Below are 115,343 nucleotides of genomic sequence, written 5' to 3'. Positions count from 1 at the left end.
CTCGGCCCCCACTCCCGCCCACGAGGACAGATCCGCGCTCTGCAGGATGCGGTTGTCCACGAAGCTGGCGCGCTGGTGCTCGATCACGCCCCCGCCCATGGCGTTGGCCTCCGCGCCCAGAGCCCCGAGGAGCATACCCAGGACGCCGTCCTCTCCGTGCTCGGCCAGGAATTCCCGCGGGACCTCCACGTCGAGTCCGTAGGTGCGCTTGGCGAAGTCCGAGTAACGCTTCCAGCGCGCCTCGGCCTCGTCGAGGGTGTCCGGGATGGGTTCCGACGGCTGCACGGTGTCCAGCAGGGCGACCAGAGCCACCTCGTCGCCGGCGAGCCGCAACTGCCGCGCGACCTCCACCGCCAGGGCGCCACCGAATGACCAGCCACCCAGGGCAACGGGACGACCGGCGGCGAGCTCGCGGATCCGGTCGAGGTAACCGGCGGCCCGCTCTACCAGCGGGCCCTCGGTGCGCTCGACCCCGTACACGGGGTTCCCGCCACCCAGACGGTCGACGAGCGGCTCGTAGACGAACGATGAGCCACCGGCCGCGTGGAACAGGAACAGCGGGGTCGCCTGGGCTGTGCCCTCGGCGAGCACGCGGATGTTGCCTTCCACCGCGACCTCGGTGAACGGCCGCAGTAGGTCCGCGATATCGGCGATGGTCCCCGCAGCGGCCAGCTGGTCGACCGTGATGTCGCCGCCGGTGCGATCCGACAGCCGCGCAGCCAGTGCGGACCGGGTGGCGTCGTCGATCGCGGGCAGGGTGCCGGTCACGCCGGGCGCGGCCGCGCCGGTCACCACGGCCCACGCACCGAACGCCATGCGCTCGGTGTCGTCACGCGGGGCGATGGACACGGCGTCGCCGCCCGCGCCCGCACTACTCGGAGAGCCGGCGTCCGCGCCGTCAAACGAACCGGAAGTGGCGTCGTGGTCCCGCAGCGCGGCAACGTCGACCGCGCCGTTGCCCTCGCCACGAGCCTGCTGCGCGGCCAGCTCGCCCACCTGCTCGGGGTTCTCCACGGCGAAGCGGACCATCTCGGCGACATCGTTCAACGACGCGTCACGCATGGCCTGTAGCTCGAGCGGCGGAATGGCGAACTCGTGCTCGACACGGTTCTTGATCCGGACCGCCATGAGCGAATCCAGGCCGAGATCGAGGAGCGGGAGCTCCCGGGGCAGGTCGTCGGGGCTGTACCCCATCGAGGAGCCGATGATCCGGGCCAGACGGTCGCCGATCTCCTCGCCCGAGTCGGGGGTCCAGCGGTTGTCGGCCTCGTCGTCGTCACTCTCCACCACCGGCGCGTCGGACTCGGCCGACACGTAGTGGGTCTCCGGAGCACTGTCCGGGTCCACGGGAGTACCACCCGTCACCGCGCACTCCGCGACCAGCGAGAACGCCGGGGCGGCGGCGGTGCCGGTGTGCGCGTGCACCCGCAACGACGCACCTCCCGGGTGGGGCGTCATGGTGGTGGTGACCGTGCCCGCCGCCGGCAGCACGCCGGGGCGGTTGACTGCGGTGAGGGTGGCGCCCTCGACCACCGACGCGGCGGCCGAGGTCATCAGCGCGTCCACACTCGGAACCACCTCGGCACGGACCTGCCACGCGTGGCGACCGTCCGGGAGAGCGACGTACGAGCCGGGCATGCGGCCCTCGCCCGAACCGCCCCCCGCAGTGACCGTGGGCCAGAGGGTGCGACGCTTCCAGGCGGTCCCCGGAACCTGTGCGTATCGCCCCGGACCGGTGACGTGCCCGTGCAGCATCTCCACCACCGAGGGCATGTCCACCTCATGGCCGTGGACGTAGAGCTGGGCGATCGCGCTCAGCAGGGTGTCCGCCTCGGATTCCTTGCGCTTGAGCGTGTACACCAGGTTGGGCTCCATCAGCCCGGCGTCGAAGCACGTGGCCGCCACGGACATCGCGGCCACCGGATTGGGCGCCAGCTCGAGGAACGTCACGTAACCGGCGTCGACGGCCTTGCGGACCGCCTGCGTGAACCACACCTGGTGGCGCATGCCCTTGACCCAGTACTCCTCCGCGTGGATCGGCTCGTGGCCGGCGCGGTAGAAGGTCTCGCGGTCGACGGAGGAGAACAGGCCGGAGGTGAGGGTGCGCGGTTCGAGGCCGGCAATCTCCGCAGCCAGCTCACCGAGCAACATGTCGACGTCCGAGGTGTGACCGGCGCCCCGGACCTGGAGCTGCCGGGCGAACTTACCCTGCTCCTCGACCCAGGCCACGAACTCGGCGACGGGCTTGGCGCGGCCGCCGACCGTGGTGTGGGTGGGCGCGGCGTAGACGGCCGGCTCGATGGAGGCGAACTGCGGGTTGTCGGCGATGATCTGCGCGACCTCGTCAGCCGAGTATTCGACCAGCGCCATGGCGCCGGCTTCGGCGTCGGAAACCTGCCCCTCGGCGTCGCCCATGAGTCGCGAGCGCACGCAGATCACGCGCACCGCGTCCTCGAGGCTGAGACCACCGGTGGCGTACGCAGCGGCCACCTCACCCATCGAGTGGCCGATCACGGCCTCCGGCTTGGCGCCGAGCGCGCGCAGCGTGTCGATCAGTGCCACCTGGATGGCGAAGATCCCGACCTGCGCGTTCTCGACCTCATAGGTGACCGAGTCGTCGAGGAACAGCTCGACCATCCGGTAGCCGGCCTCGAAGTCGATGAGCTCGTCCACCGCGTCCAGGCAGTGGGCGAACAGCGGGTTGGACAGGTAGAGCTCCTTGGCCATCTTGCGGTGCTGGGCGCCGAAGCCCGAGAACACCCAGACGTCGCCGGTGCCGGCGGGAGCGTCGGCGCTGAACACGCCGGGGCCGGGGTCACCGACGGACAGGGCACGCAGTCCGGCGACGAGTTCGGCGCGGGTGTGGCCCACCACGGCACCACGGGAGCGCCCGTGGTTGCGGGCGGCCAGGGTTCGCGCGACGGCCCCGAGATCCACCGAGTCGTCCTGCGCCTCGAGCCAGTCTGCGATCTGCCCGGCCGTCGCCTTGCGGCGCGACGGCAGCGACCCCGAGACCACGAGCACGGTGGCCGCGGCCCCCGCGACGGAGGTGCCGGTGGTCGCGAGCTCGTCGGCGTTGCGGATCACGGCGTCGGAGACGCTGCGGGCGACGTCGTCGACCGCGGTGTCGACGGCCCCCACCGGTGCAGGGGCCCGGGACGGTTGGTACTCGGCCACCACGACGTGCGCATTGGTGCCGCCGAAACCGAATCCGGAGACGCCGGCCACGGCCCGACCGCTGTAGCGGGGCCACGGAGTGGTCTCGGTGACGACGCTGAGCCGGGCGGCATCGAAGTCGATGTACGGGTTGGGGCCCGCGAAGTTGAGTGTGGGTGGGAGCGCGTTCTTGCCGATGCCGAGGATGACCTTGGCCAGGCCGGCGGCGCCGGCAGCCGACTCCATGTGGCCGAAGTTGGTCTTGGCCGAGCCAAGCAGCGTGGGGCGGTCCGCGTCGCGGCCGCGGCCGAGTACCTGTCCCAGCGCCGTGGCCTCGATCGGGTCCCCGAGGATCGTGCCGGTGCCGTGTGCCTCGATGTAGTCGACCGTCTTGGGGTCGACGCCGGCGTCGGCGTACGCCTGGCGCAGTACCGCGACCTGGGCGTCGGGGTTGGGTGCGGTCATGCCGTTCGACCGGCCGTCCGAGTTCACCGCGGACCCCTTGATGACGGCGAGGATCTCGTCCCCGTCCCGTTCGGCCTCAGACAGACGCTTCAGGATGAACACACCGCCGCCCTCGGCGCGGCAGATGCCGTTGGCGTCCGAGGAGAAGGCCTTGATCCGCCCGTCGGGGCTGAGCGCGGCGCCCGTCTTGGCGAAGCCCATCGTCGCGGCGGGCGCGAGCATCATGTTGACGCCACCGGCCACAGCCAGGTCCGACTCGTGCAACCGCAGGGAGTTGACGGCCTCGTGGACCGTGACGAGCGAAGTGGAGCAGGCCGTGTCGAGCGTCATGGAGGGCCCGCGGAAGTCGAACGTGTACGACACCCGGTTGGAGATGATCGAGTTGGAGGCGCCGGTGACGGCGTACGGCGAGGCCGCGGCGGAGTCGGAGGTCAGGAATACCTGGTAGTCGCTTGAGGACGATCCGATGAACACGCCGACCTCGCGACCCTTGAGGTCGCTGGCGGGCAGGTGCGCGTTTTCCAGAGCCTCCCAGGTGAGCTCGAGGGCGAGCCGCTGCTGCGGATCCACCATTTCGGCCTCACGGGGACTCATACCGAAGAACTCGGCGTCGAAGTCGCGAACCTCGGAATCGTCCAGCCAGCCGCCGCGGTCGGGGGCCTCGGCCAAGACCTGCTGGACGTACGCGTCACCAGCCCACTCGGACCAGCGGGTCGCCGGGCGAGGTGAGGTGGCGTCGCGGCCGGAGGCGAGCAACTCCCACGTGGACTCCGGGGTGTCGGCCCCTCCCGGGAAGCGGGTGGCGAAGCCGATCACGGCCACGTCGAACTCCATGCCGGCGCCGCGCTCGCGGAAGGTGTGCAGATCGGTGGGTTCGTCGAGCTCGGCCGGTCCGTTGACCACGTATTCGGCGAGGGAGGCGATGGTCGGGTGCTGGTAGGCGACGGTGGCGTCGAGGGGCCGACCCACGAGGTCCTCGAGGTCGGCGGAGAGGGTCACGGCGTCCCTGGACGAGAGTCCGTACTCCTCCAACGAGCGGTCATCGGTCACCTTGGAGAGGTCGAGGCCGGTGGCCCGGCAGACCCAGCCCCGCAACCATTCGCGGAGCTCTACTACCGTCATCTCACTCTGTGCCATCTGAGCGGCTCGCCTTTCCTCGGGTGTCATCCGGTGTGTCCCGCGCGGCGGGGCACCCGTGGTGCCTTCGACCGTCCCGGTCGCCGGGCGCTACTGCGTCGGCAGGTCGGGGAAGGCGGTCTGCTGGTGGCCACCACGCAGTGTGCCGTCCACATAAGCAGCCTTGCACGCGCGCCGCGCGATCTTGCCGCTCGACGTGCGCGGGATGGATCCCGCCGGCACCAGGATCACGTCCTGGGCCGTGACCCCGTGCCGTGCGGAGATGGCCGAGCGGACCGCATCCGCGATGGGCACCGGGTCCGCCTTGCCTGCACCGGGAGCGCGCTCGCCCACGACGACCAGCGTCTCCGACGAGTCATCGGTCGCGATCTCCTCACCGTTACGGGCGTCGATCGGCAGCTGGTTGGCCGGCACGGCGAACGCGGCGACAAAGCCGGGCCTGAGCGCGTCGGAGGCGTCCTGCGCCGTGTTCTCCAGATCCTGCGGGTAGTGGTTGCGGCCCGCGACGATCACAAGATCCTTGACGCGTCCGGTGATGTAGAGCTGGCCGTCGACGTAGGCGCCGTAGTCGCCCGTCCGCAGCCAGCGCCCGTCCTCGGGGACGGTGCCGAACTCGCGCACGGTCTTGGACCCCTCGGACAGCCGCTCGGTCAGGAGATTCCCGAACGTGGCGTGCGACTCCTCCGGGCGATCCCAGTACGCGCGACCGATGTTGGTGCCGTGGAGCCAGATCTCACCGACCCGCCCCTCGGGGAGTTCGCGCCCGGTCCCATCGTGCTCGCCGGCCTCGTTGACGTTCGCATCGACGATCGTCGCCCACTGGCTGGGCGCCACAAAGCCGCAGGCGACCTGCGGGATGGCCTCGTCGTTCCCGTCGACCTGTGACTCGTCGAGAACGGTCATGACGCCTTTGTTGAGATCGCCGCGGTCGACGTGGATGACGATTGCCTCGTCGTTCTTACGCGGGGAGGAGACGAAGAGTGTCGCCTCAGCCATGCCGTAGGACGGCTTGATGACCGTCGGCGCCAGGCCGTGGGGTGCGAACGCCTCGTTGAACGCGCGCATGGAGGCCGGCGTGACCGGCTCAGAGCCGTTGATGATGCTGGTGACGCCCGACAGGTCGAGGGTCTCGCCCTCGCGGGGCAGCCCGCGACGCGCCGCGTGCTCGAACGCGAAGTTGGGTGCGGCGGCGAACACACCGTCGACCCCCTCCTCGGCCGCCATCTCGGCGAGCTGGTTGACCCACCGGCCGGGCCGCTGCACAAATGCGCGGGGGCTCATGACCGTGATCGTCGCGCCACCCATCGCGGGCACGATGACCTTGAGCAGACCCATGTCGTGGAACAGCGGCAGCCAGGTGACACCGCGCGAGTCGCGGGACAATCCGAGACCGTCGAAGAGCTGGATGACGTTGGTGACCACGTTGCGGTGAGTGATCTCCACGCCCGCGGGCACCCGGGTCGAACCCGAGGTGTACTGCAGGTAGGCGATATCGTCGGCACCCAGCTCCGGACGCGTCCAACCGGTGCCGAGCTCGTCGGGAATGGCGTCGACGGCGACGGTGCGCGGCCGTTCGCGGGCGGGCAGCTCACGGAAGAGCTTCCTTACGCCGGCGGCGGATTCGGTCGAGGTGAGGATGACCGCCGGGGCACAGTCCCCCAGGACGGCGTGAAGACGGTCGTGATGACCCGGCTCGTCCGGGTCGAACAGCGGCACCGCGATGAGGCCCGCGTGGATGGCGGCGAAGAACGACACGATGTAGTCGAGCCCCTGCGGCGCGAGGATCGCCACGCGGTCGCCTGGCTTGGCCACCTGCTGCAGACGTGCGGCGATAGCGTAAAGCCGGTCCCCAAACCGCGACCACGTCAGTTCCTGGACCTCGCCGTCACGCGTGCTGGAGTAGTCCATATACCGGTAGATCAGATGATCAGCCGACTCGTCTTGTCGAGCCGCGGCCACGTTGAACTCGACGAAGTCAACCAGGGTGGTGCGATCGGGGATGATGATCGCCCCGCTGGCGTCGTGGTATTGCTCGAACTCCACGTTGCTCCGTTCCGATCCGTTTCGATTGGTCGACGTCGTCGACCGCGGAGATGCCGGGTGAACTGACGACAGGCTTGATCGATCCTACAGCGTGCCCCAGGGCACGCCCGAACTCCGAATCATCCTTCTCGCCAGGCGTGTCGTCGCGACACCCGACCCCGGGGCAGCGTGATCACTCGTGGGCGATCTCCGGGGCGTCGTCGACGAGTCCTCGTACGTGGTCGATAGTCCACTCCGGCACCGTCGTTCCCTCGATCACGTCCGGGTTCGTGGCATACATCGCGTGGATCGCGTTGTTAGCCAGGAACTCCTGGAACCGGGCTGCGCCGTCGACCACGTTGAGCGGCGCGTTGCAGATGAGGTCGCGCGAGTCGCAGATCTGGGCGGTGCGGTCGTCGAGGACACCGAACCCGCCTGGTCGCGGTCCGGTCATCGTGGCCCCGGCGATGAGCTGGGTGAGCCCGGTGGCCGGCTGCAGTGAGATCTCCATGCCCTGCCCGTTCCCGGGCGAGAGCCCGGGCGACTGTCCTTCGCCGGGGATGCGGCGGCCATCGGCGATGAGGACGCTGCCGCGCACCAACTCGGCCGGGATCGGACCGTTACCCGTGCCGATCTCGCTCGTGAGGTCGCCGGCGATCACCGCGCCCTGGGAGAAACCCAGCAGGACGAACGAGGTGTAGGGGCAGTGCTCGTGCGTGGCCACCAGCTGGGCGCGCGCCCGATCAGTGCCCTCGGCACGGCTCTGGTCGTAGGTGACCTGGTCGGGCTGCTGCGGATTCCGGAACTGAGCGATGTACGGGACGGTGAACACGCGCAGTCTCTCGCCCGGATACTGCTCGCTGAGCGGATCGGTCACTGTCCGCAGTAGTGCGTTGGGCAGGAACGTGGGAGTGAACGGGTCGTCTGTCGGACTGCTCTCCCATGTCCCCGGGACGGCGATCATCTCCACATCGGGACAGTCGGCGGGCTGGGACCGCTGCGGCACATCCGGACCCGGCCCGGGACCGTCGGGCCCCGAGGGGAGCCCGCGTTGACCGATCCACCAGCCGATCCCCAGCACCAGCAGGACCACCATGATGAGCGCTCCGACTGCGCACCCGAGACGGCGGCCACCTCCAGCACGTGATCCACGAGCCACGATACGAACTCCTTCCCGACCAGCCCGCACGGTGCGGCGGAGGGTCGACGACAGGTTCAACGCCCGGCGGGCCCCCGGGGTTCCGGAGACGCCGCCCGGGTGTCCGGGCTCACGACCCGCTACGGGCAGAGCTGACCGGCGGCCGCGTCGACGACGGTGCGCGAGAGCTCGTCGACGCCGCGGTCGGAGTACCCGCCCGCCGAGATCTGTCCCGCCACGGCGTCGGCGATGGTGGTGGTCTCCCCCGCCGCCCCGCCGGTCGTGCGTATGCGGCAGATGGTGTTCCCCGCCGCTACGAGCGCGTCCGAGAGTTCGTCGGTCTCGATCCCCTCACCCTCGAGCACCGCGAGGTAGCCGCGTTCGCGCGCTCCGATGGCGGGACTGGTGAATCCGCTGGAGTCAGTGGCAACCGGTGCGGGAGCCTCGGTGAAACGTCCGGAGTCCTCGGACGCCGGGACCCGCGACGACGGCGAGCCCGCGCCGCCTGGCGGTGGCGCCAACGTCTCGGAGTCGGGGACGCCGGAGACGGTCGAATCACCTCCGCCGCAGGCGGTGAGCATCCCTCCCGCCATGAGCAGTGCTGCCACCGATGCGGTGACCCGGGCGGCGCCGCGGGGCCTCACGAGATCTCCGCCCGGCCGCCGGACACCGTGATCGTGCCGCCTTCGAACTCCATCACCTGGCCGTCCCGGGTGTTGCGCAGTCCGCTGGTCGGGTAGCCGAGCCGGCCGCGCTCGTAGTCGACCGTGCCCCAGGCATCGAACACCGGTCCCCGCGGCACCACATGGGCGCCGGTGCTCCTGGACCAGTAGATCGCGCCGCCCTGGAATCGGCTGAATGCCCCGTTGCGGGTGCTCAGCGCGATCTCGTTGGTGGTCGGGTAGCCGAGCTCCGAGTTCTCCGCCCCGGCTTCGCGGTAGGCCTTGAGGATCGAACCCTCGACGACCTTCGGTCCGGTTTCCTCGGACCAGTAGACGGTGCCGCCGGAGAACCCTTGGACCGCGCCCGGCTTATTGGGGTTGGCGATCTCGTCGGTGGTCGGGTAGCCCAGATCACCGCGCTCGGAGCCCTGCTCCTGCCACATGGTCCGGATCGCGCCACGGACCGCGTGCGCGCCCGTGGTCGGCGACCAGTAGATGGCACCGTTCTGGAACGTGGAGAAGCGCCCCTTGCCGTCCGGGGTGGCGGTCTCGCCGGAGGTCGGCAGGCCGAGTCGACCATCGGGGCCGCCCTCGGCCTGATAGGCGGCGCCGATGGCGCCGAGGACCGAATGGGCGCCGGTCTGCGGCGACCAGAAAACCCGGCCGAAGCGGAAGTCGGTGGCCTTGCCGCCACGGACGTCGTACTCGCCCGTCAGGCACGGACCGAGGCCCGGCTGCCGCTCGGCCACCCTGGCGATCTCGCCGGCCGCCGCGCACGGGGGCTCAACGTTCTCGATGCCGACCGCCGCCGCGTACTGCGGCCAGGCCTGCGTCATCTCGAACTGCCAGTACGGCCAGGTGTGGGTGCCGGACGGCCGGAAATTCGCCGTGACCTGGGCGCCGGACCCGCGGGCCTTGTTGACGAAGGTCTGCGTGGTCATCCGGGACAGCAACTCGAGGCCGTAACCGGGGAAGTTGGTGGGGATGCCCGGCAGCCCTGAGGGCTGGTCCCACGGGCCGGTGTTGCCACTGCCCGCGGAGACGTACAGGCTTTGCCCCTTCATCTTGTCGGTATGGAGCTTGGGGTCCTGCTCCAGCCAGCGGTCCGAGCCCAGCGGCCCCCACATATTCTCGGCGGGGTAACCGCCGGCGTCCTGCATGGCGACCTTGACGGCTTCGGGCATCCCGAAACTCGTGGTGTCCAGGAAACCCGAATAGCTCGCCGCGAACTGGAAGTGATCCGGGTAGCGCTGGGAGAGCATCATGGCGGCGGTGCCGCCCATGGACAATCCGGCCACGCCGTGCTTGTCGTTGACGCGCCAGTCACGGGCCAACAGAGGCGGCAGCTCCTCCATGAGGAACGTCTCCCACTGGTAGGTCGACCCCTTGGCGTCGCCCACCCAGTCGGTGTAGAAACTCGACTCTCCGCCGACGGGCAGCACGATGATCGCGTTCTTGGCGTCGAAGAACTGGGAGATCTTGGTCTCCAGGGTCCACCCGCTCGCGTCGGCGCGAGCGCGCAGTCCGTCGAGCAGGAGCAGCGACGGGTAGGTGCGCTCCGGTTCGGCGTTCCACTGGGCCGGGAGCATGAGTTGCACCTGGACGGCCTGCTCCATGGCGGGCGACTGCACCCACAGGGCCACGCGATTGGCGCTCTTCCACTCGACCTTGTCCAGCCGGACGCCGGACGGCGGGGTGGTCGGCACCCGCAGCGTCGGCGCATCAGGGGTGTTGGCCGGGTTCGGCGCCGGGGTGGCCTGAGACGGCGATACCTGCGCGGAGGTGGCCCCGGCGGGGCCCGCATCGGCCCTCGGCGCCTCGGCTCGAGTCGACTCCGCCGGGCTGGCCGGCGTCTCCTGAGCCGCCACGACCGGGGTCAGGACGAGTCCGGAACCGACAACACCCACGACGAGTGGGGCCGCGAGGAGGGACGCCCACCTGGAACGGGGGCTCGCGTGTGCGCTGGGGGTCGCCATGGTGTTGTTCTCTTCCTTGCCGCGTCGTCTCGAAATCTGTCATGGGGGCGGGCCACATACGCCTGTCCCACCTGTGTCCGAAGCCCGGGTCCGCGGCGCGTCCGTGAGTTCCCCTCCCACGGCCGAACCCGGTGGTCACAAACGACCGGGGCCCCGCACGAGAATCTACGCGCGGGGCCCCGGTGTGACGGGTGAGGACTCGCTGTAAAGGGGCGAATCCACCATTATTCAGTCGTCAGGTCCAGCGGGCCAGCTCAGTAGCCCGCCCAGGCGCCGGCGTTCATCACCTTCAGGATCTGCTCCGAACGGGCCGCGATGAGGTCGTCGTTCCAGTAGCCCCATCCGTGGACGCCGGTGGTGCGGTACTCGAACTTCGCCTGGTTCGGTGCCGCGTTCATGGTGTTCTGGAACGCGAGGGTCGAGCCACGTGACAGGCCCTCGAGGATGATGCCGTTGAACGTGTTGAACACTGCCTGGAGGCTGGTGGGCTGGTCGTACTGGCCCGGGATCGCGGATCCCGCGGTGACGTACATCGGGATGCCGCGCAACTTGTCAGCCTTGAGCAGCGGGTCGTGCGCGCCCCACTCGGGCGAGCCCGGCAGTCCCCACATGGCGAACGGGTCGCACTTGCACTGGTCGAACATCGCCAGCGGGATCATGGTGTACATACCGGGGGCGGTCGGATTCATGTAGCCGGAGAACACCGAGACCTGCTTGAACTGGCCCGGATGGTCAGCAGCGAGGGTCGCTGCGGCGGAGCCGCCCATCGACAGTCCGGCGATCGCGTTGTTGTCGCGATTGACGCCGAAGTGCGCCGCCAGATAGTTCGGCAGCTCCTCGGTGAGGAACGTCTCGTACTTGTACTCGAGCAGGTTGCCACCCAGGTTGATGGGCCGCTGCCAGTCGGAGTAGAAGGACACCTGGCCGCCGACGGGCATGACCAGCGTGATGTTGTCCTGCAGGAAGGTGCGCTGCGCCTGGGCGTCGTGGGTCCACGCGTTCCAGTCGTCGCGGGCGCGCAGGCCGTCGAGCAGGTACAGACCGGCGTTGCCGCCGAAGCGGGCCGGCTGGACCTGGACCTTGATCGGCCGTTTCATCGCCGGGGAGTAGACCTCACACAGCTGGACCCACGAGCGGACCGGATCCCACACGCAGCCGGGGCGGAGGTTACTGCGGAAGCCAACAGGGTTCTCGTCGCCGGCTGCCGGACGGAAGGCTGCGGCGGCGGGTGCGGGCCCGGCCGAGCCGGCGGAGCCGAGGCTGGCCGACGAGCCCTGCTCGGTCGCCTGCGCGGCGACGAGGGCCGGGGCGCCGACAACGAGGCTTGCGGCCGTCGCCAGGGCGGTGAGCCCGGCGGCGAACCGGCGCCGGAGGGTTGACTGGGACATTCGTTGGTTCCTTTGTTCGTTCCTGGTGCCCCGGGGGCATCGGTGACGTCCATCGGACCGGCCCGCCTAGCGGAAGACCGGAACTGCGACATCGATACTGTCGCGCATTATGGGACTGGTGTTACAGGTCAGGGACCTAATCGTCCCCCTACTGTTATCGTTCCGAGACAACAACGTGGGCAACACTACCGAGTGCCCTGGTACTTCTCCACATTCTCAGGCATCGGTAATCCACACCTCTGCACCTCATACGCAGGGATTCTGTTGATCCGGTACTCGGCGAATGAGAATGCATTAACGAGGTTCGACCAGCGCCGTTCCAGGGTCAGAGGAGCCGAGTACGACTCGATCAGCGCCTGTGTCGCGGGACACTGCAGCGCTACCTCAGCCTGATTGACCCAGTTGACGTCGATCCACCGCGGGAAGTTGGTAGGATCCTCGACCACTCCCGTGTGCGCGAGCACCCAGTCGTACGGCAGGAACTTGTCGTGCCCGATCCGGCCGTCCTCCATGCGGTCGGTGTGGGCGGCCAGAGGTGCCGCCAGACCCACCGTGTCGTAGACGTCCACATCGAGTGGGAGGTTCATGCTTGTCATCCCGAGGTTGAGGAACACGACGGTCTTATCCGGTTCCTCGGGCAGCTCGAACGGCGCCAGGCCCGGCATCGGGCGGTCATAGGCCACCACGTCCCAGCGGTCCTGGAACCCCGGAACCGGCAGGAACACCGCACCGGTGCGGTTCTGTGCGACATCGCGCACCAACGCCCGCATCCGCGGGAAGTCGAGGTAGTCATCCGCCAGCAACGGGTGACGATGCCCGGTGCGCTGGATGTAGTACTGCCGCTCGTCGACGATCCCCGCCGCAGTGATGGCCTCGGGCGCGTCGCGGAACGGATCCTGAGTCACCTCTACGGCCACCGCCCAGCCGATGACGACGACCCACGCACCCAGCACCACGGGAACCATCACCCGGCGCACGGACGCGTCCGCAGCCCCGCGGGCGGGACCGATGGGCAGGGGCACGACGGAGACCGGGAGAAGAAAAAGGAACAGGGACGGCAGGAGCACCCGGCCGTGCATGAAGTCCCCACCTACGCGGGTGACGTACAGCAGCATGATGAGTGCGACGCAGAGGAATGCGACGGTGACGACCGGGGTTGATCGGGCACGACCCCGCAGGCGGAGGAGCAGTCCGTCCTCGTGGGACTCCACATCCGCGTTCGCGTCTGCACCAGCGCGCCCGGCCACGGCCCACAGCATCACCAGGCCGGTGATCAGTACCAGCGCGAGCGGCAGCAGCAGCGTGTACGGGGCGAGCAGATCCCACAGGTACTCGACGCCCTTGTCCCACTTGGACCCGCCGGCATCCTTCGCCACGGCCGTCAGCGGGTAGGGCAGCGCGTAATAGGACATGCGCCACGCCTGATAGAGCACCGGGACCACGCCCGCGATCGCGACCAGCCACCCCAGGTGCCACCACGTCTGCCGGGCGGCCGCCAACAGCCCCAGAAACACCACCGCGGCCAACGCCATCTCGGGTCGCACGAGCGGACCCAGGCCGGCGAGGAACGCGATCGCGGCGGTCTCGGGAGCGGGCAGATGGAAACGTCCCTCAAGATGCTCCGCGCGCGCCCAGCGCTGCAGCCCCAGCCACATCAGCGCGATCCAGCAGATCACCAGACCGGTCTCCAGTCCGGAGGACGCGAAGTCCCGCGCTGGCGGCAGCATGACGTACACGATGATTCCGAACGGCAGGAGGAGCATCGGCGAGCCCGCGGGCGCTCCCCGGGTGCCGCGATACATCACGCGGGTCCCGAGCATCGCGCACATCACGGCGACCATGCTCAGCGTGAGGGCCAGGCCCAACACGACCAGCTCGAGTCGGTATCCGACCACCTGGTGGGTCAGATAGACGAGGTAAGTCCACGCCGTGGAGGTGTTGGACTCGACCCGTTCACCCGCGTTGAACACCGGGCCGTTTCCGGCCACCAGGTTCCGGACAGTGCGCAGGACGATGAGTCCGTCGTCCGCGATCCATCTGCGCTCCCAGGCGCCGGCAAAGAACACCGCCACCACCGCGAGCAGGCCCGCCCAGAACGCAAACTGACCACCGCGCCCCTCGCGCGGGGCGTCGTCGGCGTGAGGGGCTCCCTCCGCCGGACGCTTCTCCGTCACCCCCGACATCGCCAGGCCAGTCGGGTCAAGAGAAGGACGGGACGAGGTAGACGCCGATCACCACGGTGAGCACCCACAGTGCGGCGAGGACCTGCAGGACGCGATCGCCGAGCGCGATGTCCTCGGGCTCACCGGCCTGCGCTGCATCCACGTCGACCGCGTAGCGCAGGACGGCGATGGTGAACGGCACGATGGAGATCTGCAGCCAGATCGCGGCGCCGGCCGGTTGCGTCGGGTCGGAACCTCGGTCATAGGCCCACAAGGCGTAGCAGAGTACGAGGACGGTCGCCGACAGAGTCCAGACGAACCGCAGATAGGTGGGCGTGTAGCTCTCCAGCGCCTTGCGGATCTTCGCCCCGGTCTTCAGGTGCAGGCTCAGCTCCGCGTACCGCTTACCCGCGGCCATGAACAGCGAACCGAACGCCATGACCAGCAGGAACCACTGGGAGATCTCGACCTCGGCCGCCGCACCACCCGCGACGGCACGCAGCAGGAATCCCGAGGAGACAAACGCGATGTCGAGCACCGGCTGGTGCTTGAGTCCGAAGCAGTACATGAGCTGCAGCACGATGTATACGGCCACGACGATCGCCAGTGCCGGGTGCGTGAACACGACCGAGACCACGAGGGCGGCGATGATGAGGACCACGGCCATCGCGTAGGCCAGCCCCACGGGCAGCACGCCCGCGGCGATGGGCCGGAAACGCTTGGTGGGATGCGCGCGATCCGCTTCCACATCCAACGCGTCATTGATGAGGTAGACGCTCGAGGCCGCCATACAGAACGCCACGAATGCGATGAACACCGAGAAGAGGACGTTGCCGTCGGTCAAGGTCTGGGAACCGGCCGCAGCGGGGGCGGCGATCACCAGGACATTTTTGACCCACTGACGAGGTCGGAGCGCCTTGATCATCGCGTCGAGGAGATTCTTGGGCGGCGCACCCTTGGAGTCCACCTGTGCGTCCTCGACATCGTCGATCTCGTTGGCCGTATGTGGTTCGGCACCGAAGAGCTGGTGATCTCCCCCGCCCCGGGCTGCCGGGGCTCCGGTCTGATCGGTCATCGCTTCTCCTCGGGATTCTGGGTGGTGCCTGGGCCGGCCGCCCTGTCGCGCAGTGTCTCGGGCAACACGCGCTGAACAGCCTCGGTGGGCCAGACCGCGCGGGTGAGAGCCGCACAGCCCGCTCCTACCGCGGCACCGGCGAACACATCAGAAGGGTAGTGGACTCCCAGCACGAGCCTGGACGCGAGCATCACCGGCACGAGCCCGGGGCCGACCGGGACACCGCTGACCGAACCCGCGAGCAGCGCGAACGCCGTGGTCGAGGTCGCGTGCGATGAGGGAAAACTGAGCTTGGAGGGGGTGCCCACCCCCACGGTGACCGCCGGATGGTGGGGGCGACGACGCCGCACGACCCTCTTGATCACGACGGAGGTCGCATGGGCACCGAATGTGCCCACACCGACCATCGCCCACCGTCCTCGGCGTTCGGGGTCCGCCACCATGCCGGCGGCCGCGATCCCCATCCAACCCAGCGCGTGCTCGCCGACGTGGGAGAGCGTCACCGCCGCCTCGCGGGAGCCCGGCACGGCCAGCAGCCGCCGCTGGATCGCCGCCAGCAACCGCACCTCCCCGAGGGGTACGGCGATCTCGACATGCGGGGTCTCGGTGGCGTCGTCCACTGCGGCTCCTCCGTTATCAGGCGTCGAAGACACGGCCCCAGGCCTCCTTCGTCACAAGTTCGGCATGGGCGTCACGGTAGCGACGACGCATCTCCGGGAACCGGCGATACAGTTCGCGGTGCACGGCTGCCGACTCCTTGAACAAGGATGCTGCCAGTTCACGATCGCGCTTGCGGTACACGACCCCGCGGCCGTCTGCGGTCGTGACGGTGGCGCCGTCGACCCGACTCAGTGAGTACCAACGCGCCTCGACTGGCGGGAAGTTGGCTTGTGGGACCGCGTGATGGAACTTGTCGTCCGCGCTCAGGCTGTGGACCAGCCCCTTGGCCAGCGCCACGGCCTTGCGCACCTTGCCGCGCGGCTCGGAGTGGATGCCCGCCGGGCCGCCCGTCGGCGCGGGCAGATCCACGGCGGACGGGATCACCACCGCGTCGGAGTACTCCGACCGCATGTCCCTCACCTTGGGCAGGGCTGTGGGCAGCAACTCGTACAGCGCCTCGGGCCCGCGTAGGAAGTCGCGGATCGCCTCGATCTGGATGGCGACGGTCGAGTATTCGAGGCACACCAGATGCTTGACCAGTGCCTTGAGGCTGGACTGCATGATCCCCTTGGTGTCGCCGTCGTGGTAGATCGAGGCCACCACCAGGCGATTGCGCAGGTGGAAGTACGCCTGCCAGTCGATCGCGTCGTCCTTGTCCGACCACGCCATGTGCCAGATCGCCACGCCGGGCATAGAGACGGTGGGGTGGCCGGCCCGCCGGGCGCGGAGTCCGTATTCGGCGTCATCCCACTTGATGAACAGCGGCAGTGGCTGGCCGATCTTCTCCGCCACCACCCGCGGGATGAGGCACATCCACCAACCGTTGTAGTCCACGTCGATCCGACGGTGCAGCGGCTTGGGGTTGTCCCGATCCGTCAACTGGTAGGTCGAGAAGTCGTAGTCGTAGTCCGCGTGCGGAGCGGCGGTCCACATGAAGTCGTGCGCCCCCACCACCTCGCCCATAGTGTGCAGGTGGCTGCGCTCCTGCAGGTTGAGCATCTGCCCACCCACCAGCATCGGGACGGTGGAGAACCGTCCGAAGGCGAGTGCCCGCAGGATCGAGTCGGGTTCGATCTCGATGTCGTCGTCCATATAGAGGATGTACGGGGAGTCCGTCAGCCTCCTGGCCTCGTACATGATGCGGCTGTAGCCGCCTGATCCGCCGAGGTTCGGCTGGTCGAAGATCCGCAACCTGTCGCCCAGATCGTCCGCCGCCTCCGCGAAACCCGGCTCGTCACGGACCTTCTTGTTGCCCTGGTCGGGCATCAGTACCGCGTCGATCACCTCGTCCACCTGCGGGTCCGAGGTGAGCGCCCGCAGCGCCGCCACCGCGTCGCCGGGCCGGTTGAACGTGGGGATACCGATGGTCACGCGGCGGTCGTTGGGGACCTGTACCGACGGGTCGGGGCGTCCGTCCGGACCGGCATCGGCGCGGGTGGCGGGGGCGTCCACCGCGGAGTACCAGCCGCCGGCGAGCAGCTCGACATCGGTGTCCGAGGTGAGGTCGAACCAGATCCACCCGCCGTCCTCGAAGGGCCCCAGGTCGCAGACGAACTCGACGGTGGTCACCGAGTGGGCTCCGGACTCGCCGGACTCACCCACCACGTCGCCGGTGATCGCGATACGCGAGCCGTCGATCTTGGAGCGGTACAGGTCAATCCGGCCGGCCCCCCGGACGGTCAGCCGGAGCACGACCTCGTCGAGGACCGTCCAGCGCCGCCAATACGCCGCGGCGAACGCGTTGAAGTAGGTGGCGAACGAGACCTCGGAATCCGCACCGATTTCGACCGAGGTGCGGGTCGAGGAGTGGGCGCGACGCACGTTGGTCGACGCTTCTGCCAGGTAGAGGGAACGGACGTCCAGGGGTTCGCCGGCCCGCGGAAGGATGATCCGCTGGAGGCACTCCCGGCCACGTGGGTCGGCGAGAGCGTCGACCGACCGCTCTACCTCGTCGACCAGATGGTGGTGGCCGTGATGTTCCATATGCGCGTGTCCCCGTCCCGACGGCCGGGGGCCGCCCTCGTCCATCCTGCTGCGCCTCCGGGCCGCGCATCGCGGGACGAAAGCCGGGTCGATCGTACCCGTCGGAAACGATCTACCAGCCTCACCACGCGCCGGAGCCCACCGGAGCGCAAGGAAGACGTAAGTTCGTCGCATGCGACTCACCACTTCCGTCCGAACCCGCCCGACCCTCCGCACCGCACTGGGAGTGCTCGCACTCACCGCGCCGCTCGCTCTCGCGGGCTGCGGCTCCGACGACGCCTCCACCGATGAGACGTCGGCCGCCGACTCGTCGACCACCGCCGCCTCCGCTTCGGAGTCGAACTCACGCTCCGCGGCCGCCGAGCCGGAGTGCCCGCCCGCCGAGGGTGCCGACGAGGCCACGCAGAAGTTCAGCTCCGCACCGCCGATGTGCCTGACGCCCGGCGCCGACTACTCCGCTGTCATCACCACCGATGCCGGCGAGGTCACCGTGGACCTGCTCGAGGACCAGGCCCCGGAGACGGTCAACAACTTCGTGTTCCTGGCCCGTAACAAGTTCTACGACGGCGTCTCGTTCCACCGCGTGATACCCGGGTTCATGATCCAGGGCGGCGATCCGCAGGGCACCGGGGGAGGCGGACCGGGCTACCAGTTCGCCGACGAACTCCCCGAGCCCGGCGAGTACGAGATCGGCTCCATGGCCATGGCCAACGCCGGTCCCGACACCAACGGCTCGCAGTTCTTCATCGTCACCGGGGACGCCGGCGTCTCACTGCCCCCGCAGTACAGCCTGTTCGGCACGGTCACCGAGGGCATGGAGTCCGTGACGGCCATCGAAGACGACGGCAGCGCCCAGGGCGCACCGAAAACCGAGCACATCATCGAGTCCGTGAAGATCGTCGAGAACTGACGCCCAGGCGGGTGAGTTAATAGCCGCTGGACCCGCCGCCGCCGGAGAACGAGGTGTTGGAGTAGCTGGTGTTGGTGGAGCTGGACGCAGCCTGGGCCGCCTGCACATCGTGCGAGTGCCAGCTCGACGCCACGTAGTACGGCACGAAGCCGTTGTAGCCGTAGCCCGCGCGCCAGTCGCGGTCGTACAGTCGCGGCGCGTGCCGGTCTCCGGCGTCGTCGGCCGCCTCGACATCCGACATCTCGCGGGCCCGGATCGCCTCTACGACCAGCCGGTAGTCCACCACCAGGCGCGCGTAGCGGTCCATAAAGTCGGGGGCGGCGGCATTCCGGGCCAGCTCGTCGGCACGCGAGTCCAGGGCCCGGGCCTCGGCGGCGAGCCGCTCGTCGTTGGTTCCCAGAGCCGCCGCCGCCATGTCCTTGTGGAGCTCGCCGAGCTGCCGACGACGCACCTCTGCGTCGCCCTGCTCCATCCGGAAGAGCTGGTCGATGTTCTTCTCGGCTGACTCCATCTGCTCGACCGTGGTGTGAGCGGTCTCGATGTTGGCAGCGGCCGCCCTGAACTCGGAGTCCTTCGACTCGGGGCGCAGGTCACCGATCCGGCCCATCACCGCATCGACCTCCAGGAATCTGTCCCGCACATCCGCCCACTGGGACCGCAGCTCGTCGTCGGCCAGCGGCGACCGCAACGAGTTCGCGCGAATGTTCAGCCCGTCGAGTTCCCCGGCGATCCGCCCGTATTCGCGGGAGATCCGGTCGTAGCGCTCCCTCGCCGTCGTCGCCTTTTTCTTCCTCGACGCGGCCACGCCGGCACCGAGGGCACCCGCGCCCACGACTCCGGCACCGCCGAGGGCCCACGGCAGCCAGGTCGGCATCCCCTCGGGTTCCGGCGCGAGAACGGTGGGATCGGCGGCCGCCTGCGCCCCGGCCAACAGACCCATCGCGTAGTTCTGGCGCCGCATGGGGTCCTTCATCGCCTCCAGCGCGCCGTCGAGGTGGCGGCCCTCGAACACGTCGAGCGCGGCGCACACGTCGTCGCCGCAGTAGATGCCGACGTCCCTGGCCTCCGTGTCATCGGCCACGATCAGGGTCCCGGGCGCCCACTTCTTCCGGTCCTGTGCCAGAAGCTCCGGCCGCTCCGCCTGGGCGAACCGCTCCGTGGTGTCGTTGAGGTTGTCGGCGTCGTCGGCAAAGACCAGGTACTCGACGTGCCGTACCTGCGCGGGGAAGGCGATCCGTTCGGTCTCGCCGCGGAGGAGGTCCTTGTCGCCGTCCGACAGCACGCCCGCCCGGTCGGTGATCCCCACGTCGACCCCCTCGGCCGGTGCCTGCGCGGGCGCAGGCGCCGGAGCCTGGGCACGCGCGGGACCTACGGCAAACGGAAGGACCAGAAACAGCAGAAGCACGGCGCCGGCGAGCACCGCGAGAAGTCGAAGGGCTGAAACCGACGGTGACCGGGTCATGCACGGAGTCTAATGCCCCGGGCGGATAACCTTGCCCGGTGTTCGTCCTGGAAACGCTTATCGCCATCACCGTCGCCCTGACCACCGCGTTCGGCGGCCTGGTCGCGGAGGACCTCATCAGCCGGGATGCCACCTGCACGATCTCCGCGATGCCGGACCTGTGGTCTGAGGATTGCACGTCACCGTCCCGGCTCGCCTGGTTCCTCGGCACGCTGCTCGTCCTGGTGGGGGCCATGGCCCTGCGGGCGTGGCTCATCGCCCACAACGGCACCCTCTACTACCTGCGACTCCTGCCCGCCGAGAGCGCCGACCGGATGCGCGCAGCGGTGGACGTGGCCAACGCCCGGAGTCTGGACTTCCGGTCCGCGACGGGATGGTTCGGCACCGACGACGCAGTGGTGGACCTGCGCCGCGAGACCGATCACGTCTCCGGCGAGCTCGAGCGGGCGATGAACGACGACGACGACGCGACCGGCTACGTCCTGGCCCCCAATCTGGCGTTCCCGGCTGCGCTCGCCGTCGGCTACGACACCCTCCTACGGGAACGCACCCATCTCGCCGAACTGCCCGTCCAGGCCCGGCGCCGCCGGCTGCCCGGAGGTGACACCGGGGTGCGGACCGTGTACTTCGACGACGGCGACGACATGTGGGCCGAGCGCCGCTGGCGGTCCCGCCGGAGCAGGCCAGGGTCGGAGCTGGTCATGACCACGTTCGTCGGCGGGTCCGCGGACACCGCCGCTCCAGAGCGCACCGAGGTGGCGCACGTGTGGCTCTCGCTTCAACTCGACGGGGGCGGTCTCGTGGCCGAGGTGGACGCGGGTCATCCCCTCAGGGACGCCGCTGACCTCGTCGTCGTCGTGGGCCCCACCACCGGGCCCCCGGGCGGCGAGACCCTCCGGCCCTGGATGCTCCCTTCGGGACGCTGGTATCCCGGCGCCAGCGGGCGTCAGATCGATCGACGGGTGTTCGCGCGGCTGGTGGAGGAACTCTCGGGCGCGATCGAGCAGGTGCTCGACGACTATCCCGAGGCGCACGTGATGTTGTCCGGCCGGATGCCGCGCAGTGTCGCCTTTGCGCTGGGTTACGTGATCTCGCAGCGCAAGGACGACCACATCGAGGGCAAGAGGGGGGCGATGCATCCGACGCGTTCCGACGACACCCGTGCCGAACGGGCGCAGGCGCGGGCCGAGAACGAAGGCCTCTCCTCGCTGAGCCGCTTCTGGAGCTCGGTCACCCCGGTGCTGGTGCACCTGGGCGAAGCCAAGCCGACGCTCGTGCACGCCGCTCAGCGCGAGGTCACGGTCCGCGAGGCCGCGGTCGTCGCCGACCTGCCTTCAGCTTTCACGGCTCGCGCTGGCAGAGTGCCCGCGGAATGAGGACCCGCGCTGCCGGTGTGGTCCATTTCGGCAGCGCGAGTCAGGGGCGGGGCACCGGGGTCAGTCGGCCAGCGGTGCGCCGTCGCGCAGGTGCGGCGCGAGCGTGTTGTCGAACATCGTCAGCGCTGAGGCGATGGCCATGTGCATGTCCAGGTACTGGTACGTGCCAAGTCGGCCACCGAACAGCACCTTGTTCTCTGCGGTCTCGGCCTTGGCCCGCTCGCGGTACGCGGCCAGCCGCTCGCGGTCCGTCGACTCGTTGATCGGGTAGTACGGCTCGTCGTCGCGCTCGGCGAAGCGGCTGAACTCCCGCATGATCACGGTCTTGTCCGTGGGGTAGTTCTTGCGCTCCGGATGGAAGTGCCGGAACTCGTGGATGCGGGTGAATTCGATCTCAGCGTCGTTGTAGTTCATCACCGGTGTGCCCTGGAAGTCACCGGTGGGCAGGACCTCCATCTCGAAGTCCAGGGTGCGCCAGCCGAGCTCGCCGTCGGCGTAGTCGAAGTAGCGGTCCAGCGGGCCGGTGTAGACCACGGGCGCGTCCGGGCTCGCTGCGCGCACGGCGCCCGAGACGTCGAACCAGTCCGTGTCCAGCACCACGTCGATCTTCTCATCGGCCGCCATGTTCTCGAGCCACGCGGTGTAGCCGTCGACCGGCAGCCCCTCGTAGGTGTCTGAGAAGTAGCGGTTGTCGAAGTTGTAGCGCACGGGCAGGCGGGTGATGTTGCCGGCGGGCAGGTTCTTGGGGTCGGTCTGCCACTGCTTGGCGGTGTAACCCTTGATGAACGCCTCGTACAGCGGGCGGCCGATCAGAGAGATGGCCTTCTCCTCGAAGTTCGCCGCGTCCTCCGCGGTGAACTCTGCGGCCTGCTCCGCGATCAGCTTCCGCGCCTCATCCGGTGAGTAGTAGCGGCCGAAGAACTGGTTGATCAGCCCCAGCCCCATGGGGAACTGGTAGGCGGTGCCGGAGTACATGCAGAACACGCGGTGCTGGTAGCCGGTGAAGTCGGTGAACCTGTTGACGTACTCCCACACGCGCTCGTTGGAGGTGTGGAACAGGTGCGCGCCGTACTTGTGGATCTCGATCCCGGTCTCGGGCTCTGCCTCCGAGTAGGCGTTACCGCCGATGTGATCGCGCCGGTCCAGGACCAACACGCGCTTGCCGAGTTCGGTCGCCGCGCGTTCCGCGACCGTCAGGCCGTAGAAACCCGACCCCACCACGATGAGGTCGTAGGTCCCCCACTGCCGCTCGTCCGCCATCGTCGATGTCCTCCGCTGATGCTCAGTTGGCCGCACGCCGGTTGACGCGGGTCCGGGTTCCCAGAGTATCCGGCGGGTCCGGGGCGGGCTCAGGGCGCGCCGACGGTCACGGGGGAGGCAGAAATTTCGCGAGACCCGCGGACGACCCCCCTGCGCAGGTGGGGCGTCGTCGTCGTCGTACGCCGGTTCGAAACTACACGCGTGTCATCTCTTTATTCACTCCTATACCGCTTGGTTTCACACGTTTCTTGGCTAACATTGACCTCGTTCGTCACAATCGCCCCACTGGTCGCACGCCGTGCGACTTTTTGGGGAGACGTGCCTCGCAGTCTGCAGCCGCGTGACACAGACACCTGATCTGGAGAAGCCCTTGAGAACACGACGCCGCCCCCTGCACTTCAGCGGTCGACGCCGGACCCTCGCCCTGGCGGTGGCGGTCGCGGCGTCCGTGGTCACGCCCCTCGCAGTCTCGGGAGCGGGCCACCTGGTCGAGTCCGGAGAGGACATCGCCACGACCGCCGGCAGCGCATTGCCCACCGGCGAGACCGAGGTCCCCCTCGCCGAAGCCCCATCCGCCACCGGCGTCGATTCCGATATCTCCACGGGCGACTCCCCCGTCAAGGAAGTCACTTCCGAGACACCGTTCTCGATGATCGGCGTGACCTGGAAGGGTTTTAATCCCGAGGCGCTCGCCACCGTGCGAGCCAAGAACCCCGACGGCACGTGGGGCCCCTGGTACGAGGCGGAGTCCACCGACGGCGAAGGCGAGAGCACCACCGGTACCGGCGGCACCGAAGCCGTTTACCTGGGCACCGACACCACGACGGTCCAGATCAAGCTCTCCGGCGTCGACATCGACACCACTTCCCTCGCCGACGCGCCCGAGGCGACCGCCGGTGACGACGAGCCGGCCGGCGACTCCGAGAAGCCTGAGACCACTGCGGCTGAGTCCGCCGATGACATTGCGGCCACTCGCACCGCAGAGCCCGCGCCGGCCCCGGCCGCCGCGCCCGCTCCGTCGATTCCGGTCCCGGCCGGCCCCGCCGCGAAGCCCGACTCCGACGATGCACCACCGGTCCCGACCCGCTTCGCGGACATCAAGCCCGTCGCGAACAGCACCGATCTAGACCCGTCCACGGTCAAGGCGGTCCTGCTCTCCCCCGACACCACCCCGACCCCCGATCCAGAGCAGTTCGCCGATGTCGCCGCGTCCGGTGGCACCGGCACCAACGGCGACATCGCAGCCAAGCAGCCGACGATCATCTCCCGTTCCGGTTGGGGCGCCGACGAGTCGATCCGCTGCGGCAGTGCCTCTTATGACGACTCACTGGCGGCCGGCACCGTTCACCACACTGCCGGCAGCAACGACTACAGCCGCGAGGGCTCGGCCAGCGTCATGCGTGGGATCTACACGTACCACGCGCGCACGCTGGGCTGGTGCGACGTCGGCTACAACGTGCTGGTCGACAAGTACGGCCAGGCGTTCGAGGGGCGGGCCGGCGGACTGAGCCGGAACGTCCAGGGCGCCCACGCCGGCGGCTTCAACAGCAACACCTGGGGCATCTCGATGATGGGCGACTACTCGACCGTCTCCCCGTCGGACGCGACCATCCGCAAGGTCGGCGAGATCCTCGGCTGGCGTCTGTCCCTGGCCGGCATCGACCCCAAGGGCTCCGACACCCACTACTCCGAGGGGACCTCGTACACCAAGTACTCGTACGGGACCTCGGTCCGGCTGCCCAACATCTTCGCCCATCGTGACGTGGGCCTGACCTCCTGCCCCGGCAACGCCGGCTACGCGAAGATGGGCCAGATCCGCGACATCGCGGCCGCATACGCCAAGGGCGGCGGTGGGGGGACCAAGCCCAGCACGCCCGCTCCCGGCGCCGGTGGAGGCACCGCGACCCCGCCCAGCACCCCGCCCACCGGCGCCAACGGCAGCTCCCGCCCCGAGGTCTCCACGGGAAGTGTCCAGGACGCGGTGGCCACCGCACTGCGCACCGTGCTCAGCGGCGGCAAGCTTGACGCCGAGACCCTGACCCGCATCCTGACCGGCGGCAAGACGCTTGCTGACCTGCCGCTCGGCGCAGGCTCCGTGCAGGACGCGCTCGGCGGAGACCTCGGCCAGTTCGCAGCGCTGGCGTCGAAACTGTCCGGGCCACTCGGCAAGGCACTGTCCGGGGTCCAGAAGTTCGGGGATGTGTCGCTGGTCAAGCACGAGAACGGTGCACTGTACTCGTCTCCCGAGACCGGCACCCACCCCGTGTGGGGCTTGATCGGAGACGCCTGGGCCGCCCAGGGTTACGAGCACGGCCCGCTCGGCCTGCCGGTGTCCTCCGAGGCCACCCGCGGGGACGGCACCGTGGCTCAGCGGTTCGTCGGCGGAACGCTCGTCTTCGACCCCGCCACCAAGGAGCTCACGGTCGAGCCCAACCCGTAGACCCCCGGCCGACGAGCACGTGGAGATCCCGCGCCCGTCGGCCGCTCACACTCGCGGACCGGATCCCACCAGGTGTGCCCGCCTCCCCCACCCATGGGGCGGCGGGCACACCGGGGAAGTGGTGGGGACCGGTCCGCAACCCCAAGAACACAGACGCCCCTCTCGATGAACTCGCGCGTGCGCCCCGGCGGTGGCCGGAGTTCATCGCGGGGGGCGGATTCTGAGCGAGGCGGGCCGACTCACTGCCGGACGGCCACTGACCACTCCGGAACGCGTTCCGTCGAGACCGCTCAGGTCCACCAGCGACGCAGCACGTGCGCCAGACCCGCCTCATCATTGGTCAGGGTGACCTCGTCCGCCACTGCGCGCACCGCGGGGATGGCGTTTCCCATAGCGACGCCGTGGTCCGCCCAGCGCAGCATGTCCACGTCGTTGGGCATGTCGCCGAACGCCACGGTGACGGGCACCCCGGATGGGCCGGCGGCGGCGGTGGTCGCGGAGGCGAGTTCGGTAAGTCCACTGGCCTTGGTGATCCCGCGCGCGGCGAGCTCGATCAATCCGTCAGTGGTGGAGAACGTGACGTCCGCGAGGTGGTCGACCTCCCCGCGCAGCGCAGCCACCAACTCGGCGCTGGGCACACCCGGCACCCGGACGAGCATCTTGAGCACCGGCTCGGACAACACCTCGAAGTGGCCTACCTGAAGGTGGGACGGGTTGATCCAGGCGTGTTCGTAGTCGGGACTGGCCACGAATTCAGCATCGGCGGCGTCGGTACCCAACCGTTCCGCGGCGATGCCGCTGCCCGGCAGTCGTTCGCGGAGGATCCGATCGATCGCGGCGAGAGCCTCCGGCTGCAACAGGTTGGTGGAGAGGTACTCGCCACTGTTGGTGTCCATGATCACGGCGCCGTTGGCACACACGGCCAGCGGTGCCACGGGCAACTGGTCGACGATCTGGTCCATCCAGCGCGGGGGCCGTCCGGTGGCCAGGACGAAGGTGGCCCCGTCCGCCACGAGATCCGCCACGACAGCACGGTTGGCGGCGGGCAGCAGGTTGTCGCTGCCGATCAGGGTGCCGTCGATATCAGTGGCGACGAGCAGCGGTCTGGAGTGGGTCACGGAGCGCCCGGGCCGGCCGGTCCCTTCGGCACATCAGGATCGTCGAGTGCCGCGGTCCCCTCGGACGCGGCCTTCTCGGCCCGCAGACGCATCCGTTCTGCGTGCTCAGCCTCGTCGAGCGCCGTTGCCTCGTCGAGCGTGGGCGCGGATCCACCGAGGCGCGCGGGAACCCAGCTGGCACCGGCCGGGTAGGGACCGTACTTCTGCGCGTACTCCTGCTGCATCCGCTCGAGGGTCGCCTGCATGCGGGAGCGGATCTCCTGGGTGCACTCCTCGACGGGCTCATAGGCCTTCATGGGGACGCCCACCTGCATCATGATGGGCACCTTGGGGCGCAGCAGCTTCTTGGGTAGGCCCTTGGTCCAGACGCGCTGCGATCCCCACAGCGTCACGGTGATGATCGGGACATCCGCGGCGAGCGCCATCCGGACGGCACCGGTCTTGAATTCCTTGACCTCGAAGCTACGGCTGATGGTCGCCTCGGGAAAAACGCCGACCAGTTCACCCGCCCTGAGTCTGTTCACCGCCTCGTCGAAAGACGCCTTGCCGGCGGTGCGGTCCACGGGGATGTGCTTGAGCTCGCGCATGATCGGGCCGGAGATCTTGTGGTCGAAGACCTCGACCTTGGCCATGTAGCGAATGAACCGCTTGTGCACCCGGGCCGGTATGCCGCCGTAGACGAAGTCGAAGTAGCCGGTGTGGTTGATCACCACCACCGCGCCGCCCCGCTCGGGGAAATGTCGTTCCCCGCGGACGGTCAGGTCAAGGCCCTGGACCTTGAACATCGTGCGGGCGAACCCGATGATCCCCGTATAGAGCAGCTCCACGACCACCAGCGTAGCGGCCCGTCCCCGCAGACGGTCGAGCTCTGCCGGTAGGTTCGGCAGCGTGGACCACGACGCCCCCTTTGATTCGGTAGATCCGGCGGCGCGCAGTCGCCATTACTCCTGGCCCGCCCTCCCTCCTTCGGATGAGCGGATCGCGCACGCGGGACTCGATGCCCTTAACCGGGTCATCTCCGGCGAGCGTCACCTCTCCCCCGGTGCACACTCGCTCGGCATCCGCCTGGCCTCCGCGGAGGTGGGCGCGGTGACCATGGCCGCCGAGCCCGCGGAGTGGGCGCTCAACAACGGCGGGACGGTCCACGGCGGGATCGTCTCCGGATGGGTGGACTCGGCTCTGGGCTACGCCACGGCGACCGTGCTCGAGGAGGGCGTCGGCTACAGCACCCTGGATCTCAACGTCCGCTACATCCGCGCCCTGCGGTTGGAGAAGACGCCCGCGACGATCCACGCCGAGGTGGAACATGTGGGTCGCTCCACCTGTGTGGTGCAGGTCAGGGTCACCGACACGGACAGGCGCACGTGCGCCAGCGCGAGCGGTGTGATGATGTTGTTCCGCTGACCGTCGGCCGGGTCAGCGGATCGGCTCGAGTACGTCCTTGCCCACGAACGGACGCAGGGCTTCGGGGACCACCACGGAGCCGTCCGCCTGCTGGTGGTTCTCGAGGATCGCCACGAGCCAGCGGGTGGTCGCGAGCGTCCCGTTGAGCGTGGCGGCGATCTGGGTGCGACCCTCGTCGTCCCGGTAGCGGACGCCCAGACGACGGGCCTGGAACGTCGTGCAGTTCGACGTGGAGGTGAGTTCGCGGTAGGCGTTCTGCGTGGGGACCCACGCCTCACAGTCGTACTTGCGGGCGGCGGAGGACCCGAGATCGCCGCCGGCGATGTCGATCACGCGGAACGGCAGGCCCATCGCCTGCAGCATCTCCTTCTCGAAGGACAGCAGGCGCAGATGCTCCTCGCGGGCGTCCTCGGGCTTGCACCAGGAGAACATCTCCACCTTGTCGAACTGGTGGACGCGGATGATGCCGCGGGTGTCCTTGCCGTGGCTGCCGGCCTCCCGACGGAAGCAGGAGGACCAGCCGCAGTAGCGCTTGGGACCGTCGGACAGGTCGAGGATCTCGCCCTGGTGGTAGCCGGCGAGCGCGACTTCGGAGGTGCCTACCAGGTAGAGGTCGTCGGCCTCGAGCTTGTAGACCTCGTCGGCGTGGGCACCGAGGAAACCGGTGCCCTGCATGATCTCGGGACGCACGAGCACGGGCGGGATCATCATGGTGAACCCGTTGGCGGTGGCCTTCTGCGCCGCGAGCTGCAGCATTCCCAGCTGGAGTAGGGCGCCGTAGCCGGTGAGGAAGTAGAAGCGGGCGCCGGAGACCTTGGCGCCGCGCTCCATGTCGAGCAGGCCCAGGCTCTCACCCAGCTCGAGGTGGTCTTTGGGCTCGAAGTCGAAGGTCGGGATCTCACCGATGCGCTCGATCTCCACGAAGTCGTCCTCGCCGCCCGCGGGGGTGCCGTCCTCGACCACGTTGGAGAGCATCCGTTGGAGCCGCTCCACCTCTGCGGCGGCGGTCTTCTCGGACTCCTCGGCGTCCTTGACCGCCTTCTTCAGCGCACCGGCGGCCTCGAGGAGGGCGGGGCGGTCCTCGGGCGAGGCCTGTCCGACCTTCTTGCCGTGGGCCTTCTGCTCGGCGCGCGCGCCGTCGGCGGCGGCGATCGACGAACGACGCGACTCATCGGCGGCCAGCAACTGGTCGACCAGCGAAGGGTCCTCACCGCGGGTGCGTTGGGATTCGCGGACGACGTCGGGGTTCTCGCGGAGCAGCTTGAGATCGATCACGGACCCCAGCCTAGCGGCCCGCGTTTGTGGCCCTGATCAGACGCCGAAGAGTTCGAGGAAAGCGTGCTTCTCGAACATGCGAGCCGTGTCCACCGCGGTGGGTGTCCCGCCGTGCGGGTCGGCGCCGGCTTCGAAGAGTACGCGGACCACCTCGCCGTAGCCCTTGAACACGGCACCGGCGAGCGGGGTCTGACCCCGGTCATTGGCCCTGTCGACCTCGGCGCCCCGCTCGACGAGTGCCCGCACGGTGTCGGGGTTGCCGTTATAGGCCGCCAGCATGAGCAGTGCGTCGCCACGCTCATTGGTGAGGTCGGGGCTGACGCCGGCATCGACGTAGGCGGCCAGGCGTTCGGTCTCCCCGTCGCGTGCCAGCTGGAACAGCATCTGGGCGAACTCCAGGACTTCGGGGTCCAGGCCCTCTCGGGGAGAGCGCACGTCGCCGTCCGACCCGTCGGGCCCGCCGTGATTCTGTCCGCTCATGGCGGCAATCCTATCCGGACGGCGCGATTACGGCATCATGGACGCGATGACCCCTACCACCAGATCGTCCCGACCGGGCCGGTCGCTGCTCCGGACACGGGGCGCGGTCATGGCCTCACTTCTCGCCGTCCTCTCCGGCGCCGCGGTGACGGGCGCTCTCATGGCTTCGGCCATCGACGACCCCAACTCCGCGCGGGCTGAGCGAATCAAAGTGATCGTGCCGCAGGTCGATCCCCGCACCCTGTCGGGCCCCGCCTATGCGGAGGCCGCGCCCGGGACCTGTCTGACCTGGTCGATTGGCTCGGCGGACACCGTGTCCACGTTCGACACGGTGGACTGCGACGAGCCCCACCGGTTCGAGGTGGCCGGCCGGATCGACCTGTCGGAGGATCCCGGCTTCGGTGACAAGACACCGCTGCCGGGTCCCGCGGATCTCGCACCCGTCGGCACGGACCGCTGCCTGCCACTGGCCACCCGCTACGCGGGCGACCGACCGATCGATCCGGTGGGGCGGTTCACCGGGACGGTGGTACCTCCATCCGAGGAGGGGTGGAACAAGGGCGACCACAGCGTGTTGTGCGGGATCGCCGCCTCCGAGCTGGACGGCCGGTCGGCACTGTCCACCGGGCGGTTTGTGGACGCCGACCAACATCGCCGGTGGGATCCCGGCACCTGCCTAGGGTTCACCGAGGAGGGCCTGCCCGGAGCTCCGGTGCCGTGCTCGGACAACCACTCGATCGAGATCGTCTCGGGCCTCGACGTCAACGGGGTGTTCCCCGAGGGCCCGTTCCCTCCGGAGCCGCGTGTGCAGTCCGAACTCACCGCTGACGCGTGCCGTCAGGCCGGGATCGCCTACCTGGGTGATGAGGAGGCCCTGCGACGCACGACGCTCATCTCGACGCTCGTCAACCCCATCTCGGAGCTCTCCTGGGCCACCGGTAGCCGGATCGTCAACTGCGGGCTGATGAAGGCCTCCGAGCCGGGGCCGTTCGCGGTTCTCCAGGGCTCGGCACTCCAGGGCGTGTTGGTCGATGGTCAGACGCCAGTCGCCCCCACGACGACCGAGATCCCGCCACCCGGACAGCAGCCGGGCCGGTCCGGCGGCCAGTCAGACCAGCCGGGAGAGGCCATCCCGCCGGACAGCGGAACGGTGTCGGTGCCGGTGCCCGGCGGGACGCCGTGAGCCTCGAGGTCGACGAGAAACGGTTCGAGCAACTGGTCGACGACGCCCTGGACTCCGTGCCGGACGCGTTGTTCCGGGCGATGGACAACGTCGTGGTCCTCATCGCCGACCGCAATCCGGACGAGCCGGACCTCCTGGGTCTTTACGAGGGGGTCGCGCTCACCGAGCGTGACACCACCTACTCGGGGTTCCTACCGGACACCATCACGATCTACCGGGATGCACTGAGCGACTTCTGCTCGTCCGAGGAGCAGCTGGTGCACGAGGTCGCGGTGACGGTGATCCACGAGATCGCCCACCACTTCGGGATCGACGAGGAGACCCTGCACGAACTCGGCTGGGGCTGACCCGGTCGACAGCAGAGTCAGACCCTGGGCCCCACCGTCAGAACCGCGGCCGACCCGGGTGATCGCCCCACCGTTCGCAGGACCAGCCCCCGCCGTCGGGGGCCAGTTCGATCACGCCGCAATTGGGTATCCGGTTGGTCAGCGCCCACTGGGAGGGCACGGCTCCGGCGAACACGGCCATCATCCGCATGAGCGTGCCGTGCACCACCAGCACCACGTCGATGCCGTTGTCGAGGTAGGACTCGCGCAGTTCGGAGACCAGCGGCATGGCCCGTTCCCGCACATCCAGCGCGCTCTCGCCACGGGGAAGCGAGGAGGTGAGATCGCCCTCCTCAAGCCAGTCGCGCACGACCCGGTTATAGGCCAACAACGCCTCGGCACCGGTCTGCATCTCGTAGCTACCGGCTTGCACCTCGTGCACCCCGGGGACGGCTTGTGTGTCCAGGCCCATGGCCTCGGCGATGAGTCCGGCGGTCTCGCGCGCCCTGTCTGCCCGGGAACTCATGATGACCGACGGGGAGATCCCCGAGTCGGCGAGTTGCGCCCCCACCGTTCGCGCCTGGTCGCGCCCCAGTTCGGTGAGCGGAGCCCCGGGTAGCGCGGTGTCGAGCGCGCCGGCGACATTGGAGGGGGTCTGCCCGTGGCGGACGAGGTGCAGGCGGGCACTCATGAGGAACTCTCACCGCGGCGCAGACCCTCGAGCCAGGCCAGTTCGTCGGTGCGGTCCGGCGGGCGCGACCCGGTATCGCCGCCGTCGGCCACGGGCCAGGAGCCGAGGAACCGAAGGTCAGCGGTCCGGTGGCGCAGCGCGACGAGCGCCTCGGCGACCACCGGGTCGTCGATGTGCCCCACCAGGTCCACATGGAACAGGTACGTGAACCGTGCGACACGAGTGGGCCTGGAGCCGATGCGCGTGAGATCGATGTCGCGGATGGACAGTTCGGTCAGCGCCTGCACCAGCGCGTTGGGCTGGTGGGGTAGACCGAAGATCACGCAGGTCCGGTCGCTGCCGGTGCGCGCGGGTGGCCGGGCGGGCCGTCCCACCAGGACGAAGCGGGTTCGGGCGCCGCCCACGTCGGCCACGTCGGCGGCGAGCGGGACGAGCCCGTTGATCTCGCCCGCGCGGGCGGGAGCGGCGGTGGCGTCGGCCGTTCCGGCGGCCACCTCCTCCGCCCCCGCCGCCGTGGAGGAGGTGGTCTCGATGTGGGCGCGCGGGAGGTTCACACCCACCCAGCGCCGTACCTGCGCGGCGGCCACCGGGTGCGTCCGCAGGACCCTTACGTCGTCGGGGCTGACACCGGGCCGGACCAGGATGGAGAACACCACGTCAAGCTCGGTCTCGGCGAAGATCTGGAGCCGCTCCCCCACCGCCAGGCCATCGCTGGTGGGGTTGACGGTGCCGTCCACGGAGTTCTCGAACGGCACACACGCGTAGTCGGCCGTGCCCGCTCGGACCATGGCCAGAGCCTCGTCGGGGGTTGCCGCGGGCACGGCCTCGGCGTCGGTGAGCAGACCCGCGGTGAGTCCGTCGGTGCGGAGTCGGTGCAGGGCGGCATCGGTGAACGTGCCGGGAGGGCCGAGGTAGGCGACGGTGACCACGACGACAAGACTAGCCAGCGTCAGGGACCGTCGGCGGATGCCAGGGCCGCGGCGATCGCTTCGGCGTTGTCCGCAGGCACGACGACGCACGTCACCACGTCGCGGATCGCTTCCCGCGCAGACCTCGACAGGGCCACCAGCCGGGCCGGATCCGGCGTGGCGAGTGCGGCCCGGACGTCCGCGCCGGTCATGGCGGCCACCGCCCCGGACAACAGTGACCACACCTGCCCGGCGTCAGCGCAACGCGGCACCAGTCCGGAGCCGAACCCGACACCGGAATGCGCGGCCACGGCCAGCAGATCGACCAATCGATCCTCGGCGGGGCCCGGCCCGGCCAGTCCGGGGACCACGTCGATCACGGCCGCTGAGCCGGCGGTGAGGACGCCCCCCACCGCGTCGAGTCCCGCCAGCCCGATCCCGGGATCGGCGTCCACGGCCACGGGGGCCGGAACCGACCAGCGGGCCAGTGTGGCAACGAGGGGCGCGTCGAGGGGACCCTCCGCCACAACCAGGTCCTGCAGAAGGTCCGGCCGGGAGGGCCCACGGGCGAGGAGTTCGAGTGAGACCGTCATGACCTCAGGTCTACACCCGCGCGTTGCTACTCTCTCCACCGATGGGTTCCGACGACTCCGATGGCCCCGAATACGCGGCCGACTACACCCCAGCACCCGACGACGCCGACGACGCCTCGCACCTCACTCCCGAGGAGAAGCGCGGCCCGAAGACGATCTATGTGGCGCTGGCGCTTCTGGCCGCCTTGCTGGTCCTGACCGTGGCCACCGACCCCGCCTCCGTGCTGCCGCGGGACTCGACCCTGGCCGGTGCCCACTACACGGACGAGGCCTCCGGGTTGCAGATCTCGATCCCGGTGGGGTGGCGCGCGTTCGGTGAACCGGAACTGGGCACCGTCCGGTTGGCCCCCGTGGGCACCGGTCGCGCCCTGACCACCCGCATCCTGGCCGGCACCCTCGATCCGGGCATTGCCGCCGCGGCGATCTCCGACAACCAGGGCGCCGCCACCGCGCTCGCCGAGACCGTGCAGCAGTACGTCCTGGGTATCAGCGGTCTGCGCGACGAGAAGCGCGTCACGGAAATCGATAATAAGGCGGGCGAGGGCGCAGCCATCTCGTACGTCGTGGTCTCGGACGATCCCGCGGCCTCCGATGTCGGCGGGCTGGTCTACGCAGCGGTCTTCGGCTCCGAGGGACGCCGCTGGTGGGTGGCCTACGTGACCACCGAGCAGCAGTCCACCCCCGGTACCCGGTGGATGGACCGGATCGTCAACGACATCCGGCTGGCCGAGTGAGCGGTTCCACGACCCCCGCCCCGCCGAACGGCGGGTTGGCGCGGGCCCTGTCCCCGCGTTCGGCACTGACGCACTACGCCCGGCGATTCACCCCGGTCACCGATCCACGTGTCCGCCGACTGTTGATGGCCGAGGTCGTCGTCGTACTCCTGGTGACCTTCGGCCTGTCCGGCGCCTACGCCGTCCTCGACCTGACGTCCGCGCTGATCGCCCCGGAGGACCTCGCCGACCAGACCGCCTCGCTCAACGTGTCACGATCCACGCATTCCTGGCTCGACCTGGCCTACCAACTGCTCGGCGTGGTGCGGCTGCTCGCGTGGGCGCTGCTGCCGCTGGTGCTGCTTGCCCACACCGGGATCGGGACGCGGGCGGTGGGGCTCGTGCGCGACCGTCCAGTCCGACAGGTGTGCGCCGGCCTGGCCCTGACGGCCGTGATCGGGATCCCCGGGCTGGCGCTGTACGTGGGCGCGGTCGCGGCGGGGCTCAACCTGCAGGTCGCGGCATCGGGGCTGGGTGAGACGTGGTGGCGACCGATCGTGTTGGTGCTGGCCGCGGCGGGCAATGGGGCCGCCGAGGAGATCCTCGTGGTGGGCTACCTGCTCGTGCGTGCGCGCCAGCTCGGGGTGCCGCCCGCCGCCGCCCTGTTCGCGACCGCCCTGCTGCGTGGCTCGTACCACCTTTATCAGGGCTTCGGCGGAGGGCTGGGCAATCTCGCCATGGGGCTCGTCTTTGCACTGTGGTGGATGCGGACCCGCCGGTTGTGGCCACTCATCCTCGCGCACACGCTTCTGGACGTGGTGGCGTTTCTCGGTTACGCGCTGCTCGCACCACACCTGTCCTGGCTCTGACCACCGCTCGGCCGCGAGCGGGTTGTGACACTCGACTCCGCAGCGCGGTGGGGCCAGCCGTACGGACGGGCGGGCAAGTAGAGTCCGATCCCATGACCGACGACCCAAGGCGCCGGCACCTCACTCCCGAGGAAGCCGCCGAACTCCGGCGACGCGCGCGCGAACGCCGTGGGTACGCCGACCCCGGGGTGCCACGGGACCCCGCACCCCGGCGCGACCCGCGCTCGGCGGACCGTGGCGCTTCGGCCCCCAGGCCCGATCCCGGTCGCGATCCCGGTCGCGATCCGCGTCGCGCGCGAGGTCGTGGGGCGGCGGCAGGCGGGGCGGGTCGCCCGGACGAGCGCGCCGGATACCAGCCGCGACAGCAGCCCGAGCCCCTGACTCCGGAGGAGCGCGCCCGGTACGCGGCACGCGACCCGCGGGACCGCCGTGATCCCCGGGCCCGCCACGAACCCCCGCCCGTAGGCCGCGCCCGAACCGACGCGCGCGACCCCTACCGGCAGCCGGTCGACCGTCGTGGCCCGCGGGATCGCGCGGGGGCACCCGCCAGGCCGCCCCGGTCACGTCGTCCCGCCCGCGCACCCCGCAGGTTCAGGGTCGGGCCGCTGCGGATCATCGGGCTGGTGCTGATCCTGATTCTCACCGTGGGCGTGGTCACCGCGCTGTGGGCGGACTCAAAACTCCAGCGGATCGACGCCCTCGTGGACTACCCCGGCCGGGTCGGTAACAGCCCCGGAACTCTGACACTGCTCGTGGGCACAGACTCGCGTGAGGGGCTGACACCCGAGCAGCAGGCGCAGCTGTCGACCGGCTCGGAGTCCGACGCCGGCGGTAAGCGCACCGACACGATGATGCTGGTCTACACGCCGCGCCGGGGTGGCCAGACCCTGCTCATCTCCCTGCCCCGCGACATGCTCGTCGACATTCCCGGCTACGGGGAGAACAAGCTCAACGCGGCCTACACATTCGGTGGCCCACCCCTGCTCACGCAGACCCTCGAGCAGCAGACGGGCGCGCGGATCGACCACTACGCGGAGATCGGGTTCGGGGGATTCGCCGGCGTCGTGGACGCGATCGGCGGGGTGGACCTCTGTATTGACGAGCCGATCAACGATCCACTCGCCGGTCTCGATCTGGCCCCCGGCTGTCAGACCCTGGCCGGTCCGCAGGCCCTGGGATTTGTCCGTACCCGCTACGGATTCGCCGAGCAGGACCTCCAGCGCGTTCGTAATCAGCGGCAGTTCCTGGGTGCGCTCATGCGCCAGACCATGCAGCCGTCGAATCTCCTCAACCCGTTCAAAGCGTTCCCGCTGCTGGAGTCGACCGCCGAGGCCGTCACCGTGGACACCGGCGACCACATCTGGAACCTGGCCTCGGTCATGTGGAAGCTCAAGGGCGACCCGCTGACCGTGACCGCCCCGCACGACGGCATGGAGTCGGGATCCGTGGGTTCATACCTCGTCTGGGGCCCCAGCACTTCGGCATTCTTTGATGCCGTGGCCAACGGCCAGACGCCGCCGCAGGAGTACCTCGACCCGGAACCCTGACCGCGGTGTGGCGGTCAGCCGGCGGGAGTGATGGAGACGATGCCCCACGTGCCGTCAGGGTTCTCGGCGACCCGTATCCGCTGGCGGATCAGCACCGGGTCCGCGTCCGGCGGGTACTCGGTCAGTTCGACCTCCAACAGCGTCGGCGACAGCTCACTGATCTGCACACAGTGCCCAGTGCCCTCCGCGAGCGCGTCCACGCCGTCGACGCGCAACTGCTCCTCGGTCATCCGGCTGGACGGGGAGACCGCCTCGAAGGCCTTCTCGGCCGACCGCTCCGCGTAGTAGGCGTGGTCGAACGCGAGCACCGTCTCGGCCGGGGTGTCAAGCGAGCCCGGGCCCGCGCCTGAAACGCGGCCCGGTTCCGCCCTCTCGATGCACCCCGCCGACTCCTGCGCCTCCGGGCTCGCGGCCCCGCGCGTGACGACGTAGCCGAGCACGGCCGAGCCCCCGAGAACCGCCACTCCGGCCGCGGCCAGCAGCGCGATCCGCAACGGACGTCGGTTCGGCTCGGTGGTCGGCGCTACCGGGCTACCGGGGGTAACCCCCTGGGTCGACGACGAGGCCCCCAACCGCAATCGCGACAACGGATCGGGTTCACCCCGCCCGGCGGGACTCCGGTCCACCGGCCCCCGCTCAGGGCTCACGCCCGATTCCTGTGCAGCCACGGGGGTCTGCCCGGGCGGAGGCCCGGCCGGACCAGCAGTCGGCTGATCAGCGCGTCGTCGTGCGTCCAGAGTGATGCGGTTGGGCGGGACCTCCCGCCGCGGCTCCGGCACCCCGGGGTCGGCCCGCGCGCCCTCCGCGGGACCTTCCGCCCTGTACGGCCTGCCGGGCTCGGCGGTTCCGGCCATCGACTGTTCGGGCGTGGGCCCGGTACGAAGCCACGGCGGCACGGTTACTTCCGGGGGGACAGCTGACTCGTCGTCGTCATTCTTCGGCTCGTCGGTCATGCGGCCCACCCCCTCCACCTCGTACAACTGCGCGGCTGTTCACCGCGCCCGAGTGGATCCTAGAGGCCGCCGCAGCAGCGCGGGGAACCGTGCCGTCCCGCTCCCCGTCAGCGCAGGGTGACCTGGCGGGCGCGCAGGCCGTCGCGAGAGGACCGCTCATCGGAGGAGAGCGGCTCATCCGTCGCGAGCGCCTCACGCAGTCGCGCGTCGAGCTCGGTGAGGCCCGGCGCCCACTCCTGGTGATGCATCTCCGGGTCGAGGTCGAACACCGGAACCAGCAATCCGTGCGTGCGGAACGACCCGGCGAACCGGGACCCCTCGCCCAGGTGCAGTCCACCGGCGGCGTGGACGCGCGCGAGCGCCTCGAACAACGCGTCCTCGTCCTCGGGGCGGACCCAGCGGATGTGCGCCTTCTCGCCCGCGTCGACCCACCACGCGGCCTCGATACCCTCGGCGTCGACGCGCGCAGTCGGCATCATGATGTCGTTGGCGTTCTTGATCGCCTGCGCGATCTCCGGACCGACCTCCACGCCCTCTGCCACCCACCACGCAAAATCGTTGTGCACGCGGATCTCCAGCGGAGCGTCCTTGTCCACCACGTCCGCCAGCGCCGGGGTGTCCTCGCCGGGATGCGCGGTGGAGAGGGTCTCCCCGCCGCCGGCGCGGGTCGCCCAGTCGACCGCATACGCCAGGTCGGCGGCCGGGTCGGGCCCGTGGACCTGTACCTGCAGCCCCACTATCGCCTCGCCACCCAGGTCGCCGTCGCGGACCAGGCCGGCGATGGCGCCGGGCAGCACCGTGGCCAGCGTGACCTCGCGACCACCGGTCGTGGTGAGGGTGGCGGTGGCCGACGGGACGAACTCCCGCATGGCGACCATGTCGCACTCACCGGCGAACCCGGCAAAGGGCCGCGGGTCGACGCTCATCTCCTCGCGTTCGGCCGCGCGAGCGGCGAGCTTTGCCTGGCGGTTGCCGCCGGACTTGGGCGCGTTGTCTCGGTTTCTTCTTCCCACGACGGCCACGATACGGTGCACCTCCGCCGCCAGTGCGCAGGACGCCCGTCGCGGCGCCGGTCAGAATTCCTGACCGCTCCCGCGACTGCCGCCTTCGAGGACCGTCAGCGCTCGCGCGGGGACGTTGGTGCCCACCCAGTCCACGCCGAGATCGCGGCACAGGAGGAGATCAGCGGGTTCGTCGACGGTCCAGCAATACGTGCCCATGCCCCGCGACCGCCAGTACTCCACCAACCACGGCCGGGCCCGGAGGGTCCCGATGCTCGGGCCCATCAGCTGAGCGCCGCACCCTTCGGCCGGCCACGACTTGAGCACGTTGCGGCGTTCCCGCAGCTGCACCGTGGGCACTCCCCCGGCCAGCTGCCGGAACCGTCTCACGGCCCGCACGGAGAAGCTCATCATCACGGCCCGCGACTCTGCGAACGACGCCGGCTTGTCCATGCCGAAGTAGGTGAGTTCATCGTGGAGGGCGGTCTCGATCCTGGCACCGGAAGGCACGGGATGCTTGGCCTCGAGGAACAGCTTGACCTGCGGGTACGCCTCCATCATGACGAGGAGGCTGCGCAACGTGAGCACGGGCTCGGGCGACCGGTGAACGGGGTGCCACGACCCCACGTCGAGGGCGGAGAGCTGGTCGAGCGTGCTGGCGTGCACCCATAGGTCCTTGTCGCCGACCCGGGTGGTGCGGGGGTCGTGGAGGAGGACGGGCACCCCGTCGGAGGTGAGGCGGATGTCCGCCTCGAGAGCCTCGGCACCCTGCTCGAGCGCCTTCTGGAAGGAGATCAGGGTGAGTTCGGGAAATTCCGCGGAGGCACCACGGTGGCCGACGACCCCGCTGCGCGTTGACACGGGGGACGGAAGGTGGGTGTTCGCTGGGCCCGTCACGTCTCACTCCTTCCGAGATGCTGACGTCGTCACGATCCCCTTCACGATGAACCGCCGGGCAAACACCGGAGGTAGATCGCCGAAACTCCGCATGACAGCCAGTGTCTCCGTGATGGCCCAGCTCGCCGCCAGGGCCGCGAGTGCCGTGAGGAGAACGCTGTCGGCGGCGGCTTGCGAGCCCTCGCCCGTGCTCCTCCATACGGCCACGACCACGGCGACCATGTTGACGAACCAAGCGGCCCACCAGCGCCGGAGGTCGGTTCGGGACGGGGCACGGGGCGACGCCCTGCGCAACTCTTCGAGGTACACGGGGATGCGGAAGAAATTGACGACGACGACGAGGCAGCCCGCCCACAGGCCCGCCCGGGGCCGGGGGTCCGGAGCGGGCGCATACACACGCCGGCGGGCCTCGACGAGCCACGCGGTGGCCGTGAGCGCCGCAGCCAGCCCGATGGCGATAGCGACGATCCCCGACACCCACACGAATGCTGTGGTGGCCGCCTCCAGCCACCGGGGCGCGAGCCGGTGCGCGTACCAGGCGAGCACTGCGTAGCGCAGCCCGTGGGCGACTGCAGTGGCGACGAACCACGACCGAGCGGCGGACATCATGCCGGGCGCGGCCGCGGCCAGCTTCGCGGGCTTCGGCGCGGGCTGCTGCTCCAGAGGACGCGGGATCGCGATCAGCGGCAGCCCCCACCGGGGAGTCGAGGTGTAAGCCGGAGTGCGCGTCCGCCACGCGGGCCCGGAGCGGTACCGCGGGGCGGGCGGGCGTTGGACTGGACCGGGTGGCCTCCACGGCGGGTGCGCGACCCAACGCCACTGTCCCTGCCGCCGCGGTGTGGTCATGCCGACCATGCTGGCACAAGGCGCGCCGATCCGGACGGGTGGCGCAGGGCGACCGCATGTCGGAACCTGGGTACATGTCTGTGTACTGCCTACGTGTCCACGACCTCGTCTCGGGAGAGTCCGACCCCGAGGGCGCCCACGTCGTCCTTGTGGACCGATTGTGGCCCCGGGGCGTCAGCAAGGAGTCCTTCGATCACGACGAGTGGTGCAAAGACGTGGCCCCGTCCCCGGACCTGCGCCGCGAATTCCACCAGGGTGAACTCGATTTCGACCGGTTCGCGGAGCGGTACCGGCAGGAGCTGGCCCGGGATCCGGCGGCAGGTGAGGTTGACCGCCTGGCGGCTGTGGCGGCCGACGGAGACCTGGTGCTCGCCTATGCCGCCCGGGATACCGAGCACAATCACGCCATGGTGCTCGCGGACGAACTCCGCTCGGTAGCGCGCTGACCAGGTATTTCAGTCCCGGATACGGTCGCTGGCGGAGCGCGGAACGAGCGGCGCGTGTATTCATCGTCACATTGTTGGTGACGAAGCCGTCCGGTGTGTGTATGGTGGTGCTCAGTAGTCGAAATCGTTCGTTGTATTTCTGTAGATCCACCGTCCTTGCGAGAGGACAGTGCGGCACCGCAGGGAAACACACAGCACGCTCTCTGCTGCAGCATCTGATATTCCGACAAGCGGAGTATCAACTCTCGAAAGGACGCCAATATGGCTACCGGTACCGTGAAGTGGTTCAACGCCGACAAGGGCTTCGGCTTCATCGCCCCCGACGACGGCTCGGCCGACGTCTTCGCCCACTTCTCCGCAATCCAGGGCTCGGGCTACCGCTCGCTCGAGGAGAACCAGCAGGTTTCCTTCGACGTCGCGCAGGGCGCCAAGGGCCTGCAGGCGGAGAACATCACCGCTCTGTGATGTGACGTCAGAGCAATCTGACGTCCCTCAGGATTGACGAGAAGGCCCGACCAGGAAGAAATTCCCGGTCGGGCCTTTTCTCATGTCCAGAGCCGGCCCTTGAGGCCATCTGCGCCGCCGGAGCAGCCCTCTCCGCCATTTAAACCAGCGAGCATCCGCGACTGCATGTGCGTCCGCGAGCATCCGCACCCGCGCCTGCACGCCGGCCTCCGCGCATGGCGTCCCGCGTGCGCCGAGGCGGTGGCGGGACGCCATCCACAGGAGCGGATGTGGCACGGGTGCGGATGTCAGGGAAGTCAAGACGGCCAAGTAGTCCGCCAACACCCCCCGCCGAACATCCAGCGCGACAGGGTCAGATCGGGCAGGCGATACCGCTGCGAACGTGGCAGTCGTAGCCGCCCGGGTTCTTGAGCAGGTATTGCTGATGGACGTCCTCGGCGTAAGAGAACTGACCTGACCGCACCTCATCGAGCATGCCGATCTCGGTGGTCAGGGGCCCGTAACCGGCCGCATCAAGTTCCTTCTGGTAGTTCGCCGCCACCCGGTGTGCAGCTTCCAGCTGGTCGGGCGTGGTAGTGAAGATCGCTGAACGATACTGAGTTCCCACATCGTTGCCCTGACGCATTCCCTGGGTCGGGTCGTGCCACTCAAAGAAGGTGGCCAACAGTTCCTCCGCCGAGAGCACCGCAGGGTCGAATACCACCAGCACAACCTCGGTATGGCCGGTTGCGCCGGTACAGGTCTCGTCGTACGTGGGGTTGAGCGTCCATCCCCCGGCGTATCCGGCGGCGGTGGTCCACACCCCGTCCATCTGCCAGAGAATTTTCTCGGCGCCCCAGAAGCAGCCCATCCCCAGCACCATCGACTCGTAGCCCTCGGGGAAGGGCGGGACCATCGGATTGCCCGTGGCGAGATTCGCCGGTGCCACCGTGATCGGCTCCTGCCGACCCGGGAGCGCCGATTCGGCGTCGACGACATCGGTCGCCCTTCGCATTGCGGATTGTCTGATCGCGTCCTGTAGCCAGCCCATGCAGCCAGCGTAACCCTGTTCGACGATCGTGCTCCGAATGTGATGTGACGAACGCCATACTCCGGGGCTAGGGTGGGTCCACGAACGACCGAGGGGAATCCAGACGTGACCGCTTCAAAGTCCACGGCGCAGGAGTTGCGCGACATTCTGAGAGGTGACCCACGCCAACACTTCGACGAGACGGGCTGCAGCGATCACGTCCGGCGCCGCAACCTTCGGGTGAGTGTGGCGATCGCTGCCCTACTGTTAGTCGTTCTCATCGTGCTGATCATCATCTAGAAGCACACGCGCGCCACGCGGACCAGCAGCGGCGCCCACGGTGCACAGTCGGCCTCGTCCAATTCGGCGATCCCCTTCAGCTCCGCTTGCCTGACCCAGCGCGCCTCCGCGATCTCCGCGCGTGGTTCCTGCAGTCCGTCGACCTCGGCCGCAAAGACCTCCGACACCAGAAGGAACCCGGGTTCGTTGGCTGTGGCGGTGTCGAACCGTCCGAGCGGCGTCAGGGCCTGAGGTTCGAGGATCGTTCCTAGTTCCTCGCCGACCTCTCGTATCGCACAGCCGAGAGGCGACTCCCCCTCTTCCCACTTGCCGCCCGGCAACATGAACCGGTCGGTGCCCGCCTTACGCACGGTCACCACCGCGCCGTCCGGGCGCGTAAGCACCACCGCTGAGACGGAGATGACGCGGGCCGGCGAAGTATCAGACTGATCCACCCCTCCGATCATGGCAGGTCGAGGCGCACGGACCTGCGCCACCTGCCAACAGTGCCAACACGTCATTGTCGAGATCACTATGGTGGCAAGTGGAAGTCGTGACAGGCGCCACGAGCAACGTTCGCGAGCAGCTTGTCACCTAACAGAGAGGACACTCCACCATGGCCGAGTACGTTCTTCCCGATCTCGACTACGACTACGGTGCTCTTGAGCCGCACATCTCCGGCGAGATCATGGAGCTTCACCACTCCAAGCACCACGCCACTTACGTCAAGGGCGCCAACGATGCCCTCGAGCAGCTCGCTGCGGCCCGCGAGGACGGCTCCATCTCCTCCAAGGCCCCGCTGTTGAGCAAGAACCTGGCGTTCCACCTCGGTGGACACACCAACCACTCGGTGTTCTGGACCAACATGTCGCCGAACGGTGGCGGCCAGCCCGAGGGCGACCTGGGCGACGCCATCAACGCAGAGTTCGGCTCGTTCGACAAGTTCCAGGCACACTTCAACGCTGCGGCCACCACGCTGCAGGGTTCCGGCTGGTCCGTTCTGGGTTACGACCACATCGGTCAGCGCTTGGTCATCCAGCAGCTCACCGACCAGCAGGGCAATATCTCCATCAACATCACGCCGCTGCTGATGCTGGATATGTGGGAGCACGCCTTCTACCTCCAGTACAAGAACGTGAAGCCGGACTACGTCAAGGCCTGGTGGAACGTCGTCAACTGGGAGGACGTGGCCCAGCGCTACGCTGCCGCCAAGGGCTGAATTCTCGCCTGACAGGGGTTGCGACGCCCCGCTAGTTTCCATGAGCACGGAAGGCCCGGCCGGGACACCATCCCAGCCGGGTCTTCTGGCGTCGACCCTAGTTCTCACGGTCGTTGCCGCGCCCGAGGTGATCCACCGGACGAGCGTCCGGTTGGGTACCGTCACCGGCAGCGAGGTGACCTGACTCACCTGCCGTACGCGCACCCTGGGAGCCCCGATGAACGACGACCGGACCACCGGTACACCGAACACACGCAATACGAACGCCGCCTCCGTGGGCAACGTCAGTCGCCGCACGGTCCTAGCCGGAGCCGCTGCGCTAGGCGGGGCCACGGCACTGCAGTCCCTTCTGCCGGCGGTTGCGTCCGGGCAGGCCACTGCGATGTACGTCGGCCGTGGCATCGGTGACATCACCGGCGAGCCGTTGGGCGCGGGCATGAACGGGTACGCGGACACCGAGCAGCACTCCGTAGGACTACACCTCCGGCAGAGGGCGCGCGCGTTCGTGCTCGCGGACTCGTCGTCGTCACCCCGGTTCGTCCACGTCACCGCCGAAATCGGACTGATCTTCCAGTCGATTCAACAGGAGGTCCTGCGCCGCCTCGCCGCGGAGTTCGGCGAGACCTATCACGAGGGCAACGTGGTGGTCACCGCGACGCACACCCACGTAGCGCCCGGCGGCACCTCCGGTCATCCGATGGTCGATCTATCAATGCTGGGCTTTCGACCCGTCACATTCGAGGCCAACTGCGCCGGCATCGTCGATGCGATCCGCATGGCGCACCACGACCTCGCGCCGTCCGCTGTCGGCGTGACCACCGGCGCCCTCCACGACGCCGGCGTCAACCGATCGCGTGGCTCGTTCGATCGCGACACCGTCGACGAGCGTGCCCATTTCCCCGCCGGGATCGACCCGCGATCGCAGTCGCTGCAGATCACCCGGGGCGGGCAGTTGGTGGGCGTGCTCAACTGGTTCGCTACGCACGCCACCTCCATGACGTCGCACAACAAACTCGCTTCCTCCGACAACAAGGGCTACGCCGCCTGGCACTGGGAGCGCGAGGTGGCCGGGCAGACCTACTTGACCGAGGGCACACCGGCGCTGATCACGGCGTTCGCCCAGACCAACCCCGGCGACGTGAGCCCCAACCTCGACCTGGCACCCGGCCGGGGCCCGACCGCCGACGAGTGGCACAACACCCGCATCATCGGCGAGCGTCAGTTCGCTGCGGCCCGCGCGCAGGTGGGCCGCGACGTGCGGTCACTCGGCAGCGGGATCGACGTGCGCCACCGGTGGGTCGACATGTCGGCGGTCGAGATCCGTCCCGAGTTCACCGGCGACGGCCGCACCCACCGCACCGCGACAGCCGCCCTCGGCGCGGCGTTCGCCTCCGGCAGCCAGGAGGACGGGGGCGGTGGCGGCGAGCTGCCCTTCGCCGAGGGGGATCGCGGCGGCAACCCCGTGGTCAAATCCATCGCCGACGTGGTGGTTCCGGCGTGGCTCCGCGAGGCGCACGGCGCCAAGGACATTCTCCTGCCCGTCGGCCTGGTCCCCCACGCCGTCCAGCGCGTGTACCCATTCCACCTGGTCCGACTCGGTGGTCACTATCTGTTCTCGCTGGGGTTCGAGCCCACGGTGGTGGCCGGACTACGCCTGCGCCGCACCCTCGCCGCCGAACTCGGCGTACCCGAAGACCACATCACGATCCAGGGTTACTCCAACGCCTACGGTCACTACCTCACGACTCCCGAAGAGTATTCGGCACAGAACTACGAGGGCGGCGCAACGCTGTTCGGCCCCTGGACGCTGCCGGCCGTTCAGCAGGTCGCCGCCGACCTCGCGCGCTCGCTGCGCGCCGGGACCCCGCTGGATCCGGGGACCTCCGAACGCGACCTCACCAGCCAGATCCCGGTCTCCCCGCTCGGCAACCCGGTGGTGGACACCCCGGCGCCGCTCCGGAATTTCGGCGACGTCCTGGACCCGCCCCTGGCCGCTTACCGGACCGGCCAACGCGTAACCGTCCGGTTCTGCGGCACAAATCCCAACTCCGACCTGCGTCGAGGTGACACCTACCTCGCCGTGGAACGACGCGAGGGAAGCGGCTGGGTCCGGGTCCACGACGACGGCGACTGGTCCACCATGATCGTGTTCGAGGGGTTCCTCACCGTGACCAACGCCCTCGTCACCTGGGACATCCCGGCGGGGACCCCGGCCGGTCGGTACCGCGTGGTCTACACCGCCTCGGGCCGCGCGATCGACGGCAGCCTGTTCCCTGTGCGGGGGGAGAGCCAGGCCTTCGACGTGCGCTGACCGCGGTTCTGGGACACTAGGACCGTAGTCACTTGCACTTCCTAGTGCTCAACCTCCAACGAAAGGACATCCCGTGGACATCAAGGGTGCTTCCGTCATCGTCACCGGTGCCGCCTCCGGCCTGGGCAACGCCACCGCACGCTCATTCGCCGAGAAGGGTGCGACCGTCTTCGGTCTGGACCTCCAGCAGTCCATCGACAAGGCCGTCGAGCAGGGCATCGACTCCGGCATCACGCTCCTCGCCGCCGATGTGACCAGCGAGGACGACGTCAAGGCTGCCATCGCCAAGGCCACCGAAGCCGCGCCGCTACGTGTCGTGGTGAACTGCGCCGGCATCGCCCCGGCCGCCCGCATCGTCTCCAAGAAGGGTGTCCACGCCCTGGACATGTTCCAGACCTGCATCTCCGTGAACCTGGTGGGCACCTTCAACGTGCTCCGACTGGCCGCCGAGGCCATGTCCACCCAGGACACCGTGGACGAGGACGGCCAGCGTGGCGTCATCATCAACACCGCCTCCGTGGCTGCCTACGAGGGCCAGGTCGGACAGATCGCGTACGCCGCGTCAAAGGGTGGCGTCTACTCGATGGGCATCTGTGCCGCGCGTGACCTGGCGCAGTTCGGCATCCGCGTGAACACCATCGCCCCGGGCACCATCGAGACCCCGATGCTGCGTGGCCTGACCGAGGAGTTCCAGAGGACCCTCGAGGCCGCGATCCCGTTCCCGTCGCGCCTGGGCCGTCCGTCGGACTACGCGGCGCTGGCCAACGCGATCGTCGAGCAGGATTACCTCAACGGCGAGAGCTTCCGCATGGACGGCGCCCTGCGCATGGCGCCGCGCTAAAAGCGTCCAGCAGGCATAACTGAGGCCCGCCCCCACAAAGGGAGCGGGCCTCAGTTGCGTACTACGGCGTATCAGCCGCGGCCGTTCGGGTTGGGGGGGGCCGGGGGCGACAGGCGCCTCCTGGGCCGGTGCTTCTGCACCGACAACCGGGGCCCATGGCAGCGGCGGCAGCGGCGGGAGGGCGATGCCGGCGGCGGTGAGGGCGTCGTGGATCTCCGGCGCGAAGTAGATGCCGGCGCCGATGGCGGCGACCGAACCGAGGCCCAGGGCCGCGGGAACGAGCGAGCCGGTGCCGGGCAGCGAGCCCGAAGCCGAACCGCTGGAGCCCAGCAGCGAACCCGAGCGCGAGCCGAGGGAGCCTGTGCCCTCTGCCGGGCTGAGAGAGTCGACGCCAAAGGAGGCGATGACCTGGCACAGCGAACCGGACAGCGAACCAAAGGTGGGCTCGCCCTGAAGCGCGGAGCCGGTGGTGTCAACCGAACCGTCTCTCCGACATCTGCTTCCAGTTTGATCGAACTGAAGTCCTAGCCTGCAGAGCCGTTACCGGCGGAGTTGCCGGGGACCAGCACTTCAGCATAGCCGAGAACTCTTAGGTAGAGAACAGAAATCACTTAGGTCACTCCCGATCAACGCTGTTTTGTTATCCACTCCCGCACAGCGCGCGTAGCCCGCACATCGTCCTCGTTGTAGGTGAGAATTCTTCCACGCCCAGCATCGCGCTCGGACCCGCTCGCGGTCTGCGCATCGCGGTACCAGCCGATCGATGCCTCGCCCCCCGCCTCGGGGTCACGCCAGTGAAAACCCGCGACCGGTGCCACCACCTTGAGTCCCAGCCCGGACGTCGAGACGAACTGGGTGGTGACCGCCTCGTGAACGTCCACCCACTGCGGGGAGGAGACGAAGCGTCGCACCTCGGCGACGGAAGGGACACCCTTGACGACGGCGACGGTGCCCTCCGGCCCGAACCTGGCTGCCGTCGAGAGCATCCAGCCGTTCTCGGCGGACCGCGAATAACAGTAAGCCCGGAATGACCGGCCCTGACCTGCTGCTCTGTCCCGTATCCCGGCGAGCCAGCGCCAAAACTCCGCGAACGAGTGCCCCTCATCGGGACCGGGTAACCGGGCCCAGGTGACGAAAGGTTTGTAACCCTCCGGCTCCAGAGGTCGGCCATCCCTCAGGGTCAACAGAGTGCCCCACAGGTACGCGCCGTCGTCCAGGTGGCTCTCCAGATCCACGTCCACCTCGATATCCGCGCGCGGGATGCTCGGGCGGGCCACCTTGGGCACCACCGTCTCACCGTCCCTGTGCGCCCGGGCCCGAAGAACCGCGTCGGAGAATGGTTCACCGTTCCAGTCGGGCGGACGTTCTGGCCCGGCCTCCGCCAGTTCGGCGACGGTCCGGATGCCTTGCGCTCGCAGCGGGCCGGCCTGGCCACCGCCCACGACCAGGCTCACGTCGTCGTCCGTGATCAGCCGGTCGCGACAACCCGTGACGTGCTGTCGAGTCCCCTCCCAGCCCTGCCACCAGGGGCAGGTGCGGCATTCGCCGATCCGGCTCGGGGCCGTGACGAGGTCACCGCGGGCCACCGCCAACCGCATCGAATGGGTGCGACCGGCCGCCTCCAGAACTGGCTCCAAGTCGTGCACCACTGCTCGCGACGAGCCGAGACCCAGAACCGCACCGACCGGAGCCGATGCGGCGTAGCCGAGTTCGTCGAGCAGGAACCAGGCGTGGACCAGGCGCTCCAGGTCACCGGGATGACGCCGTACCCGCAGCGTCGCATCCGGAGCCGGGCCCCAGTCCAGCAGTCGGGTGACCACCGCCTCCGACGAACTCCGACCCCGACGCGGATCCACCACCTTGTGGTTGACCACCAGGACGGGTGCGTATCCACCCCCGGGCACAGCGGCCACGGTGCAGCGCAGGCCCTCCCGCCCGCTGCCCTCGTCGGTGGGCAGAGCCGCGCCCCACACCAGAGTCACTCCGTCTGCCAGGGCCCGACGCGTCGCCTCCTCGTCGTCGTACCCCGGTCTTTCTCCCGGCAGGTCCGCCCAGCGGTCCCCCACCACGTCCACCACCCGGGCGCCGGGGCCCGCGTGTCGCAGGACCCGCTCTCTCAGACCCGCGCGGCGATCGGCCGTCGCCATCGCGCGCAGTCGGACCCCCTCGTCGAGCGGAGCGTCCAGCCACCACCCGGGACCCGCGTCCCGCTCACGCGCCACGCGGTGGAGACACCGTGACCCCGACGCCGGCCCCACCACCGCTGCGTCGGAAGTTCGCCGTGCGTCACCACCGGAAGCCTCCATCACCGTCCATCATGACGCAGGGGCCGCCCCAACGACCGTCCGGTCCTCAGCGGCGACGGATTCGCCTAGGCTGGAGGTCTGATGTTCGCGACGAGAGAAGGATCGACGCCCATGGGCAAGCTGACGACCTACCGCGACAAGCGTGCCGACCTCCGCGCCCGTGCCGCGGCACTCAAGTCCACCGCCATGACCGAGGCCAAGCTCGCGGCCAAGGAAACCCGCAAGAAGGCCAAGGAGGCCCATCGCGTGGAACTCGCCGAAGCCAAGGAACGGGCCAAGCTGGCCGGCAAGACCGCAGACCGCAAGGTGCGGCGCGAAGCCAAGCGCGCAGAGAAGCACGACAAACTGGCCCGCAAGGCTGCCAAGCGGGACCGCAAGACCGAAAAGGCACTCTCCAAGCAGGAGCGTGCCACCCTTAAGCGTGAGGCCAAGCTCCAGGCCAAGGACCGCAAGCTCGCCGAGAAGATCGACGCCGCTGGTCGCAAGCACGAGTACCAGCTCGCCGAGATGGAGCTCAACAAGCTGGACGGCACCAAGCTGGGCAAGGAAGACCTCCAGCGCTGGTTGGGCCTGGCCAAGATCGCCACGCCGGTCCTACTTCCGCTGATCTACAAGTTCATCTCCAACGCCCAGGGGCCGGCCGACAAACCCGCCGGCGGCGGCGCTGTGGACCTCAAGGCCGCCGGGATCAACGCCACCGGCCCCGGAGCCGCGCTCGGGGTTCGCATCGTCCGCCTGGAGCAGACCCTCGACCAGCTCGAGGTGGGACGCGGGAGCGAACGAGAGGTCAAGGACTTCATCGACTCCACCCGAAGCCGGCTCAAGGACCTGCGCACCGCCATCGAGGCCGCCGAGGCCACGCCCACCGCGCAGCGTCGTGAGGTCCACGCCTCCATCTCCGGTGAGCTCGACCGCGTGAACAAGGACGTGCTGGCTCGCCTGGGCGTCCGGGCGTGACCGGAATGCGTCGACGTCTGGCCTCTGCAACCGTGGCCGCGGCCCTGCTGGGGGCAGCTACCGTGCCCGCCGTGGTGCTCGCGCCCGTCGCAGCCGCGCACTCCGTTCTGGTCTCGATCGACCCGGAGGACGGCTCAGACCTCGACCGCTCCCCAGGGCAGATCGAGATGGTCTTCAACGAGGAGATCAACCAGTCCTTCGCATCGGTGGCGGTGACTTCGGACCAGGACAAGACAAACCGAGTTGCCGGAGACCCTGTCGTCGAGGGCTCCACGGTCGCCGTGGAAGTAGAGGACCTCGCCCCCGGCGCGTACACCGTCGGCTACCGCGTCACCTCCGCTGACGGCCACGTCGTGAGCGGGTCGTCGGTCTTCACCGTGGCGGGCGAGGCCGGAGGTTCTGACGGCGGCGCGGCCTCCGACGCAGCCGCAGAAGACGGCGACGACGAGGCCGACATCTCCGACGAGACCTCCGGCGAGTCGACCGGCATGAATCCCGCGATCTGGGTGGTCGGCGGCCTGGCCGTGGTTCTCCTGGGCGGCGCGTTCGTGCTGCTGCGGCGCGGAGACTGACCCGACCACCCGGCCGGTCAGCGTCCGGGCAGGAACCTCAGCGCGTCGGTGGCGGGTGCAAGGGCTTGCTGCCAGCGCTTCCGAGGCAGGAACGACGGTCCACCCATGTGCATGACGCGCTGGGTGGCGATGGTTTGCGACTCTGTGTACTTGAGCAGCCCCTCGTCACCGTGACGGCGGCCCACCCCGGACGCACCCATACCGCCCATCGGGCCCGCGATGGAACCCCAGCCAGCGACGTAGCCCTCGCCGACGTTGACGGTGCCGGTCCGCAGACGCGCGGCGATCTTTTCGCCCTCTGCGTCCGAGCCGGCGAACACCGACGAGTTGAGACCGTACTCGGTGTCATTGGCCCTGCTGATGGCTTCCTCCACCGAGGTGACCGGGTAGATCGACACGACGGGACCAAAAGTCTCCTCGCCGTAGCAGGTGGCGTCCTCCGGCACATCTGCCAGCAGGGTGGGCTCGTAGAACAGCGGACCCAGGTCGGGCCGCGGGCGCCCACCGGCCAGTACGCGAGCGCCCTTGGCCACGGCATCGTCGACGTGGGCGATGACCGTGTCTAGCTGGTCCTGGGAGATGAGGCTGCCCATCTCCGCCTCGAAGTCGTAGCCGGGCCCCACGCTCATCGCCCGCACCCGCGCGGTGAGGGTCTCGATGAGCTTCGGAGCAACCGACTTCTCCACGTACACACGCTCGACAGAGATGCACAGTTGGCCTGAGTTCGAGAAGAAGGCGCGGGTGGCCACCTCGGCGACCTTGTCCAGGTCGGCACCCTCGGTGACGATCATGGCGTTCTTGCCGCCCAGCTCCGCTGAGTACCCGATCAGTCGCTCGCCGCACTGTCGACCCAGCGTCCGGCCCGTGGCGGTGGAGCCGGTGAACATCAGGTAGTCGACGCATCCGACGATGGCGCCGCCGACGGTCCCGCCGGAGCCCGGGACCACCTGGAACAGGTCCTTCGGCAGCCCTGCGCGGTAGAGCATGTCTGCGGCGGCGAGGGCGCAGAACGGGGTGAGGGAGGCCGGCTTGATCACCACGGCATTGCCGGCGATCAGGGCCGCGAGCGCGTCCGTCGCAGCGAGGTTGAGCGGGTAGTTCCACGGGCCGATCACGCCCACCACGCCCTTGGGCTGGCGCCGGACGACGGCCTTGGTGAAGACCGGCAGCATGCCCTGAACCCGCTTGGGGGCGAGCAGCCCGGGCGCGGTGCGGGCGTAGTGACGTGCGGTGATGAGGCAGTCGAGAACCTCTTCCTGGGCGGAGGCGCGGCTCTTGCCGGTCTCTGCCTGGATGATGTCCATGAGCTGGGAGCGGTTGCTCATGACCTGCTTGGCAAAGCGTTCGACCACGGCCACGCGGTCCTTGACGTCGCGTTCGGCCCACGCGACCTGCGCGACCCGGGCGCGTTCCACGGCGTCGCTCACGTCGTCGGCGGTGCCCACCGGGATCTCGGCCAGCGGTTCGCCTGTGAAGACCTCGTTGATCACCGCGGACGGGCGACTGGACGGATCAGCGCGGAACTCGGGGATCGCGACGAGGTTGCGGAGACGGTCGTACACACGGGACGTGGGGCGGCTCATGAGGTCGAGGCTACCGGCGGGTAACCGGTATGGCATCCGCCTTGGACGTTCAATGCGCGCAGCGGGCCCTGACGTCGGCATCTCGCAATTCTTCTTGACCCTGACGCCACGTCAGGCCCCAGACTCATCCGCGTGAGTGATGCTGGAGGAATGACATCGAGCGGTGGCCTCACGGTGGGCGCGGTGGCCGGGCTCGTAGGTGTGAGCGTGCGAACCCTGCACCACTGGGATCGGATCGGTCTGGCAACGGCGAGCGGCCGTACCGGGTCGGACTACCGGGTGTATGACGACGACGACATCGCCCGCATCCACCGGGTGCTCGTCTATCGGGAGCTCGGGTTCTCGCTGGCGGAGATCGGCGGTCTGCTCGACGACCCCGCGGTGGACGAGCAGTCCCATCTGGGCAGGCAACGCGACTTACTCCTGCAGCAGATCGCTCACCTGCAGGAGATGGTCTCCGCAGTAGAACGCCTGAAGGAGGCGATCGCGATGAATGCACCGTTGACCCCCGAGGACCGGGTCGAGATCTTCGGCACGGACTGGCATCCCGAGTACCAAGGCGAGGCCGAGGAGCGCTGGGGCAACACCCCGCAGTGGGAGCAGTCCCAGGCGAAGACGGCAACCATGGGCAAGGACGACTGGAGAGGAGTCAAGGCCCGCGGCGATGCGCTGAACGCAGATCTGGCCGCAGCCAAGCGCGCCGGAGTGGATCCGGGTTCGCCGGCGGCTACCGAGTTGGCGGAACGACACCGGGCGTCGATCGAACAGTTCTACGACTGCAGCTACTCGATGCAGGTCTGCCTGGCCCGGATGTACCGCCAGGATCCGAGGTTCACGGAGGTCTACGAGACCCTCGAGCCGGGCCTGACGGAGTGGCTGCAAGCCGTCGTGGAGGCCAACGCCCGTGCACACGGTGTGGATCCCGAGACTGCCACGTGGGAGTAGTCCGAACCCGGCGCCACGAACCAGCGACGGATGGCCCCACATCGGGCGGCCGTGCGTCCGTACGCTGGCCCGCATGAGCCGATGGACCATCGCCGACATCCCCGACCAGACCGGCCGGACCTTCGTGGTCACCGGTGCCAACGCGGGACTGGGCCTGCAGTCGACCCGCGCGTTGACCGACGCCGGCGCCCGCGTCCTCATGGCGTGCCGCGACACAACGCGCGCCGGGGCCGCTCGCGCCGATCTGCAGCACCCGGACCGGGCCGAGGTGGTGGAGCTGGACCTGGCTGATCTCGATTCCGTCAGCTCCGCCGCCGAGGTGCTGGCCGGGCATTCCCCCGACGTGCTGATCAACAACGCGGGCCTGATGAACATCCCGCGGAGCACCACAGCACAGGGCCACGAGATGCAGTTCGGCGTGAACGTGCTGGGCCACTTCGCGTTGTCCGCGAAGCTCACGCCCGTACTCACGGACAGGCTGGTGTGGCTTGGATCGTTGATGCACCGGTTCGGCTCGGTGGACCCAGACGATCTGGACTGGACGCGCCGCCGCTACTCACCGATGGCGGTCTACGGCGCCTCCAAGCTGGCGTGCGTGATGCTGGCCTACGAGCAGCAGCGTCGGTTCGAGGCCACTGGGTCACCACTTAAGGCGGTGGCCGCGCATCCGGGCTATTCGGCCACGAATCTGCAGTACCGCAGTGGCAGCCGCGCGCAGGATCTGCTGATGAAGTGCGCCGAGCACATCCCGTTCCTCGTGCAGCCCGCCGAGCGCGGTGCCCTTCCGCAGCTTTACGCCGCGACCACGGAGTCCGTGCCCGGCGGGTCGTACGTCGGCCCCGACGGGCCCGGCGAACTCACCGGCCACCCTGCGGTCACCAGCTCGAGCTCCGCCTCACAGGATGCGGAGGCCGCGGCGGCGCTGTGGGAACGGTGCCTCGAGATGACCGCGCAGTACTGATCGCTCCGCACTGACCGCGCGGGGTCCCCGGGACGACGACGAGCTCGACCCCTACGGGCGCCGGCGGGCGCCGACCAATAGGAGCGTACCCAGCAGTAGAGACACCGCGGCAAGCCCTGCTACAGCAGTGGTCTCTACCCCGGTCGCGGCCAGAGTGGCCGGGGCCGCGAGGGCCGGGCCGGCGGCTTGAGTCGGAGCCGAGGGGGCGGAGGGGGCGACCGCTGAGTCCAGCGCAGGAACGCCCTCGCCAGTTCCGTTCCGCGGGCCCTCGCCCCGGTCGTCCGCGCCGACGAGGGAATCGCGGGTCTCGTCGTCGTTCTCGTTCGTCTCTTCGGGCGCGTCGGCATCGACCTCGCCCTCGGCGGCGGCGGTGGCCTCTGCACGGCGGCGCTCGTTCGCCTCGTGCGAGTCCTCGAGCGCGGCGATCTGCACGGCATCGATACTGCCGGCCAGCGCGCCCGGTAGTTCGAAGCCGGAATCCATGGCGGCGTCCTCGAGCGTGGCCCCGCCCTCTGCCGAACCCTCCACGACCCCGTGCCAGAAATCCAGCTCCTGCGGGTCCAGCTCGCCCGCCTCCTGACGCTCGCCGAGAGCGGTAAAGAAACCGGCCGCGAGCTGCACACTCAGTACGGGGAAGACGTACTCGGGGATCGTCAGCGACCCGAGACCAATCGTGCCGGACCCCAGCGATCCGGTCGGATTGACGTACACCGATCCCGGGAGGCTGCCGGAAGACGCCACCGACGCGGCCGCGGACCCGCCCGCCACACCGATCAGCTCCAGCGGCGCCACCGAGCCGACGACCTGCCCGACCGATTGCGCGCCGTCCACCACTTCGCCACTGCCCGCGTCGCGAAGGCCCTCAGAACCGAACGTGTCGCCGCCGACGATGATCTCCTCGGGCAGCTGACCGATCAGACCGTCCACGCTGCTGTTGCCCGCCGGCGCGTCCGGGGTCGCGGGCGACTCGGCGGAGGACTGGGCGTGCGCCATCGGGACCGCGACGGTCGCCAGCGCAACAGCGGTGACGGCGGCGCCGAGGCGACTGGTCCGGGAACCGGAACCGGGGGTCTGGAACATCAGTGGAGGCCTCTCGTCGCATGCCGGGATGTTCACCCGTGCACGCCGAGACTACTACTGCAACGCCGAGGTGAGCCGGGCGACGTTGTCGACGTAACGCCCCGGCCATGGGCGTTTCATCCACACATCCAACTCCAGGGTCGTGCAATCCTCCAGATACGAGTCCACCGCGTCGTTCAGTTCGGAGACCGCGTCCCCACCCAGCGCCAGCAGACTGATCTCGAAGTTGAGGTTGAACGACCGCTGGTCCATGTTGCTCGAGCCCACGACGCCGGTGTAGCCGTCGACCAGCACTGTCTTGGTGTGCAATACCGCCGGGGATCGGAAGCGGTGGATGATCACGCCCGCCTCGAGCAACGCCCGGAAGTACGACCGCTGCGCATGGTGCACCACGAACTGGTCCGCGTGCTCGGGGACGAATATCTCCACGGCGACACCGCGGTACGACGCCGAGGTGATGGCGTGCAGCAGCGCCTCGTCGGGCACGAAGTACGGGCTCACGATCCGGACGCGCTCCTGTGCCTGCGCGATGAGCTGGGTGAACATCCGAAGATTGGGCTGCGTCCGGTATCCCGGGCCTGACGGGATCAACTGGAACGCGCTGATGGGGTCGCCGGCGGTGGGGTCGCCGCCCTTGCGTCCGGGATACGGAGGGGCACCCGCCGAGAGCTCCTGGAGGGTCCCGATCACCTCGCCCGACTCGGAGTACCAGTCCACGGCGAACACACCGTCCATCGCCTGGACGATTTCACCGCGAACCTCCGCCATCAGGTCGACCCACTCGCGGCCCAGTCTCTTGTTCCTGGCGCTCCCGTAGTAGCGCCCGATGATGTTCTGCGACCCGATGAACCCGTGGTGTCCGTCGACTATCAGCATCTTCCGGTGGTTGCGCAGGTCGGGCCTGCGGAAGCGACCGACGAACGGGTTGATGGGCAACATGAGGTGGAACTCCACCGGTGTCGACCGCAGGCGCCTGCGCAGCATCTTGAAGCCCCGGTAGCGCAGCGATCCCAGATGGTCCACCAGGACCCGCACCGCGACGCCACGCTCCGCGGCCTCAACCGCTGCGCGGAAGAACTCGTCGGTCTCGCCGTCCCAGGACTGCGCGTAGAACTCGATGTGCACGTGGTCGCGGGCAGACCGCACCGCCGCGGTCATCGCGGCGAGCGAGCGGCCGTAGTCCGGGTGCATGGCGATGAAGTCCCCGGACATCGCGGGGATCGACGTCAGGTTCCGGTTCATCTCCAGGACCGTCCGCATCCCCACGCTCACGTCAACCCCGTCCGGCACCGTCGGCCGGTTCTCCAGGGCCTCGGCGTACAGCTGGTTGGCCCTCGCCTGGATGACGTGCCGACGACCGGTGATGTACGGGTTGCCCAGCAGCAGGAACAACGGGACGCCGACCACCGGGATGAACAGGATCACCAGCAGCCACGCCTGAGACGACGCCGGCTGCCGGTTCTCAGGGACCATCCCCAGCGCGAGGATCTTGATGACGTACTCGGAGACGAGAAACACCGAAGTGAGACTGTCGGGGAACGGCAGGAAGTCGAGTCGAAGCGTGGTCGGGTTCACGACGTTCGCCGCGAAAGCACCGTACCGAGGGCCAGCGCACGGGGGTCGATCAGCTTGCCGCCCCTCATGGTCCAGCGCGGCACCCCCGCCAGAGCACGCTGCGCGTACACCGAGTCCGCGGACCCGAGCTCACGGGAGCCCGGGATGACCACAAAGGCCTCGTCGTCGGCCACCGCGGTGAAGTCGGCGCGCAGGCCGGCGCGAATCTCTCCACGGTCGGTGAGCCCGGTGACCGAGGCCGTGTGCCCGGCCATCCAGCGGGCCACGTCCGCCAGGTCGAATCCGCGGCGTCGAGCCTCGGTCCACACCACCGACAGTCCCAGTCGCGCCGAGGCCACAGCGTCGATCGTGCCGTCCCGCAACGCGCCCCACAGCAGCTCCCGGTTCTCGGCGTCCCGGATCGGTGGGTCCAGAAGCGCGATCTCGTCGCCTCCGTGGATCGCTTCCGAGACCAGCGCCAGCAGGTGTGGGCTGGTTGACGCGGTCACCGGCAGTCGCTCGGCGCGGGCCTTCCGCAGCAGGGGCAGTTCTTCGTGATCGGCCACCGCGCGCACATGCAGCCGCAGGCCGGTCCGGCGGGAGACGTCGAACAGCCCGGCCAGCTCGTGCGCACCCGCGTCGACGGCGAGCAATCCCTCGTGCGCGGCCACTTCCTCCGCCGCGGAGATCAATTGTTCATGGTCCAATGTCGGGGCGCCCTCGACGCCTTTTCCCGCGGCCAGGGCGGAGATCCCAAACACCCCGCGCTCCAGCAGTTCGCCGAGACGACCCAGGTTGTCAGGCACGGCAGCCCCCCACAAGCCGACGTCGACGGTGGATTCGCCGGTCACTGTGTCCCGCCACCGGTCCACGTGCTCGGGCAGCGTGGCCACCGGGTCCCCGTCGGTGCCGTAGTCCACCACCGTGGTGATGCCGCCCATGGCCGCGGAGCGGGTGCCCACAGCCACGTTCTCCGTGCTCACGTGGGGGTCGACGAGCCCGGGCATGAGCACGGTGTCGTCCCCCAGGTTGATGGTGTGATCGCCCGCCAGCCCTATGTCGCGGGCCTCCGATCCAGTGCGGACCGACGAGATCTCGCCTCCGTCCACGGTCACCGCCGCCTGCTGGATACGGTCGTCGACCACCGCACGACGGGCGTTAATCAGGAGTTCGTATTGGGCCACGGACTGTTCCTCCTGCGTTCAATGGCGATGGCGGGGGCATTCCTCGTTCGCCATTGTCCCCCACAGGCGGGCCCCGACGGGCCCGGGTCGCCGGATAGCGTTAGCCGGTAACAACCGCACTCCAGGAGGCACGACATGACCGACACCCCCACCGGATTCGTCCCCACTGCCGACCTCGTCGACGAGATCGGCGAGGCCGTCCGCAGCTGCGATACCCAGTTTCGCGATCTCGGCGGACGCACCGAGTTCTTCGGCCCCATCTCGACGATCCGGTGTTTCCAAGACAACGCCCTGCTCAAGAGCGTGCTCGGCGAGCCCGGCGAAGGTCGCGTGCTGGTGATCGACGGCGAAGGCAGCCTGCACACCGCGCTCGTCGGCGACATCATCGCCGAGCTCGGACGGTCGAACGGCTGGGCCGGTGTCGTGGTCAACGGCGCCATCCGCGACTCGGCGCTCGTGCAGCAGATGGACTTCGGGTGCAAGGCGCTGGGCACCAACCCGCGCAAGTCAACCAAGACCGGAGCCGGCGAGCGTGATGTGACCGTGAACCTGGGCGGGGTCGACTTCGTCCCCGGCGACATGCTCTACGCCGACTCCGACGGGATTGTGGTCCGCTGACCCGCGCACGGCGGCACTAGGAGGCTCCGCCCGCGCTCCCGACCGAGCCTGTGAGCACCTGACCGATCGAGGCCTCGGGACCGTAACTGCCGAGGGAGCCGGGGGCGTACGAGCCGGTCAGGTTGGGCAGGTCCACCGAGAGCGCCACCGAGCCAGCGTTGATGATCCCGGACAGCAGGCCTGCCAGCGAGCCCGTGCCGAACGAGCCGTAGCCGAGGCTGCTGGGTGCCCCGTCCATCTGCGGGGTGAGACACATGATGCGCTTCGCGCCTGCGAAGGTCTCGATAACGACGCAATTCGGCTCGTCCGGTGTCCCGGGCGGGACCGCGTCCTCGGCGGCGGAGGTGCCGGCTCCGAGCACCAGCGCTGCGGCGGTCAGCGCGGACGTGATCGCTGCAATGGTGGTCGTGCGCATTTGACTCCTCCGAGTATGCTGCCCCGCACGTTCGGTGGGGCTGTTGCCCCGATGGTATCGGGGGACGCACCCCGGATGAGGAGTGTTCCGGATCTGCCGGGCGAGATCACGCCTCGCGGCGGATCCAGCGAAGGAGCGGGCCCAGAGAAAGCCGGTCCGTGAGATCGAGGCCACCCAGTTCCACCATGGCATCCTCCTCCGGCGTGCGATCGGGCTTGCGGCGCAGCGCAGCTAGCGCGGTCTTGATCCCCAGCCGTTGTCGGAATCCCAACTGGTCCGGGGTCACAACCCCGCGAAGCTGGAAAATCTTGAGATCGCGGAGCTGGTCGCCCGAGAACTCCTCCGACATCAACGTGATGCGGGCTTCGTCGGTGACAGGCGTGGGGCCCACCATGACCACTGCCACGCGGCGACCCGCCTCGACCAATGCCTCCCAGTTCTCCTTGATGAACGCCGACCCACCCAACCCGCCGCCGGCAGGCATACCGGTGATCAGAACGACGGTCCCGGCCACGACGAGCTCACCTGGATCGGCGGCGTCGTGGTGTGAGGTGCGAGTCTTGAACTCCTCGGCCAGCCAGTCGGCGTAGCGGCGAGCACCCGGGTCGCCGTCGTGGAGAACCACCGGGGCCGGAACCTGGCCGTGCATCTCGTCTGCCATCAGGCTTCCCCTTGTCCGTCCCGGGCGACGACGCGGGCCGAACGGCCCCCGACCTCCACCACGTCTCCGTCGGCGAGACCCCGGCCGCGCCGGGTATCCACCTCGCCGTTCACGCTCACCGTGCCGGAGGCCACGGCGTCCTTGGCCTCGGCGCCCGAGTCGATCAGCGAGGCCAGCTTCAGGAACTGACCCAGCGTCAGCTTGGAGGTCAGGTCGCAGCTGACGTCGTCCACGGGCGGACCGGCCGACGGAGGCGTCGACCGGCCGGTTCGTCCTCGTCCTGCGATGTGGCGGCTCATACCGACGAGCCTATCGGGCGTGTGGTCACGTGTCGGGATCAGTGGGTTCGGACTGCACGTCCGCCGGGATGCTGCGCCCGCGTCGGGTCACCAGCGCGAGCCCGGCCCCACCCGCGACCAGCGCCGCGACGGCGAGGCCGAGCGCGATGGTCTGCACGCCGGACAGGGCGAAGGGCTCCCGCTCCGGGGCATCCTCAACCTCGTCGGTCGAGTCGCCGGACGGCAGAGGCGGGAGTTCGCTGAGTACGGGGAGGTCGGTCACCACCACACGGGGCCCGGCCTCCTCCGCCTGGACGGTCGCCGCCGGTGCGCCGACCACCGCGACAGAAACGCAGAGCGCGCCGATCACGGTGATTGGGCGCAGGCTGACCATGAATGCCTTCCGTGGTGGCGGCCGGGCCGCCTGTAAACGTGGTGGAACCGATCTTAGGTTCAATTAAGGTGACGCGCTACGGTGCCCCACCGTCGTCAGCGACGGTGGGGCACCGACCGGCAGCGCGCATCAACGCTGGGCGACGTCCGTCGGCCGGATCGGGGCCGGCAGCGCGGTCTCTCCCATGAGGTGGCGGTCGACCGCCGCGGCGGCCGCTCTGCCCTCGGCGATAGCCCACACTATGAGCGACTGACCACGGCCCATGTCACCGGCCACAAAGACGCCGTCGACATTGGTGGCGAAGGTGGCGTCGCGATCCACGTTGCCGCGGGCGGTGAATTCCACGCCGAGGTCCGAACACAGGCCCGACTTCTGGGCACCGGTGAAGCCCATCGCCAGCAGGACCAGGTCGGCCGGATACTCGAAGTCGGTGCCGGGGACCGTCTCGAACCGGCCGTCGACCATCTTGACCTCCGAGCCCTTGAGCGCGGTCACGTGGCCGCCCTCCCCCACGAATTCGGCTGTGGATACGGCGTAGACGCGCTCCCCGTTCTCCTCGTGTGCGGACGCTGTGCGGAACATCAGCGGGTACACCGGCCACGGTGTGGAGGCGGCGCGGGTGGCCGGCGGGCGGGGCATGATCTCGAAGCTCTTGATTGACTTCGCGCCCTGCCGGGTGGCGGTACCGAGGCAGTCAGCCCCGGTGTCACCACCACCGATAATGATCACGTGCTTGTCCCGGGCGTGGATCGCAGGCAGCCCTTCGGCGTCGACCACCGGGTCCCCGGCGGCAGCCTTGTTCGCCAGCGGCAGGTAGTCCATGGCCTGGTGGATGCCGTCGAGTTCGCGCCCTGGGACCGGCAGGTCGCGCCGTAGCGTGGCGCCGCCGCACAGGACCACGGCATCGAACTGCGCGCGGAGTTGCGTGGCGGTGATGTCCTTTCCCACGTTCACGCCCGGACGGAAGACTGTGCCCTCCGCTTCCATCTGGGCCAGGCGCCGGTCAACGACGGCCTTCTCCATCTTGAACTCGGGGATGCCGTAGCGCATCAGCCCGCCGATCCGATCATCACGCTCGAACACAGTCACCGTGTGGCCGGCGCGGGTCAGCTGCTGAGCGGCGGCGAGTCCGGCGGGTCCGGAGCCCACCACCGCAACCGTCTGACCGGTGCGGAATGACGGGATCACCGGCTCCATGCCACCATCTGCCCAGGCGGCCTCGGCGATCTCGACCTCGATCTGCTTGATGGTCACCGGCTCTTGGTTGATCCCCAGGACGCAGGACCCCTCGCAGGGTGCCGGGCACAACCGCCCGGTGAACTCGGGGAAGTTATTGGTGGCGTGCAGTCTGTCCACCGCGTCGTCCCACTTACCCCGGTGCACCAGGTCATTCCACTCCGGGATGATGTTGCCCAGCGGGCAACCCTGGTGGCAGAACGGGATGCCACAGCTCATGCAGCGAGACGCCTGGGTCTTCAGCGCGTCCTCGGGCAGGACGGTGGACTCGTACACCTCTTTCCAATCCAGGATCCGCAGGTCGACGGGTCGACGCGTCGGCAGTTCGCGCCTTGTGTGCTTGAGAAAGCCCTTCGGGTCAGCCATTGGTCGCCGCCTCCATAATCGCCTCGTCCACGTTCCGTCCGTCCTTCTCCGCCTGCTCGATGGCGAGCAGCACGCGCTTGTAGTCGCGCGGCATGACCTTGGCGAAGTCCTTCACGTTCTGTGCCCAGCCGGCCAGGACCTCCCGGCCTCGTGCCGAGTCGGTCTCGGCGACGTGGCGCCCCACGATGTCGTGGAGGAATTCCACGTCCTCGGCGTTGAGTTCCTCGATTTCGGTGAGGTCGCCGTTGAGGTTTTCTGCCAACTTCCCGTCGGGGTCGTAGAAGTAGGCCACGCCACCCGACATGCCGGCGGCGACGTTCCGGCCGGTGGCACCGAGCACCACCACGCGGCCGCCGGTCATGTACTCGCACGCGTGGTCGCCCACACCCTCGACCACGGCGGTCACCCCGGAGTTACGCACGCAGAAGCGTTCGCCCACGATGCCGCGGAGGAACATCTCCCCGGCGGTGGCGCCGTAACAGATCACGTTGCCCGCGATGATGTTGTTCTCCGCCACGAAGTCGGGGGCCGCGTCGTGCGCCGGCCGCACGACGATCCGGCCGCCTGACAGTCCCTTACCCACGTAATCGTTGGCGTCGCCCAGGACCCGGAGGGTGACACCGGAGGCGAGGAACGCGCCGAACGAGTTGCCGGCCGAGCCCGTGAAGGTGAGGTCTATCGACCCCTCGGGCAGTCCCTCGGCGCCGTGCGCCTTGGAGATCTCGTGACTGAGCATGGTCCCGACCGAGCGGTTGACGTTGGCGATCGGGTAGGTGCCGGTCACCGGCCCCGCGGAAGGGTCGACGACGACGGGCCCACAGTCGCTGATCAGCGTGCGGTCGAGCACGTGCTCGAGTTTGTGGTCCTGCTGCTTGGTGCATCGCAGGTCCTGGTGCATGAACGGGGATTCGGCCCGGGCGAAGATCGGCTCCAGGTCAAGTCCCGCCGCCCTCTTGTTGTGGGCGAAGGCGCGGGATTTGTCCAGGCACTCAGAACGGCCGACCGCCTCGTCGAGCGTGCGGAAGCCCAGTTCCGCGAGGTACTCACGGACCTCCTGGGCGATGAACTCCATGAAGTTCACCACGTACTCGGCCTTGCCGTTGAACCGCTCGCGCAGGAGCGGGTTCTGGGTTGCCACGCCCACGGGGCAGGTGTCCAGGTGGCAGACGCGCATCATGACGCAGCCGGAGACGACCAGCGGCGCGGTGGCGAAACCGAACTCTTCACCTCCGAGCAGGGCCGCCACCACCACGTCACGTCCGGTCTTGAGCTGCCCGTCGACCTGCACCACGATCCGGTCACGCAGGCCGTTGGCCAGCAGCGTCTGCTGGGTCTCGGCCAGTCCGAGCTCCCAAGGCCCGCCGGCATGCTTGAGCGAGGTGAGCGGGGAGGCACCTGTACCGCCGTCGTGGCCGGAGATCAGGACCACGTCCGCGTGCGTTTTGGACACGCCCGTGGCCACTGTCCCCACCCCCTGTTCGGCCACGAGTTTCACGTGAATCCGCGCCTCGGGGTTGGCGTTCTTGAGATCGTAGATGAGCTGGGCCAGGTCCTCGATCGAGTAGATGTCGTGGTGCGGCGGCGGCGATATGAGCCCGACGCCGGGCGTCGAGCCACGGACCTCGGCGATCCAGGGGTACACCTTGTTCGGCGGGAGCTGGCCGCCCTCGCCGGGCTTGGCGCCCTGAGCCATCTTGATCTGAATGTCGGTGCAGTTGGACAGGTAATGGCTGGTCACGCCGAAGCGACCGGAGGCGACCTGCTTGACGGCGGACCGTCGCCAGTCGCCGTTGCCATCCGGGGTGAAGCGGTCAACGGATTCGCCGCCCTCCCCCGAGTTTGACCGGGCGTGGAGACGGTTCATCGCGATCGCCAGGGTCTCGTGTGCCTCGGCCGAGATCGAGCCGTAGCTCATTGCGCCGGTGGAGAACCGCTTGACGATCGCGGAGACCGGCTCGACCTCGTCGATAGGCACAGGCGATCGTGTACCGCGAAGGTCGAAGAGACCGCGGAGGGTGGCCAGCCGTTCGGACTGGTCATCGACGAGTCGCGTGTACTCCTTGAAGATCTCGTAGCGGCCCGTGCGCGTCGAGTGCTGGAGCTTGAACACGGTGTCCGGGTTGAACAGGTGGTATTCGCCCTCGCGACGCCACTGGTACTCGCCACCGATCTCGAGTTCCCGGTGCGCGACCTCTTCGGGGCGGGGCAGAAACGCGAAGCGGTGTCGGCGTGCCACGTCCTCGGCGATCTCCTCCAGGCCGATCCCGTCTATGGGGCTGACGGAGCCGGTGAAGTACTCGTCACACAGGCCCTGCGACAGGCCCGTCACGTCGAACAATTGCGCGCCGGTGTAGGAGGCGAGAGTGGAAATGCCCATCTTGGACATCACCTTGAGGACGCCCTTGGCGGCCGCCTTCCGGTAGTTCGCGTATGCCGTGGAAGTGTCCACGCCGGTGAGGTGGCCCGTCAATACAAGTTCTTCGATCGACTCGAACGCCATGTACGGGTTGATCGCCTCGGCGCCGTAACCGAACAGGACCGCCATGTGGTGGATCTCTCGCGCATCGCCCGATTCCACTACCAGGCTGACCCGGGTTCGGGTCTTCTCGCGGACGAGATGATGGTGGACCGCGGCGGTGAGCAGCAGGGACGGGATAGGGGCATTGCGCTCGTCCGACTCCCGGTCGGAAAGCACGATGATCGAAGCTCCGTCCGAGATCGCGTCGGAGACTTCGCGGCGGATCCGGTCCAGCGCGATGCGCATCCCACGGCCGCCGTGGGCGACGTTGTAGAGACCGCGCACGACCACCGATCGCAGGTCGGTCCGGGTTTCACCGGCAGCCATGAGCGTGGTGAGTTCCGTATTTCCGAGGATGGGGTTCTCCAGGCGGATCTGCCTGCAGGACTCGGGCCCTGGGTTGAGGAGATCGCCCTCCGGACCGAGGGTCACGCCGTAGCTGGTGACCATCTCCTCGCGGATGGCGTCGAGCGGAGGGTTGGTGACCTGCGCGAACCGCTGGGCGAAGTAGTCGAACAGCATGCGGGCCCGCCCAGAGAGGACCGGCAGCGGGGTGTCCGTGCCCATGGAGCCGATCGCCTCGGCGCCGGTCGCCGCCATCGGGGCCACGAGGAGTCGGAGTTCCTCCTCCGTGTAGCCGAACACGCGTTGACGCAGCACCACGCGTTCGTGGCTCATGATCTCGTGACTGACCTCGGGGAGGTCCTCGAGTCGGGTCAGGCCCTCGTCGAGCCACTGCTGGTACGGGTACTCCGCGGCCAGTTCGGTTTTGATCTCCTCGTCCTCGATGATCCGCCCCTGAGCAGTGTCCACGAGGAACATTCGGCCCGGGCGCAGGCGGGTCTTGGTGACCACCTTGTCCTGCGGGATGTCCAGGACGCCGACCTCGGAGGCCATCACGACCAGCCCGTCGTCCGTCACCCAGATGCGTGAGGGGCGCAGGCCGTTGCGGTCCAGCACGGCACCGACCACGGTGCCGTCGGTGAACGAGATGGATGCCGGGCCGTCCCAGGCCTCCATGAGGGAGGCGTGGAACTCGTAGAACGCCCGCTTGGCGGGGTCCATCTGGGTGTGTCGCTCCCACGCCTCGGGCACCATCATGAGCACGGCATGCGGCAGGGGCCGTCCGGCCAGGGTCAGAAGTTCGAGCGCCTCGTCGAAGCGCGCGGTGTCGGAACCTCCGGGAGTGCAGATGGGAAGCGACGCCGACAGGTCCTCGATGTGCTCGCTGGTCATGAGCGACTCGCGCGCGCGCATCCAGTTCTCGTTGCCGCGGGCGGTGTTGATCTCCCCGTTATGGGCTACGAAGCGGAACGGGTGTGCCAGTGGCCAGGCAGGGAACGTGTTGGTCGAGAACCTCGAGTGCACGATTCCCAGCGCCGACTCGACCCGCTGGTCTTGCAGGTCCCGGTAGAACTCAGGGAGCTGTTTCTCGGTGAGCATCCCCTTGTAGACCATCGTGCGCGGGCTCAGCGACGGAAAGTAGACCGTCTCCGAGCCGAGGTCCCCGCGTCCGGCCCCCTTGGATCCGAGCTCGTGCTCGCACCGCTTGCGCATGACGAAGCACCTGCGCTCGAGCTCAAGGTCGGTCAGCAGCGTGCCGTCGGGTCCAGCGGCCTTGACAAACACTTGGTTGATGGTGGGTTGCGCGTCGCGGGCGATCGCTCCCACGGTGGAGTCGTCGACCGGCACCGCACGCCAGCCGATCACGCTGACCCCCTGCTCTGCGGCGATCCGCTCGACCATTCGCATGGCGTCCATTGCGAGCATCCGCGACTGCGGGAGAAAACAAAGGCCGGTTGCATATGCACCGGCCTCGGGGAGTTCCACGTTCTGTTCCTCACGCATCACATCGCGGAGGAACCGGTCGGGTATCTGTATCAACAGACCCGTTCCGTCGCCGGTGTTCGCTTCGGCACCCACGGCGCCCCGATGCTCGAGGTTCGCCAGCGCAGCGAGGGCCTTCTCGACGATGTCCCGGGAACGTCGTCCGTACATGTCCACCACAAACGCGACACCGCACGAGTCGTGCTCGTATTGATGTCGATACAGGCTCTTGGTGCCGGGAGTCGTCTTCATTTCTGGTCGCCTTCACTTGTCGACGGGCGGACTCCGTGGTGTGTGGGGAGCCCCCCGTACTCAGAGAACCGCGGTGCTCTGGCTCCAGAATCATATGGGGAAAGGTGGCTCCCCACACAAGTCTGTGAAGTCAAATCTCAACCGCTGAAGTGGGACTACGATTCCACCTTGTGAGATTTATCTCAAGGTAACGGCACTCTGAAAACGCCGGATCCCCCGCACCGGAAGCCCGGGGCGAGGGATCAGCTCACTTCAGTTCACTTGATGAACGGCAACGGTGGGAGTGCGATCCCCTTCGGTAGGTCCACCTCGTAGTCGCCCAGAGAACCCGTCATGACGACCACGGCATTGACGCCAGCAATCGCGCCGGTGGCGTTTCCGCCTACGACTCCGGGTTCGCCACCTCGACCGTTCGGGGCCGGCGGGCCCGGCGCGACCGGCGGAGCCACGGCGCGGGCGGGCGGCGGAACCGGAAGACCCGGCAACGGCGGCAACACGATGCCCATATCAGCGGCCCACTGCGGAATCTGCGGTGCAGCGATCGCGATCCCTGCGATCGAACCGCCTACGAGAATCAGCGGAAAGAGCGAACCGACTGATGCCGATCCCGCATCCGAACCCGCCCCAATCGACCCCGCATCCAACGAACCCTCGGCCGACCCTTCGGACGACCCCTCAGAGCCCTGCCCACCAGACCCACCATCCGAACCCATCTCCGAACCCGACGACAGCTCGCCCAGCGAATCCCCACCAGAACCCGAAGAAAGCTGATCCAACGAACCCGGCTCCAGACTCCCCTCCAACGAAGCAGAATCCGAAGACCCCACCGAGACCGCAAGCATCAACCCGACCAACGAACCAGCAGCCAGAGACCCCGGGCCAACCGAACCGGGAAGCATCGACCCCGCATCCGAACCCGCCCCAATCGACCCCGCATCCAACGACCCCTCAGCCGACCCCTCGGACGACCCCTCAGAGCCCTGCCCACCAGACCCACCATCCGAACCCGACGACAGCTCGCCCAGCGAATCCCCACCAGAACCCGAAGAAAGCTGATCCAACGAACCCGGCTCCAGACTCCCCTCCAACGAAGCAGCATCCGAAGACGCCACCGAGACCGCAAGCATCAACCCGACCAACGAACCAGCCCCGACCGAGCCCAGGTCCATCGAGCCGGATGTGGACCCGGGAACCAACGAACCCGGACCGACAGAACCAGGGTCCATCGAGCCGGATGTGGACCCGGGAACCAACGAACCCGGACCGACAGAACCAGGGTCCAAAGAACTGAGAGCGGACCCGGGGCTCATTGAGCCCGGATCAACGGAACCAGGGTCCAACGAGCCGAGAACGGACCCGGGATTCAACGAACCCGGGTCGGCAGAGCCTGGATTGACGGAACCAGGATCCAATGAACTGCCAGCTGACCCCGGCTTCATTGAGCCCGGATCGAGCGAGCCGGACGACAGCTGATCGAGCGACCCCGGATCAGCCGAGCCGGGGTCGGAAGATCCGAGAAGCAGTTCGAGGTCGAGTCCGAGGCCGACGCCCAGTGATCCGTCCCGGGCGTGCGCGACTCCCGTCGAACCGGCAATCGCCAGAACCGCGACGCTGCCGAGCACAGCAATACGGAGTGGACGAGGACGATTATTCTTCATTCCAGAACTCGATTCTCTGGTCGGCCCCGCAAGGCTGCTACGCGGTGCGTTCCGCGATTGAGGCGTCGCCAAGAATCAGCATAGTGTTATCTGCATCACACTTCTACCGATAACACTGCGAAATTTGCACTCTTCGCCGGCCGGGTGTGCGCACACGTCGTCGTCATCCAACCGACGCCTACTCAGACCCCCGGAGCGCGACGAGATCTCAACCCACCCAGGGTCGCCCGCGCGCTCAGCGGCTGTCGCCCTCTATCTGACCGGCCCGCCCGAGTGCCTGGACGGGCGAGCGAGCGGAGGTGGCCTCCCGAATGCCCGAGACCGAAGCGGGGATCACCACTGGACCTGAGAGGGCCGGGGCGAGCAGCACCGCAGTGGGAGTTGCCTCCGAGCCCAGGTTGATGCTGCGGCACAGGTCGTAAGCCGCCTCGTCTCGCCAGATGTTGACCCAGTGGACATCCAGCCCCTCGCGAGCCGCACGGCGTCGCAGCGCGGATGAGTAGGGGCACCCAGGCCGCCAGAGAACCACCACCGCGCGCTCGATGCGAGCCGCACTGCGCACAGCGTCAAGCGGCTCATGCCCGACCACCCGCAGGGGCGAGTTCCAGAGGGCCGCGATGGCGGCCGCCATCAGGACGGCCACCGCCAACGGAGCACTGTGACCAAACCCGATGATGCTCCACGCGAGTACGCACCCCAGCGACATAACGGCGACCGGGCCGAACCAGTGGCCGGGGACGAGCTCTTTCCGGGCCCGCGCAAAGGGGTGAGTCACGCGCCCGACCATACGCGGAGACCTACGACGCTAGGCGCTTGCTTCACCCGATTGTGACCTTGCAACGGTCGTGGGCGCCCCCGGCACCGCCGAGCGGTAGCGTCAGTCACATGACGGCTTCGCCCCCGCCCAATGCAACCCCCCCGATCGCCACTCGCAAGGTCCGGGACCTTTCCGGACCGGGCATCACGACGGCATTCGGCATGGAGGGGACCGACCTCGGGATCCTCGCCCGCACCCCCTCCGGCCGACTCCTCTCGGTTTTCGGCGACACCTTCGCGGGCGCGGGAATCGGCGCGCCTCACGTGGGTCGACCGCACCCGGGAATCGCGCAGTGCTCCCCCACTACCGATGACCGGCCGGGCCCCGGCAACCCGGACTGGCGCTCCCCCGTGGGCCTGTTCTCCGACACCACCGATCCCGCCGCAGGGCTCGAATGGGCGGACGCCGCCGGACCCGGCCCCCACGACTACGCCTCACAGTTGATCGACTATGTCCACGGCCGGAGCTGCTCAACCATCCTGCCAAGCGACGTCCTGACCATCGGTCACACCATGTATCTACATGTCATGGTCAACGGGGGGCTCGGCACCGTCACCCGGACGCAGATCCACCGCTCGACCGACGACGGACGCACCTGGGAACCCACCGGCGTCGAATTTGCCGGGCGTCTCGAGGGAGGACACCGCCAACTGTGGACCTGGGAGCTCGGAGGCGACGGGTACGTCTACGTCCTGTCCACCGGGTTTCAGCGGGACAAGGGCGTCATTCTCATGCGCGTGCCCGAACAGAATCTTGCTGATCCAGACCTGGGCAAGTGGCAGACCTGGGGATTCAAGGATGGTCGCTGGGACTGGGGCCACCCCACCACCATCGTGCTCCCGGGGCGGATCGGCGAGATGTACCTGCGCAGGTGCGAGGACTTCTGGACTCTGACCTACTTCAATGCCGAGCACTACCGGATCGACTGTCTGACCTTCCCGCACATCGAGGCCGACCTGATGGACCCGGCCGCCACCACGCACACCACACTCCTGACCGGCTGCGCGTGGGGCGATGAGTCGGACGGCACCGACCCCGCTGCCGGGCCCGCCAGGGTGGCCCAGCTTTATGGGGGTTGTCCCGTTCCCGGCTCCACCCCGGAGCGGTGGCACTTCGTGGTGAGCCAGTGGAACACCCACGACTCCGCAGCAGGACCGGCCGGATGGCCATACAAGTCCATGCAATTCGTCGGCTCGGTCCCCCGCCCACCGGGGCGCTGAGGCGCGGGAGGCACCGGAAGCCCGGAACGGTGTGAGCCTGATCACCTTACTTCCGGATAAGCGCGCCGCGGATTACGACGTCCGTTGTCGGCCCCGACGGCATTCGGGCGGATGCTCGCCGTGCCTCCGATCGGGTCACACGAATGCTGTCCTCGCAGGCGGGCCACCAAACTCCGCTCGCATGCGGGCGCTCCCGAGAGGGCAACTAGGCACCTCGTGATCGGAGTGTTACCTCAAGAAACGCTCAGCATCCGAACCCCTTGCGCCCCCGATTTCCGCTTGTAGTGTCGCCAACGCACCTCGCTCCGACCGAGGTGCCCGCGATGAGAGACATCGGGGTCGATGCAGATCGGAGTTCATCTATGACGAACACCCACCGCAAGACCACCCACCGCACCGCTGCCCGAATCGCCGCAGTCAGCGCATTCGGAATCGGTGCCGCCATCGCGGCCCCCGGACTGGCCGCCGCAGCGGACACCGCTCCCGAGGGCCCCGCCGCGAGCCTCGAGAAACTCACGGGCGAGGACAGCAGCCTTGAGGGCGCCCTCAACACGGACCTCACACTCGACGTCGGCAGCCTTGCCCTCAACCTCAACCTCGACGCCGAGGCACCTAACCCGGGATCCATCGAGTTCGGCAGCCTCGGCATCTCCCCGAACACCGGCAGCGCCCTCATCGACGGCGACACCGGATCGGGCTCCAACGAGGACAAGGGCGGAACCGCCGAAGGCGATGGCTCACTCGACACCGGCTCGCTGACCAGCGGTAGTGACGACGCCGAGACCACCAAGCCTGCCACGGTCGCCGACGAAAAGACCGCCACCCCCAATGCTGAGGGCTCCGGCTTGCTCGGGTCGCTCGGCTCGACGGACGAGGGGACGGAAGAGGACACGGTCGAGGCCGAGAACACCGACTCCGGCTCGCTGAGCGGCTCGCTCGCCGGCCTGAGCTCCAACGCCAACGACAATGGCACTGAGGGCACCGGCCCAGCCGCCTGATCTCTCTCGCGCATTCGGATGCGCTTTCCCTGCCCGGGTTCGAGACACTCCCCCGTCACGAACCCGGGCCGTCGTGTGTCTCCGGACACGATGGGGGATGATGCAGGTGTGACGATCGTCGTGGCCTGCGGGGCCTTCAAGGGCTCACTCACCGCTGTCGAGGCCTGCCATCACGCCGCGGAGGGTGCGAGGCGTGCGCATCCCGACGTCGACGTGCTCGAACGTCCGGTCGCCGACGGCGGCGGCGGAAGCCTTGAAGTGATGGTCGCCAGCGGTGCCCGCACGGTGGCGGTGACGGTCTCCGGCCCCACCGGTGAGATGGTCGAGACCTCTTTCGCCGCCATCGATCCGGATACCGCGTTCGTCGAGATGGCGGATGCATGTGGCCTGCTCCGTCTCCCGGGCGGCGAACTCAGACCGCTCGAAGCCTCAAGTCGAGGCGTGGGCGAAGTCCTGCTGGCGGCCCTGCGATCCGGGCGCGGCAACATTCATCTGGGCATCGGTGGCAGCGCCTCAACCGACGGCGGCACCGGCATGTTGTCGGCGCTGGGTGTCAGGTTCCTCGACGCCGCCGGCAACGAGCTCCCCGACGGCGGCGGCGCCCTGTCCGAGCTGGACCGTGTGGATCTCGACGGCCTCGATCCCGCGGTTCGCGCCTCCCGGATACTGGTGGCCTGCGACGTGGACAATCCGCTCCTCGGCCCGCTCGGTGCGGCCCGCGTTTACGGACCACAGAAGGGCGCGACCGCCGAGCAGGTCGACGACCTCGAGGCAGGGCTGACCCGTCTCGTGGAGGTATTGCGCACCCAGGGTTTGAACGTGGACCCCGACGCCCCAGGCTCCGGGGCCGCAGGAGGCGTCGGATTCGCGGCTCGAGAACTGCTAGGAGCCTCGCTCGACCCCGGCTTCGAGGTCCTCGGCACGCTGACGGGCCTAGAAGATGTGGTGTCAGCCGCGGAGCTGGTGGTCACCGGCGAAGGACGCCTCGACGATCAGACGATGCACGGCAAGACCCCGATGGGTGTGGCTGCTCTCTGCCGCACCCACGCGGTGCCGGTGGTCGCCGTGTGCGGGCGGCTGGACCTCGAGGCCGACCGGGTTGCCGCGGCAGGGTTCGCCGCCGCAGCCGCACTGACCGAGAAGGAACCTGACCTGGCGCGATCCATGGCCAACGCGGGCCCACTGCTCGAAGACGTGGCGGCCGAGGTCATCTCGCGAATTCTGCCCTGAGTCGATAGCGGCGTTCCTACCGCCGACTCGCCAAACTGTGGCCCATCATGAGCGCATGCGCAAATGGCTCCTCGGTGCCCCGCTCGCCACGCTGGCCGCGGTCGCAGCCGCCGACATGCGACAGACCCGCTACCCAGTCTTGCGGAACTTCCCTGTCCTCGGGCACGCGCGGCGGGCACTGACCGCGATCGGCCCCGAACTGCGGCAGTACATCGTGGCGAGCAACAACGAGGAACGGCCGTTCACCCGGGATCAGCGCGACTGGGTTTACGAGTCCGCCGAGAAGCGGGCCACCACGTTCGGCTTCGGAACCGACAATGATGTCGAGTTCCTCGAGGGTTACCCCGTCATCAAGCAGCGCACGTTCAGTGACGTCGCCCTGTCCGCGCATATCCACTCCGGCGAGTTTCTGCCGACTCCGCCCGCCAAGGTGCTCGGTGGTGCCCGTGGCCGGGCGCGCGCGTTCCGCCCTGACTCCCTGGTCTCGATCTCGGCCATGAGCTACGGCGCCCTGTCCGGGCCGGCCGTCGAGGCGCTCAACCGCGGGGCTGCGCTCGCCGGCGCGCTGCACAACACCGGCGAGGGCGGACTCAGCCCGTACCATCAGAACGGCGCCGACCTGATCTACCAGATCGGGACCGCCTACTTCGGGTGTCGGGACGAGGCGGGCCGCTTCGACATCGAGAAGCTGGTCGCCCTCACCGAGAAGAACCCCATACGCGCGATCGAGATCAAGCTCAGCCAGGGCGCAAAGCCCGGGCTCGGCGGGCTCCTGCCCGCCGCGAAGATCACCCGGGAGGTCTCGGAGCTTCGTGGCATCCCGATGGGCGAGGACTGCGCAAGCCCGTCGCGCCACACAGCCTTTCACGACGTCGACTCCCTCCTCGACCTCGTGGAGGAGATCGCCGACCGCACGGGCCTACCCGTGGGAATCAAGTCTGCAGTCGGAGAAACCCACTTCTGGTCCGAACTAGCCGCCGCCATGGTCCCCCGTGATCGTGGCGTCGACTTCATCACGATCGACGGTGGCGAGGGCGGCACCGGCGCCGGTCCCCTGGTCTTTTCAGACGCTGTCTCCCTGCCATTCCGGCTTGGATTTCCCCGTGTCTATTCGCTCTTCGCGGAGGCGGGTCTCACCGACGATGTGGTGTTCATCGGTTCCGGCAAGCTCGGGATCCCCGAGAACGCGGTGGTGGCCTTCGCTATGGGCGTCGACATGATCAACGTGGCCCGCGAACCGATGCTCTCGGTGGGTTGCATCCAAGCACAGAAATGTCACACGGGCGGCTGCCCGACAGGCGTGGCGACCCAGAATCCGTGGCTCATCCGCGGCATCGACCCCGCGACCATGGCCGAGCGCTGCGCCAATTACCTCCGTGCGCTGCGTCGCGAGCTGATCAAGGTCTCCGGCGCCGTCGGTGTCCCGCACCCTGCACTGATCGGACCGACGGATGTGGAACTAGCCCGCGGCACCCGTGATTCACATACCCTCGCCGAGATCTACGACTACAGCGAGGGCTGGGGCCTGCCCGGTGAGTCCGATATGAAGGCCATCACGGAGATTATGGTGGCTAACGGCGTGGCCGAGTACACGGCGGCGGGTACGCCTCCGGGCGTCTGACCAGACCTCGGGACACTTAATCGTCTGAGACGCCCGCTCGCAGGAGTCCCAGCTCACGGTTGAGGTTGGCGTGCGCCTGCTTCTCCCAGATATCGCGCCCAGCGCGCGTGAGAAACACCGATCTGCGTTCGAGTAACCCCTCGAGCGCGGCGATACGCCCGGCTACGAACCGCTCACCCGGCACATGTGCGAATTCGTGGCGCACTTCTTTCGAGTAGGTGTCATAGGTCTCCGGGTCCGCGCCCAATACCGCGAGGTCCGCATCGGAGAGCACCGCCCCGTTGAGATCGCCGGGCTCGACACGGTGCCCTCCCATGGCCCGCACCAGGCGCACCACCTCGTCTACCGGTGCGGCCGGGTCGAGCACCTTCTCGGTCCACACCGCCGACTTGTCGTTGTTCTCCGACTCCGTGGGATCGAACACCGCAGTGTGAAACCAGGCGGCCAGACGGACCGCGGTGCCGTCGAACGACTCCCCGTCGGCCTCAAGCACATCCACGGCTCTCAGTACCGCTCGCAGGTGCGTGACGTTGTGATAACACCGCTGCGGGTCGTTCCAACGTTCCAGCAGTTCAGAGCGCAGTTCGTCGGTCAGGAACTCGACCTCGAGGTCGAGAGGGTCAGCGGCCGTCCCGCGGTCGGTATCCATGTTCAGACCTTACCGCCGGGCATCGAGCGGGGCAGGCCGGATCGGAACAACGCCCGCTTTTCGACCTCTCCCATCGATCAAACCCGAGCAGCCGACGAGAACGCCCGTGTTCGGCCGCTCGTATAAATAGATACAAATAGACAGTGGTCCACACGGGGGGCCGGTCGCCACCTACACTCGGCAGTGATGCAGGCCACACATGACCTAAGGATCACGATGACCACCGAGTTCGCCAGCCCTCCCGCCACCAAGCCTTTTCCCGTCGAGAACCTCGGCAGACTGGTGTTCAAGAACGCCGAGGAGGCACCGAACGACGTCGCCGTGCTCCGACTCGTCGGAAGCGATTGGCAGGAAGTGTCCTGTGCGGAGTATCTGGAGGAGGTCAAGAGCGTCGCCAAGGGCCTCATGGCCCACAACGTCAAGCCGGGCGACCGCCTGGCAATCATGAGCCACACCCGCTATGAGTGGTCGCTCATCGCCTGGGCCAGCTGGGTAGTCGGCGCCATCACAGTCCCGATCTACGAGACTTCATCCTCCGCCCAGTGTGACTGGATCCTCACCGACTCCGGGTCCTCGATCGCCGTGGTCGAGAACCTCGAACTGCGGGAGGTGCTCACCTCCGAGAGCAGCTGGGAGGGTGACATCCTGGTCATCGAGGACGATCTGATCGCCCGACTCGTCGAGGCGGGTGCCAGCATCTCTGACGACGAGGTCGAGAAGGTCTCACGCGCCACGACCCAGGACGACACCTGCGCGATCGTCTACACCTCCGGCACCACCGGCAATCCAAAGGGCTGCGAAATTGTGCACGGGGGTTTCGGTGATGTCGTCGTCGCCGTGGAGCAGCGCCTGGAGGCCGCGTTCGTCCCCAACAGCCGCACTCTGATCTTCCTCCCGCTGGCTCACGTCCTGGCCCGCATCGTGGAGGTGGCATGCTTCTACAAGCGCGTCACCGTCGCCCACGAGCCCGACGCGACCAAGGTCGTCGAGCGCCTGGCCGAGGTCCACCCGACGTTCCTGGTGTCGGTACCGCGCGTGTTGGAGAAGGTCTACAACTCGGCCGCCGCCAAGGCCGAGACCGCCGGTGGGGCCAAGGCCAAGATCTTCGGGGCCGCCGTCCAGACCGCCATCGATTACTCCAAGGCCCTCGAGGGCGGAGGCAAGCCGTCACTCGCCTTATCTCTCAAGCAGAAACTGTTCGCCAAGCTCGTCTACTCGAAGTTGCACGATGCTCTCGGCGGCGAGTGCGACCGCGTCATCTCCGGCGGCGGTCCCCTCGGTGCCCGGCTCGGCCACTTCTTCCGCGGTGCGGGCTTCGACCTGCTCGAGGGCTACGGTCTCACCGAGTCCTCCGGCGTCCTCACCGTCAACCCGATCAACGCGGCCAAGATCGGCACCGTCGGCATGCCGATCCCGGGCGTCACCATCCAGATCGCCGAGGACGGGGAGGTCCTGGCAAAGGCCAAAACCCTGTTCAAGGGGTATTGGCAGAACCCGCAGGCCAACGAGGACGCCTGGACCGGTGAGTGGTACCACACCGGTGACATCGGAGAGCTCGACTCGGACGGCTACCTGTCGATCACCGGCCGCAAGAAGGACCTCATCGTCACCGCCGGTGGAAAGAACGTCTCGCCGTCGCAACTCGAGGACAAGCTCGCTTCCGATCCGCTAATCAGCCAGGCCGTCGTGGTGGGCGACAACCGCAGCTACATCGCGGCCCTCATCACCATCGACCAGGAGACCTTCGCGGGCTGGCGAGACCGCAAGGGCAAGACCGGCGAGGTCAGCGACCTTCTGCAGGACGGCGATCTCGTCGGCGCGATCCAGGACGCCGTGGACCGGGCAAACGCCACCGTCTCACGCGCCGAGTCGATCCGGAAATTCAAGATCCTCGCGGCGGAGTTCACCGTCGAGGGCGGCGAGCTCACGCCGACGCTCAAGTTGAAGCGCAACGTGGTCCACGATCGCTTCTCCGGTGATATCGAGAACCTCTACACGAAGTAAGTCCCCTCCGCGCTTCCCGATGCCCGGGCCCCGTCGGGGTCCGGGCATTCAGGCGTACATGGCCTCGATCTGGTCGGAATAGTTCGTGTCCACCACGTGTCGTTTCACCTTGAGAGTCGCGGTGAGTTCACCGGAGTCCTCCGAGAAGTCATTCGGCAGGAGAGTGAATTTCTTGACGCCTTCGGCATGCGATACCTGGGCGTTGGCCTTGTCGATCGACTTCTGGATCTCGGAGCGCAGCGCGTCGTTGTCCGCCAGGTCCTTGAGGGACGCGTCACCGTGTCCGTTGTCCCGGGCCCACTTGCCTGCTCCCTCCTCGTCGAGAGTGACCAGAGCGGAAACGAACCGTCGCCCCTCTCCCACGAGCAACGCGTGGCCGACGAGCGGATTCGACCGGATCGTGTCCTCTATCGGGCCGGGAGAGACGTTCTTGCCCCCGGCGGTGACGATGATCTCCTTGGCCCGCCCGGTGATGGTCAGGTAACCGTCATCGTCCAGTGAGCCCAGGTCGCCGGTGGCAAACCAGCCGTCCCGGAGGGCCTCGGCGGTCGCCTCCTGGTTGTTCCAGTAACTGGTGAACACGACGGGCCCGGAGATCTCCACCTCGCCAGACTCGGCAATCCGGACGGAGTTGCCGGCTACCGGCTGACCGACGGTCCCGATCCGCTGGCAACCGGGCCCGTTGACGGTGACCGCCGCGGTGCTCTCGGTGAGGCCGTAGCCCTCATAGAGCGGGACTCCGAGGCCGCGGAAGAAGTGCGAGATGCGGTCGGGCAGGGCACCTCCGCCGGAAATGGCGTACTGGCAGCGGCCACCGAGCGCCTCGCGCACACTGCTGTAGACGGCAACATCCAGGACCTTGTACTGGACCGCGTGGGCGAGGGAGGCCCTACCGCCGTCGTCAAGACCGTCTCCACCGCGGAGCTCACTGGCCTTGATCGCGACCTCTTCCGCGCGCTCGAAGATCTGCTTCTGAAGTCGCCCCTTGTCCCCGGCTGTCTTGGCGATCCCATCGCGCACCTTCTCGAAGACACGGGGGACGCCGAGGATCATGTGGGGCCGGAAGTCTGCAAAACGCGCGAGAAGGGTGGCCGTGTCGTCCCAGAACCCCGTAGTCGCTCCGCCCAGGAAAACGGTGTAGGTGACGGCCCGTGCCAGGACGTGCGCCAGCGGCAGGAACATGAGCACCTTGTTGCCGTCCTGCGCCATGCTCCCGATGGGGTGGTCGAGCAGTCCGTGACACTCGGCGAGCAGGTTGCGGTGGGTGATCACGCAACCTTTCGGCCGGCCGGTTGTGCCGGAGGTGTAGATGATCGACGCGGGATCGTCAGTCGCGATGGTCGCGAGGGCGGCGTCGAGGGTCTCCGCGGACACATCCCCACCGCCCTTCTCGAGAGTGTCGAGTCCTCCGTCGTCGAGGTAGAGGACGTGGGCGCAGGAGTCGGGCACCTCGGTGGCGTCCACCACGGCCACGTGCGCATCGCCCTCGGCCACGAGGATCTTGGCGCCGGAGTCGGCGAGAATCCACTCGAGCTGCCCGGCGGAAGACGAGGGGTAGACGGGGACGGAGATGGCGCCCGCGGTCCAGATGGCCAGGTCTACGAGGATCCATTCGAGACGCGTGCCGGCCATGAGGGCCACGCGGTCGCCCGGCTCGACGCCCGCCGCGACGAGACCGGCGGCGATCCGATCCACGCGGTCCACGACCTCACTGTTGGTGACCGGCTGCCAGCTCTCCCCCGGGAAGTGCTCGAACGCGACGGAGCCCGGAGCGTCGGCGGCGCGCCGTCGTGCGACGGCCGGGATCAGATCGTCGCTCGTGTAGGTGCGATCGGTGGGGACGGAAATCTCGCGCATACTGCGGTGCGACCTTTCGGAAACGACGACGAGGAGTGCGCTCCATTATCGGCCCAGCCGTGGCCACCCCGCCAAATCCTGACACATTTCTGGGGCGAGAGCGCGTAAACGAATGCCTCGTCCCGTACACTTGCGAGTAGACAGATCGGTTCATTCTTCAGGACGGAACTCACTCATGGCGAAGATCTACTCGGACATCACCGAGACCATCGGCGGCACCCCGCTGGTCCGTCTCAACTCCCTCTCCGACGGCACCGGTGCCACCGTGCTGGCCAAGCTCGAGTCGGCGAACCCGGCCAGCAGCGTCAAGGACCGCATCGGTGCGGCCATCATCGACGACGCCGTGGCGTCCGGTGGCCTCAAGCCCGGCGGCACGATCGTCGAGGGAACCTCCGGCAACACTGGTATCGCGCTGTCGATGGTCGCCGCCGCACGTGGCTTCAAGGCCGTCATCGTCATGCCCGACACGATGTCGGCGGAGCGTCGCGCGGTGATGCGCGCCTACGGCGCCGAGCTCATTCTCACGCCCGGCTCCGAAGGCATGAAGGGCGCGGTGGCCAAGGCCGAGGAGGTTGCCTCGACCCGCGACAACGCGGTCCTGGCCCGCCAGTTCGCCAACCCCGCCAACGTCGATGTGCACCGTCGCACCACAGGTCCGGAGATCTGGGAGGACACGGCTGGCGACGTCGACGTCTTCGTGGCCGGCATCGGCACCGGCGGCACCATCTCGGGCGCCGGCCGGTACCTGAAGTCGCAGAAGTCGGACCTCAAGGTCGTGGCCGTGGAGCCCAAAGACTCGCCGGTCCTGTCCGAGGGCAAGGCCGGCCCGCACAAGATCCAGGGACTCGGCGCGAACTTCGTGCCCGAGATTCTCGACCGGGAGGTCTACGACGAGATCGTCACCGCGACCCTCGAGGACTCGCTCGCCGTGAGCAAGCGTCTGGCCCAGGAGGAGGGCATCCTCTGCGGCATCTCCTCGGGAGCCAACGTCTGGTCGGCGCTCGAAGTGGCCAAGCGTCCGGAAAACGCCGGCAAGACCATCGTCGTGATCGTGTGCGACTACGGCGAGCGCTACGTCTCCACGATACTCTTCGAGGACTACCGCGACTGATGTCAGACAACTCCGACCGCCCGGCGGGGTTCCTACGCACTGTGCGTGAGGACCTCGCCGCGGCGCGCGCCCACGACCCGGCGGCCCGCGGCGACGTCGAGAACGCGGTCGTCTACTCCGGCCTGCACGCGATCTGGATTCATCGCCTGTCCCATCGCCTGTGGGTCAAGGGTGGGCCCGGTCGCACGGCGGCGCGCGTTCTCGCGCAGTTCGCCCGATTTCTCACGGGGATCGAGATCCATCCCGGTGCCACGATCGGCCGACGGTTCTTCATCGACCACGGTATGGGCGTGGTGATCGGTGAGACGGCCGAGATCGGTGACGACTGCATGATCTATCACGGAGTCACGCTCGGGGGCGTGTCGCTCAAGCAGGTCAAGCGGCATCCCACGCTCGGCGACCGTGTGACCGTGGGCGCCGGCGCCAAGATCCTCGGCCCGGTGGAGATCGGCACCGACTCGTCGGTCGGCGCGAACGCGGTGGTCGTCAAGAGCGCGCCCGCCGACTCGATCGTCGTGGGAATCCCCGGCGTCGCGAAGCCCGCCAGGTCGACCAAGGAGGAGCTGCGCGAAGCGCAGTTCTACATCGACCCCGCGATCTACATCTAGAGGCCTCGGCCGCTTTGCGGAGCCATAGCTTGCACCCTGTGCGCACCCTGCCCTCCACTCCCCTGTTACGCGTGTGCCTGTCACTGCCGGCGCTCCTGTCGGTGGTGATGGTCCTGCGCGCGCCGGATGAGCGGACCCCGTGGTGGGGCATCACCGGGAACTTGCTCGATGTCAACGTGTACCGCTGGGGTGGCCGGGCCGTTTTGGAGCGTCTCCCGCTGTACGAAGGACTGCTCTCCGGGTCCGATCCCGGACGCTTCTACAGCCCGATGCCGTTCACCTACCCGCCTTTTTCGGCGCTGCTGTTCACACCCCTGACCCAGGTCACACCGCGGCTGATGGAAGCCGCGTGGGCGGCGCTGACCCTGGCACTTCTCTACCTCGCCATCCGGATGTGTTTCCGGGCGCTGGATTATCGAACCGACCGGGTGACAATCCAGGTCTCGATCTGCCTCGCCCTGATCGCGCTCTCCCTGGAGCCGGTGCGCACCACGTTGTGGCTCGGCCAGATCAACCTGCTCCTGTTGGTGGCGGTGCTGGCGGATCACCTCGCCTGGCGATCTGGGCGGAAGTGGGCCGGGATCGGATCCGGCCTCGCGGCTGGAATAAAACTCACCCCCGCCTTCTTCTGGGTCTACTGGGCGATCACGGGACGGTGGCGACTCGCAGCGACCACGGCGGCGACGTTCCTTGGGACGGTCGCGCTGGGGTTCGCGGTGATCCCCGGCGACGCGATCCGGTACTGGTCGGGCACCCTGTTCGACTCGCGGCGGATCGGCCACGACTCGATGCTGGCTAATCAGTCGATCCGCGGCGCGATGGCCCGAGTGGCGGGCGTCGAGATGATACCGACATGGGCGTGGCTCATCGCGGCAGCACTAGTCACCGCTCTCGGCCTGGGAGTCGCCGTGCTCGCCCACCGCAGCGGCCACCGACTACTCGGTGTGACCCTCGCCGGCCTGACCATGCCGATGGTCTCTCCGTTCTCGTGGGGGCATCACTGGGTGTGGTTCGTTCCCCTGCTCGTGCTCACGCTGCACTATGCGCTCAGCTACGGACACACGGCCAGGCGCTGGTACCTCTGGCTGCTGCCGCCGTTATTGTGGGCGGCCACCGCCAACTGGGTGCAGAGCTTCCCCGACGTGAACTTCCCGGACGACCGCTGGGTCGCCATGGGACTGTTCATGCTCGGCGGGGATATCTCGCCACTTCTACTGGCCGTGTTCGTCAACATCTATCCACTCGTGTGGCTCGCAGCCGTGGCCCTCTCGACAGTGCTGGTGCGCCGGACGTCCGGGAACGGACCCCCCGCCCCCGGGACGCTCACCGCCTAATGAGTCTGCTCGGCCGTCGCGTCCGCGCGGACGTAGCGTTCGGCCAGATCGGCGAGTGTCCGGAGAACCCGCTTGGCCGGGTCCCCCCAGGGCATGAGGATCGGGAACACGTGGAACATCCCCGGCTCCTCTATCGCGTGCACAGGTATCCCGGCGGACTGGAGCCTGGTCGCGAAGTCCGCGATAGCGTCCCGAAAGATCTCCTTCTCGCCCCAACACACGAAAGTGGGTGGAAACCACTGTGGATCGAGCTCGGCGTGGGCGACCGACACGCGGGCGTCGTCTGGCTGGACGCCGTGCAGATAGGGGGCGACCGGCACGTTCCACGGCAGGATGTCGAATGGCGCGTTCTCGGTCATGGACGGGTAGTTCAGGCCGAGTTCTAGCTCCGGCGAGAAGAGGGCGACTGCTGCGGGGGACGGAATCGCCTCCTGATGCAGGTGATAAAGCAGGGACGTGGTCAGCCCTCCGCCGCCCGAGTCCCCCGCGACAACGATATGGCCCGGCTCGACCCCCCGGGAGAGCAGCCCCTGATAGACCGCGGTGGCGTCGAGTACGCCGGCGGGGAAGGGAAACTCCGGCGCTAACCGGTAGTCGGGCAGGAAGATCTCATAACCGGTGGTCTTGACCAGCGCGGCGGCGAACGCCGCGTACATCATGGGCGAGGCGCCGATATATCCACCGCCGTGTAGGTAGAGGAGCGTCGCGCCGATGGTCTGCTTGTCGTCGTCGGCTTCGACAAACCTGTCGGAACTCGCCTTGGCCCGACACCAGATGCCGTGCACGCCACCGATCGTGTCTTCGGTGATCTCTACGCCATCGGTGATTTGCACGAAGGGCGGTATCACGACGCGGCAGAGGTCGTCGAGCACCTTCTCCATCGAGCGGAACTCGTCAATCGGCAGCCCCATCGAGTACCCCATGAACGACCGGATGGCTTGACGCGTCACGGCTTGGCCAACATTGTCTACCACCCCGGCAGGGCCCTTCCACGGTCGCTGGAACGGCACCCTCGCGAGGCCGTTCAGCATCGAACTGGCCAGCCCGACGATGGTGAGAGTCGTCACCGGAGCGGAAGATTTCTTGACACCATCTCGATCAGCCATAACCACGGACGTCACTCTAGCCGCGGACCCGGACTGGGGTCGCGGCATGATGATTCCTGACCACGCCACCAGCACTCCGCACCCGCTCGGGATCCGGTGGGGGGCGATCGCCGCTAGGCTGCGCGACTATGGGACGACGGACGAGTCGACACCCCGCGCGCAGGATCGTCGCGGGAGCTGACGCCAGACGCGAGGTGGCGACCCTCGCCGTGGAGGAACCGCTGGAGATTCGCCTGAACGGCGAGCCCTTCGTCGTGACCATGCGGACGCCGGGTGACGACATGGACCTGGCCGCCGGGCACCTCGTGTCCGAGGGGGCGATCTGGGATCGTGAGCATCTTCCCGAGATCTGCTACTGCACCACTGTCAGCGGTCGCACAGAGCAGGATTACAACACCCTCACCGTGACCCTCTCCCCGGACATCCCCCACCCGCGGTCCGTCCGCGCCACCGCAATGAGCAGCGCCTGCGGTGTGTGCGGAGTCGACTCGATCGACGAGGTCCGACGTGCCTCCCACTTCCCTACCGGCCCCGCCGATCCGCTGATCACCGCTGAGGTCTTGCTCTCCCTGCCCGAGCGGCTCCTCGCGCAGCAGCGGGTGTTCGACAGGACCGGCGGCGTACACGCGGCAGGCCTGTTCTCCCCGGCCGGTGATCTGCTGTGTCTGCGGGAGGACGTGGGCCGCCACAACGCCGTGGACAAAGTGGTGGGATGGGCACTGCGCCAGGGCCGACTCCCCCTGCGCGACACGATCATGCAGGTCTCGGGTCGCGCGTCGTTCGAGCTCGTCCAGAAAGCCTCGATGGCCGGGATCCCGATAATGTCCGCGGTCAGTGCGCCGTCGTCGTTGGCTGTGGACCTGGCGGGGGAGTCCGGGGTGACGCTCGTCGGGTTCAGCCGAGATGACCGGGCGACCGTGTACACCCACCCCGGCCGCATCACCGACTGACCGGGACAGCCCACCGGACCCCGTGCAGCCACACCGCCGTGGAAAGGATTTCTCGCATTCCCACTCGGCCGATGCAGGCGATTTGCTCTCCGCGGCGCCGGCGGACCGAACCAGCTGCCGGCGTCAGGCCACAATGGGACCCATGCCCTCGACCCCCGACCCACGGCACACCGTCGCCGCGATAGTCCTGTCCGGCGGCCGCGCCAGCCGCCTCGACGGAACCGACAAGGCACAGCTGACGGTCGCGGGCCGGCCGATGGTCGAGACGGTGCTGGGCGCCGCCGAGCAGATCGCCGCTCCGGTGGTCATGGTCGGGCCGGGTGGCGACACACGCGAGGATCCGCCCTTCTCGGGACCTGTGGCCGGGATCGCGGCAGGGATGGCCGGCCTGCCGGCATCGGTCGACCTCGTCGTCGTCGTCGCGTGTGACCTGCCCGATCTCGACGCCGCCACCCTCTCCTCCCTCGTCGACGCCCTGCGCGCCTCCCCCGCCATATCCGCTGCCCTCGCCGTGGACCCGGCCGGGCACGACCAGTTCCTGTTGGCCGCGTGGGACCGCCGCGCCCTCGCCGCACGCCTGGACACCCTGGAGCAGTCGGGCGGCGTCGGCGAGCGTCCGGTCCGTGCGTTGTACGACGACGACACCACGACTGTCCGCGTCCCCGTGGGCGCCGCCGCGGCGGACGTGGACACCTGGGAGGACCTGGCCGGACGCGGACCGGTGGCGCTGACCCACGTCGGCTCGGTCCTGCGGGCGGGGCTGCGCGCGCTGCCGGCGGAGGGACGGGCGCCACTCGACGCGGTGGGCTCGGTCCTCGCGGCGCCGCTGCTCGCTCGGGATCCGATGCCGCGGGGGCCGGTCTCCGCGATGGACGGGTATGCGGTGGCCGGGCCGGGGCCGTGGCGTCTGACGTCGATCGCCCGTCGGGCCGGTGACGATTCTCCGGTGGCCCTTCCCCCGGGCGCTGCGGCGGCCGTCGCCACCGGTGCGCTCGCCCCCTCCGGCTGTGACCGGGTCCTGCGTCACGAGCTGGTCGACGTGCGCGATGGGGTGGTCACGGCCTATCCCGACGCGGAGGGCGTCAACGACCTCCGGCCTGTCGGTGAGGACTGGGCCCTGGGGCAGTCCCTGGCCCCGGCGGGCACGGTCCTCGATGCTGCACTCGCGTCCGCCGCGCTCTCCGCGGGACTGACCGAGATCCAGGTCAGGGGGCCGGTCCGCGCCGCCGTGGTGACGACCGGCGATGAGGTGCTCCCCGCGGACACTGCATCGCCGCTGCCTCAGGGCCGGATCCGCGACACGGTGGGCCCGCTACTCGGCGGGGTTCTCAGGCGCGCTGGCTTCGGGCACATAGGTCCGCCCGTGCACTGCCCCGACACCGCCGACGCCGTGGAGGCGCTGCTCACCGGCTCGAACGCAGCGGTCGCCCACGTCGGTGCCGGCGGAGTCCTTGTGCTGGTGGGCGCCACGGGCCGCGGGATCGCCGATCACCTCCGGCCCGCCCTGCAGCGGGTGGGCGCTCGGGTCGTCCTCGACGGGGTCCGCGTTCGGCCCGGCGGCTCTCAGCTGGTGGCCGTCCTGCCCGGGGGGCGTGTACTTCTGGGCCTGCCCGGGAACCCGCTTGCGGCGGTGTCCGCTGCCGCCACCACCGGCCGTGCGCTGATCGATGCCATGACCGGCCGGGAGCGCACCCCCTTATTGGGCCGGGCGTCCGGGCTCGGAGGCCTCGCAGCCCCGGGACGTGCACGCATCCTGCCCGCCCGACCGGACGGCTTCGGCGACTGGATCCTCACCGACCGGGTGCGCACCGCGCACCTGGCGGACCTGGCCGGTGCGCCCGCGCTCGCAGTCGTCCCGGAGGGCGCTACGCATGACTCACCCATCGAATTGGTGGACTGGATCTGAGCGGTCAGCGAGCGTCTCCGCTAGCGCAGGGGCCTAGCTGGCTAAACAAATGCGTGAACGCAATTCGCATTTATGCGATCATGGCTTCGTGAACATCTCACGGCATTCGGATCTCGCACTCCGCACCCTGATGCTCCTCGCCGTCGGCGACCGGGACGGCGAGCGGATGACGGCGGGGGCCATCGCGAGCTCGGTCAACGCCTCACCCAGCCACGTCGCCAAGATAGTGTCGCGCCTCGTTGAACTCGATGTGATCGTCTCCCGCCGCGGACGCGGGGGCGGCCTGAGGATCACAGATCAGGGCCTCCACCATTCCGTCGGGACACTGCTTCGGACACTCGAGGGGCCCGGCGAAGCCGTGGAATGCGAGGGCGATCAGCCGTGCCCGCTGGCCGGGAACTGCCGACTTCGCCAGGCCTTCGCCAGTGCGCGCGAAGCGTTCTTTGCCACCCTTGATCCGCTCACAGTGGACGACATCGTCCGCTCTCCCACCCGACAGTTGCTCCTGACCCTGGAGCCGAGATTCACCCCCACCGGAGGCGACTAATGGATATCCACGTCACCGACGACTGCGAGGGCTACGGCCGGTGCGCGGAACTGGCCCCTGAGGTCTTCACCGTTCCAGACGAGCCAGACTTCCAGACCACCGTGATCCGCCCGACGATCGACGAGGAGTCCGAGGAAGAACTGGCCTCGCGAGCGATCGCAGCCATTCAGCGATGCCCGGTCCGGGCACTGCGGACCAACCTTGACGTGCAGTTTTAGACTCTAAGTATGTAGTGGGCAAATATCCAGTTCAAGTAGGTATTCGAACTCACACGCTCGGGATGCAGGAGGTGGGTTGGCATTCTGGCAGGCTTGAAACCAACGCCTCCACACCCGTAGGGGCCGCTTCGGAAAGGCTGCCATGACCACGTCACTGACCTCCCTCGAGTCGATCCTCGCGCACCCCCAAGAGCTCTCCGCACACAACGTCGAGATCATCCGCGAGACGCTGCCGGTCATCGGCGCGCACATCGACCAGATCACGCCGCTGTTCTACGAGAAGATGTTCGGCGCCCACCCCGAATTGATCCGTGACACCTTCAACCGCGGCAATCAGAAGCTGGGTGCCCAGCAGCGCGCCCTGGCCGCCTCAATCGCGACCTTCGCCGCCATGCTCGTGGACGGCAATAGCCCGGTCGACCTACTCTCCCGCATCGGACACAAGCACGCGAGCCTCGGCATCACCCCGGATCAGTACCAGATCGTCCACGACAATCTCTTCGCCGCGATAGTCGATGTTCTCGGGGACGCCGTCACGCCTGAGGTGGCGGCGGCCTGGGACGAGGTCTACTGGATCATGGCCTCGGTTCTGATCGACTTCGAGAAGGAGTTGTACGCCGAGGCGCGGGTCGACGCGGGCGACGTGTTCCGCACCGCCACCGTGATCGCCCGCGAGGACGTCACCGACTCGGTTGCGGTATTCACCCTCGCCGGCCCCGAGGGCGAGCGCCTGCCCGACTTCCGCGCCGGCCAGTACACCTCGGTCGGCGTGGTCCTGCCCGACGGTGCACGCCAGCTGCGGCAGTACTCCCTGTCCACGGCCTCCGGCGACGGTACCTGGAGGATCGCGGTCCGGCGCGTCGATCCCACGGCCGGCGGCTGCCCTGCCGGAGAGGTCTCCGGCTGGCTGCACGCCACGGCCGATGTCGGCACCACTCTGCAGGTCACTCTCCCGTTCGGCGATCTCGTCCTGGACCCGGCCGGGGTGGGCACCGACGCCGCACCGGTGGTCCTGTGCTCGGCCGGCATCGGAATCACTCCCATGCTCGGCATGCTCGCCCAGCTCGCCGTGGATGCCGACCAGCGTCGCGTGCTCGTGCTGCACGCCGACCGCTCGCCCGGACAGCACGTCCTGGCCGACGAGGTCGCCGGTGAGTCCTCGTTGCTCGCCGACGCCGAGGTCCACACCTGGTACGAGGACGGTGCGGACACCGCTTCCGGGCCGGGCACGGTACACCCGGGCCTGATGGACCTGTCCACGGTCGACCTGCCGGAAGGCGGGCATGTGTTCCTCTGTGGTTCCACCGGATTCCTGCAGGCGGTGCGTCCCGCGCTACTCGACGCGGGGGTCCCGGAAGCTCGGATCCACGCGGAGTTGTTCGCGCCCAACGACTGGCTTGTCTAGGCCGCGGGCAACAGAGCAAATCTCCACGCGGCCGTGTATTTGCCCGGTAACAATGCCCCGACGCATTGCCGAAGTGACGGGCGGACTCGGCAGATTTGTCGCACACTCGGGCTGCGGTCTCGATCCCTCCTGCCCCGAGTTCGACACAGTGTGACTCAGACGTGAAAGGACCAACGGTGTCCTCAGAATCCGATCCCTCCGCGCGCGGCCCCGTCGCCACGCCCGAGCTCGACCCGACGGCGGCCAATACCGCGCTCGCCCTGTGCTTCAGCGGATTCCTCCTGACCTTCTGGGCCTGGGCACTCATGGGCCCGCTCGGGGCGACATATAAGGAAGACCTGGGGCTCACCTCGTTTCAGCAGTCACTCGTGGTGGCGCTACCCGTCGTCGTCGGGTCCCTCGGTCGTATCCCCGTCGGCGCCCTCACCGACCGGCTGGGCGGCCGCACGATGTTCCCGATTATCGCGCTGTTGACGATCTTCCCGACCCTGTTCGTCGGGTTCGTCGACGGCAGCTTTGTGGCACTGCTCATCGGCGGATTCTTCCTCGGCATCGGCGGCACCTCGTTCGCCGTGGGTGTCCCCATGGTCAACTCGTGGTTCCCGCCGCATCGTCGGGGTACCGCGATCGGCATCTTCGGCGCCGGCATGGGCGGCACCGCGGTCGCGGCCTTCACCACCCTGCGGATCCGGGATGCACTCGGCGACCAGGCACCGTTCATCCTGGTGGCAGTCCTGCTTGCGGTGTACGCGGTGGTTGCTCGAATGCTGCTGAGGAACTCTCCGGCCTGGACGCCCGCCGAGGGAAATTGGGTGGTCAAGGCTGCCAGGACGCTCGCCCGCCCGGTCACCGTCAAGCTCGCCTGGCTCTACGCGATGGGTTTTGGCGGATTCGTGGCGTTCTCCGTGTACCTGCCCACGTACCTGCACAATTTCTACGAGCTGGACATTGAGGACGCCGCGCTGCGCACCGCGATCTTCGTCGTGGTGGCCGTGGCCAGCCGACCCCTCGGCGGCGTCCTCGCCGACCGCTTCGACGGTGCGTGGGTGCTGGTGGTCAGCTTCACCGTCACCGGACTCATGGCCGCCGCCGCGACTGAGCGGATGCCACTGGTGGGCCTGGACGGCAGCTTTTACCCGGTGGGCACCGCGGTGTTCCTGTTCATGGCCGCCTCCCTCGGCGTCTCCTCGGGCGCGGTCTTCGCCCTGGTGGCGAAGCTGGTGGACCCCTCCTCCGTCGGTTCCGTCACGGGCATCGTCGGTGCCGTGGGCGGCCTCGGAGGGTTCGTCCCGCCGTTGCTGCTCGGTTACTTCTGGACGCAGGACGGCACCTACCGCACGGGACTACTCCTGCTCTTCATCCTCTCCATCGTGACCGCCGCCCTCACGTGGGTCTGGTTCCTCCGCGCCCACCGTAGTGAGACCGCCACCACGGAAAGGACATCAGCATGACCAGCATCGACTCTCCCCGTACTCCGTCCCCGGACGACCGACGCGTCCCCAAGGGACCGGACCGGATGGACGGCCCCGCCTCCGAGGCGCTCCTCAAGGCCGGCCGTTTCTTCCGGCGCGGCGAGGCCTCGGAGGATCTTCGGACGGTCACCCACGCGGGCGGCCGTGAGTCGGACATCTTCTACCGCGACCGCTGGAGCCACGACAAGGTGGTCCGCTCCACCCACGGCGTCAACTGCACGGGCTCGTGCTCGTGGAAGGTGTATGTCAAGGAGGGGATCATCACCTGGGAGTCGCAGCAGACCGACTACCCCGATATCGGCGACGATATGCCGGGCTACGAGCCCCGCGGCTGCCCCCGGGGCGCGGCCTTCTCCTGGTACACCTACTCCCCCACGCGCGTGCGATATCCGTACATCCGCGGACGGCTGCTGGAACTGTGGCGCGCGGCCCGCGCCGAGCACGACGATCCGGTCGACGCCTGGGCGTCGATCGTCGAAGACCCCACCAAGGCCGCCTACTACAAGCGCGCCCGCGGCAAGGGCGGGCTGGTCCGGTGCCGGTGGGACCTGGCACTGGAGATCGCGGCCGCCGCCCACGTGTACACGGCCAAGACCGTCGGCCCCGACCGCGTGGCCGGCTTTTCCCCGATCCCGGCGATGTCCATGGCGTCGTTCGGTGCCGGTTCGCGCTTCGTCGAGCTGTTCGGCGGCTCCATGCTCTCCTTCTACGACTGGTACGCGGACCTGCCCGTGGCATCCCCGCAGGTGTTCGGCGATCAGACGGACGTGCCCGAGTCTGCGGACTGGTTCAACTCGTCGTACCTGATCATGTGGGGTTCCAACGTCCCGGTCACGCGGACGCCGGACGCGCACTTCATGACCGAGGCCCGCTACAAGGGCCAGAAGGTCGTGGTGGTCTCCCCCGACTACGCGGACAACACCAAGTTCGCCGACGAGTGGCTACACCCGCACCCCGGCACGGACGGCGCACTGGCCATGTCGATGGTGCACGTGGTGCTCAATGAGTTCTACGTGCGCAAGCGCACGCCCCAGTTCGAGACCTACGCCAAGAAGTACACCGACCTGCCCTTCCTGGTCACGCTACGCACGCGTGACGACGGTTCGGTCCTTCCACACAAGTTCGTCACCGCAGACATGCTGGGGGCCGGCGTCCTCGACGCGGACCCGGGAGAGAACGCGGCCAACAAGACCGTGCTGCTCGACTCAGCGACGGACCGTCTGGTGGTCCCCAACGGCACGCTCGGCCACCGCTACGGCGAGCAGGGCAAGGGCGACTGGAACCTCGACCTGGGCGAGGTGGACCCTGCACTGTCACTGCTTGAGGGGCGCGAGGGGACCGCCGAGGTGGTGCTACCGCGTTTCGACACCACAGCGGGCGACGCCAGCACCGTCGCCCGTGGGGTGCCCTACCGGACGGTGAAGGGTCACGACGGCGAGGACCTGCGCGTCACCACTGTCCTCGATCTGATGATGGCGCAGTTCGGCGTGGGCCGGGAGGGCCTTCCCGGGGATTGGCCGACGGGTTACGACGACCCGAAGCCGTACACCCCGGCATGGCAGGAGGAGCACACCGGTGTCCCGGCGGTTCAGGCCGAACGGATCGGCCGCGAGTTCGCCGCCAACGCGCTCGAGTCGGGTGGGCGCTCGATGATCCTCATGGGTGCGGGTACCAACCACTGGTTCCACTCCGACCTGACCTATCGCGGGTTCCTGGCGCTGACCATTCTCACCGGTACGCAGGGCGTCAACGGCGGCGGCTGGGCGCACTACGTCGGCCAGGAGAAGGTCCGGCCGCTCACCGGTTTTCAGCAGGTGGCCATGGCCCTGGACTGGTCTCGGCCGCCGCGGCAGATGATCTCCACCGCCTTCTTCTACCTGCACACGGGTCAGTGGAAGTACGACGCCTACGGTGCGGACGTGCTCGCCTCCCCCACGGGCGAGAAGCGCTTCGCCGGGATGAGCACGCCGGATCTCGTGGCCATGTCCGCGAGGTTGGGCTGGATGCCGTCGTTCCCGACCTTCGACGCCAACCCACTCGACCTGGGCGCGGAAGCCGCCGAGGCCGGGGTGTCGGCGGCCGAACATGTGGTGGGTCGGATCAAGGACGGGTCGATGCGTTTCGCCGCAGAGGATCCGGACGGGCCCGGCAACGCCCCCAAGGTCCTCACGGTGTGGCGATCCAACCTCCTTGGGTCCTCGGCCAAGGGTGACGAGTACTTCCTCCAGCACATGCTGGGCACCGACTCCTCCCTGCGCGCGGACCAGGCCCCCGAGGGGCACCGGGGTCGCGACATGGTGTGGCGGGACGACGCCCAGGACGGCAAGCTCGACCTGCTCACCACCCTCGACTTCCGGATGACCTCCACCACGCTGTTCTCTGACCTCGTCTTCCCGGCGGCCACCTGGTACGAGAAGCACGATCTGTCCTCCACCGACATGCACCCGTTCGTGCACTCGTTCAACGCCGCCATCAACCCGCCATGGGAGACCAAGACCGACTTCGAGATCTTCCGGCTCCTGGCCGACAAGGTGTCGGAGTACAGCCACGGTCACCTGGATACGCGCACCGACGTCGTGGCGGTCCCGCTCACCCACGACACCCCGGACGCCCTGGCCAACCCGGGTGGCACGGTCTCGGACTGGAAGGACGGCTCCTGTGAGCCGGTGCCGGGACAGAACTTCCCGAAGATCGTCGCTGTCGAACGTGACTACCGCCTGCTCGGCGAGAAGTTCGGTTCCCTCGGCCCGCTCGCGGAGAAGGCCGGCATGCCGGTCAAGGGGATCAACCTCATGCCCGACAAGGAGATCGGGGTCCTGCTGAAGGCCAACGGCGAGACGCGGAAGGGGGTCGGCAAGGGGCGGCCACGCCTGGACACCGACATCCGCATGTGCGAGGCCATCCTCGCCCTCTCGGGTACAACGAACGGTCGACTGGCCACGCAAGGTTTCGAGCAACTCGAAGCCCGGACCGGTCGCGAACTCGCGGACCTGTCCCGGGGAGAGGAGGGCAAGCGCATCACCTTTGCCGACACGCAATCCCGGCCCCAACCCGTCATCACGTCCCCGGAGTGGTCCGGGTCCGAGCACGGCGGCCGTCGGTACAGCGCGTTCGTCATCAACGTCGAGCGGCTCAAGCCGTGGCACACGCTCACCGGCCGCATGCAGTTCTTCATGGACCACGACTGGATGGCGGAGGTGGGCGAGCAACTCCCCGTCTACCGGCCGCCCCTCAACATGAGCGAGCTGTACGGCGAGCCCCGCCTGGGTTCGGGCGGTGGCGCCGAACTGACGGTCCGTTACCTGACCCCGCACAACAAGTGGTCCATCCACTCGGAGTACCAGGACAACCTCCTCATGCTCAGCCTGTCCCGTGGCGGTCCGACCATCTGGATGAGCAAGGAGGACGCCGAGCTCGTCGGGGTGGTGGACAACGACTGGATCGAGGCCGTCAACCGCAACGGCGTGGTGGTGGCCCGCGCCGTGGTCTCCCACCGCATGCCGGCGGGCACGGTGTACATGCATCACGCCCAGGACCGGACGGTCGACGTGCCGATCGCGGAGGCCTCCGGGAAGCGCGGTGGCATCCACAACTCCGCCACCCGAATTCTCATCAAGCCCAGTCACCTGATCGGTGGGTACGCGCACTTCAACTATGCGTGGAACTACATCGGTCCGACCGGAAACCAACGCGACGAGGTGACGGTCATCCGCCGTCGCTCGCAGGAGGTGCAGTACTGATGCGCGTCATGGCTCAGATGTCCATGGTGATGAACCTGGACAAGTGCATCGGATGCCACACGTGTTCGGTCACCTGTAAGCAGGCGTGGACCAACCGATCCGGCACCGAGTACATGTGGTGGAACAACGTCGAGACCCGGCCCGGCCTCGGCTACCCTCGGACCTACGAGGACCAGGAGCGCTGGCAGGGCGGCTGGGAGCTCGGGCGTAACGGTCGGCTCCGGCTCAAGGCCGGCGGGCGCATGAAGAAGCTGCTGCAGATCTTCTCGAGCCCCACCATGCCGTCGCTCGACGACTACTACGAGCCGTGGACCTACGACTACGACATGCTGGTCTCCTCGCCGCTGCAGGAGCACACACCCGTCGCCCGGCCGTACTCGCTCATCAGTGGCGAGCCCATGAAAATCACGTGGTCCGCCAACTGGGACGACGACCTCGGTGGTTCGCCCACCCACATGAAGGACGATCCGATCCTCGGCAAAATCAGCGAGGAGATCAAAACCGAGTTCGAAGAAACCTTCATGTTTTACCTGCCGCGGATCTGCGAGCACTGCCTCAACCCGTCCTGTGTGTCCTCGTGCCCGTCCGGTGCGATGTACAAGCGCGTGGAGGACGGCATCGTGCTGGTGGACCAGGACAAGTGCCGCGGGTGGCGGCAGTGCGTCACGGGTTGCCCGTACAAGAAGGTGTACTTCAACCACCGCACCGGCAAAGCCGAAAAATGTACGTTCTGCTTCCCCCGCATCGAGGTGGGCATCCCCACCGTGTGCTCGGAAACGTGCGTCGGGCGACTCCGCTACATCGGCCTGATCTTGTACGACGCCGACAAGGTTCTCGAGGCCGCATCCACGCCGGACGAACACGACCTGCTGGCGGCTCAGCGTGAGTGCTTCCTCGACCCCAACGATCCCGACGTGATCGAGGCGGCCCGCGAGGCCGGTATCCCGGACGACTGGATCGAGGGCGCACAGCGCTCGCCGATCTGGCAGCTCATCTCTCGTTTCGAGGTGGCTCTGCCTCTGCACCCGGAGTACCGCACAATGCCGATGGTCTGGTACATCCCGCCGCTGAGCCCGATCGTGGACCGGGTGGCCGCGGACGGTGGCGACGGTGAGGACGCCGACACGCTGTTCGGCGCCATCGACACCATGCGCATCCCCATGGAATACCTGGCTGAGCTGTTCACTGCCGGGGACGTGGACACCATCCAGGTGGTCCTCAACCGCCTCGCCACCATGCGGACCTACATGCGCGACATCAACCTCGGCCGTGAACCACGACCGGAACTCTGCGAGGCCGTGGGCATGAGCGAGGAGGACGTGTACGACATGTACCGGCTCCTCGCGCTGGCCCACTACGACGAGCGCTACGTCATCCCGACCGCCCACCAGGAGCAGGCGCACTCACTCGAGGAACTGGTGACCGAGTGCAGCCTCGACTACGACGGCGGACCCGGGATGATGGGTGAATCCGGCCCGTTCGGCGAAGGCTCGGGCGACCAGGCCCTACCGATCGCGGTGGAGAATTTCCACGCCCTCAAGCAGCGTCAGACCTCCGACACGATCGCGTCCCCGGCGGATAAGGACAGACGAGTCAACCTACTCAACTGGGACGGCCTCGGTACCGGCGGACTTTTCCCGGGAAAGAAGGGTTGAACCGATGAGTCCGACATTTCTGGCCGGGACCGGCTTCGGAACGGATCTGTTCTCGCGGGTGCGGCAGGCGGTCACGCCGGGCTCGCGCCGGGCCGCGGGGCGCGGCGCACCCGGCGACCCCGCGCTGTACCAGGCGGTGTCATTGCTGCTCGACTATCCGGAGGCCGAGCTTCTCGAGCGTCTTCCGCTGATCCGGACGCTGGTCGACGAGCGGGGAGCGGTGGCCCGGCCACTGCTCCGATTGATCGATCACCTGGAGCAGACGCCGCTGACGGAACTGCAGGCCGAGTACGTGGAGACCTTCGACCTCCGCCGGCGTTGCTGCCTCTACCTGACCTACTTCCGATATGGGGACACCCGTAAGCGCGGCACCGCGTTGGTCGACTTCATCGACGCGTACAAGCGGTCCGGGGCGCTGCTCGAGGAAGGCGAACTCCCTGACCACCTGGGGGTGCTGCTGGAGTTCGGCGCGCAGCACGATCTCGAGAGTTGCCGTGAACTTCTCATCCTGCACCGGCCGGGTCTGGAATTACTGCGAATCTCCCTGACCGATCGCGGTTCCGCCTGGGCGGGCGCCCTCGAGGCAGTCACCGCAACGCTCCCCGACATCGGCGGCGACGACCATGACGCCGTCCGTCGACTCGTCGCCCAGGGGCCACCCGACGAAGAGGTCGGCCTCGAAGCATTCACCTCCTCGTCCTACCTGGAAAGCGGGGCCCGACCATGACCGGTGCGAGCGCTGTCGACGTGACGATCCTCGACGTTTTCCTGTGGGTGGTCCTGCCGTATGTGTGCCTGGCGATTTTCGTGGTGGGCCACTGGTGGCGCTACCGCTATGACAAGTTCGGCTGGACCACCCGCTCGAGCCAGCTCTACGAGTCGAGGCTGCTGCGCTGGGGCAGCCCGTTGTTTCACTTCGGAATCCTGTTCGTCGTGGGGGGCCACATCATCGGCCTGGTGATCCCCAAATCGTGGACCGAGTTCGTCGGCATCACCAACGACATGTACCACTGGATCGCCGTGATCACCGGCGCGATTGCCGGCTTCTCCACGGTCGTGGGCCTGGCGATCCTCATCTACCGCCGCCGCACGGTCGGGCCGGTGTTCTCGGCCACGACCGTGAACGACAAGGTGATGTACTTCTTCCTGGCCGCCACCATCTTCCTCGGCATGGCCAACACCGTGGTCGGCAACATTCTCAGCCACTACGACTACCGCGAGGAACTGGCGGTGTGGTTCCGGGGGATCTTCTGGTTCCAGCCCGATCCCGCCCTGATGGTCAACGCCCCGCTGACGTTCAAGGCGCACGCGGTGGTGGCGTTCCTGCTGTTCGCGATCTGGCCGTTCACCCGTCTGGTCCACGTGTTCTCGGCGCCCGTGGGTTACCTCTGGCGGCCGTACATCGTCTACCGCTCGCGGCCCTCCGCCCAGTTCGGCAACCGCCGGTACCGTCGCGGGTGGATGCGTGAGGACGTGGGCGACGTGAGTCGTCAGGTCGGTGCCGGTCGGGCCCGGTCTGGATCGGGCCGTGCCGCACGACGCTAGGACATCGCTGCCCCGCCGCATCGCGACTCCCGAGCAACTCTCGCCGGGCTACTTCGCGCTGGTCATGGCGACAGGCATCGTCGCTATCGGGGCGGGGCAGCGTGGCTGGCACACAGTGTTTGTGACCTTGACCGTCCTCACCGCGGTCGAGTTCGTGGTGCTGGTCCTGCTCAACCTGTGGAGGCTGGTCGCGTACCGAACGGCGGTGGCCGCAGACCTGCACGATTCCCGTAAGGCGTTCCTCTTCTTCACGTTTGTCGCCGGGGCGAATGTGCTCGCGACCGGCCTCGCCGGGCACGGCCTGTTCGTGCTCTCAGCGGCATTGCTGGGCGTCTCGACGGTGATCTGGCTGATCCTCGGCTACACGGTGCCCTGGGTCGCGGTCCTGTCCCGCGAGGAACGGCCCGTGCTCGCGGAGGCGAACGGCACGTGGTTCATCTGGGTGGTAGCCGCGCAGTCGGTGTCCGTCGCCTCGGCCACATTGGAGCCGCATTTCGAGTCCGCGCGCGACTCCCTCGCGATCCTCGCCGTGCTGTCGTGGTCGGTCGGCGTCGTCCTCTACGTGGCCTGCGCGGTGTTTGTCTCGTTGCGTCTCATGCTCTATCCACTCGATCCCGAGGAACTCGATCCGCCGTACTGGGTGTCGATGGGCGCGGTCGCCATCACGGTGGTGGCAGGGGCGAGGATCGTGGAGATGGCGGGCGCACCCATGGTCGATTCGGTGCGGGGGCTTGTCGCCGGTCTCGTGGTGGTGTTCTGGTGCTTCGCCACATGGCTCATTCCCGTGCTCATGGCGGTCGGTGTCTGGCGGCACCGGGTCAAGGGGGTGCCGTTCCATTTCGAACCCACGTGGTGGTCGATCGTTTTCCCGCTGGGGATGTACGCCGTGGCCGGGATGTACCTCGGTCGTGCCAACGACCTGCCCATCGTCGCCTGGATAGGCCAGGCCTGGATGTGGATAGCTGTGGCTGCCTGGCTGATCGCGTTCACGGGGATGGTCAGATCCCGATTTCCGCTCATCGGACGCGCCGCGACCTGAGAACACAACAGAGGAGAGAAGTATGTGCCAGTACTGCGGATGTCACGAGAACACGATCATCGGACGGTTCGCCGAAGAACACGTTCGACTGATCGACCTGTCCGGCGACATGCAACGCGCGATCGTGGCCTCAGACACCACGCTCGCCCGCCACCTCGCCGTCCGGACCCGCGACCTCCTGTACCCACACACCGGTGCGGAGGAACGCGGACTCTTCGCCGCCCTGCGCCGCGAAGAGGAGGCCTACGGCAGCACCATCGACCGACTGTGCGGTGAGCACACCACACTTGACGGCCTCATCGACAGGATCATCGACGGTGAATGGCACCTCGGTGCGGAGTTCGTCCACGAACTCCGCGAGCACATCGATCGCGAGGAGAACAGCCTCTTCCCCGCGTCGGTCGTGAGCATCATCGACGGTGACGAGTGGGACCGGATCGAGGCCGACGACAACGCCGCCCGCGCAGAGACAACACCGCTCAGTCCTCCTCCGTGGGGAACCCCGCCGGGCCCTCGAACACCTGCAACGCCTGGGTGAACGCCCCTGACACGAGGTGGGACACCTCGAATCCCGTCTCCACCTGAGCCTCGGCGCCGGACTGGTCGGCCCCGAATTCGTCGAGCAGTTCCATCGCCTCGTTCATGATCGCGCCGACGTACTCTCCGAACGCCATCTCCATCACCCGGTCGCCCACGCTCTGAGCGCCCTCTCCCGCGCTGACCGTCATGGCCGTGTGGGCGAGCAACTGGAGCGGCAGGAGCTCGAACGACGTGTCCGGGCGGAAATCCGGTACCGCGCCCGACTCGTCCCCGAAGTCGACCACCATCGAGACATCCTCGGGCCACGGCGTGAGGTCACGCTGCAGGAACCACACGAGGTGCGCCATGGCGGACTTCTCTTCCTTCACCTCGGCCTCGTTCGCCCTGGTCCCGCGTCTCACGCCACCTTTCGCCGCCATCACCGCGGCGTGCCCCAACTGCTGCCTGGCCTGCTCGAGCAGGATCCACGCCATCCCCAGGTCCCCGTGGTCCTCCACCTGCCCCAGCGCCAGATTGACCAGCTCGCACACCCGCGACAGTTGCAGGCCGAGCCCATCAGGCCGCTGGGCGAGTTCACCGGACAGCCAGGCCAGATTCGCGCGAGACCTGTCCACCCGCTCGAGCACACGCTCGGACAAGTACGAGGGGGAATCACTCACGACTACTCCTTGACGTCGATGAAGCCCGTCGCGCCCTTCTCCGCGTCGGCGAACGAGTGGTCCACGAAGGTGTACCGGCCGGGTTCGGTGAAGGTCAACTCCACGAATCCGCCCTGCGCCGGCGCCAGGTCGAGTGCCTGTGCACCGCCGCTGCGTCCGCCAAAGGGGTCCCGCCCGTCCTTGAGACGGTACCCGCCCTCCTTGTAGACGGTGTCGAACTGCGAGCCCACCACGTGGAAGCTCGTGCCGTCGCTCGGTCCGGCCACCACCACCCAGATGCGTACGGTCTCGCCGACGTCGGCGGTGAGCGGGTCGCGCCGGTACTGCGTGGCGTGCCCGTTGAACATCACCAGGTCGGGTCGACGCGCGGCGATCTTGCCCATGTCGAACGGCTCGTCGGGGCCTCCGAGATACGACTCGGACTGGACCAGCGCGTACTCGCGGTCAACCTGGGGCAGGTCCGGCGGATCGACGATGAGCGCCCCGAACATCCCGGCGGCCACGTGACCGGTCATCGGGGCGGTCGCGCAATGGTAGAGCCACGCCCCCGCACGAGTGACGGTGAACCGGTATTCCAGCTCCTCGCCAGGCGGGATGGTGCGCATCACCTCATCCGGACGCACATCGCCGGCGTGAAAGTCGATCGAGTGCCCCATCGAGCCCTCGTTGCGCAGCGTCACCACAAAGGTGTCGCCCACCTTGCCCCGCAGTGTCGGCGCGGGGAGTCCGCCGTTGTAGGTCCACACCGGCCGGACCACGCCCGGGGCGAGTTCGTCGACGGTCTCCTCCACGGTGAGGGTGGTCCGGTGCTCGCGGCCGCCCGGCGCGGGGGCGAGCTCGGGATCGCGGGTGACGAAGTCATCCGACGGCGGAGCCAGGACGTCGATGCTCTCGGTCGGGGCAATCGCACCGCCGTGATCGGCGGCGGAAACCCCGTCCTCGACCTGAACCTGGAAGGTCATGCCCATCGCCCGGTGCCCGGCGATCGTGCACCAGCCCTCGAGGCTTCTGCCCACCACGCCCACGTCCACAGTGGCGGACTGGCCCGGGTCGATCCGGCCCGACTCGACACCGTTGGCCAGGTAGAGGTCATGGACCGTGGTGTCGTCGTCGTTCCTCAGCTCGATCACCAACCGGTCGCCGGCGGGAACGGTCACGGTGCTCGGCTCAAACCTCATCCCCACGGCAGCGACCTCCACGGTCGTGGTCTCGCCGGTCGCGGTGACACCACCCGAGTCGTCGGCCCGACGCAGCGGGGAGGAGGGATCCGCGGCGAGCGCGGTCGCCGTCGTGAGAACCACCACCAGCAGTGCCGCCAGCCCACCCACCAGGTTGCGTCGGCTTCCGGGCGCGATCTCCGGGCGGGGCGTGCCCGCGGTGACGCGCGCAGGCTTCACGCCGGCCTCACGTGCGGCCGCCTTCTCGCGGATCACCGCCAGCTGGGCACGCACGGCGCGGATCATCAGGGGCAGGAACAGCGCGAACCCGAGGAATGCCAGCGACGACCCCACAACGCGCGTCCAGCTTGTGCCGCCGGGAACGAGGAACACGAGCAGACCAGCGTTGATGAGCACCAGCCGAAACACCGCCAGCCGGTTCATCTCCACCATCCCGGCGCGCACGGCAGCCGGGCCGCCACGGATCACGGTGGGCATGAGAAAGCTCATCGCGCCGAACAGGATCTGGGCTGCCGCCCCGGCGAGCAGCGGCGTGGTGACGGTGCTGATCTCGTTCACCCGGCCCGCCGCGACGAGCCAGGTGGCCCAGCCCAGCGCGATGGGCAGCCACACCAGACCGCACGCGATGCTCATCGACGCGAATTCACGTGGCGGCGCGGTGCGGGCGGTCCTGACCAGGTACACGAGGTGCCATAGCACCGCCGCCAGGTAGGCAACCAGAGCTGCGGCTGTGACGAGGTCCGCACCGGCGAGGGACGCACCCGCCGCCACCACGACCGCCACCGACATCAGGGCCAGGGACCTGGTAGCGGCCACGTCCTGGCCGTCGGCCATCGGGGTGCGCAGGACCGTCGCCCAGAACGTGACCAGGGTCGTGAGGACCGTGATCCCGACAAACCCCAGGACGTTGACGGCGAGGTGGAACGCGTGCAGTCGGACCGACCACTCTTCGGACACACCGACACCCATGAAGGCACCCGCCAGCGCACCGGCGGGAAGAAACGCAGCCGCAACGGCGTAATAACGGACGATCGGGCGGAACCGGGTGGGGGCCGCCGCCCGGATCTGACGCACCAGATCCACCACGTACCACGCCACCGCGCCACCGACGACGGTCGCTCCGGCCACCACGGCGAAGGGCCACGCGCCGATCATGCCCACGACCAGCACCACGATCCCGGCGTTGAGCACGAAGATCCTTCGCACCTGGAGCGCGCGGGTCTCCTCCGGTGGCCGCCGGTGCAGCAGGGTTTCGGCGAAGTGCTGACCCCACACCAGGATCGAGTTGGTGAGCAGGCCCAGTGTGAAGATGTGCACGATCGCCCACGTGGACGCGGGCACCCAGCGGTGGACCACACCCAGGATCACGAGGGCGACCATCCATACCTGCACTGGTCGTGTCGCCCGCCGGTGCCACGACCCCTTCCGCCGGGACGGGGTCCGGGGTTCAGCCGTGTTCATGCCGCCCAGTCTAAGACCGAGCTAATACCCGTTCGCGGTGGGCATTTGAGCCGGCTACTGCGTCACCGGTGCCAGGCCGGCGTTCTCGAACGCTCGACGGCCGCGATCCGAGGTCACCAGTTCCATGAATTTCTCAGCGGCCGCCCGTTCTGCCTCTGCGTCGGGGCCGTCCTCACCGCCGGGGACGCGGGCCAACGTATAGCGGGTGGTCCCCGCGGCCGCGGCCAGTTCGCGGTCGTGGCGGTTGACCTCGGCCTGCGACACCCAACCGTGGGACGAGGCCACATCGGTGCGGTAGACGATCCCCACGTCGAGTTCGTTGTCCGCCAAGCGGGCGGTCAGCGCCCGCGAACCCGGGTCCCGCTCGACGTCGACGGGGAGCACGCCCGCGGCGGACAGGAGCGTGTCCGCCGCCTTCCCGCAGGGCACCTCCAGCGAGCACAGGCCCACCCGGAGATCTGGACGCTCGAGATCCCGCAGACCTGTGATCTGGAGTGGGTTACCCGAAGGGACCGCCACCACCACGTGGTTCCGGGCGAACACCCGCGGCCCCGTGGCGACCCCGGTGTCCACGACCATGTCCATCGCCTCCTCGCTCGCGGAGGCGAACACGTTGATGTCTGCCCTCGACCCCAGGCCGGCGGCGAGGGTGTCGGACTGACCCACCTCCATGCTCACGCGCACGTCGGGGTGCTGCGCCTCAAAGACTTCGATCAGTTCGGTGAAGGCGCCGTAGAGCGAGGGCGCGGCCGCCAAGCCGATGGTGACGGCGCCGGCTGCCGGCTCCTCTTCCGCACAGGCCGCCAGGCCCGCGCACGCCAGGGCGAACGACAGCATGGCGATGCCCGGGCGTCGAGTCACCGTATCAACCTCCGGCAAAGGGGGGCAGGACGTCGACTTGGGAAACCCCGGCGATAGACGCGGCGGGATCGCGAGTGGTCTCGTCGCCCACGAGGAACGACGACACCGTGACGATGCTGGCCAGCGGCTCTCCGTGGCGCTCACAGACCTCACGGGCCAGTTCGCCGACGGTGGTGGCGTGGGTGTGCAGCCGCTCGCGGGCGGTACCCGCGGCATCCTCGGCCGCCGCGTAGTACCCCACGGTGATCACTCTCGGAGTCATGCTCACATGGTCGACCATATCGCTTGACACTGACGCGTCACCCACCAATAGCCCCCATCGAGCGACGGGGCCGGTGGAATGCGGTCCCGCCAATGCCGTGACCGGCTTGTTTGCCCCACATCGCACCCCGCCAGACGTCAGCGACCTCGTGGTCCGGGGCGCCGGAGCGGAGCACGCCCAGCACGTCGGTCTCATCGTCACTGAACAGGCAGGACCGCACCGTACCCTCGGCGGTCAGGCGGGTGCGGTCACACGCCGCGCAGAAGTTCCGTGTGACGGTGGCGATCACCCCGACCGTCGCCGGCTTGCCGTCGACCGTGTGTCCGGCCACCTCCCACAGTTCCGCCGGTGCGGACGGGTCCTCGCGCCCGGCGGGGACCAACTCGAACCGAGTCCGCAACGAGTCGAGCACCTCCTGCGCGGTCACCATCTCGACCCGCGACCACGTGTTGTCGGCATCAAGCGGCATCTCTTCGATGAACCGCAACTGCACGCCCTGGTCGAGTGCCCATTCCAACAGGTCGGGCGCTCCGTGCAGTGTCGCGCGCATGGGTACCGCGTTGACCTTGACCGGGTTCAGTCCGGCGTCGACCGCCGCCCGCACCCCGCGCAGCACGGACGGGAGCCTGTCGCGGCGGGTGAGCTGGGCGAACTCGGCACGGCTGACCGTGTCGAGGGAGATGTTGATCCGGTCCAATCCTGCCTCGATGAGCCCACCGATGCGGTGCTCCAGTCCCACGCCGTTCGAGGTCATGGCGATGGGCAGGTCCGGGCATGCGGCACGGGTGCCGGCGATGATCTGTTCGAGGTCCTTCCGCATGAGCGGCTCGCCGCCGGTGAACCGTACGTCGTGCACACCGAGTTCGCGTTGCGCCAGGGAGACCAGGCGGACGACCTCGTCCGTGGTCATGCGGGCGGCGTCGGGAATGGGCGGCAACCCCTCCTCCGGCATGCAGTACGTACAGCGCAGAGAGCACTTCTCAGTCAAGGACACCCGCAGGTCACGGGCGATCCGGCCGAATGAGTCGAGGAGCAGCGGTGTCTCGGGACGCGCTGAACGCGTCCGGTTCTCGGGCTTGTTCACAGGCGCACCTCCCATCTACGGTCGCGGACGCCAGTCTAGGCACGAAGTACGACTGGCATCAGGGACTGTCCGGGTTCGGTCCGAGCAGGGTCACTTCGTGGATCTCGTCCCGTTGCGCCTGGTCGGCCAGCCCCGGTGCGATCACCCGGGCGAGGTGGTAGCCCAGCACAACCACCAGCGTGCCCAGGGCGATGCCGCCCAGTTGGAAGTCGTCGGTGACCTGCAGCGTCGTGTCACCCACAGCGATCACCACGCCCGCAGCCACCGGAACCAGGTTGAGGGGGTTGCCAAAATCGACCCGGTTTTCCTTCCAGATCTTGGCGCCGAGCAAGCCGATCATGCCGTACAACACCACGGTGATCCCGCCCAGCACCCCGCCCGGGGTGGCCGAGATGATCGCCCCCAACTTCGGGGAGCACCCCAACACGATGGCGGTCAGCGCTGCCACGACGTAGGCGGCGGTGGAGTACACCTTCGTCGCCGCCATCACGCCGATGTTCTCGGCATAGGTGGTGGTGGCGGATCCGCCGAAGGAGGTGGCGAGGATCGTGCCGGCGCCGTCGGCCGCCAGAGCGCGGCCCATCAGTCCATCGGTCTCGGTGCGGGTGATCTCGCCGATGGCCTTGACGTGTCCGGCGTTCTCTGCGATCAACGCGATGATGCCCGGCACGATGAGCAGGACGAACGCCAGGGAGAAATCAGGGGCGTGGATGCCCACCACCCCGGCTGCCTCGTCGGTCATGGGCGGCAGACCGATCCAGGCGGCGTCTGGTACGGCCGACCAATTGACACGCAGGTGTTCGGTGACCTCGCCGACACCTGCGTCGAACGAGGTGATGGGGCCGTTCACGAGGTCGAGGATCCACGAGAGCACATAGCCGAAGACCAACGCGAGGAAAATTGCGATGCGGCCCGCGAAGCCCTTGAGTCCGACGGTCATGAGGACCAGCACGATCATCACCGTCAGCGCGACCCACTGATCCTGGGGCCAGTAGGTGTCCGCCACGACGGGCGCGAGGTTGAAGCCGAGCAGCATCACCACCGCGCCGGTGACGACGGGCGGGAGGATCGCGGTGACCACGCGGCCGCCCACGACGTGCACGATGACGCCCACCACGAGCAGGCCCGCTCCGGCGATGAGCATCGCACCGGTGACCTGCGCACTGGTCCCGCCCTGGGCACGGATCGCGGCGACAGCGCCCACAAAGGCGACGGAGGTGCCGAGGTAGCTGGGGACCTGCCCCTTGACCACGGCGAGGAAGAGGAGTGTGCACACGCCGGAGAAGAGGATCGCCAGCTGCGGGTTGAGGCCCATGATAATCGGGAACACGAAGGTCGCCCCGAACATGGACACCACGTGCTGGGCGCCGATCCCGATGGTTCGCGGCCAGCTCAGCCGTTCCATCGGCGCCACCACCTGGCCGGGCTTGATGTTCTTGCCGTCGCCGTGCACCTGCCACGCCGTCCACGGTGCCCTACGCGCCACGGCTCTCCACCCCTCCTCGTCGCGAGCGGCCGCGCGGACGCGGGCCGGTAGGCACAGTACAACGCGGTTACCGTGGTGCCATGCCTTCCCCGTCGGATCGGTCGCCCCACCCCTCCCCCGCCGAGTACCGCGATAGTGTTCGCGCGCATCTGGCGCCGATGCTGGAGCGGGCGGCGCAGAGCACGCACCTACCGCTGGCCGCGTGCGCGGACTCGGTCACCGCGGTGGAACTGCGGGCGTCGGTGGATCTGCCGTTGTTCGTGAACTCACAGATGGACGGATACGCGGTCCGGTCCGCGGATGTGGCCGGGGCGGGGCAGGATTCGCCGGTGCGGCTCACCGTGGTGGGGGCCGTTCACGCGGGCCAGGGCCCGGGGTCCCGGGTCGACGACGACGAGGCCTGCAAGGTGATGACCGGTGCGCCCGTGCCCGAGGGTGCGGATTGTGTGGTGCCGGTCGAGGACACCGAGGTGAGCCCGGATGAGCCCTCCCTGGTGCTGGTCCGGGCTCCGCGGTCGCCGGGTGAGTTCGTCCGTCACCCGGGCGACGACGTCCGAGCCGGCGACGTGGTGATCCCTGCGGGGGTCCGGCTGGCGGCCCGTCATCTCGCGGCGGCGGCTTCGCTCGGAGAGTCGGGGCTCGATGTGCGGCCGCGACCGAGGGTCGGGGTGGTGGCCACGGGCTCCGAGCTGGTCACGCCCGGCCGGCCACTGGGTCCGGGGCAGATCTGGGAGTCCAATTCCCTCACACTGGCCACCGCTCTGCGGGCCTGCGGCTGCGAGGTGACCGCCACCCTGACCAGCAGCGATGACCGCAGCGAGTTCACCGCGGCCCTCGATTCCGCGGCGCGGGACGCCGACCTCGTGGTGACCGTGGGGGCGGTGTCGATGGGCGATGCCGAGGTGGTGCGCCAGGTTCTGGAGGGTCGCGAGGGGGCCCGCTTCGCCCCCATCGCAATGCAGCCCGGCGGCCCTCAGGGGCTCTCGGTGTGGCGGAACACGCCCGTGGTGTGCCTGCCGGGCAACCCTGTGAGTGCGCTGGTGTCCTTCGTCGTGCTGTTGCGGCCGGTGATCCTCGAGGCCGTGGGACGGTCGCCGATCCGCCCGGTGCGGGCCCGCCTGACGCGCGAGGTGAGCTCTCCTGCCGGCCGCGCGCAGTTCCTCCGCGCCGTCCTCACGCACCCGGAGACCGGCTCACTTCCCGCCGCAGACCCGGTCGCCGGCCCGGGCTCTCACCTGGTCGCCTCGATGGCGCGAGCCGACGTCCTGGTGGAGATCCCCGCCGACGTCAGCGCGCTGCCAGCCGGCGCCGAGGTGGATGCGTTGCCACTGTGAGCGTGGCTGACTGCACGGATTGAGCGACCGGTTCTGGCGGTCCAGAGGCAGCGATCTAGATGTTGTGTCCGGCGAAAAATAGTCTCCCGCCGAAACCAACCAAGAACAGCCCGGTAACGCGGTCGATCACCCTCAGCGTTACCGGGCTGGCGAGTCGACGGCGGGCGAACGACCCTGCCGTGATCAATATCCCGAACCAGGCCAGTGTCAGTAAGCCGTGCACGCCGGCCAGAGCCGCGCCCATCGGCAGGGCCGGGACGCCTTCCGGAAGAAACTGCGGGATCGTGGCGATGTAGAACACGCCGACCTTCGGGTTGAGGAGGTTCGTCCCGATCCCGATGAGCCCGCCTCGCCACGGTGCGAGGTCGGTCGGGGTGTCGAAATCCGCCGGCGGGACGGCGAGTCCGCGGCCGCGGAACGACCGCCAGATCATCGAACCGCCGAGATAACACATGTAGACCGCCCCTGCGACGGTGAGCACCCGGTACGCGGTCTCGGACGCGGACAACAGAGCCGAGACCCCTACAGCGGCGGCGACACCCCACGCCATGGCGCCCGCCGCGATGCCGGCGGCAGTCGCCCAGGCGTATCGCCGGGAGCCTGTCAGCGAGGCTTTCAGGACGAGGGCGGTGTCCAGGCCCGGCACCAGAGTGAGAAGACCCGCCACCACGGCAAAAGCCAGTAGGGCGTCGAGGATCGTCACGACCTCAGGTTAGGGCGTCGACGGGGAGTTCCACGAACGGCGGTACCCAGGGTGGAGTTCGGACTCCGGAGCGGGGGCGATCATCGTCCCCGGGCGCGCCCCAACGTGGCCGCCAGGCGGGTGCCCTCGCCCAGGCCCACTTTCGGAAGATAGGAGCGACCCACCGCCACTCCGATCGCCGGGAGCGCCGCCGCATCGGGATAGCACAGGTACAGAGGCCGATATTCCGGGTCGAACTTGGACTTGAAGGCTAAAAGGGAGCGGAAGCCATACACCGGTTCTAGTGCCTCTCCGACGCGGTCCAGGACCGCGGACAGCGACGATATGTCCCCTGCTGCTGTCCCGGCAGCGTTTCTGCCGGCACCGCCTCCGTGCGCCAACGGCGCTCCGGACAAGCTGAGGAACTCCAGGCCCTCGTCCTTCGCCCCGATCGCCGCGGAGGCGATGAGGAACTCAGTGGTCGGCCGGAAGCCGCCGCTGCGGCGACGCATGAAGTCCAGGGTGAGGCCCACGAGCACGCCCCGGCGGTACACGGGGAGCCACGAGGTCACGCCGTGGACCACGTCGTCATCGTCGACGGCGAGGAGCAGCCGCACCTCGGGGTCCCGCAATTCCTCGATCCCACCGAGGGTGAAGCCCATCTCCGGCAGGCCTTTGTCCGCCACCCACTCCTCCGAGATCGCAATGATCTGTTGACGCAGAGCGAGCGGGGCCCGGTCGAATGCGGTCCACTCGGCCGTCACCTGCTCCTTCCGGGCCCGGTTGAGAGCAGTCCGGATGTCCTGGAATTTCTTTCCGGTGAAGGCCAGGTCGGGCAGCGTGATCACGGTCTCCTCCGCCACCTGCAGCGACGACCACCCCGCCGCCCGGAGCGCAGTCTCAAGCCCGGCATCGACCGAGTAGAAGCAGGGGCTCAGCCCCTGAAGTGCGCAATGCTCGGCGAACTCGAGGGCCGCCGGGCCGGCCTGATCAGCGGGTCCCACCGGACCGGCGGTCGTCAGTGCGACCCCGCCCACCACCCGGAACGCCACTGCGGACAGTCCTTCCGGTGGGTGTCGTCGGGTAAACCAGTACTCGTTGCCCGCCCAGGTTGTCATCCACGACATCGATGACCCGCCCGGCCGGTGCAGCAGTTCCCGGAGTCGGCCTTCCGACGCCGGGTCCTCGTCCGTCCGGCGGGCGCGCAGGAGGCGCCACAGCACCACGATGACGCCGCCCCAGACCACTACGCCGATCCATTCGAACAGGATCGTCGCCGCGTCCGAGACCGGGAGCAGGGCGGATCCGATCAGTCCCAGGTAAGCGGGTGGGATGAGGCGGACCGGGTAGTCGCGCACGAGCGCGGCGACGGACGGGTCCGAGAGCCCGGAGGCCGCCACCCCTTTGGTAACGAACACTCCGAGAACGACAAAGACGACGAGCCCACCACAGACGACGGCCGCGATCGACAGGGTCGCTCGGCGGACCGCGCGGGCACTCGCCCGGACCCGGAAGAACCGGCCGCTCACCAGTAGCGCAAGCAGGATTCCGCCGACGACGACGAGCGGGGATACCACCCACAGGGTGAGCGTGTGCGGGGCGGCGCCGAAGATCAACAGTCGCCGGCCACGACCCGCCTCGATCGGCCCCCGCAGGAGCAGGGCTGCCGATGCCGCGAGCTGCGCACTGTACGCGGCGATAGCCCACCAGAGTGCGGCCCGTCGTCCGCGACGCAGTCCGTTCGTCAACACCAGGACGAGGAGCGTGGGCATAAGGGTGAGGGCGAGCGGGCCGACTCCAGTGAGCCGGAGCAGCTGCGTGGCATCCCAGCATTCAGTCCCCCCGTGGTCCAGCGCGCACAGCTCCGCGGCCTGCGCCGGCGTGTACGGCACTTCCCGGACGAGCTGGCTCAATGGGGCGAGGGGCCCGACCGCGCCCGAGGTGAGCGAGACCAGTACTGGCCCGAGCACGGTCGCCGCCACCACCAGGGCCAGCAGGGTGCGGGTCTCCCGGATTGAGCCGCCCAGCAGCGAAGTGTGGTGCGAGTCGCGGTTCAGAGCGATACCCACGACCAGTCCGGCGAGCGCCGCAGACAACCGTATGGCGTCCTGTGGATGCCCGGCGAACAGGAGGAGCGTGACGAGGGCAGCGAGGACCACGGTGCGGACCCGACGTCGCCAGAGGACCGACATCCTGGCCGTCGACGCCAGGAGGATGCCGAGGATCCACGGTAGCGGGTCGACCCACGTGTGGACGTGACGCACGAGCACGCCGAACCCGATCCCGCCCACAACCGCCGCGATCTGGGCTGCGAGGGCGGCCGCGAGCATGCGGGCCCCGCCCAGCAGGCGCTCGGCGACCGGCCCCACCGCCAGCAGCAGCAGGGATGCGGTGACCAGGTCCGCGATCCCGGACACGAACACACCCGAAGTGACGACGGTCCAGACGTAGCCATGGCCGAGGGGCGCCAACCCCGCCGAGACCAGTTCGGCCAACCCTGGGCCCGGACCGTGGGTTGCGGTTCCCGTGACCGCGGCGAGCACCCACAGGAGCACCAGCATTGCGACCGTGTACGGCGAGTTCGTCCACGCCCGGGCCGCGTACCGGCGAGCAGTGGCGATGGCCCGCCTCATCAGATTAACCCTGTCTGCTGGGCGAGCCAGGGCAGTTCTTGCCGGAGACCCGCCGACCACACGGCGTAACTGTGACCCCCGGGGAGCTCACTGAGGTGGGCATCGACCCCAGCCGCCAGAGTGGCTTTGTGGAGCTCCCGGGCCGCCGGCCCGTATTCGGAGTCGGAGGATCCGTAGACGAACGCACCGGAAAGACCGGGGAACCGCCGGGTCGCGAGGAGGTCAGCAGGATTGTGCTCGCGGAACGCAGCCTCGTCACCGCCGAAGAACTGTTCGACAGTGGCCGGACGGGTCCCGATCGTCGGCTCGCCCTGCCCTGACATGTCCAGGAAAGTGGGAAAGACCCCCGGGTCGGACAGCGCCATCTGCAGGGCGCACGTCCCACCGAAGGACAGACCACCGATGGCCATCGCGCCGGGCCCGGTATCCACCTGGAGGTTCTCGTGGATCCAGTTGGGAACATCCTTCGAGAGGTAGGTCCGCGCATTGCCGTGACTCGAATCGACGCACAGGGTGTTCCCGAGCGGCTCACCGATCGGGTCGGCCACCACCACAACCGGGGAGAGTCCGGAATGACGCGCCGCGAACGCGTCCGCCACCTCAGGCAACCGCCCGGAGACCACCCAGTCCATCGGCTCCCCTGGCTGGCCGGCCAGCAGTACAAGCACCGGCAACAAGGGCCGCGGCTCAGTGAAATAGGCCGGGGGCAGGTAGATCTGCGCAGGTCGCGCTACGAAACCCGAGGCGGTGCCGGGTATCGACGCCTCGGTGATCGCGCCGCTCGTCGGCATGGTCGCTGGCGGGGTCCACACCGCCTCGAGCGGTGTGCCGGGCGGGAGGTCGCCGCCGATCGTCCCCGGAACAGCACCGATGACGTCGGCGAGCGGAACGGTGCGGTAGTCCGAGATCCCGAGCACGGTGCCCACAGTGGGGAACTCGGCATACACACGGTTGACCTGGCCTGCGGCCCCCGCCACTACAGACAGTCCGGCGAGAACAGCGCCCGCCACCAGCCACGGGCGACGGTGCCGACTCGCACGGGCAATCGCAGTGCCCCCGAGTATGACCGCGAGCACCCCCAGGGCGATCCACACGTAGACGGTCCGCGGCAGCGCGTCGGGAAAGGGCTTGAACACCCCCTCTAAGAGAACGCCACCGATCGAGGTGACAACTGCCACGGCGACAATGCAGGCCGGAATCGTGCGCGTCCACCAGCGGCAACGAGCGTCCCGGTTCGTGCCTCTGGCTTTGGATCCGATAACCACCACGCCCGTGAAGCCGGCCAGCACCAGTACCCACACGGTCACCAGCGCCGGCGTGCCCAGAAGCGAGGTTCCGAGCAGCTCCCGGACGGTCATGCCGGGCTGCGCTTCGACTGGATGCGCCCCATGATGACGACGACCACCGCCACCCACAGCGCGGACGCGCTCCACCCCCCGAGGATGTCGCTCGGATAGTGCACGCCCAGGTACACCCGTGAGACCCCGACGGCCAGCACATACACCGCCCCCGCTGTGACCGCCGCCCATCTCCATCGCGTACTCCATGCGAGGACCACCAGCGCTACTGCCAGCGACATGGTCGCCATCGCGTGACCGCTCGGGAACGAGTAGGAGTTTTCCCCGACCAGCGGTTCCCAGAAGTCCGGGCGTGCCCGCCGGAAGACCGACTTGAGAACGGTATTGAGCGCTGTCGACCCGAGGACCGCTACCGCCAGCAGCGACGCACGCCAACGGAACCCGACCCTCCACAGCGCCGCGGCAATCCCGGTCGCGGCGATAGGGACCACGACGAGACCACCGAGCTGGGTCACCACTTCCATGACCGCGGTGAGCACGGGGCTCGACTCACCGTGGAGCCACAACATCACCGGCCGATCGAAAGGAAGTGTGCGTTGCACGGTCACGAAAACCGCTAGCACGGCAAAGAGGATGGAGAGCAGGAGGAGGAGAAGGCTGGCGGATGTAGCCGCGGGGACCTTACTCCGCGTCAATCGCCAGCGGCCGGAGGCAACGTCCGGCGACGAGCTGGACTCGTGGTGCTGCACAGCTGCAAGCATAGAAAGGCTTGCTGAAAGCGCGCGGAGAGACCGCGTTGCACGGACCGCCGGGGCTCGGAGAGTTACCTGCCGCCGTCCGACGACGCCAGGGCGCTCTGGAAATGTCCGAGAAAGTCCTGAAGAAGCACGACGAGTTCCTCCGCGGCGTCGTCTCCCATGGCGTCGAGGGCCGTGGCGTACACCCCCATCGAGAACCTGGAAACCTCGTCGTACGTGCGCCTGCCGTCCGCGGTCCGGTTGATGTCGTACGCGGTGCCCCCCGGCCTGCGGGTCCGCTCGAGCAGTCCCGCGCCGACAGCAGCGTTGACCTGACGGTTGACTGTGGATTGCTCCAGCCCCAATTCACCAGCAACATCCCTCAGCGTCCGGGCGCGACCATCGGCGAACAGCCAGAGAAGCCGGAGGTCCGCTGTGCCGAGGCGCTGGAACCCCTCCAGCGCGCGGCGCTCCTTGTCCAGCCGCGTGAGAGTTGAGGCCAGTCGACGCTCCAGGGGCGCGTTTCCGCCGCCCCATCCAGTGGGATCGTCCGCTCTCATATGTGGCCTCCTCCGGCATCGACTTGCCCAGCCAACAAGCGATATGTAGTGTACACAAAACCCAGAATGCATGTTACATACACACGCAGGGCACCCTTGCGACCGGAAGGATCCATGAGAGAAGCAGTCGTCCAGAAGAAGGCCCCGGCCGCGCCGATACTCATCGTGCTGGTGCTCGGCTTCTCGAGCATGTGTGCAGCATTGATGCAGTCACTCGTCATCCCCATCCAGCCCGAACTGCCCCGACTGCTGAGCACAGACCCCAGTAACTCCGCCTGGGTGGTGACGGCCACCCTGCTCGCCGGGGGCGTGGCGATGCCTGTCGCCGGGAGAGTGGCCGACATCCGTGGCCGCAAGCCGGTCCTGGTCGCCTCGGCCCTGCTCATGCTCGCCGGATCGATCATCTGCGCCCTCTCGTCGACACTCATCCCCGTCCTCGTGGGGCGCGTCCTCCAGGGCTTCGCGATGGGGTACATCCCCGTCGCCATCAGCTTTGTGCGCGAGACCGTGCCGACGTCCATGCGGAACTCCGCGGTCGCGGGCATCAGTGCCACCCTCGGGGTGGGCGGTGCACTCGGATTGCCGCTCGCTGCCTGGATCGCCGAGGACTACGACTGGCACATCCTGTTCTGGGTGGCCAGTGGCCTCGCCGCGGCGATGGTCATTCTCACCGTCGTCGTCGTCCCCTACTACCCGACCGCCGACGACTCTCGTTTCGACCCCGTCGGCGCCCTCGGTCTGGCCGTGGGCGTGGTGGCCGTACTCGGCGGTATATCCAAGGGCGGCGACTGGGGCTGGACGTCCCCCCTCACGCTCGGTGCGGTCATCGGCGGTATCGTCGTCCTGCTGGCGTGGGGGTTCTATGAGACCCGTCACCCGGACCCCCTGGTGGACCTGCGCACCACCGCCAGGCGCCCCATCCTGCTGACCAACATCGCGGCCGTACTCATTGGCTTCGGGATGATGGCCCAGTCGATCGTCGTTCCCCAACTGCTGCAACTGCCCGAATCGACCGGCTACGGCCTCGGGCAGACCATGCTGTGGGCGGGACTCTGGATGGCGCCCGCCGGGCTGATGATGCTCCTGTTCACCCCGGTCTCGAGCCGCATGCTCACCCGGTTCGGTGGCCGCGTCACCCTGGCCGTGGGCGCTACCGTGATCGCCGTCGGCTACCTCTCCGCCGCCGCCTTCGCCGCCGAACCCTGGCAGCTGCTCATCGCCACCTGCATCGCCTGCGCCGGGGTGGGAATCGGGTACGCCGCCATGCCCACCCTCATCATGGAGAACTGCCCCGCGAACGAGGCAGGTTCGGGCGTCGGCGTCAACGCGCTCATGCGCTCGATGGGCACCACCATCGCCGGGGCGGTCATGGCACTCGTGCTGACCAGCCGTCTCACCGACCTCGGGGGCGGCGTGAAGGTCCCCGCCGAGGAGATGTTCCGACTGTGCTTCCTCCTGGGCGCGGGTGCGGCGATAGCCGGCGCGCTGGTGGTGCTGCTCATCCCGCGCACCCCGGTGACTGCCGAGGTCGACGACCCGTCGGACGCCTCCGTTCGCGAACTCGCCGCCGTCCGTTAACGGCCGCCGGGCTTGACCCGAACCCGTGACACCCTCGGACCCGGGGCGATAGGCTCGCGGTGCCGGCGGCCCGGCCCGGCCCGTCGGATACGAGTACTCCCCGAGAACGCGGAGGCGTCATGACCGCACGGACCGCCACTGTCGCGCGACACATTATCGACACCCTCGCCGAGTCCGGGGTCAGCCGCGTCTACGGCGTACCCGGCGACTCGCTCAACGGCGTCACCGACGCGATCAGGCAGAACGCAGCCGTGGACTGGGTCGTCACCCGGCACGAAGAGGCGGCCGCCTTCGCAGCGACGGCGGAAGCGGCGCTGACCGGCGAGCTCGCGGTGTGCGCCGGCTCCTGTGGTCCGGGAAACCTCCACCTCATCAACGGGCTGTTCGATGCCCAGCGCTCGAGAGTGCCCGTCCTGGCCCTCGCCGCCCACATCCCGACGGAAGAGATCGGATCCGGCTACTTCCAGGAGACACATCCGCAGGAACTCTTCCGCGAGTGCAGCGTCTACGTCGAGCACGTCTCCTCAGCCGCGCAGATGCCCCGAACGCTGCGGATCGCGATGAGGGCGGCTGTCGAGAAGCGCGGCGTGGCCGTGCTGGTGCTCCCCGGCGACGTGGCGCTCGAGGAGATCACCGCCGAGGTCGCCGCGGTCACGCCCACGTCCAGCACCGTGATCCCGGCCGATGTCGAACTCCGTCGCGCTGTCGCCGCGCTCGACGGATGCGAGGACGTGACCATCCTCGCGGGCGCCGGGTGCGCTGGCGCCCACGCCGAGCTACTGGAGATCGCCGACGTACTCAAGGCCCCGATCGTCCACGCGATGCGTGGCAAGGAATGGGTCGCGTTCGACAACCCGTACGACGTCGGGATGACCGGGCTGCTCGGGTACGCCTCCGGGTACCGAGCCATGATGTCCGCCGAGACGTTGCTCGTGCTGGGATCGGACCTGCCCTACCAGCAGTTCTATCCGGACGCCACGGTCATACAGGTCGACATCCGTGGCGAACAGATCGGTCGCCGCACCCACGTGGACATCCCCTTGGTCGGCGGGGTCGCCGAGACCCTCCGCGCGCTCCTGCCGTTGTTGCGTACCCACCAGCACCGGTCGCATCTCGACGACGCCGTCAAACACTTCGCCTCCACCCGGCGCAGGCTCGACGACCTCGCCACGCCCTCAAAGCGGACCATCCACCCGCAGTACCTCACCCGCCTGCTCGACGAGGGCGCGAGCGGGGACGCGATCTTCCTTCCCGACGTGGGGAGTCCGGTGATCTGGGCCGCCCGATACCTGACCATGAACGGGCGACGGCGAATCATCGGTTCGTTCACCCACGGGTCGATGGCCAACGCCCTCTCCCAGGGCATCGGCGCACAGTTGGCCGCGCCCGGCAGGCAGGTGATCGCCCTGTGCGGCGACGGTGGCCTCGCCATGCTGATGGGTGAGCTGCTCACCGTTGTCCAGCACGCACTGCCGATCAAGATCGTGGTTTTCAACAACTCCTCGTACAACTTTGTCGAGGTGGAGATGAAGTCGGACGGCTTCGTCAACTTCGGCACCGATCTGACCAACCCCGACTTCTCCCGGGTCGCCGACGCCGTCGGCATCAGGGGCATCCGCGTGGAGCGGTCCGAGGACCTCCCCCGCGCCGTCGAGAACTTCCTCGCCCACGACGGGCCCGCCCTGCTCGACGTGGTGGTGGAGCGTCAGGAACTGACCATCCCGCCCACCATCAGCGCCGCCCAGGCCAAGGGCTTCACGCTGTACTCGCTGCGGACCGTGCTTTCGGGCCGCGGCGACGAACTGATCGATCTCGCTCGCGCGAACCTGCGGCAGCTGTTCTGACCACCACCCCGCCGCAAAGAGGATTTCGCGCATTTCCACTCGGCAGATGCAGGCGATTTCCTCTTCGCGGCGGGGGCGCGGCGAAGAGGAAATCGCCTGCATC

Annotated in this window: 96 protein-coding genes (1 of these 96 running past the window's edge); 44 read left to right on the top strand and 52 right to left on the bottom strand. The window is 68.4% G+C overall.

Annotated elements, in window-relative coordinates; all coding sequences use genetic code 11:
• From pks13 to ON04_RS02000, 10 genes are all read right to left on the bottom strand, one after another.
• A protein-coding gene (pks13, locus tag ON04_RS02045) for a polyketide synthase Pks13 (protein ID WP_010539911.1) crosses the window boundary here: on the bottom strand, positions 1-4,758 show its 5' portion. 243 nt of this gene lie to the left of the window's left edge; 4,758 of the gene's 5,001 nt are visible here — the first part of the coding sequence; its start codon is at positions 4,756-4,758; its stop codon lies off the left edge, out of view.
• A gap of 90 nt (positions 4,759-4,848) precedes the next feature.
• Positions 4,849-6,801 (bottom strand): long-chain-fatty-acid--AMP ligase FadD32, encoded by a 1,953-nt coding sequence (gene fadD32 / locus ON04_RS02040; RefSeq protein WP_010539910.1) that lies wholly within the window; start codon positions 6,799-6,801, stop codon positions 4,849-4,851.
• A gap of 172 nt (positions 6,802-6,973) precedes the next feature.
• On the bottom strand, positions 6,974-7,939 hold the full coding sequence (locus ON04_RS02035; protein WP_033443963.1) for a cutinase family protein: 966 nt from the start codon (positions 7,937-7,939) through the stop codon (positions 6,974-6,976).
• Positions 7,940-8,058: 119 nt separating this feature from the next.
• Positions 8,059-8,562, bottom strand: coding sequence for a DUF732 domain-containing protein (locus ON04_RS02030; RefSeq protein WP_010539908.1), 504 nt, complete (start codon positions 8,560-8,562; stop codon positions 8,059-8,061).
• Positions 8,559-10,556, bottom strand: coding sequence for an alpha/beta hydrolase-fold protein (locus tag ON04_RS02025; RefSeq protein WP_010539907.1), 1,998 nt, complete (start codon positions 10,554-10,556; stop codon positions 8,559-8,561). Before ON04_RS02025 ends, ON04_RS02030 begins: the two co-directional genes overlap by 4 nt.
• 254 nt (positions 10,557-10,810) lie before the next feature.
• Complete coding sequence (locus ON04_RS02020; RefSeq protein ID WP_010539906.1) at positions 10,811-11,944, bottom strand: alpha/beta hydrolase; 1,134 nt, start codon at positions 11,942-11,944, stop codon at positions 10,811-10,813.
• Positions 11,945-12,129: 185 nt separating this feature from the next.
• Positions 12,130-14,127, bottom strand: a complete 1,998-nt coding sequence (locus tag ON04_RS02015) for an arabinofuranosyltransferase AftB family protein (protein ID WP_010539905.1) — start codon at positions 14,125-14,127, stop codon at positions 12,130-12,132.
• Positions 14,128-14,143: 16 nt separating this feature from the next.
• A complete protein-coding gene (locus ON04_RS02010; RefSeq protein ID WP_010539904.1) occupies positions 14,144-15,181 on the bottom strand; it encodes a decaprenyl-phosphate phosphoribosyltransferase in 1,038 nt (345 codons plus the stop codon).
• On the bottom strand, positions 15,178-15,801 hold the full coding sequence (locus ON04_RS02005) for a phosphatase PAP2 family protein (RefSeq protein ID WP_010539903.1): 624 nt from the start codon (positions 15,799-15,801) through the stop codon (positions 15,178-15,180). The genes ON04_RS02010 and ON04_RS02005 overlap by 4 nt, the downstream gene beginning before the upstream one ends.
• 16 nt (positions 15,802-15,817) lie before the next feature.
• Positions 15,818-17,824 (bottom strand): glycosyltransferase, encoded by a 2,007-nt coding sequence (locus ON04_RS02000; protein WP_010539902.1) that lies wholly within the window; start codon positions 17,822-17,824, stop codon positions 15,818-15,820.
• Positions 17,825-17,996: 172 nt separating this feature from the next.
• On the opposite strand from ON04_RS02000, the gene ON04_RS01995 reads away from it, so the two are divergent.
• The gene (locus ON04_RS01995) at positions 17,997-18,734 is read left to right on the top strand and encodes a peptidylprolyl isomerase (protein ID WP_010539901.1); all 738 of its coding nucleotides are present in this window, start codon (positions 17,997-17,999) and stop codon (positions 18,732-18,734) included.
• Between the two features lie 16 nt (positions 18,735-18,750).
• Here ON04_RS01995 and ON04_RS01990 read toward each other — a convergent pair whose 3' ends face one another.
• Positions 18,751-20,196 (bottom strand): DUF5129 domain-containing protein, encoded by a 1,446-nt coding sequence (locus tag ON04_RS01990; RefSeq protein WP_010539900.1) that lies wholly within the window; start codon positions 20,194-20,196, stop codon positions 18,751-18,753.
• A 38-nt stretch (positions 20,197-20,234) separates the two neighbouring features.
• On the opposite strand from ON04_RS01990, the gene ON04_RS01985 reads away from it, so the two are divergent.
• The gene (locus tag ON04_RS01985) at positions 20,235-21,572 is read left to right on the top strand and encodes a hypothetical protein (RefSeq protein WP_010539899.1); all 1,338 of its coding nucleotides are present in this window, start codon (positions 20,235-20,237) and stop codon (positions 21,570-21,572) included.
• 60 nt (positions 21,573-21,632) lie between these two features.
• On the opposite strand, the gene glf is transcribed toward ON04_RS01985, so the two are convergent.
• A complete protein-coding gene (gene glf / locus ON04_RS01980) occupies positions 21,633-22,832 on the bottom strand; it encodes a UDP-galactopyranose mutase (RefSeq protein WP_010539898.1) in 1,200 nt (399 codons plus the stop codon).
• Positions 22,833-23,172: 340 nt separating this feature from the next.
• Between glf and ON04_RS01975 the strand changes: the two genes are divergently transcribed.
• Entirely contained in the window at positions 23,173-25,272 is a 2,100-nt protein-coding gene (locus ON04_RS01975; RefSeq protein WP_238529202.1) for an N-acetylmuramoyl-L-alanine amidase, read from the top strand.
• 290 nt (positions 25,273-25,562) lie between these two features.
• Here ON04_RS01975 and ON04_RS01970 read toward each other — a convergent pair whose 3' ends face one another.
• Together ON04_RS01970 and ON04_RS01965 are read right to left on the bottom strand one after the other, a co-directional pair.
• Positions 25,563-26,390 carry an HAD family hydrolase gene (locus ON04_RS01970; RefSeq protein ID WP_010539896.1) on the bottom strand — a complete coding sequence of 276 codons (828 nt, stop codon included), beginning with the start codon at positions 26,388-26,390 and terminating at the stop codon, positions 25,563-25,565.
• Positions 26,387-27,217 carry a lysophospholipid acyltransferase family protein gene (locus tag ON04_RS01965; protein ID WP_033443978.1) on the bottom strand — a complete coding sequence of 277 codons (831 nt, stop codon included), beginning with the start codon at positions 27,215-27,217 and terminating at the stop codon, positions 26,387-26,389. The genes ON04_RS01970 and ON04_RS01965 overlap by 4 nt, the downstream gene beginning before the upstream one ends.
• Before the next feature lie 61 nt (positions 27,218-27,278).
• Here ON04_RS01965 and ON04_RS01960 point away from each other — a divergent pair, with 61 nt between their 5' ends.
• The gene (locus tag ON04_RS01960; protein WP_010539894.1) at positions 27,279-27,794 is read left to right on the top strand and encodes a PaaI family thioesterase; all 516 of its coding nucleotides are present in this window, start codon (positions 27,279-27,281) and stop codon (positions 27,792-27,794) included.
• A gap of 12 nt (positions 27,795-27,806) precedes the next feature.
• Here ON04_RS01960 and serS read toward each other — a convergent pair whose 3' ends face one another.
• Together serS and ON04_RS01950 are read right to left on the bottom strand one after the other, a co-directional pair.
• Positions 27,807-29,069: a serine--tRNA ligase gene (gene serS, locus ON04_RS01955; RefSeq protein WP_010539893.1), complete on the bottom strand. Its 1,263-nt coding sequence runs from the start codon at positions 29,067-29,069 to the stop codon at positions 27,807-27,809.
• Positions 29,070-29,105: 36 nt separating this feature from the next.
• Positions 29,106-29,549, bottom strand: coding sequence for an ankyrin repeat domain-containing protein (locus tag ON04_RS01950; RefSeq protein WP_010539892.1), 444 nt, complete (start codon positions 29,547-29,549; stop codon positions 29,106-29,108).
• Between the two features lie 46 nt (positions 29,550-29,595).
• On the opposite strand from ON04_RS01950, the gene ON04_RS01945 reads away from it, so the two are divergent.
• Together ON04_RS01945 and ON04_RS01940 are read left to right on the top strand one after the other, a co-directional pair.
• Positions 29,596-30,732 (top strand): septum formation family protein, encoded by a 1,137-nt coding sequence (locus ON04_RS01945; protein ID WP_238529201.1) that lies wholly within the window; start codon positions 29,596-29,598, stop codon positions 30,730-30,732.
• The gene (locus ON04_RS01940; protein ID WP_010539890.1) at positions 30,729-31,079 is read left to right on the top strand and encodes a metallopeptidase family protein; all 351 of its coding nucleotides are present in this window, start codon (positions 30,729-30,731) and stop codon (positions 31,077-31,079) included. The genes ON04_RS01945 and ON04_RS01940 overlap by 4 nt, the downstream gene beginning before the upstream one ends.
• Positions 31,080-31,116: 37 nt before the next feature.
• Here the strand turns inward: ON04_RS01940 and ON04_RS01935 are convergent, their stop codons facing one another.
• The 3 genes from ON04_RS01935 to ON04_RS01925 are packed head-to-tail and all read right to left on the bottom strand — an operon-like array spanning position 31,117 to position 33,250.
• The gene (locus ON04_RS01935) at positions 31,117-31,749 is read right to left on the bottom strand and encodes a histidine phosphatase family protein (protein ID WP_010539889.1); all 633 of its coding nucleotides are present in this window, start codon (positions 31,747-31,749) and stop codon (positions 31,117-31,119) included.
• Positions 31,746-32,678, bottom strand: a complete 933-nt coding sequence (gene pheA, locus ON04_RS01930; RefSeq protein ID WP_010539888.1) for a prephenate dehydratase — start codon at positions 32,676-32,678, stop codon at positions 31,746-31,748. Before pheA ends, ON04_RS01935 begins: the two co-directional genes overlap by 4 nt.
• A 20-nt stretch (positions 32,679-32,698) precedes the next feature.
• Positions 32,699-33,250: a hypothetical protein gene (locus ON04_RS01925; RefSeq protein WP_010539887.1), complete on the bottom strand. Its 552-nt coding sequence runs from the start codon at positions 33,248-33,250 to the stop codon at positions 32,699-32,701.
• 41 nt (positions 33,251-33,291) lie between these two features.
• On the opposite strand from ON04_RS01925, the gene ON04_RS01920 reads away from it, so the two are divergent.
• From ON04_RS01920 to ON04_RS16925, 3 genes are all read left to right on the top strand, one after another.
• Entirely contained in the window at positions 33,292-33,984 is a 693-nt protein-coding gene (locus tag ON04_RS01920; RefSeq protein WP_010539886.1) for a hypothetical protein, read from the top strand.
• Positions 33,981-34,832: a CPBP family intramembrane glutamic endopeptidase gene (locus ON04_RS01915; RefSeq protein WP_010539885.1), complete on the top strand. Its 852-nt coding sequence runs from the start codon at positions 33,981-33,983 to the stop codon at positions 34,830-34,832. The genes ON04_RS01920 and ON04_RS01915 overlap by 4 nt, the downstream gene beginning before the upstream one ends.
• Before the next feature lie 92 nt (positions 34,833-34,924).
• A complete protein-coding gene (locus ON04_RS16925; RefSeq protein WP_238529200.1) occupies positions 34,925-36,379 on the top strand; it encodes an LCP family protein in 1,455 nt (484 codons plus the stop codon).
• 14 nt (positions 36,380-36,393) lie between these two features.
• Here the strand turns inward: ON04_RS16925 and ON04_RS01905 are convergent, their stop codons facing one another.
• The 4 genes from ON04_RS01905 to ON04_RS01890 form a co-directional block, all read right to left on the bottom strand.
• Positions 36,394-37,332 (bottom strand): DUF8176 domain-containing protein, encoded by a 939-nt coding sequence (locus ON04_RS01905; RefSeq protein ID WP_010539883.1) that lies wholly within the window; start codon positions 37,330-37,332, stop codon positions 36,394-36,396.
• Positions 37,333-37,439: 107 nt separating this feature from the next.
• Entirely contained in the window at positions 37,440-38,345 is a 906-nt protein-coding gene (locus ON04_RS01900) for a DUF5926 family protein (RefSeq protein ID WP_029457497.1), read from the bottom strand.
• A gap of 60 nt (positions 38,346-38,405) precedes the next feature.
• On the bottom strand, positions 38,406-39,230 hold the full coding sequence (locus tag ON04_RS01895; protein WP_010539881.1) for a glycerophosphodiester phosphodiesterase family protein: 825 nt from the start codon (positions 39,228-39,230) through the stop codon (positions 38,406-38,408).
• Positions 39,231-39,233: 3 nt separating this feature from the next.
• Positions 39,234-40,076 carry a DUF4328 domain-containing protein gene (locus ON04_RS01890; protein WP_238529199.1) on the bottom strand — a complete coding sequence of 281 codons (843 nt, stop codon included), beginning with the start codon at positions 40,074-40,076 and terminating at the stop codon, positions 39,234-39,236.
• 74 nt (positions 40,077-40,150) lie between these two features.
• Here ON04_RS01890 and ON04_RS01885 point away from each other — a divergent pair, with 74 nt between their 5' ends.
• Together ON04_RS01885 and ON04_RS01880 are read left to right on the top strand one after the other, a co-directional pair.
• Entirely contained in the window at positions 40,151-40,522 is a 372-nt protein-coding gene (locus ON04_RS01885; RefSeq protein WP_029457495.1) for a DUF488 domain-containing protein, read from the top strand.
• A 261-nt stretch (positions 40,523-40,783) separates the two neighbouring features.
• Positions 40,784-40,987, top strand: a complete 204-nt coding sequence (locus tag ON04_RS01880) for a cold-shock protein (protein ID WP_010539878.1) — start codon at positions 40,784-40,786, stop codon at positions 40,985-40,987.
• A gap of 352 nt (positions 40,988-41,339) precedes the next feature.
• Here ON04_RS01880 and msrA read toward each other — a convergent pair whose 3' ends face one another.
• Entirely contained in the window at positions 41,340-41,981 is a 642-nt protein-coding gene (msrA, locus tag ON04_RS01875; RefSeq protein ID WP_010539877.1) for a peptide-methionine (S)-S-oxide reductase MsrA, read from the bottom strand.
• A gap of 141 nt (positions 41,982-42,122) precedes the next feature.
• On the opposite strand from msrA, the gene ON04_RS16595 reads away from it, so the two are divergent.
• Positions 42,123-42,296 carry a hypothetical protein gene (locus ON04_RS16595; protein WP_158217806.1) on the top strand — a complete coding sequence of 58 codons (174 nt, stop codon included), beginning with the start codon at positions 42,123-42,125 and terminating at the stop codon, positions 42,294-42,296.
• On the opposite strand, the gene ON04_RS01870 is transcribed toward ON04_RS16595, so the two are convergent.
• Positions 42,293-42,730: an NUDIX hydrolase gene (locus ON04_RS01870; RefSeq protein WP_033443975.1), complete on the bottom strand. Its 438-nt coding sequence runs from the start codon at positions 42,728-42,730 to the stop codon at positions 42,293-42,295. The two genes, ON04_RS16595 and ON04_RS01870, sit on opposite strands and share 4 nt — an antisense overlap.
• 161 nt (positions 42,731-42,891) lie before the next feature.
• Here ON04_RS01870 and ON04_RS01865 point away from each other — a divergent pair, with 161 nt between their 5' ends.
• The 4 genes from ON04_RS01865 to ON04_RS01855 all read left to right on the top strand — a co-directional run bounded on the left by ON04_RS01865 (position 42,892) and on the right by ON04_RS01855 (position 46,646).
• Entirely contained in the window at positions 42,892-43,494 is a 603-nt protein-coding gene (locus ON04_RS01865) for a superoxide dismutase (RefSeq protein WP_010539875.1), read from the top strand.
• 40 nt (positions 43,495-43,534) lie between these two features.
• Positions 43,535-43,678 (top strand): hypothetical protein, encoded by a 144-nt coding sequence (locus ON04_RS16590; RefSeq protein WP_158217805.1) that lies wholly within the window; start codon positions 43,535-43,537, stop codon positions 43,676-43,678.
• 33 nt (positions 43,679-43,711) lie between these two features.
• Positions 43,712-45,805: a neutral/alkaline non-lysosomal ceramidase N-terminal domain-containing protein gene (locus tag ON04_RS01860; protein ID WP_010539874.1), complete on the top strand. Its 2,094-nt coding sequence runs from the start codon at positions 43,712-43,714 to the stop codon at positions 45,803-45,805.
• A gap of 73 nt (positions 45,806-45,878) precedes the next feature.
• On the top strand, positions 45,879-46,646 hold the full coding sequence (locus ON04_RS01855) for an SDR family NAD(P)-dependent oxidoreductase (RefSeq protein WP_010539873.1): 768 nt from the start codon (positions 45,879-45,881) through the stop codon (positions 46,644-46,646).
• 626 nt (positions 46,647-47,272) lie between these two features.
• Here ON04_RS01855 and ON04_RS01850 read toward each other — a convergent pair.
• A complete protein-coding gene (locus tag ON04_RS01850; protein WP_238529198.1) occupies positions 47,273-48,868 on the bottom strand; it encodes a TM0106 family RecB-like putative nuclease in 1,596 nt (531 codons plus the stop codon).
• Positions 48,869-49,063: 195 nt separating this feature from the next.
• On the opposite strand from ON04_RS01850, the gene ON04_RS01845 reads away from it, so the two are divergent.
• Entirely contained in the window at positions 49,064-49,909 is an 846-nt protein-coding gene (locus ON04_RS01845) for a DUF6474 family protein (protein WP_010539871.1), read from the top strand.
• A gap of 5 nt (positions 49,910-49,914) precedes the next feature.
• Entirely contained in the window at positions 49,915-50,481 is a 567-nt protein-coding gene (locus tag ON04_RS01840) for a copper resistance CopC family protein (RefSeq protein WP_029457489.1), read from the top strand.
• A gap of 17 nt (positions 50,482-50,498) precedes the next feature.
• On the opposite strand, the gene ON04_RS01835 is transcribed toward ON04_RS01840, so the two are convergent.
• Positions 50,499-52,064, bottom strand: coding sequence for a succinic semialdehyde dehydrogenase (locus tag ON04_RS01835; protein ID WP_029457487.1), 1,566 nt, complete (start codon positions 52,062-52,064; stop codon positions 50,499-50,501).
• A 150-nt stretch (positions 52,065-52,214) separates the two neighbouring features.
• On the opposite strand from ON04_RS01835, the gene ON04_RS01830 reads away from it, so the two are divergent.
• Both ON04_RS01830 and ON04_RS01825 read left to right on the top strand, forming a co-directional pair.
• The gene (locus tag ON04_RS01830; RefSeq protein WP_010539868.1) at positions 52,215-53,009 is read left to right on the top strand and encodes a MerR family transcriptional regulator; all 795 of its coding nucleotides are present in this window, start codon (positions 52,215-52,217) and stop codon (positions 53,007-53,009) included.
• Between the two features lie 73 nt (positions 53,010-53,082).
• On the top strand, positions 53,083-53,970 hold the full coding sequence (locus tag ON04_RS01825) for an oxidoreductase (protein ID WP_010539867.1): 888 nt from the start codon (positions 53,083-53,085) through the stop codon (positions 53,968-53,970).
• 51 nt (positions 53,971-54,021) lie between these two features.
• Here the strand turns inward: ON04_RS01825 and ON04_RS01820 are convergent, their stop codons facing one another.
• Genes ON04_RS01820 through ON04_RS01810 form a run of 3 tightly spaced genes read right to left on the bottom strand, consistent with a single transcriptional unit; the run spans position 54,022 to position 57,788 of the window.
• Positions 54,022-55,050, bottom strand: a complete 1,029-nt coding sequence (locus tag ON04_RS01820) for a hypothetical protein (RefSeq protein ID WP_010539866.1) — start codon at positions 55,048-55,050, stop codon at positions 54,022-54,024.
• Positions 55,051-55,104: 54 nt separating this feature from the next.
• Positions 55,105-56,625, bottom strand: coding sequence for a cardiolipin synthase (gene cls / locus ON04_RS01815; RefSeq protein ID WP_010539865.1), 1,521 nt, complete (start codon positions 56,623-56,625; stop codon positions 55,105-55,107).
• Positions 56,622-57,788, bottom strand: coding sequence for an amidohydrolase family protein (locus ON04_RS01810; protein WP_010539864.1), 1,167 nt, complete (start codon positions 57,786-57,788; stop codon positions 56,622-56,624). Before ON04_RS01810 ends, cls begins: the two co-directional genes overlap by 4 nt.
• Before the next feature lie 135 nt (positions 57,789-57,923).
• Here ON04_RS01810 and rraA point away from each other — a divergent pair, with 135 nt between their 5' ends.
• Positions 57,924-58,406, top strand: a complete 483-nt coding sequence (gene rraA, locus ON04_RS01805) for a ribonuclease E activity regulator RraA (protein ID WP_010539863.1) — start codon at positions 57,924-57,926, stop codon at positions 58,404-58,406.
• A gap of 16 nt (positions 58,407-58,422) precedes the next feature.
• Here the strand turns inward: rraA and ON04_RS01800 are convergent, their stop codons facing one another.
• From ON04_RS01800 to ON04_RS15845, 8 genes are all read right to left on the bottom strand, one after another.
• Positions 58,423-58,821 (bottom strand): hypothetical protein, encoded by a 399-nt coding sequence (locus ON04_RS01800; RefSeq protein ID WP_010539862.1) that lies wholly within the window; start codon positions 58,819-58,821, stop codon positions 58,423-58,425.
• Positions 58,822-58,927: 106 nt separating this feature from the next.
• Positions 58,928-59,482 (bottom strand): hypothetical protein, encoded by a 555-nt coding sequence (locus ON04_RS01795; RefSeq protein ID WP_010539861.1) that lies wholly within the window; start codon positions 59,480-59,482, stop codon positions 58,928-58,930.
• Positions 59,482-59,715, bottom strand: a complete 234-nt coding sequence (locus tag ON04_RS01790; RefSeq protein ID WP_010539860.1) for an RNA-binding S4 domain-containing protein — start codon at positions 59,713-59,715, stop codon at positions 59,482-59,484. The genes ON04_RS01795 and ON04_RS01790 overlap by 1 nt, the downstream gene beginning before the upstream one ends.
• A gap of 91 nt (positions 59,716-59,806) precedes the next feature.
• Positions 59,807-60,154, bottom strand: coding sequence for a hypothetical protein (locus ON04_RS01785; protein ID WP_010539859.1), 348 nt, complete (start codon positions 60,152-60,154; stop codon positions 59,807-59,809).
• 129 nt (positions 60,155-60,283) lie between these two features.
• Entirely contained in the window at positions 60,284-61,756 is a 1,473-nt protein-coding gene (locus tag ON04_RS01780; RefSeq protein WP_010539858.1) for a glutamate synthase subunit beta, read from the bottom strand.
• Positions 61,749-66,353 carry a glutamate synthase large subunit gene (gltB, locus tag ON04_RS01775; protein WP_010539857.1) on the bottom strand — a complete coding sequence of 1,535 codons (4,605 nt, stop codon included), beginning with the start codon at positions 66,351-66,353 and terminating at the stop codon, positions 61,749-61,751. The genes ON04_RS01780 and gltB overlap by 8 nt, the downstream gene beginning before the upstream one ends.
• 257 nt (positions 66,354-66,610) lie before the next feature.
• Positions 66,611-67,156, bottom strand: coding sequence for a hypothetical protein (locus ON04_RS16365; protein WP_141564591.1), 546 nt, complete (start codon positions 67,154-67,156; stop codon positions 66,611-66,613).
• Between the two features lie 1,090 nt (positions 67,157-68,246).
• Positions 68,247-68,786 (bottom strand): thioredoxin domain-containing protein, encoded by a 540-nt coding sequence (locus ON04_RS15845; protein WP_238529197.1) that lies wholly within the window; start codon positions 68,784-68,786, stop codon positions 68,247-68,249.
• 110 nt (positions 68,787-68,896) lie between these two features.
• Between ON04_RS15845 and ON04_RS01760 the strand changes: the two genes are divergently transcribed.
• From ON04_RS01760 to ON04_RS01745, 4 genes are all read left to right on the top strand, one after another.
• Entirely contained in the window at positions 68,897-70,048 is a 1,152-nt protein-coding gene (locus tag ON04_RS01760; RefSeq protein WP_010539854.1) for a DUF4185 domain-containing protein, read from the top strand.
• A 362-nt stretch (positions 70,049-70,410) separates the two neighbouring features.
• Positions 70,411-71,046 carry a hypothetical protein gene (locus ON04_RS01755; RefSeq protein ID WP_010539853.1) on the top strand — a complete coding sequence of 212 codons (636 nt, stop codon included), beginning with the start codon at positions 70,411-70,413 and terminating at the stop codon, positions 71,044-71,046.
• Between the two features lie 108 nt (positions 71,047-71,154).
• Positions 71,155-72,276, top strand: a complete 1,122-nt coding sequence (locus tag ON04_RS01750; protein WP_010539852.1) for a glycerate kinase — start codon at positions 71,155-71,157, stop codon at positions 72,274-72,276.
• Between the two features lie 55 nt (positions 72,277-72,331).
• Positions 72,332-73,897: an FMN-binding glutamate synthase family protein gene (locus ON04_RS01745; protein ID WP_010539851.1), complete on the top strand. Its 1,566-nt coding sequence runs from the start codon at positions 72,332-72,334 to the stop codon at positions 73,895-73,897.
• Between the two features lie 16 nt (positions 73,898-73,913).
• Here ON04_RS01745 and ON04_RS01740 read toward each other — a convergent pair whose 3' ends face one another.
• Entirely contained in the window at positions 73,914-74,546 is a 633-nt protein-coding gene (locus ON04_RS01740) for an HD domain-containing protein (RefSeq protein ID WP_010539850.1), read from the bottom strand.
• Between the two features lie 216 nt (positions 74,547-74,762).
• Here ON04_RS01740 and ON04_RS01735 point away from each other — a divergent pair, with 216 nt between their 5' ends.
• Complete coding sequence (locus tag ON04_RS01735; protein ID WP_010539849.1) at positions 74,763-76,550, top strand: AMP-dependent synthetase/ligase; 1,788 nt, start codon at positions 74,763-74,765, stop codon at positions 76,548-76,550.
• Between the two features lie 48 nt (positions 76,551-76,598).
• Here the strand turns inward: ON04_RS01735 and ON04_RS01730 are convergent, their stop codons facing one another.
• The gene (locus ON04_RS01730; protein WP_010539848.1) at positions 76,599-78,407 is read right to left on the bottom strand and encodes an AMP-dependent synthetase/ligase; all 1,809 of its coding nucleotides are present in this window, start codon (positions 78,405-78,407) and stop codon (positions 76,599-76,601) included.
• Between the two features lie 175 nt (positions 78,408-78,582).
• On the opposite strand from ON04_RS01730, the gene cysK reads away from it, so the two are divergent.
• The 3 genes from cysK to ON04_RS01715 are packed head-to-tail and all read left to right on the top strand — an operon-like array spanning position 78,583 to position 81,460.
• Entirely contained in the window at positions 78,583-79,518 is a 936-nt protein-coding gene (cysK, locus tag ON04_RS01725) for a cysteine synthase A (RefSeq protein WP_010539847.1), read from the top strand.
• Positions 79,518-80,126, top strand: coding sequence for a serine O-acetyltransferase EpsC (gene epsC / locus ON04_RS01720; protein ID WP_010539846.1), 609 nt, complete (start codon positions 79,518-79,520; stop codon positions 80,124-80,126). Before cysK ends, epsC begins: the two co-directional genes overlap by 1 nt.
• Before the next feature lie 38 nt (positions 80,127-80,164).
• A complete protein-coding gene (locus ON04_RS01715) occupies positions 80,165-81,460 on the top strand; it encodes a glycosyltransferase 87 family protein (protein WP_010539845.1) in 1,296 nt (431 codons plus the stop codon).
• On the opposite strand, the gene ON04_RS01710 is transcribed toward ON04_RS01715, so the two are convergent.
• Positions 81,457-82,566, bottom strand: a complete 1,110-nt coding sequence (locus ON04_RS01710) for an alpha/beta hydrolase (RefSeq protein WP_010539844.1) — start codon at positions 82,564-82,566, stop codon at positions 81,457-81,459. The two genes, ON04_RS01715 and ON04_RS01710, sit on opposite strands and share 4 nt — an antisense overlap.
• Before the next feature lie 128 nt (positions 82,567-82,694).
• Here ON04_RS01710 and fdhD point away from each other — a divergent pair, with 128 nt between their 5' ends.
• The 12 genes from fdhD (at position 82,695) to ON04_RS01650 (ending at position 97,581) form a co-directional block, all read left to right on the top strand.
• Positions 82,695-83,516: a formate dehydrogenase accessory sulfurtransferase FdhD gene (gene fdhD / locus ON04_RS01705; RefSeq protein ID WP_029457480.1), complete on the top strand. Its 822-nt coding sequence runs from the start codon at positions 82,695-82,697 to the stop codon at positions 83,514-83,516.
• A gap of 142 nt (positions 83,517-83,658) precedes the next feature.
• Positions 83,659-85,422, top strand: a complete 1,764-nt coding sequence (locus ON04_RS01700) for an NTP transferase domain-containing protein (protein WP_010539842.1) — start codon at positions 83,659-83,661, stop codon at positions 85,420-85,422.
• Positions 85,423-85,510: 88 nt separating this feature from the next.
• The gene (locus ON04_RS01695) at positions 85,511-85,969 is read left to right on the top strand and encodes an RrF2 family transcriptional regulator (RefSeq protein ID WP_010539841.1); all 459 of its coding nucleotides are present in this window, start codon (positions 85,511-85,513) and stop codon (positions 85,967-85,969) included.
• Positions 85,969-86,187, top strand: coding sequence for a ferredoxin (locus ON04_RS01690; RefSeq protein ID WP_010539840.1), 219 nt, complete (start codon positions 85,969-85,971; stop codon positions 86,185-86,187). Before ON04_RS01695 ends, ON04_RS01690 begins: the two co-directional genes overlap by 1 nt.
• A gap of 142 nt (positions 86,188-86,329) precedes the next feature.
• Positions 86,330-87,592 (top strand): globin domain-containing protein, encoded by a 1,263-nt coding sequence (locus ON04_RS01685; RefSeq protein WP_010539839.1) that lies wholly within the window; start codon positions 86,330-86,332, stop codon positions 87,590-87,592.
• A 176-nt stretch (positions 87,593-87,768) separates the two neighbouring features.
• Entirely contained in the window at positions 87,769-89,043 is a 1,275-nt protein-coding gene (locus ON04_RS01680) for an MFS transporter (RefSeq protein WP_010539838.1), read from the top strand.
• Positions 89,040-92,804 carry a nitrate reductase subunit alpha gene (locus tag ON04_RS01675; protein ID WP_010539837.1) on the top strand — a complete coding sequence of 1,255 codons (3,765 nt, stop codon included), beginning with the start codon at positions 89,040-89,042 and terminating at the stop codon, positions 92,802-92,804. The genes ON04_RS01680 and ON04_RS01675 overlap by 4 nt, the downstream gene beginning before the upstream one ends.
• On the top strand, positions 92,804-94,459 hold the full coding sequence (gene narH / locus ON04_RS01670) for a nitrate reductase subunit beta (protein ID WP_010539836.1): 1,656 nt from the start codon (positions 92,804-92,806) through the stop codon (positions 94,457-94,459). The genes ON04_RS01675 and narH overlap by 1 nt, the downstream gene beginning before the upstream one ends.
• A gap of 4 nt (positions 94,460-94,463) precedes the next feature.
• Positions 94,464-95,186: a nitrate reductase molybdenum cofactor assembly chaperone gene (gene narJ, locus ON04_RS01665; RefSeq protein WP_010539835.1), complete on the top strand. Its 723-nt coding sequence runs from the start codon at positions 94,464-94,466 to the stop codon at positions 95,184-95,186.
• Positions 95,183-96,004 (top strand): respiratory nitrate reductase subunit gamma, encoded by an 822-nt coding sequence (gene narI, locus ON04_RS01660; protein ID WP_010539834.1) that lies wholly within the window; start codon positions 95,183-95,185, stop codon positions 96,002-96,004. Before narJ ends, narI begins: the two co-directional genes overlap by 4 nt.
• Positions 95,988-97,043, top strand: a complete 1,056-nt coding sequence (locus ON04_RS01655) for a tellurite resistance/C4-dicarboxylate transporter family protein (protein WP_238529196.1) — start codon at positions 95,988-95,990, stop codon at positions 97,041-97,043. The genes narI and ON04_RS01655 overlap by 17 nt, the downstream gene beginning before the upstream one ends.
• A gap of 22 nt (positions 97,044-97,065) precedes the next feature.
• Complete coding sequence (locus ON04_RS01650) at positions 97,066-97,581, top strand: hemerythrin domain-containing protein (protein WP_010539832.1); 516 nt, start codon at positions 97,066-97,068, stop codon at positions 97,579-97,581.
• On the opposite strand, the gene ON04_RS01645 is transcribed toward ON04_RS01650, so the two are convergent.
• The 6 genes from ON04_RS01645 to ON04_RS01620 are packed head-to-tail and all read right to left on the bottom strand — an operon-like array spanning position 97,523 to position 104,493.
• A complete protein-coding gene (locus tag ON04_RS01645) occupies positions 97,523-98,242 on the bottom strand; it encodes a hypothetical protein (protein ID WP_010539831.1) in 720 nt (239 codons plus the stop codon). The two genes, ON04_RS01650 and ON04_RS01645, sit on opposite strands and share 59 nt — an antisense overlap.
• Before the next feature lie 2 nt (positions 98,243-98,244).
• Positions 98,245-100,881, bottom strand: coding sequence for a multicopper oxidase domain-containing protein (locus ON04_RS01640; protein WP_029457475.1), 2,637 nt, complete (start codon positions 100,879-100,881; stop codon positions 98,245-98,247).
• 54 nt (positions 100,882-100,935) lie between these two features.
• Positions 100,936-101,742, bottom strand: coding sequence for a molybdate ABC transporter substrate-binding protein (locus ON04_RS01635; RefSeq protein ID WP_010539829.1), 807 nt, complete (start codon positions 101,740-101,742; stop codon positions 100,936-100,938).
• A gap of 4 nt (positions 101,743-101,746) precedes the next feature.
• Positions 101,747-102,004: a ubiquitin family protein gene (locus ON04_RS01630; protein WP_238529195.1), complete on the bottom strand. Its 258-nt coding sequence runs from the start codon at positions 102,002-102,004 to the stop codon at positions 101,747-101,749.
• A gap of 37 nt (positions 102,005-102,041) precedes the next feature.
• The gene (gene moaA, locus ON04_RS01625) at positions 102,042-103,103 is read right to left on the bottom strand and encodes a GTP 3',8-cyclase MoaA (RefSeq protein ID WP_050815231.1); all 1,062 of its coding nucleotides are present in this window, start codon (positions 103,101-103,103) and stop codon (positions 102,042-102,044) included.
• A 43-nt stretch (positions 103,104-103,146) separates the two neighbouring features.
• Entirely contained in the window at positions 103,147-104,493 is a 1,347-nt protein-coding gene (locus ON04_RS01620; RefSeq protein WP_238529209.1) for a uracil-xanthine permease family protein, read from the bottom strand.
• A gap of 161 nt (positions 104,494-104,654) precedes the next feature.
• On the opposite strand from ON04_RS01620, the gene ON04_RS01615 reads away from it, so the two are divergent.
• Positions 104,655-105,908 (top strand): molybdopterin molybdotransferase MoeA, encoded by a 1,254-nt coding sequence (locus tag ON04_RS01615; protein ID WP_029457473.1) that lies wholly within the window; start codon positions 104,655-104,657, stop codon positions 105,906-105,908.
• Positions 105,909-105,963: 55 nt separating this feature from the next.
• Here the strand turns inward: ON04_RS01615 and ON04_RS01610 are convergent, their stop codons facing one another.
• The 5 genes from ON04_RS01610 to ON04_RS15840 form a co-directional block, all read right to left on the bottom strand.
• Positions 105,964-106,611 (bottom strand): LysE family translocator, encoded by a 648-nt coding sequence (locus ON04_RS01610; RefSeq protein ID WP_010539823.1) that lies wholly within the window; start codon positions 106,609-106,611, stop codon positions 105,964-105,966.
• Positions 106,612-106,691: 80 nt separating this feature from the next.
• Entirely contained in the window at positions 106,692-109,223 is a 2,532-nt protein-coding gene (locus ON04_RS01605) for a bifunctional lysylphosphatidylglycerol flippase/synthetase MprF (RefSeq protein WP_010539822.1), read from the bottom strand.
• Positions 109,223-110,581, bottom strand: a complete 1,359-nt coding sequence (locus ON04_RS01600) for an alpha/beta hydrolase (protein WP_010539821.1) — start codon at positions 110,579-110,581, stop codon at positions 109,223-109,225. Before ON04_RS01600 ends, ON04_RS01605 begins: the two co-directional genes overlap by 1 nt.
• On the bottom strand, positions 110,578-111,270 hold the full coding sequence (locus tag ON04_RS01595) for a phosphatase PAP2 family protein (RefSeq protein WP_158217804.1): 693 nt from the start codon (positions 111,268-111,270) through the stop codon (positions 110,578-110,580). Before ON04_RS01595 ends, ON04_RS01600 begins: the two co-directional genes overlap by 4 nt.
• A gap of 74 nt (positions 111,271-111,344) precedes the next feature.
• Complete coding sequence (locus ON04_RS15840; protein ID WP_010539819.1) at positions 111,345-111,818, bottom strand: MarR family winged helix-turn-helix transcriptional regulator; 474 nt, start codon at positions 111,816-111,818, stop codon at positions 111,345-111,347.
• Between the two features lie 114 nt (positions 111,819-111,932).
• On the opposite strand from ON04_RS15840, the gene ON04_RS01585 reads away from it, so the two are divergent.
• Both ON04_RS01585 and poxB read left to right on the top strand, forming a co-directional pair.
• Entirely contained in the window at positions 111,933-113,396 is a 1,464-nt protein-coding gene (locus ON04_RS01585) for an MFS transporter (protein WP_010539818.1), read from the top strand.
• A gap of 119 nt (positions 113,397-113,515) precedes the next feature.
• Positions 113,516-115,240 (top strand): ubiquinone-dependent pyruvate dehydrogenase, encoded by a 1,725-nt coding sequence (gene poxB, locus ON04_RS01580; RefSeq protein ID WP_010539817.1) that lies wholly within the window; start codon positions 113,516-113,518, stop codon positions 115,238-115,240.
• Positions 115,241-115,343 lie beyond the last annotated feature (103 nt).

Source organism: Dietzia alimentaria 72, from assembly GCF_000226215.1.
Classification (GTDB): domain Bacteria; phylum Actinomycetota; class Actinomycetes; order Mycobacteriales; family Mycobacteriaceae; genus Dietzia; species Dietzia alimentaria.
Note: the sequence above shows the minus strand (reverse complement) of the source record. Positions and strands in the feature narration are given on the sequence as shown.

Coding starts and splice junctions, on each gene's coding strand:
- ON04_RS02025 (WP_010539907.1), bottom strand. CDS start 10,556: ATGGCGACCCCCAGCGCACACGCGAGCCCCCGTTCCAGGTGGGCGTCC.
- ON04_RS02020 (WP_010539906.1), bottom strand. CDS start 11,944: ATGTCCCAGTCAACCCTCCGGCGCCGGTTCGCCGCCGGGCTCACCGCC.
- ON04_RS02015 (WP_010539905.1), bottom strand. CDS start 14,127: ATGTCGGGGGTGACGGAGAAGCGTCCGGCGGAGGGAGCCCCTCACGCC.
- ON04_RS02010 (WP_010539904.1), bottom strand. CDS start 15,181: ATGACCGATCAGACCGGAGCCCCGGCAGCCCGGGGCGGGGGAGATCAC.
- ON04_RS02000 (WP_010539902.1), bottom strand. CDS start 17,824: ATGGAACATCACGGCCACCACCATCTGGTCGACGAGGTAGAGCGGTCG.
- ON04_RS01995 (WP_010539901.1), top strand. CDS start 17,997: ATGCGACTCACCACTTCCGTCCGAACCCGCCCGACCCTCCGCACCGCA.
- ON04_RS01990 (WP_010539900.1), bottom strand. CDS start 20,196: ATGACCCGGTCACCGTCGGTTTCAGCCCTTCGACTTCTCGCGGTGCTC.
- glf (WP_010539898.1), bottom strand. CDS start 22,832: ATGGCGGACGAGCGGCAGTGGGGGACCTACGACCTCATCGTGGTGGGG.
- ON04_RS01950 (WP_010539892.1), bottom strand. CDS start 29,549: ATGAGCGGACAGAATCACGGCGGGCCCGACGGGTCGGACGGCGACGTG.
- ON04_RS01945 (WP_238529201.1), top strand. CDS start 29,596: ATGACCCCTACCACCAGATCGTCCCGACCGGGCCGGTCGCTGCTCCGG.
- ON04_RS01935 (WP_010539889.1), bottom strand. CDS start 31,749: ATGAGTGCCCGCCTGCACCTCGTCCGCCACGGGCAGACCCCCTCCAAT.
- ON04_RS01925 (WP_010539887.1), bottom strand. CDS start 33,250: ATGACGGTCTCACTCGAACTCCTCGCCCGTGGGCCCTCCCGGCCGGAC.
- ON04_RS01920 (WP_010539886.1), top strand. CDS start 33,292: ATGGGTTCCGACGACTCCGATGGCCCCGAATACGCGGCCGACTACACC.
- ON04_RS16925 (WP_238529200.1), top strand. CDS start 34,925: ATGACCGACGACCCAAGGCGCCGGCACCTCACTCCCGAGGAAGCCGCC.
- ON04_RS01905 (WP_010539883.1), bottom strand. CDS start 37,332: ATGACCGACGAGCCGAAGAATGACGACGACGAGTCAGCTGTCCCCCCG.
- ON04_RS01890 (WP_238529199.1), bottom strand. CDS start 40,076: ATGACCACACCGCGGCGGCAGGGACAGTGGCGTTGGGTCGCGCACCCG.
- ON04_RS01885 (WP_029457495.1), top strand. CDS start 40,151: ATGTCTGTGTACTGCCTACGTGTCCACGACCTCGTCTCGGGAGAGTCC.
- ON04_RS01880 (WP_010539878.1), top strand. CDS start 40,784: ATGGCTACCGGTACCGTGAAGTGGTTCAACGCCGACAAGGGCTTCGGC.
- msrA (WP_010539877.1), bottom strand. CDS start 41,981: ATGCGAAGGGCGACCGATGTCGTCGACGCCGAATCGGCGCTCCCGGGT.
- ON04_RS01865 (WP_010539875.1), top strand. CDS start 42,892: ATGGCCGAGTACGTTCTTCCCGATCTCGACTACGACTACGGTGCTCTT.
- ON04_RS16590 (WP_158217805.1), top strand. CDS start 43,535: ATGAGCACGGAAGGCCCGGCCGGGACACCATCCCAGCCGGGTCTTCTG.
- ON04_RS01860 (WP_010539874.1), top strand. CDS start 43,712: ATGAACGACGACCGGACCACCGGTACACCGAACACACGCAATACGAAC.
- ON04_RS01845 (WP_010539871.1), top strand. CDS start 49,064: ATGGGCAAGCTGACGACCTACCGCGACAAGCGTGCCGACCTCCGCGCC.
- ON04_RS01840 (WP_029457489.1), top strand. CDS start 49,915: ATGCGTCGACGTCTGGCCTCTGCAACCGTGGCCGCGGCCCTGCTGGGG.
- ON04_RS01835 (WP_029457487.1), bottom strand. CDS start 52,064: ATGAGCCGCCCCACGTCCCGTGTGTACGACCGTCTCCGCAACCTCGTC.
- ON04_RS01830 (WP_010539868.1), top strand. CDS start 52,215: ATGACATCGAGCGGTGGCCTCACGGTGGGCGCGGTGGCCGGGCTCGTA.
- ON04_RS01825 (WP_010539867.1), top strand. CDS start 53,083: ATGAGCCGATGGACCATCGCCGACATCCCCGACCAGACCGGCCGGACC.
- ON04_RS01820 (WP_010539866.1), bottom strand. CDS start 55,050: ATGTTCCAGACCCCCGGTTCCGGTTCCCGGACCAGTCGCCTCGGCGCC.
- rraA (WP_010539863.1), top strand. CDS start 57,924: ATGACCGACACCCCCACCGGATTCGTCCCCACTGCCGACCTCGTCGAC.
- ON04_RS01800 (WP_010539862.1), bottom strand. CDS start 58,821: ATGCGCACGACCACCATTGCAGCGATCACGTCCGCGCTGACCGCCGCA.
- ON04_RS01795 (WP_010539861.1), bottom strand. CDS start 59,482: ATGGCAGACGAGATGCACGGCCAGGTTCCGGCCCCGGTGGTTCTCCAC.
- ON04_RS01785 (WP_010539859.1), bottom strand. CDS start 60,154: ATGGTCAGCCTGCGCCCAATCACCGTGATCGGCGCGCTCTGCGTTTCT.
- ON04_RS01780 (WP_010539858.1), bottom strand. CDS start 61,756: ATGGCTGACCCGAAGGGCTTTCTCAAGCACACAAGGCGCGAACTGCCG.
- gltB (WP_010539857.1), bottom strand. CDS start 66,353: ATGAAGACGACTCCCGGCACCAAGAGCCTGTATCGACATCAATACGAG.
- ON04_RS01760 (WP_010539854.1), top strand. CDS start 68,897: ATGACGGCTTCGCCCCCGCCCAATGCAACCCCCCCGATCGCCACTCGC.
- ON04_RS01755 (WP_010539853.1), top strand. CDS start 70,411: ATGACGAACACCCACCGCAAGACCACCCACCGCACCGCTGCCCGAATC.
- ON04_RS01745 (WP_010539851.1), top strand. CDS start 72,332: ATGCGCAAATGGCTCCTCGGTGCCCCGCTCGCCACGCTGGCCGCGGTC.
- ON04_RS01740 (WP_010539850.1), bottom strand. CDS start 74,546: ATGGATACCGACCGCGGGACGGCCGCTGACCCTCTCGACCTCGAGGTC.
- ON04_RS01735 (WP_010539849.1), top strand. CDS start 74,763: ATGACCACCGAGTTCGCCAGCCCTCCCGCCACCAAGCCTTTTCCCGTC.
- ON04_RS01730 (WP_010539848.1), bottom strand. CDS start 78,407: ATGCGCGAGATTTCCGTCCCCACCGATCGCACCTACACGAGCGACGAT.
- cysK (WP_010539847.1), top strand. CDS start 78,583: ATGGCGAAGATCTACTCGGACATCACCGAGACCATCGGCGGCACCCCG.
- epsC (WP_010539846.1), top strand. CDS start 79,518: ATGTCAGACAACTCCGACCGCCCGGCGGGGTTCCTACGCACTGTGCGT.
- ON04_RS01710 (WP_010539844.1), bottom strand. CDS start 82,566: ATGGCTGATCGAGATGGTGTCAAGAAATCTTCCGCTCCGGTGACGACT.
- fdhD (WP_029457480.1), top strand. CDS start 82,695: ATGGGACGACGGACGAGTCGACACCCCGCGCGCAGGATCGTCGCGGGA.
- ON04_RS01700 (WP_010539842.1), top strand. CDS start 83,659: ATGCCCTCGACCCCCGACCCACGGCACACCGTCGCCGCGATAGTCCTG.
- ON04_RS01690 (WP_010539840.1), top strand. CDS start 85,969: ATGGATATCCACGTCACCGACGACTGCGAGGGCTACGGCCGGTGCGCG.
- ON04_RS01685 (WP_010539839.1), top strand. CDS start 86,330: ATGACCACGTCACTGACCTCCCTCGAGTCGATCCTCGCGCACCCCCAA.
- ON04_RS01675 (WP_010539837.1), top strand. CDS start 89,040: ATGACCAGCATCGACTCTCCCCGTACTCCGTCCCCGGACGACCGACGC.
- narH (WP_010539836.1), top strand. CDS start 92,804: ATGCGCGTCATGGCTCAGATGTCCATGGTGATGAACCTGGACAAGTGC.
- narJ (WP_010539835.1), top strand. CDS start 94,464: ATGAGTCCGACATTTCTGGCCGGGACCGGCTTCGGAACGGATCTGTTC.
- narI (WP_010539834.1), top strand. CDS start 95,183: ATGACCGGTGCGAGCGCTGTCGACGTGACGATCCTCGACGTTTTCCTG.
- ON04_RS01650 (WP_010539832.1), top strand. CDS start 97,066: ATGTGCCAGTACTGCGGATGTCACGAGAACACGATCATCGGACGGTTC.
- ON04_RS01640 (WP_029457475.1), bottom strand. CDS start 100,881: ATGAACACGGCTGAACCCCGGACCCCGTCCCGGCGGAAGGGGTCGTGG.
- ON04_RS01630 (WP_238529195.1), bottom strand. CDS start 102,004: ATGACTCCGAGAGTGATCACCGTGGGGTACTACGCGGCGGCCGAGGAT.
- moaA (WP_050815231.1), bottom strand. CDS start 103,103: ATGGGAGGTGCGCCTGTGAACAAGCCCGAGAACCGGACGCGTTCAGCG.
- ON04_RS01620 (WP_238529209.1), bottom strand. CDS start 104,493: ATGGAACGGCTGAGCTGGCCGCGAACCATCGGGATCGGCGCCCAGCAC.
- ON04_RS01615 (WP_029457473.1), top strand. CDS start 104,655: ATGCCTTCCCCGTCGGATCGGTCGCCCCACCCCTCCCCCGCCGAGTAC.
- ON04_RS01605 (WP_010539822.1), bottom strand. CDS start 109,223: ATGAGGCGGGCCATCGCCACTGCTCGCCGGTACGCGGCCCGGGCGTGG.
- ON04_RS01600 (WP_010539821.1), bottom strand. CDS start 110,581: ATGACCGTCCGGGAGCTGCTCGGAACCTCGCTTCTGGGCACGCCGGCG.
- ON04_RS15840 (WP_010539819.1), bottom strand. CDS start 111,818: ATGAGAGCGGACGATCCCACTGGATGGGGCGGCGGAAACGCGCCCCTG.
- ON04_RS01585 (WP_010539818.1), top strand. CDS start 111,933: ATGAGAGAAGCAGTCGTCCAGAAGAAGGCCCCGGCCGCGCCGATACTC.
- poxB (WP_010539817.1), top strand. CDS start 113,516: ATGACCGCACGGACCGCCACTGTCGCGCGACACATTATCGACACCCTC.